This is a genomic window from Ornithinimicrobium ciconiae (assembly GCF_007197575.1).
Classification (GTDB): Bacteria; Actinomycetota; Actinomycetes; order Actinomycetales; family Dermatophilaceae; genus Ornithinicoccus; species Ornithinicoccus ciconiae.
In genome coordinates this window covers 3,825,283-3,939,549 of record NZ_CP041616.1, presented here as the reverse complement: position 1 = coordinate 3,939,549, position 114,267 = coordinate 3,825,283, and the positions used below count along the sequence as shown (strand labels likewise).

Annotated in this window: 104 protein-coding genes, 1 tRNA gene, 2 pseudogenes and 1 riboswitch; of the genes and pseudogenes, 61 read left to right on the top strand and 46 right to left on the bottom strand. The window is 68.4% G+C overall.

Features of this window, described 5'->3' with window-relative positions:
- Window positions 1-36: 36 nt before the first annotated feature.
- Complete coding sequence (locus FNH13_RS18230; RefSeq protein WP_143784738.1) at window positions 37-1,356, bottom strand: hypothetical protein; 1,320 nt, start codon at window positions 1,354-1,356, stop codon at window positions 37-39.
- A gap of 81 nt (window positions 1,357-1,437) precedes the next feature.
- Window positions 1,438-2,166, bottom strand: coding sequence for an eCIS core domain-containing protein (locus FNH13_RS18225; protein ID WP_143784737.1), 729 nt, complete (start codon window positions 2,164-2,166; stop codon window positions 1,438-1,440).
- Between the two features lie 190 nt (window positions 2,167-2,356).
- On the opposite strand from FNH13_RS18225, the gene FNH13_RS18220 reads away from it, so the two are divergent.
- Complete coding sequence (locus FNH13_RS18220) at window positions 2,357-3,388, top strand: hypothetical protein (RefSeq protein WP_143784736.1); 1,032 nt, start codon at window positions 2,357-2,359, stop codon at window positions 3,386-3,388.
- On the top strand, window positions 3,385-7,884 hold the full coding sequence (locus FNH13_RS18215) for an Ig-like domain-containing protein (protein WP_143784735.1): 4,500 nt from the start codon (window positions 3,385-3,387) through the stop codon (window positions 7,882-7,884). The genes FNH13_RS18220 and FNH13_RS18215 overlap by 4 nt, the downstream gene beginning before the upstream one ends.
- Window positions 7,885-7,915: 31 nt before the next feature.
- On the opposite strand, the gene FNH13_RS18210 is transcribed toward FNH13_RS18215, so the two are convergent.
- From FNH13_RS18210 to FNH13_RS18200, 3 genes are read right to left on the bottom strand one after another with little or no spacing between them, the layout of a single operon-like run.
- Entirely contained in the window at window positions 7,916-9,910 is a 1,995-nt protein-coding gene (locus FNH13_RS18210) for an Hsp70 family protein (RefSeq protein WP_143784734.1), read from the bottom strand.
- Window positions 9,910-11,979 (bottom strand): ATP-binding protein, encoded by a 2,070-nt coding sequence (locus FNH13_RS18205; RefSeq protein WP_228266490.1) that lies wholly within the window; start codon window positions 11,977-11,979, stop codon window positions 9,910-9,912. The genes FNH13_RS18210 and FNH13_RS18205 overlap by 1 nt, the downstream gene beginning before the upstream one ends.
- Window positions 11,976-12,644, bottom strand: a complete 669-nt coding sequence (locus FNH13_RS18200; protein WP_143784733.1) for a DUF4255 domain-containing protein — start codon at window positions 12,642-12,644, stop codon at window positions 11,976-11,978. Before FNH13_RS18200 ends, FNH13_RS18205 begins: the two co-directional genes overlap by 4 nt.
- Before the next feature lie 204 nt (window positions 12,645-12,848).
- Between FNH13_RS18200 and FNH13_RS18195 the strand changes: the two genes are divergently transcribed.
- A complete protein-coding gene (locus FNH13_RS18195; protein ID WP_143784732.1) occupies window positions 12,849-14,510 on the top strand; it encodes a fibronectin type III domain-containing protein in 1,662 nt (553 codons plus the stop codon).
- A gap of 58 nt (window positions 14,511-14,568) precedes the next feature.
- Here the strand turns inward: FNH13_RS18195 and FNH13_RS18190 are convergent, their stop codons facing one another.
- On the bottom strand, window positions 14,569-15,666 hold the full coding sequence (locus FNH13_RS18190) for a zinc ribbon domain-containing protein (RefSeq protein WP_143784731.1): 1,098 nt from the start codon (window positions 15,664-15,666) through the stop codon (window positions 14,569-14,571).
- Between the two features lie 404 nt (window positions 15,667-16,070).
- On the opposite strand from FNH13_RS18190, the gene FNH13_RS18185 reads away from it, so the two are divergent.
- Both FNH13_RS18185 and FNH13_RS18180 read left to right on the top strand, forming a co-directional pair.
- The gene (locus FNH13_RS18185) at window positions 16,071-17,900 is read left to right on the top strand and encodes a dynamin family protein (protein WP_143784730.1); all 1,830 of its coding nucleotides are present in this window, start codon (window positions 16,071-16,073) and stop codon (window positions 17,898-17,900) included.
- Between the two features lie 15 nt (window positions 17,901-17,915).
- Entirely contained in the window at window positions 17,916-19,394 is a 1,479-nt protein-coding gene (locus FNH13_RS18180) for a dynamin family protein (protein WP_143784729.1), read from the top strand.
- On the opposite strand, the gene FNH13_RS18175 is transcribed toward FNH13_RS18180, so the two are convergent.
- From FNH13_RS18175 to FNH13_RS18130, 10 genes are all read right to left on the bottom strand, one after another.
- Window positions 19,391-20,017, bottom strand: a complete 627-nt coding sequence (locus tag FNH13_RS18175) for a helix-turn-helix transcriptional regulator (protein ID WP_143784728.1) — start codon at window positions 20,015-20,017, stop codon at window positions 19,391-19,393. The genes FNH13_RS18180 and FNH13_RS18175 overlap by 4 nt on opposite strands.
- A 232-nt stretch (window positions 20,018-20,249) precedes the next feature.
- Complete coding sequence (gene idi / locus FNH13_RS18170; protein ID WP_143784727.1) at window positions 20,250-20,843, bottom strand: isopentenyl-diphosphate Delta-isomerase; 594 nt, start codon at window positions 20,841-20,843, stop codon at window positions 20,250-20,252.
- Complete coding sequence (locus FNH13_RS18165; protein ID WP_228266489.1) at window positions 20,840-21,613, bottom strand: glycosyltransferase family A protein; 774 nt, start codon at window positions 21,611-21,613, stop codon at window positions 20,840-20,842. The genes idi and FNH13_RS18165 overlap by 4 nt, the downstream gene beginning before the upstream one ends.
- On the bottom strand, window positions 21,606-22,175 hold the full coding sequence (locus tag FNH13_RS18160; protein WP_143784725.1) for a hypothetical protein: 570 nt from the start codon (window positions 22,173-22,175) through the stop codon (window positions 21,606-21,608). Before FNH13_RS18160 ends, FNH13_RS18165 begins: the two co-directional genes overlap by 8 nt.
- Window positions 22,165-23,031: a prenyltransferase gene (locus FNH13_RS18155; RefSeq protein ID WP_143785232.1), complete on the bottom strand. Its 867-nt coding sequence runs from the start codon at window positions 23,029-23,031 to the stop codon at window positions 22,165-22,167. Before FNH13_RS18155 ends, FNH13_RS18160 begins: the two co-directional genes overlap by 11 nt.
- Before the next feature lie 65 nt (window positions 23,032-23,096).
- A complete protein-coding gene (locus FNH13_RS18150; RefSeq protein WP_143784724.1) occupies window positions 23,097-23,408 on the bottom strand; it encodes a lycopene cyclase domain-containing protein in 312 nt (103 codons plus the stop codon).
- Window positions 23,405-23,743 carry a lycopene cyclase domain-containing protein gene (locus tag FNH13_RS18145; protein ID WP_143784723.1) on the bottom strand — a complete coding sequence of 113 codons (339 nt, stop codon included), beginning with the start codon at window positions 23,741-23,743 and terminating at the stop codon, window positions 23,405-23,407. The genes FNH13_RS18150 and FNH13_RS18145 overlap by 4 nt, the downstream gene beginning before the upstream one ends.
- Complete coding sequence (crtI, locus tag FNH13_RS18140) at window positions 23,743-25,335, bottom strand: phytoene desaturase family protein (protein ID WP_143784722.1); 1,593 nt, start codon at window positions 25,333-25,335, stop codon at window positions 23,743-23,745. Before crtI ends, FNH13_RS18145 begins: the two co-directional genes overlap by 1 nt.
- Entirely contained in the window at window positions 25,332-26,207 is an 876-nt protein-coding gene (locus FNH13_RS18135; RefSeq protein WP_143784721.1) for a phytoene/squalene synthase family protein, read from the bottom strand. Before FNH13_RS18135 ends, crtI begins: the two co-directional genes overlap by 4 nt.
- Window positions 26,207-27,292, bottom strand: coding sequence for a polyprenyl synthetase family protein (locus FNH13_RS18130; protein ID WP_165700177.1), 1,086 nt, complete (start codon window positions 27,290-27,292; stop codon window positions 26,207-26,209). The genes FNH13_RS18135 and FNH13_RS18130 overlap by 1 nt, the downstream gene beginning before the upstream one ends.
- 297 nt (window positions 27,293-27,589) lie before the next feature.
- Here FNH13_RS18130 and FNH13_RS18125 point away from each other — a divergent pair, with 297 nt between their 5' ends.
- From FNH13_RS18125 to FNH13_RS19660, 9 genes are all read left to right on the top strand, one after another.
- Complete coding sequence (locus tag FNH13_RS18125; RefSeq protein WP_143784719.1) at window positions 27,590-28,393, top strand: DUF4397 domain-containing protein; 804 nt, start codon at window positions 27,590-27,592, stop codon at window positions 28,391-28,393.
- Between the two features lie 3 nt (window positions 28,394-28,396).
- Window positions 28,397-29,095 (top strand): class F sortase, encoded by a 699-nt coding sequence (locus tag FNH13_RS18120; RefSeq protein ID WP_143784718.1) that lies wholly within the window; start codon window positions 28,397-28,399, stop codon window positions 29,093-29,095.
- Between the two features lie 19 nt (window positions 29,096-29,114).
- Window positions 29,115-29,660 (top strand): RNA polymerase sigma factor, encoded by a 546-nt coding sequence (locus FNH13_RS18115; protein WP_143784717.1) that lies wholly within the window; start codon window positions 29,115-29,117, stop codon window positions 29,658-29,660.
- The gene (locus FNH13_RS18110; RefSeq protein ID WP_143784716.1) at window positions 29,657-30,319 is read left to right on the top strand and encodes an anti-sigma factor; all 663 of its coding nucleotides are present in this window, start codon (window positions 29,657-29,659) and stop codon (window positions 30,317-30,319) included. Before FNH13_RS18115 ends, FNH13_RS18110 begins: the two co-directional genes overlap by 4 nt.
- Window positions 30,316-31,110: a tryptophan-rich sensory protein gene (locus FNH13_RS18105; RefSeq protein ID WP_143784715.1), complete on the top strand. Its 795-nt coding sequence runs from the start codon at window positions 30,316-30,318 to the stop codon at window positions 31,108-31,110. Before FNH13_RS18110 ends, FNH13_RS18105 begins: the two co-directional genes overlap by 4 nt.
- A gap of 49 nt (window positions 31,111-31,159) precedes the next feature.
- The gene (locus FNH13_RS18100) at window positions 31,160-31,882 is read left to right on the top strand and encodes a CPBP family intramembrane glutamic endopeptidase (RefSeq protein WP_228266488.1); all 723 of its coding nucleotides are present in this window, start codon (window positions 31,160-31,162) and stop codon (window positions 31,880-31,882) included.
- Window positions 31,883-31,885: 3 nt separating this feature from the next.
- Window positions 31,886-32,914, top strand: coding sequence for an NAD(P)H-binding protein (locus FNH13_RS18095; RefSeq protein WP_143784713.1), 1,029 nt, complete (start codon window positions 31,886-31,888; stop codon window positions 32,912-32,914).
- 87 nt (window positions 32,915-33,001) lie between these two features.
- Window positions 33,002-33,877, top strand: coding sequence for a MerR family transcriptional regulator (locus FNH13_RS18090; protein WP_143784712.1), 876 nt, complete (start codon window positions 33,002-33,004; stop codon window positions 33,875-33,877).
- 2,339 nt (window positions 33,878-36,216) lie between these two features.
- Complete coding sequence (locus tag FNH13_RS19660; RefSeq protein WP_228266487.1) at window positions 36,217-36,528, top strand: hypothetical protein; 312 nt, start codon at window positions 36,217-36,219, stop codon at window positions 36,526-36,528.
- Window positions 36,529-36,632: 104 nt separating this feature from the next.
- On the opposite strand, the gene FNH13_RS19155 is transcribed toward FNH13_RS19660, so the two are convergent.
- Complete coding sequence (locus tag FNH13_RS19155) at window positions 36,633-36,950, bottom strand: hypothetical protein (protein WP_165700175.1); 318 nt, start codon at window positions 36,948-36,950, stop codon at window positions 36,633-36,635.
- 527 nt (window positions 36,951-37,477) lie between these two features.
- On the opposite strand from FNH13_RS19155, the gene FNH13_RS18080 reads away from it, so the two are divergent.
- Window positions 37,478-38,635 (top strand): tyrosine-type recombinase/integrase, encoded by a 1,158-nt coding sequence (locus FNH13_RS18080; protein ID WP_228266486.1) that lies wholly within the window; start codon window positions 37,478-37,480, stop codon window positions 38,633-38,635.
- A gap of 659 nt (window positions 38,636-39,294) precedes the next feature.
- On the opposite strand, the gene FNH13_RS18075 is transcribed toward FNH13_RS18080, so the two are convergent.
- Window positions 39,295-39,837 (bottom strand): hypothetical protein, encoded by a 543-nt coding sequence (locus FNH13_RS18075; protein WP_143784709.1) that lies wholly within the window; start codon window positions 39,835-39,837, stop codon window positions 39,295-39,297.
- An 831-nt stretch (window positions 39,838-40,668) separates the two neighbouring features.
- On the opposite strand from FNH13_RS18075, the gene FNH13_RS18065 reads away from it, so the two are divergent.
- From FNH13_RS18065 to FNH13_RS18010, 12 genes and pseudogenes are all read left to right on the top strand, one after another.
- Window positions 40,669-40,857, top strand: coding sequence for a hypothetical protein (locus FNH13_RS18065; RefSeq protein ID WP_143784708.1), 189 nt, complete (start codon window positions 40,669-40,671; stop codon window positions 40,855-40,857).
- Window positions 40,858-41,418: 561 nt separating this feature from the next.
- Window positions 41,419-41,856, top strand: coding sequence for a GNAT family N-acetyltransferase (locus FNH13_RS18060; protein WP_143784707.1), 438 nt, complete (start codon window positions 41,419-41,421; stop codon window positions 41,854-41,856).
- Between the two features lie 197 nt (window positions 41,857-42,053).
- Complete coding sequence (locus tag FNH13_RS18055) at window positions 42,054-42,848, top strand: hypothetical protein (protein ID WP_143784706.1); 795 nt, start codon at window positions 42,054-42,056, stop codon at window positions 42,846-42,848.
- Between the two features lie 747 nt (window positions 42,849-43,595).
- On the top strand, window positions 43,596-44,081 hold the full coding sequence (locus FNH13_RS18050) for a helix-turn-helix domain-containing protein (protein WP_143784142.1): 486 nt from the start codon (window positions 43,596-43,598) through the stop codon (window positions 44,079-44,081).
- Complete coding sequence (locus FNH13_RS18045; RefSeq protein ID WP_143784705.1) at window positions 44,081-44,656, top strand: DUF6036 family nucleotidyltransferase; 576 nt, start codon at window positions 44,081-44,083, stop codon at window positions 44,654-44,656. The genes FNH13_RS18050 and FNH13_RS18045 overlap by 1 nt, the downstream gene beginning before the upstream one ends.
- 282 nt (window positions 44,657-44,938) lie before the next feature.
- Entirely contained in the window at window positions 44,939-45,556 is a 618-nt protein-coding gene (locus FNH13_RS18040) for a DUF2867 domain-containing protein (RefSeq protein ID WP_143784704.1), read from the top strand.
- Window positions 45,553-46,341, top strand: coding sequence for an SDR family oxidoreductase (locus FNH13_RS18035; RefSeq protein ID WP_143784703.1), 789 nt, complete (start codon window positions 45,553-45,555; stop codon window positions 46,339-46,341). Before FNH13_RS18040 ends, FNH13_RS18035 begins: the two co-directional genes overlap by 4 nt.
- Window positions 46,342-46,938: a TetR/AcrR family transcriptional regulator gene (locus tag FNH13_RS18030; RefSeq protein WP_143784702.1), complete on the top strand. Its 597-nt coding sequence runs from the start codon at window positions 46,342-46,344 to the stop codon at window positions 46,936-46,938. It abuts the gene before it with no gap.
- 39 nt (window positions 46,939-46,977) lie between these two features.
- A pseudogene (locus FNH13_RS20035) lies at window positions 46,978-47,190 on the top strand (hypothetical protein); the annotation flags it as partial.
- Window positions 47,191-47,204: 14 nt separating this feature from the next.
- A complete protein-coding gene (locus tag FNH13_RS18020) occupies window positions 47,205-47,972 on the top strand; it encodes a Rossmann-fold NAD(P)-binding domain-containing protein (protein WP_228266485.1) in 768 nt (255 codons plus the stop codon).
- A 178-nt stretch (window positions 47,973-48,150) separates the two neighbouring features.
- Window positions 48,151-49,104, top strand: coding sequence for a CPBP family intramembrane glutamic endopeptidase (locus tag FNH13_RS18015; RefSeq protein ID WP_143784699.1), 954 nt, complete (start codon window positions 48,151-48,153; stop codon window positions 49,102-49,104).
- A gap of 101 nt (window positions 49,105-49,205) precedes the next feature.
- Window positions 49,206-49,613 carry a hypothetical protein gene (locus FNH13_RS18010; protein WP_202878825.1) on the top strand — a complete coding sequence of 136 codons (408 nt, stop codon included), beginning with the start codon at window positions 49,206-49,208 and terminating at the stop codon, window positions 49,611-49,613.
- A gap of 178 nt (window positions 49,614-49,791) precedes the next feature.
- Here FNH13_RS18010 and FNH13_RS18005 read toward each other — a convergent pair whose 3' ends face one another.
- Entirely contained in the window at window positions 49,792-50,340 is a 549-nt protein-coding gene (locus FNH13_RS18005; protein ID WP_228266484.1) for a CueP family metal-binding protein, read from the bottom strand.
- Between the two features lie 426 nt (window positions 50,341-50,766).
- Here FNH13_RS18005 and FNH13_RS18000 point away from each other — a divergent pair, with 426 nt between their 5' ends.
- The 7 genes from FNH13_RS18000 to FNH13_RS17970 all read left to right on the top strand — a co-directional run bounded on the left by FNH13_RS18000 (window position 50,767) and on the right by FNH13_RS17970 (window position 57,890).
- A complete protein-coding gene (locus FNH13_RS18000) occupies window positions 50,767-51,243 on the top strand; it encodes a DUF305 domain-containing protein (protein WP_228266483.1) in 477 nt (158 codons plus the stop codon).
- A 176-nt stretch (window positions 51,244-51,419) separates the two neighbouring features.
- On the top strand, window positions 51,420-51,632 hold the full coding sequence (locus tag FNH13_RS17995) for a heavy-metal-associated domain-containing protein (RefSeq protein WP_143784696.1): 213 nt from the start codon (window positions 51,420-51,422) through the stop codon (window positions 51,630-51,632).
- A gap of 522 nt (window positions 51,633-52,154) precedes the next feature.
- On the top strand, window positions 52,155-54,341 hold the full coding sequence (locus FNH13_RS17990; RefSeq protein WP_202878824.1) for a heavy metal translocating P-type ATPase: 2,187 nt from the start codon (window positions 52,155-52,157) through the stop codon (window positions 54,339-54,341).
- Between the two features lie 55 nt (window positions 54,342-54,396).
- The gene (locus tag FNH13_RS17985) at window positions 54,397-54,720 is read left to right on the top strand and encodes a metal-sensitive transcriptional regulator (RefSeq protein WP_143784695.1); all 324 of its coding nucleotides are present in this window, start codon (window positions 54,397-54,399) and stop codon (window positions 54,718-54,720) included.
- Window positions 54,721-54,782: 62 nt separating this feature from the next.
- Window positions 54,783-55,487 (top strand): response regulator transcription factor, encoded by a 705-nt coding sequence (locus FNH13_RS17980; RefSeq protein ID WP_202878823.1) that lies wholly within the window; start codon window positions 54,783-54,785, stop codon window positions 55,485-55,487.
- An 8-nt stretch (window positions 55,488-55,495) separates the two neighbouring features.
- Window positions 55,496-56,608, top strand: a complete 1,113-nt coding sequence (locus FNH13_RS17975) for a sensor histidine kinase (protein WP_143784694.1) — start codon at window positions 55,496-55,498, stop codon at window positions 56,606-56,608.
- Window positions 56,609-56,791: 183 nt separating this feature from the next.
- Window positions 56,792-56,943, top strand: a riboswitch (cyclic di-AMP (ydaO/yuaA leader).
- A 5-nt stretch (window positions 56,944-56,948) separates the two neighbouring features.
- Window positions 56,949-57,890, top strand: coding sequence for a C40 family peptidase (locus FNH13_RS17970; RefSeq protein WP_228266741.1), 942 nt, complete (start codon window positions 56,949-56,951; stop codon window positions 57,888-57,890).
- Between the two features lie 221 nt (window positions 57,891-58,111).
- Here FNH13_RS17970 and FNH13_RS17965 read toward each other — a convergent pair.
- Both FNH13_RS17965 and FNH13_RS17960 read right to left on the bottom strand, forming a co-directional pair.
- Window positions 58,112-59,289 (bottom strand): IS3 family transposase gene (locus tag FNH13_RS17965; RefSeq protein WP_228266482.1). Its coding sequence is split into 2 segments (ribosomal slippage): window positions 58,112-59,014 and window positions 59,017-59,289, totalling 1,176 coding nucleotides; the frame shifts between segments, so codons are not numbered across the junction.
- 318 nt (window positions 59,290-59,607) lie between these two features.
- Window positions 59,608-60,651: a cation diffusion facilitator family transporter gene (locus FNH13_RS17960; protein WP_143784692.1), complete on the bottom strand. Its 1,044-nt coding sequence runs from the start codon at window positions 60,649-60,651 to the stop codon at window positions 59,608-59,610.
- 58 nt (window positions 60,652-60,709) lie between these two features.
- On the opposite strand from FNH13_RS17960, the gene FNH13_RS17955 reads away from it, so the two are divergent.
- A complete protein-coding gene (locus FNH13_RS17955) occupies window positions 60,710-61,060 on the top strand; it encodes an ArsR/SmtB family transcription factor (protein WP_228266481.1) in 351 nt (116 codons plus the stop codon).
- A 553-nt stretch (window positions 61,061-61,613) separates the two neighbouring features.
- On the opposite strand, the gene FNH13_RS17950 is transcribed toward FNH13_RS17955, so the two are convergent.
- A complete protein-coding gene (locus tag FNH13_RS17950; RefSeq protein ID WP_143784690.1) occupies window positions 61,614-63,359 on the bottom strand; it encodes a toprim domain-containing protein in 1,746 nt (581 codons plus the stop codon).
- A complete protein-coding gene (mobF, locus tag FNH13_RS17945; RefSeq protein WP_143784689.1) occupies window positions 63,316-67,344 on the bottom strand; it encodes a MobF family relaxase in 4,029 nt (1,342 codons plus the stop codon). The genes FNH13_RS17950 and mobF overlap by 44 nt, the downstream gene beginning before the upstream one ends.
- 162 nt (window positions 67,345-67,506) lie before the next feature.
- On the opposite strand from mobF, the pseudogene FNH13_RS20065 reads away from it, so the two are divergent.
- Window positions 67,507-67,734: pseudogene (locus FNH13_RS20065) on the top strand (thioredoxin family protein); the annotation flags it as partial.
- Here FNH13_RS20065 and FNH13_RS19875 read toward each other — a convergent pair.
- Genes FNH13_RS19875 through FNH13_RS17925 form a run of 3 tightly spaced genes read right to left on the bottom strand, consistent with a single transcriptional unit; the run spans window position 67,647 to window position 70,731 of the window.
- A complete protein-coding gene (locus tag FNH13_RS19875) occupies window positions 67,647-69,287 on the bottom strand; it encodes a hypothetical protein (RefSeq protein ID WP_202878822.1) in 1,641 nt (546 codons plus the stop codon). The pseudogene FNH13_RS20065 and the gene FNH13_RS19875 overlap by 88 nt on opposite strands.
- Complete coding sequence (locus FNH13_RS17930) at window positions 69,284-69,619, bottom strand: helix-turn-helix domain-containing protein (protein WP_075957825.1); 336 nt, start codon at window positions 69,617-69,619, stop codon at window positions 69,284-69,286. The genes FNH13_RS19875 and FNH13_RS17930 overlap by 4 nt, the downstream gene beginning before the upstream one ends.
- Window positions 69,619-70,731 carry a tyrosine-type recombinase/integrase gene (locus tag FNH13_RS17925; RefSeq protein WP_122263978.1) on the bottom strand — a complete coding sequence of 371 codons (1,113 nt, stop codon included), beginning with the start codon at window positions 70,729-70,731 and terminating at the stop codon, window positions 69,619-69,621. The genes FNH13_RS17930 and FNH13_RS17925 overlap by 1 nt, the downstream gene beginning before the upstream one ends.
- A 347-nt stretch (window positions 70,732-71,078) precedes the next feature.
- On the opposite strand from FNH13_RS17925, the gene FNH13_RS19375 reads away from it, so the two are divergent.
- Window positions 71,079-71,501 carry a hypothetical protein gene (locus tag FNH13_RS19375; protein WP_202878821.1) on the top strand — a complete coding sequence of 141 codons (423 nt, stop codon included), beginning with the start codon at window positions 71,079-71,081 and terminating at the stop codon, window positions 71,499-71,501.
- 62 nt (window positions 71,502-71,563) lie between these two features.
- Here the strand turns inward: FNH13_RS19375 and FNH13_RS17915 are convergent, their stop codons facing one another.
- The 4 genes from FNH13_RS17915 to FNH13_RS17895 form a co-directional block, all read right to left on the bottom strand.
- The gene (locus FNH13_RS17915) at window positions 71,564-73,558 is read right to left on the bottom strand and encodes a heavy metal translocating P-type ATPase (protein WP_143784688.1); all 1,995 of its coding nucleotides are present in this window, start codon (window positions 73,556-73,558) and stop codon (window positions 71,564-71,566) included.
- Window positions 73,555-73,977: an ArsR/SmtB family transcription factor gene (locus FNH13_RS17910; RefSeq protein WP_143785228.1), complete on the bottom strand. Its 423-nt coding sequence runs from the start codon at window positions 73,975-73,977 to the stop codon at window positions 73,555-73,557. Before FNH13_RS17910 ends, FNH13_RS17915 begins: the two co-directional genes overlap by 4 nt.
- 273 nt (window positions 73,978-74,250) lie before the next feature.
- A tRNA-Pro gene (locus tag FNH13_RS17900) sits at window positions 74,251-74,327 on the bottom strand.
- A 69-nt stretch (window positions 74,328-74,396) separates the two neighbouring features.
- The gene (locus tag FNH13_RS17895; protein WP_228266480.1) at window positions 74,397-75,272 is read right to left on the bottom strand and encodes a metallophosphoesterase; all 876 of its coding nucleotides are present in this window, start codon (window positions 75,270-75,272) and stop codon (window positions 74,397-74,399) included.
- 109 nt (window positions 75,273-75,381) lie between these two features.
- Here FNH13_RS17895 and FNH13_RS17890 point away from each other — a divergent pair, with 109 nt between their 5' ends.
- Complete coding sequence (locus FNH13_RS17890; RefSeq protein ID WP_143784686.1) at window positions 75,382-75,846, top strand: GatB/YqeY domain-containing protein; 465 nt, start codon at window positions 75,382-75,384, stop codon at window positions 75,844-75,846.
- On the opposite strand, the gene FNH13_RS17885 is transcribed toward FNH13_RS17890, so the two are convergent.
- The 4 genes from FNH13_RS17885 to FNH13_RS17870 all read right to left on the bottom strand — a co-directional run bounded on the left by FNH13_RS17885 (window position 75,847) and on the right by FNH13_RS17870 (window position 81,541).
- On the bottom strand, window positions 75,847-78,471 hold the full coding sequence (locus FNH13_RS17885) for a penicillin-binding protein (protein WP_165700171.1): 2,625 nt from the start codon (window positions 78,469-78,471) through the stop codon (window positions 75,847-75,849). It abuts the gene before it with no gap.
- A 90-nt stretch (window positions 78,472-78,561) separates the two neighbouring features.
- Window positions 78,562-79,692, bottom strand: a complete 1,131-nt coding sequence (locus FNH13_RS17880; RefSeq protein ID WP_407669921.1) for an ArsA family ATPase — start codon at window positions 79,690-79,692, stop codon at window positions 78,562-78,564.
- Window positions 79,689-80,714, bottom strand: a complete 1,026-nt coding sequence (locus tag FNH13_RS17875) for an ArsA-related P-loop ATPase (RefSeq protein ID WP_143784684.1) — start codon at window positions 80,712-80,714, stop codon at window positions 79,689-79,691. The genes FNH13_RS17880 and FNH13_RS17875 overlap by 4 nt, the downstream gene beginning before the upstream one ends.
- The gene (locus tag FNH13_RS17870; RefSeq protein ID WP_202878820.1) at window positions 80,711-81,541 is read right to left on the bottom strand and encodes an alpha/beta hydrolase family protein; all 831 of its coding nucleotides are present in this window, start codon (window positions 81,539-81,541) and stop codon (window positions 80,711-80,713) included. The genes FNH13_RS17875 and FNH13_RS17870 overlap by 4 nt, the downstream gene beginning before the upstream one ends.
- Window positions 81,542-81,605: 64 nt before the next feature.
- Between FNH13_RS17870 and FNH13_RS17865 the strand changes: the two genes are divergently transcribed.
- From FNH13_RS17865 to FNH13_RS19870, 4 genes are read left to right on the top strand one after another with little or no spacing between them, the layout of a single operon-like run.
- Window positions 81,606-82,886, top strand: a complete 1,281-nt coding sequence (locus tag FNH13_RS17865; protein ID WP_143784682.1) for an NAD(P)/FAD-dependent oxidoreductase — start codon at window positions 81,606-81,608, stop codon at window positions 82,884-82,886.
- A gap of 9 nt (window positions 82,887-82,895) precedes the next feature.
- Window positions 82,896-83,051 carry a DUF4177 domain-containing protein gene (locus FNH13_RS17860; RefSeq protein ID WP_143784681.1) on the top strand — a complete coding sequence of 52 codons (156 nt, stop codon included), beginning with the start codon at window positions 82,896-82,898 and terminating at the stop codon, window positions 83,049-83,051.
- The gene (locus FNH13_RS17855) at window positions 83,048-83,521 is read left to right on the top strand and encodes a RidA family protein (RefSeq protein WP_143784680.1); all 474 of its coding nucleotides are present in this window, start codon (window positions 83,048-83,050) and stop codon (window positions 83,519-83,521) included. The genes FNH13_RS17860 and FNH13_RS17855 overlap by 4 nt, the downstream gene beginning before the upstream one ends.
- 3 nt (window positions 83,522-83,524) lie before the next feature.
- A complete protein-coding gene (locus FNH13_RS19870) occupies window positions 83,525-85,297 on the top strand; it encodes an MBL fold metallo-hydrolase (protein WP_321169204.1) in 1,773 nt (590 codons plus the stop codon).
- On the opposite strand, the gene FNH13_RS17845 is transcribed toward FNH13_RS19870, so the two are convergent.
- Window positions 85,294-85,971: a Crp/Fnr family transcriptional regulator gene (locus FNH13_RS17845; RefSeq protein ID WP_143785225.1), complete on the bottom strand. Its 678-nt coding sequence runs from the start codon at window positions 85,969-85,971 to the stop codon at window positions 85,294-85,296. The genes FNH13_RS19870 and FNH13_RS17845 overlap by 4 nt on opposite strands.
- 134 nt (window positions 85,972-86,105) lie before the next feature.
- On the opposite strand from FNH13_RS17845, the gene nth reads away from it, so the two are divergent.
- Complete coding sequence (nth, locus tag FNH13_RS17840) at window positions 86,106-86,762, top strand: endonuclease III (RefSeq protein ID WP_228266739.1); 657 nt, start codon at window positions 86,106-86,108, stop codon at window positions 86,760-86,762.
- Window positions 86,759-87,457, top strand: a complete 699-nt coding sequence (locus tag FNH13_RS17835) for an NUDIX hydrolase (protein WP_143784679.1) — start codon at window positions 86,759-86,761, stop codon at window positions 87,455-87,457. Before nth ends, FNH13_RS17835 begins: the two co-directional genes overlap by 4 nt.
- A gap of 132 nt (window positions 87,458-87,589) precedes the next feature.
- On the opposite strand, the gene FNH13_RS17830 is transcribed toward FNH13_RS17835, so the two are convergent.
- From FNH13_RS17830 to FNH13_RS17820, 3 genes are all read right to left on the bottom strand, one after another.
- Complete coding sequence (locus FNH13_RS17830; protein WP_143784678.1) at window positions 87,590-88,012, bottom strand: phage holin family protein; 423 nt, start codon at window positions 88,010-88,012, stop codon at window positions 87,590-87,592.
- Window positions 88,013-88,282: 270 nt separating this feature from the next.
- Window positions 88,283-90,247, bottom strand: coding sequence for an acetate--CoA ligase (gene acs, locus FNH13_RS17825; protein WP_143784677.1), 1,965 nt, complete (start codon window positions 90,245-90,247; stop codon window positions 88,283-88,285).
- Between the two features lie 152 nt (window positions 90,248-90,399).
- A complete protein-coding gene (locus FNH13_RS17820; RefSeq protein ID WP_143784676.1) occupies window positions 90,400-91,014 on the bottom strand; it encodes an AMIN-like domain-containing (lipo)protein in 615 nt (204 codons plus the stop codon).
- A gap of 137 nt (window positions 91,015-91,151) precedes the next feature.
- Here FNH13_RS17820 and FNH13_RS17815 point away from each other — a divergent pair, with 137 nt between their 5' ends.
- From FNH13_RS17815 to FNH13_RS17795, 5 genes are all read left to right on the top strand, one after another.
- Window positions 91,152-92,021 (top strand): Fic family protein, encoded by an 870-nt coding sequence (locus FNH13_RS17815; RefSeq protein ID WP_228266479.1) that lies wholly within the window; start codon window positions 91,152-91,154, stop codon window positions 92,019-92,021.
- A 535-nt stretch (window positions 92,022-92,556) separates the two neighbouring features.
- A complete protein-coding gene (locus FNH13_RS17810) occupies window positions 92,557-93,288 on the top strand; it encodes a hypothetical protein (RefSeq protein ID WP_143784675.1) in 732 nt (243 codons plus the stop codon).
- A 26-nt stretch (window positions 93,289-93,314) separates the two neighbouring features.
- Entirely contained in the window at window positions 93,315-94,469 is a 1,155-nt protein-coding gene (locus tag FNH13_RS17805; protein WP_228266478.1) for a TadA family conjugal transfer-associated ATPase, read from the top strand.
- A gap of 3 nt (window positions 94,470-94,472) precedes the next feature.
- Window positions 94,473-95,201, top strand: coding sequence for a type II secretion system F family protein (locus FNH13_RS17800; protein ID WP_143784674.1), 729 nt, complete (start codon window positions 94,473-94,475; stop codon window positions 95,199-95,201).
- Entirely contained in the window at window positions 95,198-95,818 is a 621-nt protein-coding gene (locus FNH13_RS17795) for a type II secretion system F family protein (protein WP_143784673.1), read from the top strand. The genes FNH13_RS17800 and FNH13_RS17795 overlap by 4 nt, the downstream gene beginning before the upstream one ends.
- 13 nt (window positions 95,819-95,831) lie before the next feature.
- On the opposite strand, the gene FNH13_RS17790 is transcribed toward FNH13_RS17795, so the two are convergent.
- Window positions 95,832-97,202 carry an FAD-binding oxidoreductase gene (locus FNH13_RS17790; protein WP_143784672.1) on the bottom strand — a complete coding sequence of 457 codons (1,371 nt, stop codon included), beginning with the start codon at window positions 97,200-97,202 and terminating at the stop codon, window positions 95,832-95,834.
- Between the two features lie 132 nt (window positions 97,203-97,334).
- Here FNH13_RS17790 and FNH13_RS17785 point away from each other — a divergent pair, with 132 nt between their 5' ends.
- The 3 genes from FNH13_RS17785 (at window position 97,335) to FNH13_RS19775 (ending at window position 98,758) form a co-directional block, all read left to right on the top strand.
- Complete coding sequence (locus tag FNH13_RS17785) at window positions 97,335-97,820, top strand: Dps family protein (protein ID WP_143784671.1); 486 nt, start codon at window positions 97,335-97,337, stop codon at window positions 97,818-97,820.
- Between the two features lie 165 nt (window positions 97,821-97,985).
- Window positions 97,986-98,363 carry a hypothetical protein gene (locus FNH13_RS17780; RefSeq protein ID WP_143784670.1) on the top strand — a complete coding sequence of 126 codons (378 nt, stop codon included), beginning with the start codon at window positions 97,986-97,988 and terminating at the stop codon, window positions 98,361-98,363.
- A gap of 239 nt (window positions 98,364-98,602) precedes the next feature.
- Complete coding sequence (locus FNH13_RS19775; RefSeq protein ID WP_321169203.1) at window positions 98,603-98,758, top strand: DUF4244 domain-containing protein; 156 nt, start codon at window positions 98,603-98,605, stop codon at window positions 98,756-98,758.
- A 1,157-nt stretch (window positions 98,759-99,915) separates the two neighbouring features.
- On the opposite strand, the gene FNH13_RS17770 is transcribed toward FNH13_RS19775, so the two are convergent.
- Both FNH13_RS17770 and FNH13_RS17765 read right to left on the bottom strand, forming a co-directional pair.
- Window positions 99,916-100,128: a helix-turn-helix transcriptional regulator gene (locus tag FNH13_RS17770; protein WP_143784668.1), complete on the bottom strand. Its 213-nt coding sequence runs from the start codon at window positions 100,126-100,128 to the stop codon at window positions 99,916-99,918.
- On the bottom strand, window positions 100,121-100,468 hold the full coding sequence (locus FNH13_RS17765) for a hypothetical protein (RefSeq protein WP_143784667.1): 348 nt from the start codon (window positions 100,466-100,468) through the stop codon (window positions 100,121-100,123). Before FNH13_RS17765 ends, FNH13_RS17770 begins: the two co-directional genes overlap by 8 nt.
- 802 nt (window positions 100,469-101,270) lie before the next feature.
- On the opposite strand from FNH13_RS17765, the gene FNH13_RS20025 reads away from it, so the two are divergent.
- The 4 genes from FNH13_RS20025 (at window position 101,271) to FNH13_RS17750 (ending at window position 104,468) form a co-directional block, all read left to right on the top strand.
- A complete protein-coding gene (locus FNH13_RS20025; RefSeq protein WP_143784666.1) occupies window positions 101,271-101,435 on the top strand; it encodes a DUF4244 domain-containing protein in 165 nt (54 codons plus the stop codon).
- A gap of 25 nt (window positions 101,436-101,460) precedes the next feature.
- On the top strand, window positions 101,461-101,811 hold the full coding sequence (locus FNH13_RS19150) for a hypothetical protein (protein WP_165700169.1): 351 nt from the start codon (window positions 101,461-101,463) through the stop codon (window positions 101,809-101,811).
- Window positions 101,705-102,286: a zinc-ribbon domain-containing protein gene (locus tag FNH13_RS20020; RefSeq protein WP_143784665.1), complete on the top strand. Its 582-nt coding sequence runs from the start codon at window positions 101,705-101,707 to the stop codon at window positions 102,284-102,286. Before FNH13_RS19150 ends, FNH13_RS20020 begins: the two co-directional genes overlap by 107 nt.
- A gap of 115 nt (window positions 102,287-102,401) precedes the next feature.
- A complete protein-coding gene (locus FNH13_RS17750) occupies window positions 102,402-104,468 on the top strand; it encodes a hypothetical protein (protein ID WP_143784664.1) in 2,067 nt (688 codons plus the stop codon).
- Window positions 104,469-104,505: 37 nt separating this feature from the next.
- Here FNH13_RS17750 and FNH13_RS17745 read toward each other — a convergent pair whose 3' ends face one another.
- The gene (locus FNH13_RS17745; protein WP_202878819.1) at window positions 104,506-105,186 is read right to left on the bottom strand and encodes a hypothetical protein; all 681 of its coding nucleotides are present in this window, start codon (window positions 105,184-105,186) and stop codon (window positions 104,506-104,508) included.
- Window positions 105,187-105,326: 140 nt separating this feature from the next.
- Window positions 105,327-106,598, bottom strand: coding sequence for a pentapeptide repeat-containing protein (locus tag FNH13_RS17740; protein ID WP_143784663.1), 1,272 nt, complete (start codon window positions 106,596-106,598; stop codon window positions 105,327-105,329).
- Between the two features lie 671 nt (window positions 106,599-107,269).
- On the opposite strand from FNH13_RS17740, the gene FNH13_RS17735 reads away from it, so the two are divergent.
- The 3 genes from FNH13_RS17735 to FNH13_RS17725 all read left to right on the top strand — a co-directional run bounded on the left by FNH13_RS17735 (window position 107,270) and on the right by FNH13_RS17725 (window position 108,880).
- Window positions 107,270-107,695 carry a hypothetical protein gene (locus FNH13_RS17735; RefSeq protein WP_143784662.1) on the top strand — a complete coding sequence of 142 codons (426 nt, stop codon included), beginning with the start codon at window positions 107,270-107,272 and terminating at the stop codon, window positions 107,693-107,695.
- 70 nt (window positions 107,696-107,765) lie between these two features.
- Window positions 107,766-108,338, top strand: a complete 573-nt coding sequence (locus FNH13_RS17730; RefSeq protein WP_143784661.1) for an alpha-ketoglutarate-dependent dioxygenase AlkB family protein — start codon at window positions 107,766-107,768, stop codon at window positions 108,336-108,338.
- On the top strand, window positions 108,335-108,880 hold the full coding sequence (locus FNH13_RS17725; RefSeq protein WP_143784660.1) for a recombinase family protein: 546 nt from the start codon (window positions 108,335-108,337) through the stop codon (window positions 108,878-108,880). The genes FNH13_RS17730 and FNH13_RS17725 overlap by 4 nt, the downstream gene beginning before the upstream one ends.
- 108 nt (window positions 108,881-108,988) lie before the next feature.
- Here FNH13_RS17725 and FNH13_RS17720 read toward each other — a convergent pair whose 3' ends face one another.
- Both FNH13_RS17720 and FNH13_RS17715 read right to left on the bottom strand, forming a co-directional pair.
- Entirely contained in the window at window positions 108,989-109,465 is a 477-nt protein-coding gene (locus tag FNH13_RS17720) for a hypothetical protein (protein ID WP_143784659.1), read from the bottom strand.
- 1,030 nt (window positions 109,466-110,495) lie between these two features.
- Window positions 110,496-111,059: a recombinase family protein gene (locus FNH13_RS17715; RefSeq protein ID WP_143784658.1), complete on the bottom strand. Its 564-nt coding sequence runs from the start codon at window positions 111,057-111,059 to the stop codon at window positions 110,496-110,498.
- A gap of 154 nt (window positions 111,060-111,213) precedes the next feature.
- On the opposite strand from FNH13_RS17715, the gene FNH13_RS17710 reads away from it, so the two are divergent.
- Complete coding sequence (locus tag FNH13_RS17710) at window positions 111,214-111,639, top strand: hypothetical protein (RefSeq protein ID WP_143784657.1); 426 nt, start codon at window positions 111,214-111,216, stop codon at window positions 111,637-111,639.
- A gap of 306 nt (window positions 111,640-111,945) precedes the next feature.
- On the top strand, window positions 111,946-112,593 hold the full coding sequence (locus tag FNH13_RS17705; RefSeq protein WP_143784656.1) for a hypothetical protein: 648 nt from the start codon (window positions 111,946-111,948) through the stop codon (window positions 112,591-112,593).
- A gap of 24 nt (window positions 112,594-112,617) precedes the next feature.
- On the opposite strand, the gene FNH13_RS17700 is transcribed toward FNH13_RS17705, so the two are convergent.
- Window positions 112,618-114,228 (bottom strand): hypothetical protein, encoded by a 1,611-nt coding sequence (locus FNH13_RS17700; RefSeq protein WP_143784655.1) that lies wholly within the window; start codon window positions 114,226-114,228, stop codon window positions 112,618-112,620.
- Window positions 114,229-114,267 lie beyond the last annotated feature (39 nt).

Genomic DNA, 114,267 nt, shown 5'->3' with positions numbered 1-114,267 from the left:
ACGGGACCGGCAGAGGTATGCCGTGGGGCACCTTCCTCATGCCTCCACCGCAGAGCTGAGGCTGCGGACGTCGATCGCGGAGAGCGTGAACTGTTGCAGGGCCTCCGGGATGATCCGGTTGGCCTTGGCGAGATACTCGGAGGTGACCCGAGGGCCGAAGTTGACGCCCCGGTGCTCGATGTGGCCGGGATCTCGGTAGTGCAGGACGGTGTGGTAGGTCTCGTTGAACCCCCAGACCTCGTCCTCGACCTCGACACGGAGCACCTTGAGGATCGCGAGGTCGTTGACGTTCTGGCCGGTCTCGGCCAAGAGTCTGCGCAAGGCGTCCCCCACGCGATTCGCCTCGGCGGAGGCAAGGTGTCCCGTCGTGGGCAGCGTGACGGTGTAGCCACCGTCCTGACGCAGGAGCTTGACGGTCAGATAGATGCGTCCGCCCATGTAGACGTCGCCCCCACCCCGTGACTCCACCGTGTTCTCGCTTCGCCTGACCCAACGCTCGATCATGTCCTGGAGCTGCGCCTGCCAGGTGGGCACGTGCTCGATGCCGTCCTCGACCGCCTTCGAGATCCGGTTCAGGTACTCCGCACCAGGGCCCACGAGAGTGCGGTCCCCTGCCGCGATCCGACTGCCCGCACGCCCGCCGGTCTCTGCGATGCCGGTCGACGCAGCCTCGCCCTCGGGGAGCACTGCGGCATACCCGCGCTCGAAGTTCATGCCCATGTCGCCCACGGCGCGCAGTGTCTGGTCGAAGGATGACTGGAAGTGGCCCCGCTGCTCGAGGATCCACTCGCGCACTTTGATCCGTCCGGCTGCCGTGTCTGCTCGCTCGCACTCCTCCACAAGGGTGGACATGAGGTCAGCGAGTTTGTCGACCCCCGGGACGGCAGCGATCGGTGTGATGGCGTAGTCCCACAGTGCTTTGAAGCCTTCCTTCAGCGCGAACTTGGTGGCGACTCCCATGAGGTCGGCCTCTGCCTCGGCCTCTGCAGGGAAGGCCATATAGGTCTCAAAGTTCTGGAGCGCGGTGTCGGCATTGTCCCTGGCCAGGTTGATCGTTCGCTCGTACTGGATCGCCAGGTTCGCGCACCGCGTTGCGACAGATCCACCCGCTGCAGACGGCCCCAAGGTGGTGACGTGGCCAGTGACAACCTCCGGTGTGTCGAACGTCAGCGTGGACTCCTGGCGTTGCAGGAACTGCGCCGTCGCCTGATTCCCCGCTGCTCGCTGGAGCCGGGTGAGCGACCCCGCGTTCAGCGCCGACTGCCCCTCACTCGTGGCCGGGTTGCTCGTCACCGGCCTGCGGGGAGGGGGACGTTCACGCTCCGGCACGAGGAGCGGATCCCGGGACTGCACCATCGCACGCACCTTCCACTGTGAGAGTTCGGCCGGGTCGATGGGGTCTCAGGTCGATGCTGGCTGACGAGATGACTGACCCCATTACCCGCCGGGCGCCTCAACCTCTTCCTCGGGGCTGGGTTCTTCCTCGCGCTGGACGGACATCGCCTGCAGCGGCTCCTCCTCCTCGCCTTCCTCGCGCTGTATGCCGAGGGGTGCCTCGTCGGCGGACCGCTGGACGGCTGAGGGTGTCGGGGCCGGCCCAGCCATGACCCGTTCCGCGGTGGCGGAGGCCTCCCGCTCGAAGCGGTCGCTCGGGTCGCTCACCGCGATGCCGCCCCCGGCAGAGGTGCCGTCCACGGGACCGGACCGCTGCTGCACGACGTGGGTGAGCTCGTGGGCCAGAGTCTGTTGACCGGCTGCGCTCGAGGGGTCATAGGCGTCGCGCTGAAAGACCACGTGCGACCCGACGGTGTAGGCGTGGGCGTTCACGGACGCCGCAGATGAGTGGGCAGCACCGTCGTCATGCACGCGCACGTCGTTGAAGTCATGGCCCAGGCGGGACTCCATGTCGGCGCGGACCGGCTCGTCCAGGGGGCGGCCCGCTGAATTGATCACATCATGCACGGGTGAGCGCTCCTCCTCCAGGGCCGTGCTCACCCCCGCGTTGCCGGCGACGCGCTGCAGCCCGAGCAGGTCGGCGGGCGAGAGGACGTCGGTCCGCCCCTCAGCGGCCGCCCGTGCGGCCGCGGGACGCTGCGTCTCCTCGTCGATCCGCGCAGACTTGGGGCGCAAGGTGCTGTCGTCAACGTCGTGGTTGTGGTCATGCATGGTCGTTCCCTCCGGGCGCAGGTCCCTTGAGTCTGTGGGACTCACGCGCGCGGCGCGAGGAGCGTCCAGACCCCCTTGCGGGCACGCCTGGTGGCCCGATGGGGCAAGGGTGTCCGGCCGCGTGGGCAGAGGCTGTCAAAACCACTCATCAGCCCTTGTCCGGCCCACCTGCGGGGTCTACGGTCGCGCCATGGAGGTCGGACTGTGCCGCCGCTGGATCCGGGGTGCGCCGCTCATCGCAGCGGTGGTCCTGCTGGCCCTGTCCGCCCTCCTCCTCGGTGTCACACCCGCCGCCGGCACTGTTGCGGCAGCGACAAACACCGGCACTGTTGTGGCATCGCCAGACACCGACGAGAGCAGTCAGGCTCTGGAGTGGGAGGGGACGATCAACGGGCGGCCGATCACCGAGATTGACGCCAATGACCCGCTGCGGCTGGACCCGGAGGAGGGTGCTCGGCTCGCCCTCACTCTGACCAACACGTCTCCGGAGGAACTCAGCATCCGCAGCGTGCGTCTCGATGGCACGGTCATGGGGCTGACGATGTACAACTTCACCACCCGTATCGACCTGGTGATGGCGCCCGATTCGGTGACGACCCGGACCTTCGACCTCGACCTCATCGATCTGTCCGGTCAGGCCACCGGGCTCATCCCCTCCCGGCTGCAGCTGCTCGATGGTGAGCGCAACGTTCTGCAGGAGGCGAGTTTCCCGGCCGATATCCGCGGGTCGGTGAACTCCGTCTATGGCATCTTCGGGCTCGCCGTGCTGGGCATCACCCTGGTCCTGCTGGGATCCCTGCTCCTGGCGATCCGTCGCACCCAGCTCCCGGGCAACCGCTGGCGTCGGGGGGTCCGTTTCCTCCCGACCGGGATCGGCCTGGGCCTCGTGCTGACCTTCACGCTCTCAGCCACCCGACAGTTGGCGCCGAGTGCGACCTCCTGGACGACGATGGTGTTGCTGTGTGCGGCAGCATCCTTCGCCGTCGGCTATTTCCTGCCCATCGGGGTGGGCGATGAGCAGGAGATCGCCGGCGAAGCCGCGGACACGGACCAGGAGTTCACCGACGACACGCAGGACCTGGAGTCGGTGGGGGTCGACGTGGACGCCGACGCTGCGACCGGGACGGTCCCCGCGACGGCACAGTCGAGCGGCCACTACTGGACGAGCAGCGGAGCAGGAGCGGCTGGGACCGACCAGCCAGGGGCAGAGGACGACTGGTGAGCCGGCACTCAGGACCGCTGGTGAGGTGGGTCGGGGTCCTGGTGCTCCTCCTGCTTCCACTGGTCGGCGGCGGGGCCGTGCTGGCCGACGGGGGACCATCCAGGAGCGGCACCACTGCTGAGGGGGTGTGCCACGAGGCCACCGCCACCGGCGCGCCGTCACCCATCTCGACGCAGCCGGACACCGGTGAAGACTGCGCACGGTCAGGCCCTGGCGTTCCCACCGCCACGGAGGCCGCCCCCACCGCGCGCACGGGGGATGAACCGACCAGCACCGACACCCCCACCTCCCCTCCCGGCCCGGAGCCGACCTCCCCTCCCGACCCCACCTCACCCGTCTCCCCGACGCCCACCGCGACTGCGGAACCCACAGCGACAACGGCCCCCGAGCCGGCTCCGACCGCGACGCCACCGGCTCCGACGGCAGCCCCCCAACCGACGCCGACCGTGCCCCCGGGGGCCGACCCGATCACCGGTGACCGCCCGACCGTGTCGGAGACCGCCGGCCAGGACCCGGTTGACCCCGCCGAGCTGCTGGTCACCGAGGTGGTGCTCACCCTGAACGCGACCAGTGGCGAGGTCGGGGCGCCGTTGAGCTGGACCGCCACCGTGTATGACGGGACGGCTCCGGTGCCCGGAGCGACAGTGCACTTCCTGGGTCAGCTGCTTGGGCAGGAGGACGTGGAGGAGACGCTGTCCACGGACGACGGAGGCTCCGCGTCCCTCACGCACACGCGTCTGGAGCCAGGAACGGAGACCCTGACGGTCACGGTCGAGTCTGAGGGAGGAGCGATATCCGCGACGCGGACCTTCCTCTGGTGGGAGGGGAACGACAACGGACTCGTGATTGAGCTGGAACCGTTGAACGGCAGCGGGCTGGTGGGTGGGACGGCTGAGTTCGTGGCCACAGTGACCGACAACGGGGCACCCGCCGTCGGCGAATTGGTCGACTTCAGGGGCCTGATGGACGGGCAGGAGACCGTCTGGCTCGAGGGAGTGACCGGGGAGCACGGCACGGCGACGTTCCACCACAGCAGGGAGGTGGCGGGCACGGAGGACATCCTGGTGGTGCTCTGGGAAGCGGAGGTGGACGCCGAGACCACGTTCACCTGGCGGGGACCTTTGCAGGTCACGATGTCTGCCGGAGACGGCAGTGCCGAGGTGGGCAGCACCGTCCAGTGGACGGCCACCGTCACTGACGCGGAGCTGGGTTCCGCGTGGGAGCAGGGGGTCAGCGTCCGGTTCCTGGGACGGATGGCAGGGCAGCCCGACGTGGACGTGACGCTCACCACGGGCCCTGACGGAGTCGCCACCTACCTGCACACCCGAAGTGTGGCCGGCATGGAACTCCTTGAGGTCACGGCCACCCTCGGGGACGAGTCGGCGAGCGATGAGGCCAACTTTGAGTGGTTGGAGCCCGCACCTGTCACGGAGATCGAGATCGAGCCGCAGGATTCCAGCGGGCTGGTCGGCGAGCCGGTGGAGTTCCTGGCCACGGTCACACTCGGCGATGACCCCGTGTCCGATGAGTTCGTCTTCTTCTCCGCGACGATGGTCGGTGTCGGCGAGGTCTACCTCGAGGGGACGACCGACGATGAGGGGCAGGTCGCCTTCCAGCACACCCGAGCCGTCCCCGGGACAGACAACATCAGCGTCTCCACCTACCCAAGCAGTGCCGAGGCTGACACCACCTTCATCTGGGAGCCCATGGAGGTGGAGATCACCCTTGAACCACTGGAGGCCAGCGGTCCGATCGGCGAGCCAGTGGAGTTCGTCGCCACCGTGACGGGGAACGGGGAGCCGCTCGAGGGGGAGACCGTCTACTTCTCGGCCTACTGGGAGGGCGAGGAGGGCGGCTCGACCTTCCTGGACGGTGTGACGGACGCGAACGGCATCGCGCGGTTCGAGCACGCTGAGGACCGAACTGGGGTCCAGAACATCGCCGTCGACACTCCGGCATACGGCCAGGAGGCCTGGGCAGAGACCACGTTCACGTGGGAGCCCGTGGAGGTCGAGCTCACGCTCGAACCACTCGACTCGAGCGCCGAGGTCGGTTCGACGGTCGAGTTCGCGGCCACGGTGATGGCCAACGGGACACCCCGACCGGGCGTGCTCGTGTACTTTTTCGCCGCCTACGAGGACTCTGATGACTATGTGTCGCTGGAGGCGGTGACCGACGAGGACGGTGTGGCACGGTTCTTGCACACCCGACAGGACTATGGCCTCGAGAACGTCATCGTCTCCACCTACGCCCTGGAGAACGAGGTCTCTGCTGAGACGACGTTCACCTGGCGCGGGCCGCTGCAGGTGCAGCTGTCCTTTGAGAGCGGCAGCGCCGATGTCGGCACCGAGGTCACCTGGACCGCCACGGTCAGTTCGGAAGACCCAGGGAGTATTGGGGCGGCTGCCCCCGGTCTCGAGCCAGCCTGGGAGGAGGGGGTCAGCGTCCGGTTCCTGGCCCAGATGGCCGGTGAACCCGACGTGGACATCACGCTGCCCACCGATGCGGACGGGATCGTTTCCTTCACGCACACGCGGCTCGTGCCGGGCACCGAGATCCAACTGGTGACGGCGACGGTTGGGGCGGAGACAGCAACTGCCGACACGACGTTCGAGTGGCTGCAACCCGACCCGACCGTGCAGATCGAGGTCGAGCCACGCGACGCAGCGGGTCCGGTGGGTCAGCAGGTGGAGTTCGTCGCAACGGTCACCGGGGACGGGGAGCCCCTAGAGGGCCAGCTCGTGTACTTCTCGGCGCAGATGGAGGCAGAGGTGCCCGGGGTCTTCCTCGTGGGGCTCACTGGCGCGGACGGGACCGCGAGCTTCGAACACAGCCGGGAGGTGACCGGTGTCGAGGCCATCACCGTCGAGACCCCGGCGTTCGGCCAGGAGGCCTGGAACAGCACGAGCTTCACCTGGGAGCTGGCGCCACCACTGATCGTTCTCCACCAGAACTCCACCAGCGGCGGGATCGGGACGCCGTTGCAGTGGAGTGCGACGGTCACGTCCGGCGACGAGGTGGTCGAGGGTGCCAGCGTCCGCTTCCTGGGTCAGCTCAGCGGTCAGCCCGACGTGGACGTCACGGTGCTCACCGATACTGACGGGGTGGCCACCTACAGCCACACCCGGACCGTGGCCGGCACTGAGAGCCTGATGGTCGGGGCCACGGTGGATGACCAGACGGTCTTTGCCAACGGCTCCTTCGAGTGGCTGGTCCCCGTGCCCATCATCGAGATCGAGGTCCAACCGTCGAACGGCTCTGGTCCGGTCGGGACCACCCAGGAGTTTGTCGCCGCGGTGACTGTCGACGGAGAGCCTGCTGCGGACCAGCTCGTGACCTTCACCGCGACCATGACGGGCGCCGCGCCCGTGTCGATCCAGGGGGAGACCGACGCCAAGGGGGTGGCTCGGTTTGACCACAGCAGGAGCCTTGACGGCGTGGATTCGATCACCGTCCAGGCCGCCGTCTCCGGCCAGACGGTCGTGGCTCAGACGACCTATACCTGGCAGGCGCCAGCGGCTCCGCCGACGCTCACGCTGACCCAGAGCGGCACCAGCGGAGTGGTGGGCACGGACCTGGTGTGGACCGCCACGGTCACCTCAGGAGGTGAGCCGGTGCAGGGGGCCAGTGTCCGGTTCCTCGGCCAGCTCCCGGGTGATGGACCCGTGGACGTCACAGTGACGACCAACGCCAGCGGCCAGGCGACGCACACCCACAGCCGCTCGGTCGCCGGCACCGAGAGCCTCCAGGTCACTGCCACCATTGCGGGGCAACCGCTGATCGAGACGGGGTCGTTCACCTGGCTGGCCGAGCCCACGGACCCGCCGGGAGGCGAGACGCCGGGTGAGCCGCCGGGAGGTGAGACGCCCGGTGAGCCGCCGGGAGGTGAGACGCCCGGTGAGCCGCCGACACAGACGCCGGGTGAGCCGCCGACGCAGGAGCCGGGTGAGCCGCCCGCTGGCGAAGCTCCGCCGACGAGCCTGCCGGTCACGCCGACACCGGTCACGGCGACGACCCCTGGTCCCGAGGATGAGGGCGCACCTGAGCCTGACCCGGAACCCGGCACCGAGACCGAGGCCGGCCCAGCGCCATCGACTGACGTGCCCGGAACACCACCTTCCAGCGCCCCGCCCCTGACCACCGTGGCTCTGGGAAGTGCATCGGCCACGCCCGGAGGTGACCTGGAGGTGACCGGCACCGGTTGCGAGCCGGGCAGCACCGTGACCATCACCCTGGCGGGCGAGGCCCTGGCAACCACCACGGCAGATTCCACCGGAGCCTTCTCGGCCAGGGCAGCCGTGGCCAGTGTCCCGCTCGGGCAGTATGCCGTTGACGTCCAGTGCGGGGACGCGACCGGTGAGGCTGTCGTGGACCTGGTCTCCACGGCTGAGTCGTCAACGGCCGTCGCCTCGGCAGCCTCAGCGGCGGCGGTCCTGACGTTCTTCGTGCTGCTGGGCAGCAGCGTGTTCCGCTCCACCTTCGGCTCGGTCGGCTAGGCCGGCGCCACCCCTGTCTCAGAGATCGTGCTCAGGTGGGACGTGCCGACCTGCCCGTGCTGACGCGGGCACGGTGCTCCAGGCCGAGGGGCACCAGGCCGACTGCGCCGATGCAGCAGAGGAGCGCGAGCACCACGGAGACGGGGGAGTGGAGCCTGGCGCCGAGGATCCACGTCGCCAGGACCAGGACGACGCCGAGGACGGCACCGATCGCACCCATCCCGGCCATGGTGACGACCCGGACGGGCCGGGCCTGCCGCAGGACCGGGCGCAGCAGCGACTCGCCATAGGCGAAGGCGAACAGCAGCCCCAGGACGACGATGGCACCGGGCAGGCTCAGCAGCCGCCCCCAGGGTGGACCGTCCGGAGGCAGCAGCTGGGCCGTCGCCTCGAGCTGCGTGCCGTCCGGACCCGAGACTGTTGCCCGCAGCGGACCGACGGCATAGATCCGGGCACCGCTGAGGTTCACCGTCTGCTGATCCGTCACCACCGCGCTGCCGGAGGGCAGGTCCTGGCCGGCGAGGGTGAGCTGGAGTCGGCTGCCAGCCTGCACCGGGGTGCCGTCCAGAGTGGCGACCTCCCGTCCAGCGTCCAGCTGCGTTGTCAGCTGCGGGTCCCCGGCCGTGGGCCCGATGGTGAGCGCGAGCAAGGCCAACGCTGCCAGGATGGCGGCGGCGAGCAGGCTGCGGCGTGCCAGGGCTGCCCGTCGGGGGGACTGCTTCGGCGGTGTCTGTTGCAGCGGTGGGGCACCGCTGGCCGCCCCCGCGCCCGCCCCTGCCGCAGAGGGAGCGGCTCCGTGCCCAGCGTCCTTCGGCCCAGCGGACGGCGACCCAGAGGCCCCCTCACCGGCCGTGCCCAGCACGGCGGCACCGCCGACAGGCCTCGCCGACGCCGCGGTGCCGCCTGAGCCATCTGACGAGCGTGAGCTGCTCGCTGCCGACCTGTCGATCGCCCCTGACACCTGCGCCCCGACCATCGCCGCGCCGAGCGCGACGCCATGCTTGGGATGGGCGCTGACCGCGACCGGACGACTCAGCTGCCGCGTGAGCAGCTCGGTGACCAACGGGATGCGGGCCGAGCCGCCCACCAGCAGCACCGAGTCCAGCTCCGCGACGGTGAGGCTGGCGCTGGCCAGAGAGCGTTCGACGGCCGCGACGGTCTCCTCCAGCGAGGGCCTGAGCACCTCCTCCAGCTCGGCCCTGCCCAGGCGGACCGTGCGGTGCACGTCGCCCAGATCCACGGGGATGGTGACGTCGGTGTCGACGGAGAGGGCCTCCTTGGCGTCGGTGCACTCCCGCCGCAACCGGTTCAGTCCAGCCAGCACCGCCTCGTCGTCAGGATCGACATCGACATCCCCGAGGGTCGTCCAGACGTGTTGGAGCACAGCAGCATCGAAGTCCAGCCCGCCCAGGTGCTCGATGCCCTCGGGGGAGCCGAGCAGGGCAAAGCTGGCCGGGCCGTCCTTGCGGAGCACCGCCGCATCGAAGGTGCCGCCGCCGAGGTCATAGACCGCGACGGTGTCCCCGGTCTCGACACGCTCGGTCGAGGCGAAGTGCACCGCCGCCGCAGACGGCTCGGTGCACAGCACGACCGAGCCGAGACCAGCCATCCGTCCTGCCTGCTCAAGCAGCTCCCGACGGTAGGGCCCCCAGTTGGCCGGGCAGGTGAGCACGGTCGTCGCTGGCGGCCCGCCCTGGCCGGTGCTGACGTGACCCACGACCCACGTGAGCAGGTGCGCCATCAGGGCGTGGGCGGACATCGGGGTCCCTGCCACCATGATGTTGGTGTCGTCCCCGATGCGGCGTTTGAACTCGGTGGCCAAACCGCTGGGATCGGCCGCTCCACGCCGCAGCGCGGCCTCGCCCACCAGGAACTCACCCTCGCTCGTCCGGAACACCGCGGACGGGATCTGGGGGCTGTGGTCACCGAGCGGGACGACCTCCGCGTGCCCCTCGTGCCACACCGCCGCTGCCGTGAACGTGGTCCCGAGATCCACCCCGAGGATGTAACCGCTCCGGCCCACCATCAGCGCACCAGACCCAGGTAGTCGCCGAACTCACGCTCCAGCACGAGTCGACCCAGCTTGCGATACTCCTGCTGCACCGCGCTCACCAGATCACCCATGCCCACCGGGCGTCCGGCGGCGGCGGCCAGGTAGGCCGCGGTCGTGCTCGCCGAGCGGATGTCGCCACCCGCGAGCTCGAAGGAGCGGGCGCAGAAGTCCAGGTCCAGGTCGTCCGTCACCGGCAGCGGGGGCGCCAGGCAGCGACTCCACAGCTCGCGGCGCAGCTCCTCGGTCGGGGCCGGGAAGTCGATGATCGCATCGAGTCGCCGGGTGAAGGCCTCGTCGATATTGGCCCGCAGGTTGGTGGCCAGGACGGCGAGCCCGTCGAAGGACTCCAGCCGCTGCAACAGGTAGGCACTCTCGATATTGGCGTATCGATCGTGCGCGTCCTTCACCGAGCTGCGCTTGCCGAAGACGGCGTCGGCCTCGTCGAAGAAGAGCACTGCGCTGACCCCAGCGGCCTCGGTGAAGATCCGCTCCAGGTTTTTCTCCGTCTCCCCGATGTACTTGTCCACCACCGTGGCCAGGTTGACCGTGTAGAGGTCCAGTCCCAGGTCGTGGGCGATGACCTCGGCCGCCATCGTCTTGCCGGTGCCGGACTCGCCCCCGAACAGCGCGGTGATCCCCACCCCACGCCCACCGCCTCGACGCATCCGCCAGGCAGTCAGGACCGTATGCCGGTGCCTCGCCCGGGCGGTCACGTCCCGCAGGGCGGTCCCCACCGCGGGGGTGACCACCAGGTCCTCCCAGCCGACCTCTGGGCGGATGCGCCTCGCCAGCCGCTCCAGGCCAGCGGCGTTCTGGGCCTGGACGCCGACCTGGAGGTGCTCTCGTCCCAGGGAGGTGCCGTCCGCCGCGGCCGCAGTCCTGGCAGCGGCCACGGCACGGGCCACCTGGGCAGGGGCCAGGACGAGATGCTCGGCCAGCCCGTCGAGGGCCGCCAGGTCGGCGCCTAGGTGCTGCGCCCACACCTCGGCCCGCTCGGCGGGGTCGAGCGGGCTCACAGTCATGCTCAGCGGAGCCTGCGTCGACCACTGCGGGTCCCAGGTGTCGGCACCGGTGAGGATCACGGGAGTCGCGGCGGTGGTCAGCATCCGCAGCGCCTCCGGTGCCGCTCTGGCCAGCGCTTCGACGGGACCGGCGACCAGGCCGGCGTCGCTGAAGATCGCCTCCCGGCAGGCCGTGCGGATCAGCTCGTCCGGTGCCGGATGACCTGGCACCTGGCTGAGATCCAGCGCGATCGCGCCCAGACCGACCTCGGCGAAGGCCGCAGCGCCGACCGAGGTGCCGGTCCCAGGGGTGTGCTCGCGCAGGTGGAGCAGGCGTGCCCCTGAGGTCAGGGCCCGCCCGAGTCGGGCCGCTAACGGGACCGGATACGGATGGGGGTCCAGCAGATACGGCGCCAGCTCCGGTGCCGGCTCCACACTCCCGAGCAGGTGGGCGGTGACCCGGTCCGGGACGCGCAGTGCGCGGGTCAGGAACGGCCGGTCTCCGTCCTCGACGTGCAGCAGGCCCTGCCGCACGAGACCACCGGACGGGCTCAGGCGCGCCCTGGCGTCGACGTCATCGGGTGCCGCCCCCACCACCGCCAGCGCCAAGCCGGTGGTCGCCCGTCGTCGGCTGACGTCGTCGTTGAGGTAGCCGTAGAGCCGTTCGAAGCGACTGTCCAGATCGGGCAGCAGGGTGGCCAGCACCAGATCCAGGTCCAGGTCGTCCAGCCCTGCGGATCGGGCCAGCCGACGCAGCGACAGCGGGTGACCAGAGCCCTCCAGGCGGTCTCCCAGCTCCTCCGCCTGGCCCACGGTCCTGGTGTCGACGCCGGGGTCCGCAGCGGGCGTGGCGAGCAGGCGGACGGCGGTCTCGTCGCTGACATAGAGCCCGCGAAAGGGATCCTCCGGCGCCGGGTCGTCAGCCTGTCGGTGCTGCACCAGGGCTCTCACCCGGTCTTCGATGACGGCCAGCCGGGCGTGCAGGTAGGCCAGGTCCGGAGAGGGTGGCGACATCGGCCTCGAGGGCTCGGCCCCCGTCATGGCTTCTTCGTCCGGGAGGTGCGCTTCATCGCGGGGCGGCGCTCGGCCCGTCGGGTCTCAGCGTTGTGCGGAGCCTGCGGTGACGGCCAGCCGTGGACTCCCTCCAGACCCACCCGTGGCGGCTCCTGCACCGGGGGTCCTGTGGTGAATCCCTGCCGGGTGGCCAGCGGGGCGGTGACCACGAGGTCGAGCGAGGGTTTCAGCTCACCGCCGAGGGCCGTCCAGACGTCAGCGAACGAGCGGTCCTCCGGAGGCGGCAGGGCGATCGTCATCGCGACGGGGCTGGTGGCCTCTGCCAGGGAGCCGGTGAGCAGATCCGGTGGCACGAGGTCGAAGCGCAGGAAACTCTCCAGCAGGTGGGCCAGCAACCGGTGCTCATCCTCGGGGCGGGCGGTCCAGGCGGTGATCAGATAAGAGAGCTTGAAGTGGCGTGGGGGCAGCTGCCGCCCGATCACGACCTGGTCTGGTGAGTACTCGTTGATCATGCCCCGCGACCGTCGTCGCAGGTCCTCGCGGATGTCATAGAGGTAGACGTCGATCGTGGGCGCGCTGCGGCGCCCCGACCACTCCTTGGTCGGGGCATCGAAGACAACCTCGACGTCCTTCGTGCCGGTCGCTTCCCGCTCGATGAGCGACTTGACGGCGGCGTCCACCTCGTGGATCACCCTCGCAGTCTCCCAGCGGGGGCCCGGGTGCGGAACCGGACGTGGCGCCGAGCCCGGGGCAGGACCTGTTGCCCGGAGGGGCAGAGCATCCTGCCCGGTATGCCGTACCTGCCCCGTGGGTCTGTCGGGTCACCTCGCCGCGCCGTACGCTGGGTCGACGGGCGGCCCAGGACGTCCGCCTGCGTCTGGTGAGGAGGCGTCACGGTGGCTGATCCGGTGGTTGAGCTCGAGCCGGTCGTGGCCGTCGTCGAGCCGGGGGGGCAGACCCGCGTCGTGGTCACAGTGGTCAACGAGAGCAGCATCGTCGAGGGATACCGCGTCGAGGTGCTCGACGATGTCGGGGGACACGGTCGGGACGTGAGTGGGCCCGCCTCCTGGTCGGAGGTGCTGCCCGCCGAGGGCACCAGGAGCGCTGACGGTGACGGGGTTGACCTGACGGTCTATCCGGGCCAGCAGGGCGTTGTCGTGGTTGTCCTGTCCCCACCCACCGGCACCCGGGTGCCCGGGGGACGCTGCCCCTTCGCCGTGCGGGTCACCTCGGTCGTCGACCCTGGGGCCAGCACCGTGGTGGAGGGCGACCTCGAGGTCGGCAAGGTATCTGCGCTGCAGGCCAAGCTGGTGCCGGTGACCTCCACCGGGCGGTGGAGCGGCAGACACACGGTGGAGCTGTCCAACTGGGGGAACACTCCCGCCAGGTTGCGCGTGGTGGCCGAGGATCCCGACCGTGCCCTGGGCTTTCTCGTGGACCCGGACCTGGTCGAACTGCCTGTCGGGGCGTCCGCACCCGTGCGGTTGAAGGTCCGCACCCGCAACCCGCAGCTGCGTGGCACTCCGGCGCGCCTGCCCTTCACGGTGCGGGCCGAGCCGGCAGATGTGGTCCCTGGGCAGCAGCCTCCTCTGCTGGCTCCCGGCGTGCCCGCGCCCGAGACGGCGACTGTCGACGGCGCCTTCAACCAGAAGCCGATCCTGACGACCGGCGTCGTGCTGGGGGCAGGTCTGGCGCTGGCCTGCGTCGCCGGCCTGGCGGCATACGGGCTCATGCAGCGGGGCGAGGCGGCCCCGACGTTCCAGGAGCTCGGCGTGCCGGACACCCCGCAGGTCACCGTGGACGCGGCCGGGCCGGCCTCGGTGCGGGTGAGCTGGGTCCCCATCGAGCAGGTCGAGGGTTACAAGCTCCTGCAGTTCGATGACCAGGGCGCCGTCTCCGGGGAGACGCTGCTGGCACCGGAGCTCGGCGCGACGGTGGTGGACGGCCTCGAGCCGGAGCAGGAGTACTGCTTCACGGTCGCGGCGGTGCGGGGTGAGGTCCAGTCGCCGCAGTCGCAGCCGGAGTGCGCCACCACCGAGCAGGAGGCGGTTGCCCCCACCACGCCGGAGCCCACCACGGACGATCCGGGGGAGACCACCGCGGAGGATCCCTCGGCCGAGACACCCACCGACCCCGGTGAGGGCGGTGTCACGCAGGAGCCGACGGACGCCCCAACCGAGGGTGGGGAGACCGGCACCACCGCGCCCCTGCCCGCGCCCGTCCCGCCGATCGACGGACCCAGCGAGACGCCGACCGTGGAGCCGCCACCGTTTGCCCCGGGGGAGTGGGCAGCGGTGCTGGGCGTCTTCGTCGTGGAGGGCCTGGCCGAGACGCAGGCCACTGAGCTGGCAAGCGCCCTCATCGCCGAGGAGGTGGAGGCCGTGGCCGTCTCCACCGACGACTTCCCCGACCTCGGAGTCACCCGGCCCGGCTGGCTCGTGCTCTCCGAGGGCTATGCCACCTCCGCCGAGGCGTTGAGCGCCTGCCAGGAGCTCAACGCCGAGCTGCCCGACCTGGTGCAGTTCTGCAACCCACCGGTGCAGCCGATCAGCCCCTGACCCCTCCAGTTCATGGGCTGGGGGGCAACAGGTGGGGGGGGGCATCCTCACCGCCCGGTTAGCGGGACGGGCGGGCGAGCAGGGTGAGCTGGCTCAGCCCGGCGACGTCCTGCACCCGCTCGTCGTCGCCGGTGTGCGCCTCGCCGATGCTAATCGTCAGGCGGCCGACGGGCACCCCCGTGTCGAAGGGCACCTCCTGCGGGTCCGGGGTGCGCGTGAGTTGCACGACCTGGCAGGAGCCGTCCGGGAGCTGGACGTCCAACTGCGTCGGGATGTGCTGCAAGGGTCGCTCAGAGGCGTCGGTGACCCCGGTGGCGACCCGCAGCTCCCGCACCCGCGTGGCAGGGAAGGTCAGCACCACCCGGCCGCCACGGCCCTCACCGCAGGCCGGACGTGTCTGCGGTGGGGTCCACCCGGTGACCCACGCGGTGAGGGCGTCGGCGTCGAGGAGGCCGTTGGGATGGTGGTCCCCGACGACAGACTCCTCCGGGACTGCCTGCGCGCTGACGTCCCGGATCGGGTCGAGGCGGTTGGTCACGTCATACCACCGGTCGATGGTCCAACCGGCGGGGTTTCGGCCCACAGCGGCCAGCCCACCGAAGACCACCACGGCGACGAGGGCGGTGACCCCGACCCGGCGCCATCGATAGAGCGGGGGGAGGCTGCGCCGATAGGCCTGTCGGGCCTGCCGGGTGTCGGACCGCAGCATCCGCTGCCACCAGCTGCGCCGTCGCGGCTCCTGTCGACGGGCGGGCGCGCCGGCCGCCAGGACCTGACCGCAGTGACCGCAGAAACGGCGCTCCGCCCCGTTGGGCCGACCACAACTGGGGCAGGCGCCGTTGGTGGCAGCCAGGGGCGGGTCCGGTGCGACAGCCGAGAGTCTCCCCTCCCCACGGGGGCCCGCAGCAGAGACATCCGCCGCTGACCCCTGGCGCCCACCTGCTCCTGGGACGGGCGCCGTCGGAAGCGGTGCAGTGGGGTCGCTCAGTGGTGCGGTGATGTCCCCCTCGTCACGGACTGGGGCGGACTCGCGCACAGGTTGGCGGCCCTCGGGCGCGTCCGGCCCGTCGTCCCAACCCAGATAGATGCCACAGAACAAACAGAACTGGGTGCCCGGTGGGTTGGGCTCCCCACACCCGGTGCAGACGTCGTTCACGACAGTCACCTCCAAGGGACGAGGGTCGACGGGACGGGACGGGTGGCCGATACTGGGAGGGTCTGAAGCCCGAGGAAAGGGACACCGTGGCCGTATGCACCAGTTGCGGGCTGCGCAACGAGCAGAGTGCGGTCTTCTGTGCCCGGTGCAACCACTTCCTGGAGTGGGAGGAGGCGGCGATGCAGGTGGCCTCCACCGAGCCGGAGCCAGGGCCCGGACCAGGGCCGGACACGGAGCCAGGGCCGGACACGGAGCCAGAGCCGGACACAGAGCCAGAGCCGGACACAGAGCCAGAGCCGGACACAGAGCCAGAGCCGGACACAGAGCCAGCAGTCGAGACAGCAGCCGGCACAGCGCCCATCAGTGAAGAGGAGACTTCTGACGCGCCACACCCGGAGCCGGGTGTGGCCACACCAGCCGCCGCCGAGACCTCGGACGGTGCGCTGGCCCCGGTGGCCCGAGTCCTGGACACCATCGACCGGGGAGCGCAGCTGGCTCACGAGCAGGGGCGCCCGGACCTGGTCGAGCACCTCGAGGCGGCCCGCACCCGTCTCCGGCAGGGCACCGCCACCGTGGCCGTCGTGGGCGAGTTCAAGCAGGGCAAGTCGACCTTGGTCAACGCCCTGCTGCAGACCGCTGTCTGTCCGGTGGACGCCGACATCGTCACGGCGGTGCCGACCGTCGTGAGCCACGGGGAGACGGTGGGCGTCACGGCATACCTCCAGCCGGTCGGGGACGGCCCGGTGCGTCCGGTCGCAGCGTCCCTCAGCGAGATGCGCGAGCTGGTCGCCGCGCACCCCGGCGAGGGCGGGCAGCGCTATGTCGAGGTGCACCTGCCGCACCGGATGCTGCGAGCGGGGCTGCGGCTCATCGACACCCCGGGGGTGGGCGGGCTGGACTCGGCCTACGGGCAGCTGGCACTGGGTGCGCTGCAGACGGCCGACGGTGCGCTCTTTGTCACGGATGCCTCCCAGGAGCTGACCCAGCCGGAGCTGGACTTCCTGCGCTCGGCGACAGAGCGATGCTCCGCCACCGCGCTGGTGGTCAGCAAGACCGACCTCTATCCAGAGTGGCGCAGGATCGTGGCTCTCAACACCGACCATCTGCGCTCCGCCGGGATCGACGTGCCCGTGCTGCCGGTGTCCTCGTTCCTGCGGCTGCGGGCCACGACCGACCCGGCCCTGAACGAGGAGGCAGGCTTCGCCCCGCTCGTGGCCCACCTCGCGGCAGTGGTGCAGGGGCAGGCAGGACGGGCGGCCGAGCAGGCCTCGGCCGAGGTGGACTTCGTGGCCGAGCACCTCGCCGCCGCAACGCGAGCCGAGAGGGCTGTGCTCGCTGAGCCGGTCCGCTCCGAGGAGGTCATCGAGGACCTGGGGCGGACCCGACAGCGAGCGGCCGGTCTTGCGGCGGCCTCGGCCAGCTGGAAGGTGGCGCTCGCGGACGGGGTGCAGGACCTCATCGCGGATGTGGACCACGACCTGCAGCAACGCCTGAGGGCGGTCCTGCACGAGGTGGAGGGCGTGATCGACAGCGGTGACCCCCTGGACACCTGGTCGGACACCGAGGTCTGGCTGCGCCGCCAGGTGGCGACGGCGGTGCTGGCCAACCGTGACCTGCTGCAGTCGCGGGCGACGGACCTCGCCGCGGACCTGGCGGCGGACTTTGAACTGACCGGTGGCGCGTTCGCGCTCCGGCTGCGGGGGCTGAGCGATGTGACCGAGACCGCCTCGTTGCCGGACGCGGCTGAGATCGCGCTGCGGCCCGGTCGGCTGCAGTCGGTCATGATGGTGACCCGCACCACGACCTTCGGCCCGATGCTGATCCTCGGCGTCGCAGGGCTGTTTGGCATCGCGATGCCAATCGTCGGGGTGGCAGCGGCCGCCGTCGGCGCCGGCCTGGGCAAGCGGGCACTGCGGGAGGAGACCGACCGGGTGAGATCCGGGCGGCGGGCACAGGCCAAGGCGGCGGCCCGCAAGTATGTCGAGGAGGTCTCTTTCGTGCTCAGCAAGGAGAGCCGGGACAGCCTGCGGGTGACCCAGCGGCAGCTGCGCGACGACTTCCAGGCCAGGGCCGAGGTGCTGGAGGCCTCGCTGGCAGCGGCACACCGGGCAGCCCAGCAGGCCAGCGTTCTGCCGCCGGAGCAGCGGGCGGCCAGGTCCCGTGAACTGACGACACACACGGACCGCCTGACGCAGCTGAGCACCCCTGCGGGTGCCGGCCGGGCTGCAGGCTGAGCGGGGACCGGGACCGTGTCGGAGAGTCTGGCGAGCCGGGTCGGGGCGGTCATCGACCGTGCGGCCGACCGGGCGCCGAGCCTCGAGGTGTCCCAGGAGTTGCAGGCACTGCGGGCGCGGCTCGACGGTCCGCTGCGACTGGCCATCGCCGGCCGGGTCAAAGCCGGCAAGTCCACCCTGCTCAACGCCCTGGTCGGAGAGAACCTGGCGCCCACCGATGCGGGCGAGTGCACCCGCGTCGTCACCTGGTATAGCTACGGCCCGGCACCACGGGTGGTCCTGCACCCGGTTGACGGGCCGCCCCGCGACCGGCCGTTCCGACGTGACGACGGGTCGCTGAGCATCGACCTCGGTGGGGTCGCCCCGGAGCAGATCGACCATCTGGACGTGCGCTGGCCCACCCGGCGGTTGCAGGGGCTGACACTCGTTGACACCCCCGGCATCGCGTCCATCTCCACGGAGGTCTCCGCCCGCACCCATCGTGCCCTCACCGGTGAGGTCGGCCAGGTCGCGGTCGCCGACGCGGTCCTCTATCTGCTGCGGCACGCCCACGCCAGCGACATGAACTTCATGGAGGCCTTCCGTGACCGGCAGGTCACCGAGGGCACGCCGGTGAACACCGTCGGGGCACTGTCCCGGGCCGACGAGATCGGCTCCTGTCGGCTGGACTCGATGCAGGTGGCCGCGCGGGTGGCGCAGCGCTATGCCGAGGATCCGCGGGTGCGTCGGCTCTGCCCCACCGTGGTCCCGGTGAACGGGTTGCTCGGGCACGCTGCCGCCACCTTGCGGGAGTCGGAGTTTGCCAGCCTGGCGGCGATCGCTCGCCTCCCGCAGACGGAGGTGGCGGCCCTGTTGCTCACGGCAGACCGGTTCGGTCGCAGCGAGGCGCCGCACGACCCAGGCCCCGTGCCACGGCAGCACCTGCTCGGACGGTTCGGCCTGTTTGGGGTGCGGGTCGGAGTCCAGCTGATCGCGAGTGGCCGGGTGCGCAATGCCTCCGAACTGGCCGATGGCCTGCTGCAACGGTCCGGGCTGCAGGAGCTGCGTGCCCTGTTGGCGGTGCAGTTCACGGAGCGCAGCCGGTTGCTCAGGGCGCAGTCCGTGCTCGCCGGGCTCCGCTCGGTGCTGCAGCGAGGGGACTGGCCCGAGGCTGCGGACCTGCTCGGCGGAGTCGAGCGCCTGGTGTCCAGCTCGCACGAGCTGGAGGAGCTGCACCTGCTCGGGGAGCTGCGCACCGGGGCGCTGAGTCTGCCCACGGACCGAGCCGAGTCCCTGGAGCGGCTCTTCGGCGGCGCCGGCACCGGTGCGGCGACACGCCTGGGGGTGCCGGACGGGCCGCCCGAAGCGTTGCGACAGGAGGCGGTGGCCCAGCTTGACTCCTGGCACCGCGTGGCGCGGCACCCCCTCACGAGTCGGCAGCTTCATGTCCTGTGCCAGAGCGCCGTGCGCAGTCTCGAGGCGCTGCTGGACGGCGACCTGGCCACGAGGTCCTAGATCAGACCCTCGCGCAGCGCATACGCCACCGCGTGTGAGCGGTTGCGCAGCTGCAGCCGCGTGGTCAGGTCGTGGAGGACGTTCTTGACGGTGCGCTCGCTGTAGCACAGCTCCTGGGCAATCTCGGAGGTGTCGTGGCCATCGGCCACCAGCCGCAGAACCTGGACCTCACGAGGAGTCAGACCGGTGAAGGTCAGCCCGCGCGGGGTGAGCACCTGGCGCTGCAGCCGACCCAGCTGGGTCATCAGCCGCCCCAGCATGTCGCCGGGCACCTCGCCCTCGCCGGAGTTCACCCGGGTGATGACCCGGACCAGGTTCTCGGGAGTCGCATCGAGGCGCCGGATCAGGCCAGCCACCCCGGACTCGGCGGCCGTGACGAGACCGGCGTCGTCGATCGCGGTGGCGACGACGATCAGATGGGGCAGGTCGCCGCGGCGCAGCCCGTGCAGGATGCGGGTGGCGGACTCGTCGATAGTCTCGGTGACGACGATCGCGACCGTCGCCTGGTCGAGACGCGCCTCCTCGACAATCCGGACCTCGGGTCGTCCTCGCAGTTGGCTGACGACGCCAGCCTGGGAGATCGGGTCCGCGCCATGGATGTAGGTGGTGATTGGTGCACTCACGACAACCCCTCGTGTTTACCTCGATGACTGAGAGACCATCGTGGCGGGCACCGCTCAACAACCGCTCAACAACGAGTCCGGGAGCCTCTGCCCAGCATAGGCAGGACCGTGGTGCAGGCCGATGGCCGACAGCGCTGCCGTGGGGGCAGGCATGACTGCACCACCGGGCAGGACGGTGCAGCGCGTCGGGAGGGACGACGGCCCAGGGGGGCATGTGGGCTGCGCGGTCTGGCTATCCCGCGCGCAGCCCCTCCGGTCCCAGCTGCTCCAGCTGCTTCAGAAGCCACGGGCTGAGGGCCCAGGGGGCGGCAGTCGCGGCCGCGCGCAGATCCCGCGCGGACACCCAGTGCAGCTCCATCACTTCCTCGGGATTGGGACTCGGCTGCTCGGCGGTCCGGGCCGTGAGGACGGGGCACACCTCGTTCTCGACCGTCCCGGAGGGGTCCACCGCGCGATAGCGAAAGGAGGGCAGCAGCGGACGCAGGTCCGTGACCTGCAGACCCAGCTCGTGCCGGGCGTGCCGCCGCACCGCGTCAGCGAGATCTTCCCCGGGGCGGGGGTGACCACAGAAGGAGTTGGTCCACACCCCTGGCCAGGCGCGCTTTGTCAGTGCCCGCCGGGTGATCAGGAGCCGATCCTGCTCGTCGAAGAGATAGCAGGAAAAGGCGAGGTGCAGGGGCGTGTCCGCGTGGTGGACCTCCGCGCGGGGAGCGGTCCCGGTGGGCGTGCCGTCCTCCTCGAGCAGGATCACCTCGTCGGGCGGGGCCGCTCCGTGCGGCCCGGTGGCCTCGTGGGCTGTCTCGTCGGTCTCGGTCTCGGATGTCATCGGTGGTCCACCTCTCCTGTGTGTTGTCCGTGCTCGGTCCTCGGTGTCAGGCGCAGCGTCACGGCCCACCGCTCCCACGGTGGGGCCTCGTGCCAGTTGAGTCGCAGCGTGCGGAAGGCGCGATCGAGACGCCGACGGAGCTGTGGCAGGCCGTGCAGCGAGCGCACGGAGGCACCGACGGTGAGGGTCGTGACCAGGCTCACGCGCGCTCTGGGGCCGAGCACGAGCGCCAGGTCCATGTCGTCGTGGATCTCACGCTCGCCCCGGTGGACCCGTTCGGAGACCACGGCCCAGGCCTCCCGGCGCACCGCCATCGACGATCCCCACAGCACGTGATGTCCGGCAGCCGCCGCGCCGAGCAGGTAGTAGGTGCCCAGATAGACGATCGGGAGCAGGCGCCGCAGACCGAACGGAGCATCGTGGAAGACCCCGAAACCGCTCACAGCCACGGCGTGTGGGCGGTGGTCCAGAGCCTTTCGCACCTGCTCGACCCAGTCGTCTGCGGGCACCGAGTCGGCGTCGAGTCGGGCGATGACGGAGCCGAGGGCCGCGTCATAACCCGTGGCGGCGGCGGCCGGTATGCCGATGGAAGGCTCGGTGATCACGCGTGCGCCGTGCGCGCGGGCCACGTCTGCGGAGTCATCCGTGGAGGCGTTGTCGACGATGATCACCTCCAGCGGCGACACCGTCTGGCGGGCGAGCGCTCCCAGGCACTGCCGCAGGTGCTCCCCGTCGTTGCGGACCGGAATGACCACGCTGACCTCAGCCACGGAGCCCGCCCTCCCTGGCCAGACCCATCGCGAGGAGCGCACCACCGGCAACAGAGCCGAGCGTCCCGGCGGCGAGGTCCCCGATCGTGTCGTCATAGCCGACGCCGATGGCGTCGGTGATGACAGTGTGGCCAAACCACTCTCCTGTCTCCCACAGCACCGCGAGCAGCGCCCCGAGGGCAGCGGTGACCACGACGACGCCAACCGCCGGCAGCCCGGGGGACACCAGCCTGGTGCGCCACAGCACGACCATGAGGACCACGGCGAGCAGCCCGTTGGCGGCCACGTGTGCCACTATGTCGAGCCCCGGGACGGTGACGAACCAGTCGAGTGTCGCGGCCCATGCCGAGAGGATCAGCGTCGCGCCGGTCGCGGCCTGCAGCGCCCCCGGGAGCTGCGTCAGGCGCGCCACGGTCAGCCCCAGGAGCACGAGGGCGAAGAGCGCCACCACAACCCCGTCCCACCAGAACGCGGTCGCGAACGAGGCAACACCGGCGAGCGCGACCACGTCGGTCGCGAATCGGGCCCAGCCGGGGCCGGGGACGCGGAGCTCAGGAGGCAAGAGACATCCAGATGAAGAGTTGGGTGATCAGGAACCCGGTGAGCAGGTTGAGCCAGATGAACCGGCGCCAGCCTGCGTTGGCCCCTTGGCACTGCGCGTCGGTCAGGCTCAGGTAGGGGGCGATGCTGGCGGCATACGGCAGGGCGAGGAGGCCCGCGAGGGCGGCTGGCCACCCGGTCGGGAGGAGCAGCAGACCCGCGAGCAGGTAGGCCGCGAAGGCTGCGCGCACAGTGCGGGCGGCGCCGAGCCAGGTGGCGATGGAGGCGATGCTCGCTGCCCGGTCGGCCTGGATGTCCTGGACTGCGCCGAAGGCCTGGGACGCCATGCCCCAGACAAAGAACGCGGCCAGTGCGGCGATAACCGGTGCGGTGAAGGGAGCGTCGGCGAGCGTCAGACCGAGGACGGCGGGGCTGACGAAGTGGGTGCTGGAGGTGACCGAGTCCAGGACCGGCCGCTCCTTGAAGCGCAGGAAAGGTGCGGAGTAGGCGATCACCGCGAAGATGCTGACCGCCAGCACCAGGGTCGAGGTGAGGTCGCCGATGGTGGCAAGTAGGACGACGAATGGCAGGTTGGTCAGGACGGCCGCCCAGAGGGTCAGCCGGTGCCAGCGGCGGGAGAGGACGACGCCCTCGATCCCGCCCTTGCGGGGGTTGCGGAGGTCGGATTCGTAGTCGAAGACGTCGTTGACGCCATACATGAGCAGGTTGTAGGGGATGAGGAACCAGAGAGTCCCCAGCACCAGTGCCGTGCTGAGTCCGCCCCCGGCCAGCAGGTAGGCGGCCGCGAACGGGTAGGCGGTGTTGACCCAGCTCACCGGCCGGGAGGACCCGACCAGCTCTCGCACGGCGGCGCCCAGGCCGGACGGTGCCGTCTGGTCAGACCCGTCCGGTCCGGTCGCAGGGGCATGCTGGTCGGTGGTCCTCACGGTGTCGGCTCCCGTCGAGGGAGCAGCTCCCGCAGGGACGGGAGCAGCAGACCGGCCGCCAGGGGCCAGGCAAGGTCCTCGACCGGGGCGTGCCAGAGGCGCACTCCCAGCAGGGAGCCCTCGTCGAAGCGGAAGAGGTCAGCCAGGATCATCACGCTGTCAAAGATGATCGTCAACACGAGCAGGGCGGCGATCGTGCTTCCCGTCCTGAGCCACCACTGCGAGCCCAGACCGCGCTGGACCGTGGCGATGGCAGCCACCACCGCGGAGATGCCGACGAAGATGGCGGCCAGGGTCGCGTAGGTCATCGGCTCGACCTCCTGATGTTGCCGACCCGGGCAGCTGCCAGGCCCATCAACCCGTGCAGCACGAGCGTGACATAGCAGAGGAAGGTGATGAAGGCCAGCTCCTCCACCGGCAGCTCGGGTGCGAGCATGAGTCCGCTCATCGCCTCGCTATCACCCCGGTGATAGAAGCCGAGCGCGATCGCAATGATGTCCCAGAGCAGGAAGAAGAGGATCCCGGTCACGAGCACGACCAGCGACCGCCTACGGTCCCGCCACAGGACCAGACCCCAGCGCGCGTCCAGCAGCGCCATGCACCCTCCCGCCACCAGGAGCACCGCTGCGTAGGCCAGCCCCATCAGTGCCTCATCGCCGGAGAGGTCGGCACCGGTGACGGACCCGTGGAGGTGTCGCCGCGCAGGTGCTTCAGGACGAGTTCGGCGCTGATCAGGCACATCGGCAGACCGATGCCGGGAATCGTGCTCGCGCCGGCGTAGTAGAGGCCAGCCACCTGACGGGACTGGTTGCGGGAGCGGAACATCGCGCTCTGGCGCAGCGTGTGGCTGGGCCCGAGCATGCCGCCGCGCCAGGCGGACAGGTCCCCGGCGAAATCGCCGGGGCCAATGGTCTCCCGGACAACGATTCGCTCGGCCAGGTCCGACACACCTGCCCAGTCCGCCACCTGCGCGATCGCTGCGTCGGCGATGCTCTCGACAGCGGCACCTCCTCCACCGTCGGGGCCACCGCGCCCCAGGGTCGGGTCGGCCGGGACGGGGACCAGGACGAAGAGGTTCTCGTGCTCGGCCGGGGCGACCGTGGGATCCGTGGCCGAGGGCTTGCACACGTAGACCGAGGCGGGGGAGGGCACTCGACCGTCGAAGACCGCGTCGAAGTTGGCCCGCCAGTCATGGGTGAAGAAGAGCGAGTGGTGCGGCAGTTGAGGGAGCGCGCCCCGGACGCCGAGCAGCACCAGCACGGCGCCGGGGCCGGACTCTTGGCGATCCCAGTAGCTCTGCGGGTAGGTGCGCAGCGGCTCGGGCAGCAGCTGGGTCTCGAGGTGGTGCAGGTCGTTTGCCCCGACGACCGCGTCCGCGGCGTGGGTGTGCTCCGTGCCCTCGGCATCCCGCCAACGCACCCCGGTCACGGCGGCCCGTCTGCGCCGTTGCGTGGTCTCGCCGGTGATGACCGCCGTGACCGTGGCGCCGGTGTGCAGCCGGGCACCGCGTGCCCGGGCCAATTGGACGATCCGGTCGATCAGCTGGCTGAAGCCACCCTGCGGGTAGAGCACCCCACCGGTCAGGTCCAGCGCGCTCATCAGGTGATAGAGGCTCGGTGCCCGGTCGGGGGAGGAGCCGAGGAAAACGGCTGGGTATCCCAGCACCTGCCGCAGGCGCACGTCGCGGAACTGCTTGGCGACGAACTCCTCCAACGAGCGGGTGAGCTGCGGCAGCAGGCGAGGGAGCCGGCGGGTCACGTCCGGGCTCACCAGTGCCAGGTGCTGGGTGAAGTTGGTGTAGAGGAAGTGCCGCAGCGCCACGTCGTAGGCCTCCCTAGCCGAGGCGAGGTAGCCCTCGAGTGCCTGCCCTGCGCCGGGCTCGATCGACTCGAAGGTGGCGAGGTTGGCGTCGGTGTCGGCGTGGACGTCCAGGGGAGGGGGCGGTCCCTCGCCGGGTGGCCCCTCGTAGAACACGCGGTAGGCAGGGTCAAGGACCTGCAGGTCCAGCTGCTCGTCGGAGGAGGTGCCCAGCAGAGCGAAGAAGTGGTCGAAGACCTCGGGCATCAGATACCACGACGGGCCGGTGTCGAAACGAAAACCCGCGACGGCCCGCGACCCAGCACGTCCTCCGAGGGTCTCCTGTTGCTCAAACAGGTCGACCTCGTGCCCGTCGGCTGCGAGCAGCGCCGCGCAGGCGATTCCGGCGATGCCACCGCCGACGATCGCGACCCTCACCGTGCCACCAACGCGCTGCGCGCCAGGATCTGGGCTTTGACCAGATCGGGCACCCGCACCCGCTTTCGAGCGATCTGGGCGGCCGGGGTGACCCGCAACCGGGCAGACAGCTCGGCGAAGAGTGCGTGCGCAGCGTGGACGGCCCGGCGGCTGCTGACGGGCAGCTGCGAGACCGCCGTGGCGGCGACCTTCAGGTCGGCGTCGATGTCGTCGAGCAGCAGGTCCCGCTCGCGGTCGGTGAAGGTCGTCAGGTTGACCCCCGGGAAGTAGGTGCGTCCCAGCAGGGCCTGGTCGGCGTGCAGGTCGCGCAGGAAGTTGATCTTCTGGAAACTGGCACCCAGTCTGCGCGCGCCGGGACTCAGCTCCGCAAAGCGCACCGCGTCCCCGTCTACAAACACCCGCAGGCACATCAGCCCGACGACTTCTGCCGAACCATAGACGTAGGTGTCCAGGCTCTGAGCGTCGTGGAACCGCACGGACAGGTCGGCTCGCATGGAGTCGAAGAACGGGTCGATGAGGTCACGTCCGACACCGTGCTCGACGGCCGTGAGGGCGAACGCGTGCACGACCAGGTTTGCGCTGCCTCCGTGCTCAAGGGCGCGCAGCGTCTCGGCGTGCAGACCGTCGACCAGCTCGGCGCGGCGGTCCCGGTCCCACGGGTGCGTGTCATCGTCGACGAGCTCGTCAGCGACGCGCACGAGGGCGTAGATAGAACGCACGTGGGTGCGCACCGGCTCGTGCAGCAGGCGGGTGGCCCAGCCGAACGAAGTGGAGTAGTGCTTGATCAGGACCGCGGCGCTCTGGAGGGCGGCGGCGTCGTAGGAGGTGCCCGTCGCGATCGCTGCGGTGCGCCACCGGGTGCTGAGCGGCATCAGGCTGCTCCCTGGAGCGAGGTGAGGGACGGAGCCGTTGCCCCGTCCGCGGTGACGGGGACCGGCTGGCCCCTGTCGTCCGGGACGAGGCTCTCGATCATGTCCCGGAGCGTGGCGCGGGCCTCGGCGGGAAGCATTGCGGCTCCCGCAAGGGCCGTCTCACGCAGATCGTGCACGAGGGTCTCCACCGCCCGGCGCGCGCCACAGGCGGCCAGGAGTTCGCGGGCGCGGCGGGCGTTGTCGGACGTGATCGATGGATCGCCGACGTGCCGGGCCAACTCTTCCCACTCCGGAGTGGCGCGGGCGAACGTGACCAGGGCGGTGCACTTGCCTTCGCGCAGATCGCTGAGCGGGTCCTTGCCGGTCTGCTCCTGCTGGCCGAAGACGCCGTCCAGATCGTCGAGGAGCTGGAAGGCCGTGCCTAGACACCGTCCCACGGCCGCCAGCGCGGAGCAGACCTCGGTCGAGGAGTCCGCCAGGATCGCGGCGGCCCGCAACGGGAGCTCGAAGGAGTAGGCCGCGGTCTTCCACTCGGCGATGTCGAGGGTCTCCTGCAGCGAGGCGTCCGCAGTCATGCTGACCCGGACGTCAGCGAGCTCGCCTGCGGCGCTGCGGTGCAGGACCTCCTCGAGCAGGTCGAGGAGACGAACCACCACGTGCGCTGGCGCGCCGCAGAGGGCGATCGTGCGGACCGCGCCGGCGAGTGCGAGGTCGCCCGCGAGGATCCCCGCGGCCTCGCCGTAGTGCCGTGCCCGGTCGGTCGCTGCGCCGAGAGCTCGCGCTCTGGCGTCGAAGGTGCCACCCAGGTTGGGGCGGCCACGCCGGACCTGGTCTCCGTCGATGACGTCGTCGTGGATGACGAAGGCCGTGTGCAGCAGTTCGATGGACTCGCCAACGGCCCCGGCCACCTGGTGGTCCTGTCCCCCGAGAGCGGTGTAGAGCCGGGTGAGGAGCGCGGGACGGAAGCGCTTGCCTCCCTCGGTCTGTCCCTGCAGCGTCTGCCAGAGGATCCGGTCGTGCTCGTCAACGACCTGGGAGTGTCCGGTGGCGAAGAACCTGCCGGTGGCGGTGGCGGCTGTGGTCATCTCTGGATCGTCTCCTGCGTCGGGGACCGTGCGGAGCTGTTCCGTCGGAGGTGTGTCGCCCCAGGATGCACCAGAGACAAACATTTGACAAACCTTGTACGTAGAACGTGGCGATCTATGCGTCACGTGTCCATCGCGCGGCAGGGGGAAGCGCTACTCACCGAGTGCCAGGGAACCTAGCAACCTGTGACAAACTTATCTCAAAGATTAGACAAACCCTGAATCCAACGTCACCTCCCGACTCGTAGTGATGGGTGAGGGCGGAACGGATCCGCCCCTGACAAAGGAGTGCCTCCCATGCGTAAGACCACGACCGCCGTCCTGATGGGTGGAGTCGCCGCTGCGGCCCTAGCAGCGCCGGCCGCGGCTGACGAGCACGAGTCCGCCGTCTCCGTCCTGCACGGGGTTCCCGGCCTGACCGTCGACGTCTACGTCAACGGTCAGGAGGCGATCCCGGACTTCGAGCCTGGCACGCTGACCGACCCGATGATGCTGGCCGCAGGCAGCTACGACATCGAGATCTACGCCGATGGTGACGACCCGTCGACCGCGGAGCCTGCGCTGTCGGCCATGGGTCTGGAGGTGCCCGGTGGCGCCAACCTGACCCTCGCGGCTCACCTGGGCGAGGACGGGACGCCGATGCTGGGCGCGTTTGTCAACGACGTGTCCCCGACCCAGGCTGGCGAGGCTCGGCTGACCGTGCGCCACGTCGCAGCAGCTCCCGGCGTGGATGTCCGCGCCGGTGGCAGCCCCGTGATCCAGGGCCTGACCAACCCGGATGAGCAGGTGCTGGACCTGCCCGCCGGCACCGTGTCTGCCGATGTCGTGCTGGCCGGCACCGAGGACGTCGTCCTGGGCCCGGCCGACGTCGACCTTGCCGAGGGCACGAACACGATCGTGTATGCCTGGGGCTCCGCGGAGGAGGGGACACTCGACCTGGCGATCCAGACCATCGAGGGTCTGCACACCCCGCCGGAGGGCGTGCCGTCCGGTGAGGGTGGACCTGCTGACAGCAGTGCGCTGCTGGTGCTGGCGCTGGCCGGCATCGCCGGCGCAGCCGTCGCTGGCCGTCAGATCGTCCGCGCCACCGCCCGGGACTGACCCGTGGCTCGTCGCACCGCCACCCAGCCCGGTCGTCCCCGGCCCGTCACGCTCGTCGTGACGCTGGCCTGTCTCGTCCTGGCCGGGTGGGCGGTGCGCGGCCTGCTGCAGAGTCCCGTTCCGGCCGTCGACGAGTTTGGGTCCTCCTCGATCTCGATCGACCTCCCCTCACCCTCGCAGTCGTCGGGGATCGTGCTGGCGGAGAGCGTGCCCAGACCCAGGCGCGCCTCGGCCGCCCTGGAGCCCGTGGAGGCGGGGCGTGAGCCGGTCCGGCTGACCGTCCCCGCGGTGGGTCTCGAGGTCGACCTGGACGCCGTGGGTGTCTCCGCAGACGGACAGATGGAGATCCCCGACGACGGAGACCGGGCCGGGTGGTATCGCCACGGTCCGGCTCCCGACGACGACGGCGGCTCAGTCGTCGTGGCGGCCCACATCGACACCAAGGAGGGTCCAGGTGCCTTCCGGGCGCTGACAGGGGTCTCGGAGGGCGACCAGGTGCTGGTCGAGCTCGCCGACGGGCGCAGCATGGCATACCGCATCGTGGGCGGCGAGCAGGTGGCCAAGCGCGACCTACCGGTGGACGCGCTCTTCCGTCGAGACGGTGACCCGGTCCTGCGCCTGGTCACCTGCTCGGGTGACTGGTCCCCAGCCGCGGGCAGCTACACCGCCAACCTCGTCATTAGCGCGGTGCCGGTCCCATGAACGGAGACCTGTGACGGTGATGAGGACCAGCTCTGCCCCGGCCGCGGACGCAGCCATCGGCCTGGCCTGGGCCAACGATGAGAGCGACGCGCTCGACCACGCCTACGAGCGCTGGGGTCCGCTCGTGCACGGTCTGGCGCGCAGGGCGGTCGGACTGGTCGAGGCGGAGGACGTGACGCAGCAGGTCTTCCTCTCGGCCTGGCGTGCCCGGGACACCTACCGCCCGGACGACGGGCCGCTCGGGGCCTGGCTGGTCGGGATCACCCGGCGGGCGGTCGCCGACAGCCTGCGGGTGCGGCAGCGCAGCGTCCAGGTGCCGGCCACGGACGTCCAGGAGGTGCCGGAGGACACCTGGGAGGACCTCGACCGCGATGACCTGCTGACCGTCTATGAGGAGCTGGAGCGGATCGGTGACCCGCCCCGACAGATCCTCCTGCTGGCATACGTGCACGACAAGACCCAGCGGGAGATCGCCGAGCTGCTCGACCTGCCGCTCGGCACCGTCAAGACCCACACGACCCGGACCCTGGCCCGGCTCCGACTACTCCTGGGAGGTGCCCGATGAACCACGATGACCACCTCACGACTCCCCCGCCGGGCGACACCGACGAGCGGGTAACGGAGGTGCTGGGGCGCGGCGGTGTGGTCGAGCACGCTCCGCCACCGCACGTGTGGGAGGCGATCGTCCGCTCGCTGTCAGGCGCGCGGTCTCTGGGGGTCGTCCGCAACGACAGGGCTGACAGGGGCGATCAGGATCAGGGTGACCTGCGCCCGCTCCGGACCGGCGCTGGACGACGCACGAGGTGGGCGGCGATCCCGATACTGGCAGCGGCAGCTGTCGGTGCGGTGCTCACCTGGGCCGGGATGGGGCTGGTCGACAGGGAGGCCCCTGGCGAACTGCTCGTGGGGGGCGAGCTGGCCGCCCTGAGCGAGGGCGGCACCGACGGCCGTGCCGAGATTGTCGAGGTTGCGGGCCAGCAGCACCTGCGGATCGCGCTCGCAGATCGTCCTGATGCCGGGGACGGCTACCTCGAGGTCTGGCTGCTCCGCCCCGACGTCTCGGGCATGGTCACCCTGGGTGTGCTCCAGGGAGGCAGCGGGGAGTTCCTGCTGCCCGCTGGCCTCGACGTCGGCGAGTATGCCGTGGTAGACATCTCGCGGGAGCACCTGGACGGTGACCCGGGGCACGGCGGGGACAGCCTCGTCAGAGGGGAGATCGGATGAGCACCCTGCGCCGCGACCAGGTCGTCGTCACCCTCGCTGCCGTCGTCTGGATCGTGGGGACGCTCGTTGGCACCGGCCTCGTCGGTGGTGACGGGGGAGTCGCGCAGCAGGGCGACGGACTCTTCTCCGATGCCGCCACGCTGATCGCGCCGGCCGGTCCAGCCTTTTCGATCTGGTCGGTGATCTATCTCTTCCTGGCTGGTTATGTCCTGTGGCAGTGGCTCCCCGGCACTGATGACTCGGTCTGGGCCCGACGAACCCGGCTGCCGGCCGCGACCTCCCTCGCGCTGAACGGGGTGTGGCTCCTGGTGGTCTTTGCCGGCTGGGTCCTGGTCTCGGTGCTCGTGATCGCCGGCATCGCGGCCTCCCTGGGCATCATCCTGCGCCGCACCGCTGACCTGCCGGACGAGGGGTGGTGGCCACGGGTCGTCGTCTCGGTGACCTTCGGTCTCTATCTGGGGTGGATCTGTGTCGCCACGTGCGCCAACGTGGCCCTCTGGCTGGTCGACGTCGGGGTGCCCGTGGAGGGCACGCTCTCGACGGTCGCCACGGTCGGTGTGCTCCTCGTGGTCATCGGCCTGGTCACCCACCTGTTGAGCCGCACCACGGACCGCGTCGTGCAGGCGGCCCTGGCTGCGGCGGTCGTCTGGGGCCTCGGCTGGGTCGCCGCCGGCCGCCTCGGCGGTGACCCGATCAACCAGGTCGTCGGCTATGCCGCCGTCGCAACGGCCCTGCTCGTCGTGGGCGCCTGGGGCATGCTGGCCGTCCGCAGGCCGGTGTCCCACGCGTGAGGCCGCTCCTCCCGAGGCGCCGGGGACGACTGCGGTCGCGGTGGGTGGGGTGAGTCTGGTGGGCGAGCTGCGCACCTTCCTGCGTGCCGCCCTCGTGACGCCAGTCCCGCGCTCACGACGGGACTCGACGCCGGTCCTGCGGCGCCGTCGGATGGTCTCGGCCGTGACGCTCCTCGTCGGGACAGCTGTGCTCTGGTGGTCGCTGCAACTGCGCCCCGGCGATCCGCTGTTCTATGCCGGCACCGCGGCCCTCGCAGCAACCTGGCTCGTGGGCGCGTTCCTCGCCGGCCCCCTCCACCTGGGCAGGGCACACACCCGGTCGGGCTCGGCATACGCCCGCCCGGTCGTCCAGTCGCTCGTGCTCGGGGCCCTGCTGCTCGGGGTCTTCCTCACCGGGGCGCTCCTCGTGGCGCAGGTGCCCGTGCTGCGCGGGCCGGTCGACGACCTGCTCGACCATGCCCGCTACGGGTCGCTCCTGCTCGTCCTGGTGATCACCATGGTCAACGGGGTCGCCGAGGAGGTCTTTTTCCGCGGGGCTCTCTATGGGGCCATCCCGCAACGGTTGACGGTTGCGGCCACCACCGCCATCTACGCCCTGACGACCGTCGTGGTCGGCGTGCCGCTCCTCGTCCTGGCCGCCGCGTGCGTCGGTCTGGTCTGTGGGCTGCAGCGTCGAGTGACCGGCGGCGTTCTGGGCCCGATCATCACGCACCTCACCTGGTCCACCGGCATGCTCCTGCTGCTGCCGCCCCTCCTCTCCTCCCTAGGGTGACCCATGGAACCGAACCGCACAGCCCTCGTCACGGGAGCCTCCGGCTATGTCGGAGGCCTCCTGGTCCCGCGCCTGCTGCAGGCCGGGTATGCCGTCCGCGTCCTCACGCGGTCGGCTCACCTGGACACTCCCTGGGCCAGACAGGTCGACGTCTGCCAGGGGGACGCCTCCGACCCGGACGACGTGCGCCGCGCTCTGCGGGGGGTGGACGTCGCCTATTACCTGATCCACTCGATGGACGGTGCAGGTGATTTCGCCCGGCGAGACCGCGAGATGGCGCTCGGCTTTGCCCGGGCCGCCCGTGAGGAGTCGGTCGCCAGGATCGTCTATCTCTCCGGGTTGCACCCCCGAGGTGAGCTCTCGGCGCACCTGGCCTCCCGGGTGGAGGTGGGCGACTCGCTGCTCGCCTCCGGCGTGCCCACCGCGGTGCTCCAGGCCGCGACGGTGATCGGTCGTGGCTCGGCGAGCTTTGAGATGCTGCGTTATCTCACCACGCGGTTGCCGGTCATGGTGGCGCCGCGGTGGCTCGACAACCGCATCCAGCCGGTCGGTGTCGACGACGTGCTGCACTGGCTTGTGGGCGCGGCGGACCTGCCCGCGGACGTCAGCCGCACCTTCGACATCGGCGGTCCGGACGTGCTCACCTACCGCGACATGATTCAGCGCTTCGCGGCCCTGACCGGGCAACGGCGACGGCTGATCCTGACCCTGCCCGTGATGACGCCGTGGCTGGCCAGCCACTGGGTCGGCCTGGTCACGCCGGTCGACGCCGGCGTGGCCAAGCCACTGGTCGGCTCGCTGGTGCACGAGGTGGTCTGCCAGGAACAGGACCTGCTAACGCTGGTCGGGCCCCCTCCCCATGGAGTGGCGTCCTATCGGGAAGCAGTTGTCCGGGCCATGGACGGAGTGGAGCCCGACCCCCGCCACGCGGTCCGGTGGGTGACGCTCGCGGCACTGATGACCGTCGCGGCCGGGGCGACGGTGGCGGTCTCTAGGGCGCGAGGCACTGGCCGCGGTCCAGCGCGTCGGTGATCTGCTGGCTAGGTCAGTCATCACGTCCACCCGGTTGCGACGACGTGTCTAATGTTTGTCTAAAGGCAAGGGTAGAGTGGCGTCACCATGTACACGATCAAGAGGGCAGCCGACCTCACCGGCGTGCCGGAGGCGACGTTGCGGGCTTGGGAACGACGCTATGGCGTGATCTCTCCCCAGCGGACCGACGGCGGCTACCGCGTCTATGACGACGCAGACCTGGACCGGGTGCGTCAGATGCGCGACCTGATCGCCCAGGGGTGGGCTCCGCGACAGGCTGCAGAGCGGGTGGCAGAGTCGGGGCCCGTCGGCGGCGATGCCCCCGAGCTGGCAGAGTTCATCGCTGCGGCAGCAGCGCGGGACGCTGGAGCGATCGACGGTGTCTTGCAGCGGGCCGAGGACGCGATGACGTTCGAGGTGTTCGTGCAGGACTGGCTCATGCCGGCGGTCGTCGAGCTGGGGGTGGCCTGGAGCCGTGGCGAGGTCAGTGTCGGCGGGGAGCACCTGGCAGCACATCTGGTGATGCGGCGCCTGACCCGCGTCTTCGACGCCGAGGGCCGTCACAGTGCTGGTCAGCGGGTGCTGGTGGGCCTGCCGCCAGGAGCCCACCATGAGCTGGGCCTTTTCGCGTTCGCCACCCTTGCCCGGAGGCGAGGCCTGGACGTGATCTATGGGGGCGCCGACCTGCCAACAGCAGACTGGGTCGGGCTCGCCCGAACAGGGGTCTCCGGTGCAGTGCTCTCCGTGCCGATGGCGGCGGACGTGACCGCAGCGCAGGAAACCGTGAAAGCGCTGCGAGCGGCCTTGCCGGACCTAGTGGTGGCCGTCGGAGGCGGTTATCAGGACGGGGTCGAAGCTGCGACCCACCTCGGGCAGCCGATCATCACCGCGGTCGATCGGCTGGTCCAGGCGCTCGGCCACGAAACGAACCGTGAGGCAGCACAGGGTGGCCCGGGGCGCTGAATGATGCTGGCCCCTGATCTGCCTCAAGGGGCAGGGCTGGCACCGGTTGACCGCCCGTCGGCTTGTCGCTGATCTCCGTCGTGAGGTCGGTCGTCGGCATCCACATGGCCTGTATAGATGAATGGATGCTCCGTCCGAGTGCGTGACATCACTCAACTGCCGAATACAGGGCGCTGGCTGAGCCTACATGCGGGCCGCCGGACGGGCCGAGAATATGGCGCGTAGGCAACGAGGCGGCTCATGGACGCCTGGCCAGCGCCCCTGAACGGAATACCCGTCGACCTGGCAACCTGTATGAACACACCCCTCAAGCAGTGATGCCAGCAGGTACGTCACCCTGGCTTTGGGGAGCGGACGCTCCAATTGGGTGAGTCCTCTACGAAATCCAATCTTGACAATGGGGCTACCCGCCACTAGCGTCCCACTATGATGCCACTACATCACCTAGGCCGCACATTCGCAGGAGCAATCTCCAGCGCGTTGCTTTTCTCGACGCTAGCCGCGGGAACCTCTCTAGCGACCGAGACGCAGACTACGACCGTTCCGTCGACCCCAGTTGCCCCTCAGCCCCAAAACTATTTCGTCAAACTTGGAACCTGGTACACGCCACACGAGAATTACTTCTCTGACGAGGGTGCATGCGAAAGATACGGTGAGGGATTCTTGGCAAGGAATCCGTATGCAGTATGGTATCAGTGCTACCGGCAGACAGGTCAGGTCAAGTACACAATATCAATATACATTCAGACCTAATCATGGATTCGAATTATAGCGACGCAGCGGCGATCTGCGACGGTGATTTGGTCGTTGCTAGTGGCTGGCTCGTGAGAAATGACCAGGATTGCAGCCTTTGCCCACCCCAGCCAGAAGACCGCGCTCGGGTCGGCAGTACAAGACGTGCGGTGGGGGAAGATGCGATTCGACTCCTGCATGAAGAGGCTGCACATGGCTCTGCAATCGCCCCTGAGTGGGTTCGCATCACCGGAGTGTGGGTTGAGCGCCAAATTGCTGTACGCAAAATTGAGCGAGAGCCAATGGATCTTTCTTTGATTGATCCGCCTGAGCCGCCTTCCAAGAATGCGCCTGTCTTCGGAGCGGATTTGGCCAGACGGGTCGGCCGCGTCTTCGCGGACCGTTATCGGCGGTGGGATCTCATCGCCCTCGGCAGAGGATCGGGAGACCGCCCCGGTCCCGTGGCCTATGTCGCTGCTACGCGGCCCCTGCTTGAAGTGAACGAATACCTAGCATCTCTGCCAGTCGGAGCAGTGGACTTTCGGAGCTGGCTAAAACCAGCCTGATCAATGTCAATAGTTGGGCGAACTCATGGCGTTGATCCGTGATTCGCACCGAACCGCATGTGCCCATCTGCAACATGGGGCAGCGCTCCAGGATCACGGACAGCATTCTGCTAGCGCCGAGTTAGGAAAGGGGTGGACGCTCTCGAGCGGGCGCCTGGATAGACTATCCCGCTTGTGCCAAATGGCAAGTCGATTTCTGGCTCGTGTGCTATGGCCGGTAGCTGGGTGACGACCGAGTTGGGTGTTTGTGTCGATCCCCCGCCCGTTGGTCTGCAGGATGTGCTCACGCACTCTTCTGCCGCGAGTCGCTAGATTTGAGTGGAGTCGATGTGTCGAGGGATGTGCCTTTGAGCCATCGTTGCCGTTCGGCCTCGTGTCTCCTAGCGTTCAGGCGCTGACGGGCGGCAGCCGGACTCGGTGCGCTGAGCGCAGGTGGAGAACGTCAGGTCAAACCCCGCGACCGGGACCTGCGCTGGCCGGGGACGCCTTGGCCAGCAGCTCGGCCTCATCGACCGGGCCGCGGCTGTGCGGTCCACGAAAACCTCTCGGGCGACCTGGTGCGGATGCCTGCCCGCTCCTGCGCGGGGGTGGAGTGCTTCCACGCCATCCCACGGCTGGCGGCCCCGTCCGAACAGGAGTTTCATCTGCTCCTCGGTCACCACGTCCCCAGCCTTGAGGTCTAGACCGCGGGGCTTGCCGGCTATGGAACTCAGGAGTGAGCATCTCGATAGGCGATCCGGCGCGGTGCTGGCAAACCGTCCTGTGAGCCGAGACGGTGGGTTCCCTGTGGTGTCTTCTGCGTCTCGCTGGCCGAAGTACTAAACCGGTTAGTGCAAGGTCAGACCGTAGGCAGTTGCCACGCGCTGCAGCTCCTTGTCGCGCAAACTCAGTTCGCCCGCTGGTGCCACTTCGAGGACGGTGGTGCCGTCAAAGATGGCCCAGCACTCGAAGTCCCCGGTCCGGGACAGGTAGCGAAGGCCGGAGTAGAGGGTAGACCCAGGCGGCGATCGCGCGAGTCAAGAGTCTGTCGGGACTACGCACGTGCCCCACGTCGAGGTGATCCACGCCGGCCGGCATCGCGACGGCGGCGTCGATCATGTTCCAGGTGTCCTGGTGCTCGACGTCGACGAAGGGCAGGGCGTCAGGCAGACCGAGAGCGAAACGCCGTCGGTTCTCCCGCCACGACGCGGCGACGTTGCCCGCACGCATGTGGCCGGGCTCGTCTTCGTCCAAGTCGGCCATCCCGGGGGCTGGCCGGAGGCGCGCGAGAACTTCTCGGTAGCAGCCTTCGAGCAACGTAGACGCGTAGAGGACTCCTCCGCCGACAACATCGAAGCGATTGCCGGCATTTAGGGATAAGGCATCAACCGGGTCGATCTCGGAAAACTGGGTGCCCTTCCCGAGCCTGGCGACCCGCCACATCGTCTCTGGTGCCGCAACCAGGTGCGGTTCGCCGCTCATCCTCCGGAGGTGAACGCTCTGGCCGCGGCCATGACGGCCCGGAGGTCGCCCGTCGCCACGACCTCTGCCGGGCTGCGGTCCTCCAGCTGGGGGTTCATGCCGATAAACCATGCCCGCACGACATGGCGGGAGTCTGTCTCCACCAGGAGTTGGACGATCTGGAAGACGCCACGCAACCTGCGCTCTACGTCTGGCTGCGGCGGTGCCTGGATGCCAGCCACCCAACGTGCCACCGTTTGGGTGCTCTTGCTGACCATGTGTGCCACCAGTTTGGGACCCAGATTCTCGTTGAGGTACCCCGTGATCTGCGGCACCGTCCACTCCTCTGGTCGACGCGCACTCGTGTCGGATGTTGCCCGCGCTCGATAGCCTTCTTTCGATGTGGCCACTAGCAAACCGCCTTCCAGTCTCGTCCGCGACGTCGGAACGCCGTCGTTCCGACGCGGTATCGACACTACAACGCTAGCGCATCGGATCCATTCCGAGAGGCGTGGCGTGCCAACCTGGTCTTGCGGCCCAGACGTGTCGCGTTCGACGCGCGACACGCGCTGTTGGCGCGGATCGGACCCGCCTTGACTCGGCGCACGCCATGGCACGTCATGGCACGCTATGAAAAACGAGAGAGGCTCCCGACCTGCGTAACTGCAGGTCAAGAGCCTCTTGTGCCATGGTCGGGGTGACAGGATTTGAAAAGACCACGTTCCGCGATCGAGGACTCCCCTGACCAGCAGAATAGCGTTCTGACCTGCATGGTTGTAATCTGTCACGCGGCGGCAAGTTGGGCATAAGTGACCAAGAATCGACTCTGGTTATGCCCCAGTTATGCCCAAACCCTGTGGAGGTGACCTACTTGGCGGCGCGGCCCAAACGTGACTTCGGGACGATCCGGAAGCGGTCCAACGGACGCTACCAGGCCTACTACGCAGGCCCGGATCAGAGTTTCCACCGTGCTCCCTCGACCTTCCAGACCAAGGGGGACGCCGAGGCGTGGCTGGTCGGGGAGCGGCGCTTGATCCAGGAGGATGACTGGTCACCCACCAAGTCCCGCCGGGCCAAAGTGCGGCGGACCGCGGAGGCGTTCGGCCCCTACGCTCGTGCCTGGTTGGAACACCGCGACATCAAGCCCCGCACCCGCGCGCTGTACGCCCGGCAGTTGGACAGGTTCCTCCTGCCCGCCTTCGCCGACATGTCGCTGCGCGACTTCACCCCAGCGGTCGTGCGGGTCTGGTACTCCGAGTTGGACCCGACCCGCCCCACCCAGCGGGCTCACGCCTACGGGCTGCTGCGCTCCATCCTGGCCACCGCCGTGGCCGATGAGGTCCTGGCCGCCAACCCCTGCAGAATTCGAGGCGGAAGTGTCACGACCCGGGCCCGCCGGGTCGAACCGGCCACACTGGACCAGCTCGAGACCCTCGTGAGGCGCATGCCCGCGCGGTATCAGGCCTTGGTGATCATCGGCGCCTGGTGCGGGCTGCGGTTCGGAGAGATGGCCGAGCTCCGCCGGGCCGACATCAACCTGACCGCCAGGGTTCTGCACGTCCGGCGGGGCGTGGTCCGCATCGACGGACAGGTCACCGTCGGCACCCCCAAGTCAGCCGCCGGGATCCGCGACGTCGCCATCCCACCCCACCTCATCCCCGTCCTGCAGTCACATCTGGACGTCCACGTCGCGCCCGGCAGGGACGCCCTTGTGTTCCCCTCCGTCACCGACCCCGACATCCAGGTCCACCCCAACACCCTCTACCGGCACTGGTACAAGGCCCGCGAGGCCGCGGGCCGCCCCGACCTACGCATCCACGACCTACGCCACACGGGCGCCGTCCTGGCCGCCCGCACCGGCGCCACCCTGGCCGAGCTCATGGCCCGCATCGGCCACTCCACCCCCCAAGCGGCCCTGCGCTACCAACACGCCGCCCAAGGACGCGACGCCCACATCGCCGAGCAACTCTCACGGCTCGCGCAAGGCGAGTCACAACCCGGACCCGCGGCCCCTCCGTGACCCACCCGACCGTCGTGGGGACGTCGCATCAGACTCGGCGAGTCGCGAAGGTCGCCCGTTGGTCTCGACGCACTTCATTCCGCCCAGAATGGGCTACCACGAGCGCGGCTCAGTCCCCACCCCGGGAGTCGCGCACCAGAGGGTCGTGACATCACTCAACCGCCGATGTGCGTGCTCTGGTGGGTTGGCATGGTCATGCACTCGCGAGGATGCCTATTCTCTGTTGGTGGAGCGTCAGCCAACCGAGCGAACCGTGGTGGCCGACAGGACGCGCACGCGCGGCCGTCACCTACCCCGGTTTGAATATCCTCGGCCGTGTCCCACTCAGCGCCCCTTCACCGGGCTTTTCTCGGGCGGGTCCTATGGGACACCCGAACATGGAGCACTCCCTGACCTGCATCGTTCCCGTTGGGGTTCCCCCGTGGGACGGCGAGGTCAGGCTCCGCGGGAGCCGTCGCATCGCCGGGTTCGCCGCCGGTAGACGGTGGTTTGTGAGATGCCGCGGCTGGCGGAGGGTCAGTGCGGCGGTGTGGGGAAAACGTGTCGGGCACCCCGTCCAGTTGCCGGACGGCGCGGTCGAGCGGGTCATCACCCACGTCGTCGACTCGATCATGGAGCTGCCCGAGTCGGCTTTCTGAGCAGCGCCAACGAGGTGACGGTCAACCGCCGTTCAGGCGCTCGTAGATGTCCTGGACCGTCGGCATCGGGCACACCTGTTGCGCCTCCTCTGCCTCGTTGCCCGGAATCTGGCTCCAGGCCGTGTCGGGGGAAACGTCCGAGGCACCGGCATCCACGGCCATCCATTGCGCGACCCACACCTCCCGCGACTCCATGTCGATCTCCGGGTAGCCAGCGGCGGCGAGACACTCAGCCGACTCGACCTCCAGCTCGTACTTGGCGTTGACTTCTTGTTCGGTGAGCACACGCGAGGCCGGCTCTGGTATCCGCTCCCGACAAGCAGCATCAACGTGCATGAAGGCCTCGTCCTGCCCTGGCGGGATGTCGATCACCACACCTCCGTCCGGCTGGATCTGGGCCGGAAAACCGCCGTCCGTGAGGCAGTCTCGGATGGCCGTCTGGTAGGCGAGAACCTCTGCCTCGGAGTTCGCGAAGTCGCTGTTCTGCTCCTGATCCTGGCCCCGGCCAGTCGGGTTGCCATTGGCCCCATCGTCGGACGGTGAGCAACCCGCTAGCAAGGCCATTGCCATCACGCCTGCACTCGCTTTTCGGAGTCGCTCAGTCCGTGTCCACCACACAGTGGACCCTAATCGCCGCAGTATCCGATCGTTTGGACGGTTCTGATCTCAGTAGGGGTGCTGACCGACCATTTGCCCCCGTTGTAGAGCCCAACCACCCACCGGAACCGCAACTCAGGATTGTAGTAGGTCACTGTCTGGCTGCTGCCAGGGCCCTTAATGTAGGTCGTCCCCCTCGTGTGCCCCTGAACCCACGGTTGAGGAGCCACGACGCTGCACGAACTCCGCCACTTGTGCCCTGTCTTAGTTCCGGCAACGGACGGTTCCATGGCCTCAACGACCACGTTGTCAACCTCACCGGCACCGGCAGGCACACTTGGTGCGAGAAGCCCAACGATCACCAGCATTGTTACTGCAAGAAAGCGGTTCACAAGATACCCTCCCGATCGAACGGAGCGGTCGCCATCCGTATGCAGAAGATAGGCGACCGGAAATCGGAAGTCAAGGCTCCGAGGAGACTCACTTAACGTGCTCGCGAAGGGCGCTCGTCTCAACTGAACTGGGTTTGCTCGCAAACCGATGGCTCTCGTGGCTGGCGCAGGCGTGGAGGGGTTGGTATCCCACTCGGCATACTCGGAGCATGGCGACAACGATCAAGGTCAGCGTGAGCTGCGCGATCGGATTAACCGTGACGCCCAGGAGTGCGGCGTCACGGCGGCAGGCCTGATTGAACGCCTGCTCGATGCGCATGAACAGGGGCAGCGCACGGACGTGCGTTCAGGGGAGCAGACACGAGGTACTGGGACGAGTTCCGGGCATGGGGCGTGACGCTCGGCGATGGCCGACCCGTTGCGTGAACTTCGCCGCGGAGAGGTCGTCTGGGCGGAGTCCGACCTGACCGGGCCGCTGACGATCGATCTGGACTCCATCGTCGAGGTGCACGGCCGGACCAAGCAGGGCGCGGCGTTCGGCTACCCACAGCGGTCGGGCGGCTCCCCACTCGGCGGCGACAGCAGACCCAGCTGACTATGACGTCCCAGTCAACGATCCCCTTCCGGACCGTCGAGGACCACGACGACTGCGATGGTTTCGGCTGCATGACTATTCACACGCTGGGAGACCCTCTGAACGTCCCCATCTGCCGCGGTCGTGTCGCTGCGCGGAGGGCCTGCCGCTGAGCCGGGGCGTGTTGGTGGCCCATTGCCTTGGGGGTGAGGCTCCCAGGTAAAGCAGTGGCTTGAACGACGGCCAGTCCGCGAGGATGCGGACATGAACGACCTCGACGGGGTGAGGAGCTGGTCCACGGAGGACGGAGCGGTCATGAGGGCCCTGCAGCGTCCTGACGGGGCCTGGTCGATCCGGTTGCCGGAAGACCATGTCACGGCATGGGCGGCTCTGCTGTCTATGGTGACCGCGGACCTCAGCGGTGCGCTGCTGGTGTCCCGGCCAGGCGGTCAGAGCGTTGAGGTCGATTCGGTGTTGCGCCGGGCCGGATTCACGCCCGCGAGGTCAGAGACAGTGTGGAGGCTACCGGTGGCGGGACTCCTGGCAAGATTGTCCGTGCGGACGGTGCATCGGATCGTCCCCGTGACCTCGTTGGAAGCGCACTCCGTCGCAGCCCTGGACAACAGCATCCGGCGCGACATTCCCGGAACTGGTGGGTGGGTGGGCACTGGTGCGCAGCTCACCGCATCGCTGGACGACCCAGAGTTCGATCCGGCCCTGTACCTGGTGGCTCAGCACTCGATGAGCGGAAGTCTGGACGGACTCATCCGCGTCTGGAACCGTTCCCCCGAGCCGAGACTAGGGTGCATCGGGGTCACGCGACCCTGGCGCCGCACCCGACTGGCGCTTGCCCTCGTCCAGCAGATCGCCGGGACTTTGCACGCCAGGGGCGTCACCCACATCACGGCCGAGACCGACGCGACCAATCACGATTCACACCTGATGGCCACCCACCACGGGGGTGAGCCCGTTCAGACGACCATCGAGTGGCAGAACACACGTCCCGGCCGCCCAGTCTGAGCGGAAAAGACGCACTACTTTGCCGCTGCCAGGACGTCTAGCCACGGACCGTGATGGACGACGGCTCGACGAATACTGCCGGGCGTGGAGTCGTCTGGCGCTGGGAGGGCTGATGCGCCCCCATTGCCACCTCAGCTCCACGATGGTGGCACGCGGTGGACGATGGCCGGCCAGACCGCCACCGATAGGTTGAATGCATGCCGATTCCGACGCCGTCCGGCCTCCCCTACCTCGAGGTGATGCGGGCTACCTATGAAGACCTCCAACGGTGGAAGGTCCGTGCTGCTGATACCGAGCCTCCTCTTCGTGGGAGCAAGATGTACATCGATGATGCTGTATTTCCGCGTCATCCGATCAGCGAAGTTGCCCGCACGTCGTTGATGTTGTCCGGAGAACACCTACGCCTCGCGCGGGATGCGTTCGAGGCGGGGCAGCTCTACCCGAGCGCCCACTTCACCGTCTTACGCGGTGCCTTAGTTGGGGCGGCGCAAGGAGTATGGGTGCTCTCACCGGAAGACCGCGAGGAGCGCAGGGAACGGGGACTGACCGTTCTTACAGAGATGCATACGCAGATGAGTAAGCACTACAAACGACTCGAGAAGCTGAGTCTTAGCGAAACCGAGCGCCAGGAACTCCGCGCTCAGCAGTCGTGGTTGGCTACCCGAGTAGAAGAGGTAGCCGCGGTTCGATCCGGCAAAGCAGCGCTCAACCTCACGGACACGGTCATCCCGGAAGCACTGGACCATGTTTTCCCTGACGCGGCCCGCCGAGAGAGTGGGCGGACACTTTGGACGCTTATGAGCGGTGACGCTCACGTGTTGGGTTGGTCCACCGCGACGCGGGGCCAGATGGGACTGACCAACCGCGCGTCAGGCTTGGCGGAAGGCTCCGTCAGGGGCTCCTTCGCTGACATTGCCCAGCCGTTCATGGCCGCGCATCGCCTCTTGCGAGCCGGTTGGTCGCTTTTCGACAGGCGTTGCGACCACCCTTGAGGTCGACGCGGGCGCAACGCGCTGTATTGCCGCAGGTCGCGCTTGACGGCACTATCCAAACCCCGGCGCTCCTTGCAACCGACGCGCTTCGGCTTCGCGAGGATCTGACACCTCTCGCAGGTCGACGGACAGCTGCACGCAGGGCGGCCCTGTCGGGTGGCCATCGGGCGTTCGGGCGTCGGTGTAGGCATACATCTCGATGCTGTGTCCTTCCAGTTGCCACCACCAGGTCCCTCCGCTCAGTGGCGTCGGTTCTGTGGTCTCTGTCGGTTCACCGAGGGCGTCGGCGAGATGGTCAGCCAGTTCGGTCGCCGCGTGAAGGACGCGCTCGGAGCTTTCGTCGTCCCAGAGGAACCAGAAAACGTCGGCGAACCGGTCCTGGTAAGTGCCCCAACCCGCTCTCGCCGTACCCCACGTGGGCATAGAGGCCATATGCCAGGAACGAGAGGATCGTCTCCGGGGTGTCTCCGTGGCCGTGTCGGTCTGGATTGCCATCGCGTCCAGCCATAGGAGTCCCTCATCGAGACCCTGCGGCCAGGCTGACCGGAGGATCTGAGTCACGGTTTCGGCTACCTGCCGAGGGGCTGGCTTCATGCTGCGAGCCTAGAGGCATTCGGATGGTCCCTGTGCGTCAGGATGGGGTCATGTCCCCTCGTGCTGACCGGGCTCACCATCCGTTCCCCTACTATAGCAAGATTTGCTATAGTAGGGGGCATGAGTGACCGCGGGAACGTGTTGGAGCTGGTGATGCGTGAGACGGGCACCGGCCAGAGCGAGTTGTCCAGGCTGAGCGGGGTTCATCAGCCAAGCATCAGTCAGTTCCTGTCCGGACGTGTCGATCTGAGCGACGAGCAGCTTGATCGCCTGCTGTCCTGCATGGGGCGACGGTTGGAGGTTGTCCGCAGCGTTGTCGAGCCTGAGCTCACTCGCTCGGAGCGCCGGTCGTGGCTGCTGCACCGGAGGATCTCATCGCGTCTGACGCGCGACACCCTGGACGTGTTGGAGCCGGTTATCCAGGGCAATCTGTCGCGCTTGCGCAGGGGAGTGACCGGGGAACCGCATGAGCGGAACCTGCATCGCTGGCAGGTCCTGGTCGACACTAGGGACCTCCCCGGCCTCAAGCGCGTGTCGACGGGTCTCGATCGGGACTCCATCGAGATGCGTGAGGTCTCTCCCATGCGTGGGCTGCTGTCAGAGCAGGAGCGCTCCGAGGTGCTGGCGCAGGTGGGTTGATGCGCCGGGATCAACTCGAACACGCCATCCGGACGGCGGCGTGTCAGATCATCGGTCACCCGGACGTCATCGTCGTCGGCTCGCAAGCGATCCTGGGTTCAATCGTAGAGGGGGAACTCCCCGCGGCAGCGACCATGTCGATGGAGGTCGACATTCTGCCCATCGCCGCAGACAACGACGAGACCGCTCGCCTCGCCGATCTCATCGAGGGCGTAGCAGGAGAGTTCTCACCCTTCGAGGATCTGCACGGATTCAGCATCGACGGGGTCGACCTGCAGACATCGGTTCTCCCGCCCGGATGGCGTGACCGCTTGGTGCCCGTCACTAATGCGAACACCGCTGCCCCAGGGGGCGATCCGCAGTTCACGGGATGGTGCCTGGACAAGGAAGATCTGTGTGTGGCCAAGCTTTGCGCCCTGCGCGAGAAAGACCGCAACTTCGTTGCCGCTCTTGTCCGTGCCGACCTCGTCGACACCCGTGTCATCCTGGGCCGGCTCGCCACCCTCGACCCGGACCACGCAAAAGCCGCGTCGTCAGCTCACCGCTGGCTTACCTCCCTCCAGGGTCGTGAGTGAGCGACCTAGAGGTCAGCAGTTCCAGCCCCCTCACACGCCACGCTGGAAGCTCCGAGGCGCGTCAATTCGCCGCAAATGCAGCTCCTGCCCGACGTGCTGCAATCCGTCATCAACCACGCCCTCCGTTCGTGACAGGTCCCGCAGAGGAAGGCAGCCGGCGCTCGCTCATGGGGGAGCCCTTGACGCCCGACCATACGGTGCCGTATGGTATGCCTCCATACGCAACCGTATGGAACTGGCACCGGCTGGGAAGTGGCGCCACCAAGAGAAAGCTGAACCCCTATGGCTCTGACCATGGCCAGCGAGGCTGCCGCACCGCTTCGGAAGGGCGCCCGCCACGTCCAAGCCTGGGCGCTGTGGGCCGAGACAATCGGCTTGACCGCAACCCGTTTCCTCGACGCCCGTGCCCGTGGGCCGCAGAACCTTGACTCTCCTGTAGTCGCAGCGGTGGCAGAGGTTGAGGCTTCGGAGGTGCTGCCCGGTTGGGACTATGCCGATGCATATGAGTGCCGGTGGGCCTCCGTTGGGGCTCCGGATGCGATGACGGTGGCTAGGGCTCTGTTGGGGCCGTCGCCGTCGGCGCGGCGGGTGCTGGCTGCGCGAGATCTGCTGGTGGCACCGTTGGGTGTGCAGCCTGCCTACCAAGGCGACGTTCTCCTGTTCCCGATCCAAGTCGCGGGGCCGGAGCGGGTGGTATGCGGATTGGATGACCGTCACCTCGACTTCAGGGTGATCGTCACGCTGTTGGGCGGCGTCGCACGCTGCACCACCGTGGTGCGTCGCCACGGTTATCTTGGTGCCGCATACTTCGCCGTGGTGCGTCCCTTTCATCGGCGACTCGTGCCCCACCTGATGCGACAGCACCCTCAGGCGCATGTCACGGCAGCAGAGGCGTCATGAACATCCTCGTCACCGGTGGCACGGGAGTGCTGGGACGCAGCGTCGTCGACAGGCTCGTCACGGCCGGACATCGGGTCCGGGTCCTGAGCCGTGACCCGTCCCGCGCGTCGAGCGTCCGCGACGTAGAACCGTGGGCCGGTGACCTGCGAGCACTCCCCAGCCTTGGCCCCGCATTGTCAGATGTCGAGACTGTTGTGCATTGCGCCTCTGACGTCCGGTCACCGGTCGAGGTCGACGTCGCCGGGACGGCGAACCTCGTCGCGGCCATGCGAGGTCTCGACGTCAGACACCTGGTGTACGTCTCGATCGTCGGGGTCGACCAGATACCGATCAAGTATTACCGCGCGAAGCGGGACGTAGAGTCGATCGTCGAGCACCAGAACGTGCCGTGGACGATCCAGCGGGCCACCCAGTTCCACCCGTTCGTGGCCGAGATGCTGGCGAAGTCAGCACGCAGGCCGCTGATCGCCTGTCCGAGGGGTTTGCGCTTCCAACCGGTCGCCGTCGAGGAGGTCGCGGACCGGGTGGTGCAGCACGTGGAGTCCGGTGCGGCAGGTAGGGCGGCCGATCTCGGGGGACGGGAGGTCCTCACTCTGCGTGACCTCGCCTCCACGTGGATGTTGGCCACCGGTGGGCGTCGCCGGCCTCTCCTGCCGGTGCCGTTCCCTGGAGCCGCGGGGCGGGCGTTCAAGGCCGGTGCGAACCTCTGCGCAGGGCATTCCTCAGCCGGACTTACCTGGACGCAGTACCTCGATGGTTACCGCAGCGTCCGAGGGGCCGTCTAGATGCCCACGCCTAGCTCGACCCGCAATTTGACCCGAGACGACTGGCTCGACGCGGCGATGACCGCGATGGCCCACGGGGGCGTTCGCGGGATCCGGGTCGAGCCCCTAGCGAAAACCATGAGGACGAGCAAGGGCAGCTTCTACTGGCACTTCCGTGACCGCGCAGACCTGGTCGAGGCGACCCTGCAGCGGTGGGAGCAGCTGGAGACCAATCGCGTGATCGAGGTCGTGGCCTCGACCAGCCACCCTCGTGACCGGCTGCGACGGTTGCTGGCCATCGCGCACAGGCAAGATCCGGAGCGGCCCGACCCGAGCGTGGCGCTGACCGGCGACCGCGACGACCCTGTCCGAGTGGTGCTGGAGCGTGTCACTGCCCGCAGGATCGGTTTCGTTGCCGACCAGCTCGTGGCGCTGGGCATCACGCCCGGCGAGGCGGCACGACGGGCGACCCTGGCCTACACCAGCTACCTCGGCTACGCGGCGCTCGTCCGCAGTGCCCCGGGTGCCCTACCCGCAGGCCAGGACGTTCGACGCTACATCGAGACGGTCTTGACAGTTCTCGCCTCCGCTGCAACGGATGGGCCCGGCAATGGCTGACCTTCGTGGAGTGCCGAGCCCCGGAACCGGGGTTCAGGGATGTGCGGCGGCGCGAGAGGGAGACCGATGAACGAGGACCAGGAGCTTCATGTGGTGATCGGAGCCAGTGGCGGCACGGGAAGTGCGCTGGTCCGCGAGCTATGTAAGCGGGGACGGCGGGTACGCGCGGTCAACCGCAGCGGTCAAGTTGACGTACCGCCTGGGGTCGACGTAGTGGCCGCCGACGCCCGGGACGCCGATCGGATGCGCGAAGTGTGCCGGGGGCGGTGGTGGTCTACAACGCGGTCAATCCGCCCTTCTCGGAGTGGCTCGAGGCGTTTCCCGCCGCTGTGGACGGAGTGCTGGCCGGTGCCGAATCCAGCGATGCCCGGATGGTCTTTGTCGACGACACCTGGATGTACGGTCGCGCGACCGGGCCGATGACCGAAGACCTGCCGTACCGTCCAGTCAGCAACAAGGGACTCCTGCGCGCATGGTTGGCCGAGCGGGTGCTTGCCGCTCACCACAGCGGTCGAGTCCGGACAGTCATCGGTCGGGCTACCGAGCTCTACGGGCCAGCCGTGGAGTCGCTGTTGGGGAGCAACATCTTCGGCCCGGCCGCGAGAGGGGGCCTGGCCCTGTGGGTCGGCGAGCTGGACCAGCCGCTGGCCCCGATGTTCATTGACGACTTCGCCCACGGACTGGTCGAGCTGGGCGAGCGCGAGGAGGCTCTCGGAGAGGTGTGGCACCTCCCGACCCCGGAACCGAGCACCGCCAGGCACCTGCTTCACCTGGCCGCCACTCGGTCACAGCAGCGGATGCGCGTCCTGAAGATCCGCGAGCCGACTGTCCGCGCTGTGGGTGTCCTATGGCCGGTCGCGCGCGAAGGTGCCGAGATGCTCTACCAGTTCCGCCAGCCCCACGCCATCGACTCCGGCAAGTACCGCGCCGCCTTCGGCCCCGGAAGTGTCACGCCGTACGAGCAGGGAATCGACGCCACGTTGGCCTGGTACCGCGCCACACCGAGGCGACCCATGACCGCCCTCGGACGCTAAGGAGTCCCGTCCGCGGACTCACTGTTGCCGTCGAGGATAGAGATGATCCCGCCAACGAGGCTCGCTCACCCTCGACGATGACGTGCACTGACGCCATCAGGCCGATCTACCCCGCGACCGCGCAGCCAGCTCCTGGGCTGACTGGGTGTCACGTCCCCCGTTTGATCAAGGAGCGACCATGTCCGCATCCCCGATCCGCGAAGCTTTCGCGGTGGACCCTGCGCACGGTGGAGCGGTCGTGCGATTCATCCGCCGCCGGCCCCTGGCCTCGTTCTTCCTCTGGACCTACACCGTGGGGCAGGTCCCGCCCTGGTCGGCAATGCTCGCCGGGCTGGCGGACCGGGCGTGGCTGATGCCAGCAGCGGTGGTGCTCAGCGCTTTCATCGGCCTGCTGCTGCCCACCCTGGTCATCACCAGGATCGTCGACGGACCCGAGGGACTGCGGGACCTGGGGGGTCGGGCGGCGAAGATACGCGTCGGTGTGGCCTGGTTCGCGGCCGCCTTCCTGCTCGTGCCGGCGCTCATCCTGGCGATCGGGGTGCTGCTCGGCGGCACACCTCCGGACCGCTCCACAGGGTCTCTGTTGACAGCCCTCGGACCGCACTTCCTGCTGCCCCTCCTGATCACGTTCGTGCTGATCAACTGGTGGGAAGAGGTCGCCTGGATGGGCTTCGTCCAGGCTCGACTCCAGGACCGGCGGGGTCCACTGCTCGCCGCGCTGCTGGTGGCACCGCTGTTCGCGCTGCAGCACAGCTCCCTGGCCGCGGGCCAGGGACTGGTCCCCGGTACGGTCCTGCTGCTCCTGCTGCTCCTGCTGGCCGTACTCGCCGTGCCGTTCCGAGTCGCTATCGGCTGGGCCTACAACCGCACCGGCAGCATCTTCCTGGTCGGGCTCATCCATGCGGTCGGCAACGCCGCAACTGGTGGCGACGGGTTCAACGCGGGCTACCTGCGCCACCTGTACCCAGCCAACGACACCGTGACGATGGCGCACCTGCTCGCAATGTTCCTGCTCGGGCTGCTTGTCCTTCTCATGACCCGCGGCCGGCTGAACAGGGTCGAGACCCTCGCCCTGCACGAGCGGCCACCACCGGCTGCGACCACCGCGCACGGGATCGGGGATGAGTCATGATCGGGGCCAAGTGGGGAGTGACGGACAGCGAGACGGCCCTGCCGTACCCGTGCGACGCTTTCGATCCCGCGCCCACGCTCCAGGTATGGCGAGGTGTGACCGTGCAGGCGCCGCCCCAAGCCCTCTGGCCGTGGTTGACACAGGTCAGGTTGGCGCCATACTCCTACGACTGGATCGACAACCTCGGACGCCGATCGCCCCGCGAGCTCCTCGCGCTGCCTGAGCCCATAGTCGGTGACAGGTACACAACGGCCGGGCGCCGTCAGATGGGCCGCATCGTCTCCCTCGAGCACGAACGTCAGCTCACTGGAACGATCCTCGGGGCGTTCCTGTCCTACCTGCTCCTGCCCGGTGAGCACCAGACCACACGCCTGCTGCTCAAAGTCGTCATGAACCCCAGCCGACTGCTCGCGCCCGCCCTCTCCGTCGCCGACCTCATCATGGCCAGACGCCAGTTGCTGAACTTCAAAGCACTCGCCGAGCAGGGGCCGCACCACAACAAGCGGTGAACCGCCCCAATGTCCAGGAAACGGTTCTTGCGCAATGCTGTGGGCCCCAAAGCCGTCTTACGATTGGCGACCGCACAAGCGGGTCACTCGATAGCGTCTATCTAACAGGGCGCCGAAAAAGATCCCTTCTTCAGCAGTGCCTGGAGCTTGCGCACGGCAACAGTTGCGCGGGTGAGGTTTAGGTGAGTTGCATCGTGGTCAGGCATGTTGGGTCATCTGCCCGGGTTGAGACAGACACCTGCCCTGTGCCATCTGCCGCGGAGACGCGCAGTGTTCCCGTAAGGTCACGGGGTAACCACAGGCCTACGAATCCGTTGTCGAACGTGGTCACTTCCTCATCGACGACGACGTTGCCTGCTTCGTTCGTGACGCTGACCTGGAGGTTCTCGTTGCGTAGCTCTCCCAGGCAGGTGGTGAGGCTGTGGTAGTAACACTCATGGGTCTGGTTCACGTAGGGCGCGAACGAGAGGTAGAAGCGGTCGTCGGGAAGGTCGAAGTTCAGCTGCTCGATACCGGCCGAGAGTTGCAGTTCATCGAAGTGGACTGATGCCATCAGGTCCGCGGGACGATCCTCGACGTCCAGCCGATCGAGGTGGTCGATGATCTCGGTCGCCTCCATTCCGACCAGATTGTGCGTGGTGAGGAGCTGGCTGTCTGCATCCGGGGCCTGTGAGGAACAGCCGGCAACGATCATCAAACCCCCGACAACGACTGCGAGGGCGCGCAAACGGGGCAACGTAATGCCTTTCTGGGAAACGCGGGGGACCGTTCATGTATGCCCTAGGGGTGCAGCTGGGATGGTCTGGCCGTCTCGATCGGGGCGCGGGACCAGCCACAGGGCACTGGGCGGATCATTCCTGAACACGGTATCTCAGGCGGCCGGCACACTTCGGACACATTCCATGAAGAGTTGATGAAGGTCTGGGCACCGGTGCGGCCAGCGCCCTCTTCGGACTGTTGACTTGGGAGTGACCCCAACTGCCTGCCGATGAAAAGGACCCCCGTGAAGTTTGCACGCCGCGTCACCACCGCCGCAGCTCTGGGCCTCCTCACCCTTGGTCTCACCGCATGCGGCGACAGCGCCGAGGACGAGGCCGGATCGCCGGCCCCTCCCCCTACTGGGGCAGCCGCCACGACCGAGCCGGGGACCACTGTGGACCAGACCCACAACGAGGCCGACACCGAGTTCGCTCAAATGATGATCGTTCACCACGAAGGTGCCATCGAGATGGCCGACCTGGCGATCGAAAATGCGGACACCGAGCAGGTGCGCACCCTGGCCGAGAACATCTCGGCAGCCCAGGGCCCTGAGATTGAGAAAATGACCTCATGGCTGCGCGCGTGGGCCGAGGACATGGTCTCTGAGCACGGTGGTATGGATCACGGCGGCATGCAGATGGATGGGATGAGCCAGGAGGAGGCCATGACCGAGTTGAGATCTCTGTCAGGAGCTGAGTTTGACGGGCGGTTCCTGGAACTGATGATCGAGCATCACTTAGGCGCGGTGGAGATGGCGCAGAGCGAACTGGAGAACGGTGAGAACCCTCAAGCGCGGCAGCTGGCCGAGCAGATCATCCAGGACCAGCAGTCCGAGATCTCCGTGATGGAGCAGATGCTCCAACAGTCCTAGGTCCAGGAAGATCTGCTTGCAGCCCGCGGAGTCTTGACAGATCCCTGTCCGGCGTCGCGGCGCGACGGCCTGGGGCGGTTGTGTGTCTGTCGGATTGCAACCTCCCGAGTCACGGTTGCGCGATACCCCATAGGGGTATACGGTGTGTTGATATCCGTGAGGAAAGGGACACCACCATGAGCACCACTCAGACCTATGCCGTAACCGGGATGACGTGCGGGCACTGCGAGTCCGCTGTGCGCGAGGAGGTCTCCCGGATCGCGGGCGTCGAGCTCGTCGATGCCAGTGCCTCGACTGGGACGCTTGCCATCACCGCAGGTGCTCCTGTTGACGATGCTGCGGTGCTCGCTGCGGTGGACGAGGCCGGTTACCAGGCAGCGCGGAACTGACCAGACGTGCCCCAGCCAGCCTCGGCTTGTACGGGCGAGCTCGGTGAGCGCGTTCGCCGTGTAGTTGGCCATGACGGGGCGCGGTCGTCCCGGATGAGCTCACGCAGTCCTGGTCGGAGCAGAGGTGCCACACGAGAAGTCATGGCGTGGAGACTGTTCATCCAGACAGCGCCACAGCCGACACCGGTCTGTTTCTGGCGACCGCAGGGGTACCGGCTGCCCGGTCTCACCGCAGCGTCACGCTGGGGCGGGCACGCGCACTGCGAATCCGCTGGGTCCATGCGAAGGCAGAGGACCGTCGCCGAGTGCCCCGTCATGAGCGAGGCCATCGTCATGAAGGCTCGGCTCGAGGATGCGGCCTGTACCGCGACTACCAGAGCACGGCTTACCGGTTGCGTTGTCACTCCTGCAGTCCTCTCTTGCACGCCGGTCCCGGCGGCATGGCACCTGCGAGAACGACCCGCTGCGGCGCCCACTGGGGGCCGCGGACTTCCCCTAGCCGCTTGCGATAGGAGCAAACCCATGCGTCACGACCACGACCACAGACCCGACGTGCCTGACGATCAGCATCGCGGTCAACACCCGGCTCCACACGGCGAGCATGCCCATCCTCCACAGCAACTGACTAAGGACCCTGACCACGACCACGGTGGCCAGGACACCAGCGGCGCGCATGGTGGATCAGGTCACGCCGGTCACGGTGGTCACGCCGGTCATGGTGATCACGTGGGGCAGTTCCGCCGACTGTTCTGGATCATGCTGGTCCTGGCCGTTCCGGTTGTGGGTTTCAACGACATGTTCGCGGATCTCCTGGGGTATGACCTGCCCCGTGGCGGCTGGGTCTGGTGGGTTTCGCCCGTGTTGGGCACGGTGGTCTACCTCTGGGGAGGCCAGCCGTTTCTGACTGGTGCGGTCGAGGAGATCCGCACCCGTAAGCCGGGCATGATGCTGCTGATCGGGTTGGCGATCACGGTGGCTTTCGTGGCTTCGTGGGGCGCTAGTCTGCGCGTTCTGGATCATGAGCTGAACTTCTGGTGGGAGCTGGCGCTGCTGGTGGTGATCATGCTGCTGGGCCACTGGATTGAGATGCGATCCCTGGCTCAGACGACCTCTGCGCTGGACTCCCTGGCGGCGCTCCTGCCTGATGAGGCCGAGAAGGTCAGCGGTGAACAACTGGTCAAGGTGGCCCCGGGCGACCTGTTGGTCGGGGACGTCGTGCTGGTCCGCCCCGGCGGTTCGGTCCCCGCAGACGGCAGGATTGTCGAGGGGTCGGCGAGCATGGATGAGTCCATGGTCACGGGTGAGTCCAAGACCGTCCGTCGCGGGAGCGGCGAGCAGGTGGTCGCCGGGACCGTGGCCACCGACTCCGGGCTGCGGGTCGAGGTCACAGCCATCGGCGAGGATACCGCCCTGGCCGGTATCCAGAAGCTGGTCGCCGATGCCCAAGCCTCCTCTTCACGCGCTCAACGGATCGCTGACACCGCCGCGGGGTGGCTGTTCTGGTTCGCTCTCGGTGTCGCGGTAGTCACAGCGACCATCTGGTCGCTGATGGGCCTGCCGGACTCGGCGGTCGTGCGCACCATCACCGTGCTGGTCATCGCCTGCCCGCACGCGCTCGGCCTGGCGATCCCGCTGGTGGTCTCCATCGCGACCGAGCGGGCTGCTCGTGGCGGCGTCCTGATCAAGGATCGACTCGCGCTGGAGTCCATGCGTACCGTTGACGCCGTGCTCTTCGACAAAACCGGCACGCTGACCAAGGGTGAGCCCACTGTCACCGGTGTCGAACCCGTTGTGGGGCGCGATGAGGGAGAGGTGCTGGCGCTGGCCGCGGCAGCGGAGTCCGATAGTGAGCACCCGCTGGCCGGGGCCATCCTCGGCGCGGCCCGCGACCGGGAGTTGACGCTCTCCTCGGCTTCCGACTTCTCCTCGTCCCCGGCTGTCGGGGTGAAAGCCACTGTCGATGGGACGGTCATCGAGGTGGGAGGCCCCTACCTGCTGGAGCAACACGGTGTCAGCGAACTGTCTATCGCCGAGGTCTGGCGCACCGAGGGTGCGATTATCCTGCACGTCCTGGCAGACGGTGAGGTGATCGGTGCGCTGCGCCTGGCGGACGAGATCCGACCCGAGTCCCGTGAAGCGGTTGAGGCGCTCCACGCTGCTGGCACTCAGGTGGTGATGATCACCGGGGATGCCCAGGCCGTGGCTGACACCGTCGCCAAGGAGTTGGGCATCGACCGGGTCTTCGCCGGTGTACGTCCGCAGGACAAAGCCGCCAAGGTAGCCGAACTCCAGCGGGAGGGGCGCAAGGTCGCCATGGTCGGCGACGGGGTCAACGACGCCCCTGCCCTGGCTCAGGCTGATGTCGGCATCGCCATCGGTGCAGGAACCGACGTGGCGATCGCCTCGGCTGGGGTGATCCTGGCCTCATCAGACCCCCGCTCGGTCCTCTCAGTGATCGAGTTGTCGCGTGCTAGCTACCGGAAGATGAAGCAGAACCTGTGGTGGGCAGCCGGCTACAACCTGATCTCCGTGCCGTTGGCTGCGGGCGTCCTGGCACCGATCGGGTTCGTCCTGCCGATGAGCGTCGGTGCGATTCTCATGTCGGCCTCCACCGTCGTCGTCGCGCTCAACGCCCAACTGTTGCGGCGACTCGACCTGACCCCGTCGCATAGCACCCGAACCTTCCTCCACCGGCAGGGCACCCGGTGACCCACCTGCCGGCAGGTCGCGGCCCGGCCCATCACACCTGACAGGAGCATCCACCATGACCACCCAGGCCACCCCCGCGAAGCGGGGAGCCGAAGCCACGCACGGCTACATCAGCGACAAGCCCGGTTACCTCGCCCGCCTCAAACGCATCGAAGGACAGGCCCGAGGCATCCACCGGATGGTCAATGAGGACACCTACTGCATCGACATCCTGACCCAGATCAGCGCACTGACCTCGGCCCTGGAGAGCGTCGCGCTGGGCCTGCTCGATGACCACCTCAAACACTGCGTCGTCAGCGCAGCGAAAGCAGGAGGGCCCGAGGCAGAGCAGAAGATGAACGAGGCCTCACAAGCCATTGCCCGACTCGTCAAGTCATAAGGAATGCCGTGACGACTGACCTGCAACCCCCCCGCCGGTACGGACCCGGTCGCGGATTTCGGGTGCTTGTGGTCGATGACGAGAAGCCCCTGGCCGCAGTGGTGGCGCGGAATCTGTTGCATGACGGTTACGAAGTCGAGTCCGCTTTTGACGGCCCGACAGCGCTGCAGCGGGCTCATGAGCTCGATCCTGATGTCGTCATCCTTGATCTGGGGCTACCCGGCCTGGACGGACTGGAGGTGTGCCGCGGACTGCGTGAGTTCTCCGACTGTTACATCGTCATACTCACCGCACGGGCCGAGGTGCCGGACACCGTGGCCGGGTTGCGCGCGGGGGCCGATGACTACGTCACGAAGCCGTTCAGCCCGCGCGAACTGGTAGAACGGGTCCGCGCGCTATTGCGCCGACCGCGGCAGGTCGCGAAGGAAGCACGGCCGCCAGCACCGCCTCAAGTCTTCGGCCCGTTAACCGTTGACGCCTCCGCCCGCGAAGTCCACCTGGACGGTGATCGGATCGCGCTGACCCGCACCGAGTTCGAGGTCCTTGAGGCACTCACCGGCCAGGCAGGTCAGGTCATGACCCGCCGACAGATCATCGACGCCGTCTGGGGGGAGTCCTGGGTCGGAGATGAGCAACTGGTCGACGTCCACGTTGCCCACCTGCGGCGCAAGCTGGACGATCCAGCCACCAACCCACGGTTCATCCAGACCGTACGCGGTGTGGGTTACCGGCTGGACGTCGAACCGACCTCAGCCCGAGGGAGGTGACGGGTGAGGTGAGCCTTCGTGAACGCACACGGACAGCGGGCCTGGGGACCAGGCTCCTGGTGTCCCAAGGGATGGTCGTCCTGGTCGTCCTGGCAACGATCCTGATCGTCACTGAGGTCGTCGGCCTAGCACTCTTTCGGGAACACATGGTGATGGCCGGGCACGAGAACCCAGATGAGGAGGCCACCCACGTCGAGGAGGCATTCCGCTCCGCAATCACCCTGGCCCTTGTACTTGCCCTAGGCGCCGCGCTCGTGGCCGCGCTGGTCGCAAGCCTCTACCTCACCAGACGGGTCGCCCACCTGGTACAGGGTGTGGCTGAGGCGGCGTCGACCATCGCAGCAGGTGACTACGGGGCCAGGGTCCGCCCGCCGGCGCTGGGGCCGGAGTTTGAAGTGCTCGCCGACTCTTTCAACCAGATGGCACGCCGCCTCGCGGACGTTGAGACCACACGGCGACAGATGCTGGGGGACCTGGCCCACGAGATGCGCACCCCCATCGCCACCCTGGACGCCTATCTGGAGAGCACCCAGACCGGTGTGACTGCCCTGGACCCGCCGACGGTGGATATGCTCCGCGGACAGACACAACGGCTGGCACGGTTGGCCGAAGACATCAGCACCGTCTCCCGCATCGAGGAACACCACCTAAACCTTGCGTGTGAACCGGTCCAACTCCCAGGACTCATCGAGCAGGCCCTTACCGCACACGAGGCGGCCTACGCGGCAAAAGGCGTTCGTCTGGCAACAGTCGTCGAGCAGCCCCTACCAACGGTGTCTGCTGACCCGGATCGGTTGGGGCAGGTGATGACGAACCTGCTGAACAACGCGCTCCGTCACACCCCCGCAGGCGGGAGAGTGACGCTCGAGGCCCGGTCCACCGGGGAGCGGGTGGTGGTGACCCTTTCGGACTCCGGCGACGGCATCCCTGCTCAGGCTCTCGATCACGTCCTGGAACGGTTCTACCGCGTCGACACAGCCCGCGACCGACAACGAGGCGGCTCCGGGGTAGGCCTGACCATCGCCCACGGCATCATCAGGGCACACGGCGGAAACCTCACAATCACCAGTCCCGGCCGAGGATTCGGAACCACCGTCACCTGGTGGCTGCCGAACCCGTAGATACCGCCGTCAGCAAAGCCCGGGCCTCCACGCCGCTGGGCCTGGATGAAGGTTCCATGAAGATCGGCCGTGATTCGGTCCTGAGGCGCTGTCGGGGGCGCCTGTGGCCGTTACCGTTTTGTAACCTGCTCAGCCGTGGGCAGGTGCCGGGCGTCCGCCGAATCTTGTCAGCGCTCTGGCTCAAACAAACATCCGCCAGACAAGAGCGGGGGACCCACTCGCGGAACGCCGAACGTTCCTTGGGGCACAGGGCTGACTCAACTTCTCTGGGTCAGCGCCGGGCAACTCCAGCCCGAGCCCGACAGCTAACCCCGCAGGCGCCGGAGAGGTTACCCCCGTGATGAATCGACGCTTGCCCGGGCGCCACCGCGCCGCCCTGAACCTGACCCGGCCCCTATCCGGAAGCGCCACCCTGGCAGCCTCCGGGTTGCTCGTCGCCACCATCGGCGCCGCAGCCCCGGCAGCACCGGCAATCCTGACCAGCTCCGTCGACGCGGTCAGCATCCACCAGTCCCCGGTGCCGCAGAGATCCCAGGTCGCGAACCCGACCGCTGACAGTTGGTCGACCCTTGTGGACGCGCTGAAGGTGGCCTCCGAAGACCTGGACAGTGATCTTCCGGTCAAGGCAGTCCCGGCCCCCGCCGAAGGTGATCAGCACGCGCACTTCGGTGAACTCGGATTCACCGGCGTCACTCCCGAGCCAGAACCAGAAACTCGCCTCGAGACCACCACCGAGGAGCCGGCCGAACCCACCACCGAGGACACCGGCGGTGCCGGTGACGAGAACACAAACGGTGACCAAGCCACAGCTGCAGACACCCGCACCGAGGACAGCGCGGCGAGCCGGTCTAAGCCCCGGGAGAAAGCACCCCCCGAGCCATCTTCCCCTGAAGCGTCGCCGGCCACTGGTCAGGGCGCCGAAGCAGCTATTGCCTGGGCCCAAGCCAACCTGGGACTGCCCTACAGTTGGGGTTCGAGCAGTGGCGGTGCCTACGACTGCTCCGGATTCACGACAGCAGCCTTCCGCGCGGCCGGCATCAGCCTCCCCCATCAGAGCGAGGCCCAGTACCACGCCACGAACCGTGTCCCCCTCTCAGAGATCCAACGCGGTGACCTCGTCTTCTACAGCAACAACGGCTCCGCATCCGGCATCTTCCACGTCGCGATCTACCTCGGGGACGGGCAGGTCATCCACTCCCTGCGCGACTGGTCCAGTTGGAACGGGTCCAAGATCAACGACATCAACTACGCCTCCGGTTTGATGGCAGCCGGTCGACCCTGACCATGCCCACGCGCCTGGGCAGCGACCACATGCGGACCTGCATCCCCGATGCAGACGGTCGCTGCCCGGCCTGGCGCAGCCAACCAACTGAGTGACTGAGCCGCGGGATGAGTGCGGTTGACCTGTAGGGGACCGGCTGAATGAGGATCACTCAGGGGCCGCGGCGTCACTGCGGTGCGGACAAGTATCGGGACTGCTGCACGGGTAGGTGACAGGTTGGGTCAGGCCGCCTGAGGGGCGGCTGTGGCCATGGTGGCTTCGTACTCGATGGGCGTCAACCGGCCGAGTCGGTCCTGGCGACGGCGCCGGTGGTAGGTGCGCTCGAGCCAGGTCACGATGCTGATGCGCAGGTCCTGGCGGGTGGCCCATCGGCGGCGGTCCAGGACGTTCTTCTGCAGGAGGGCGAAGAAGGACTCCATCGCGGCGTTGTCGGCGCTCGTGCCGACCTGGCCCATGGATCCGACCAGGTGGTGGCGACGCAGCGCGGCCAGGTACTTCCGCGACCGGAACTGGCTGCCGCGGTCGGAGTGGACGATGCAGCCGGCAACGTCCATGCCGTGCGCGGCACGGGTCGCCACGGCGTTGTCCAGGGCCTGCACCGCCAGGCGCGACTTCATCCGGGCGTCGATGGAGTATCCGACGATGCGGCCCGACCAGACGTCCTTGACCGCGCACAGGTAGAGCTTGCCCTCACCGGTGCCGTGCTCGGTGATGTCGGTCAACCACAGCTGGTTCGGGCCGGCCGCGGTGAAGTCCCGCTCGACAAGGTCCTCGTGCGCGGGTGGCCCCGGCTTCCTGCCGTTCTTGCCTCGCTTCTTGCCGAAGACGCTCCACCAGCCGTTCTCCGAGCAGATCCGCCACGCGGTCCGGTCGCACATGCCCTCCCCGACGTCGCGGGCCTCGTCGGCCAGCAGCCGGTGCCCGAACTCCGGGTCGTCGCGGTGGGCGTCGAACAGGGCGTTGGCGCGGTGGGCCGCCGCCAGCTCGGCGTCGGTGACCGGTCCCTTCAGCCAGCGGTAGTACGGCTGGCGAGCGATCTTCAGCACCCGGCACGTCACCGTGACGGGGATCCCGTCGACGGCCAGCTCTCGGACGAGCGGGTACATCATTTTGGGGAGATGTTCGCCTGGGACAGGTACGCCGCGGCGCGGCGCAGGACCTCGTTCTCCTGCTCCAGCAGCCGGATGCGCCGTTTGGCCTCCCGCAGCTCGGCCAGCTCCTCACGGTCCGGACCCGGCCTGATCCCGGCGTCGCGGTCGGCTTGGGTCATCCAGTTCGTCAGACACGACTCGGAGATCCCGAAGTCCTTGGCCACCTGCTTGATCGTCACCCCCTCCTCGCGTTGTCGGGCGACCCGGACAACATCGTCACGGAACTCCTGGGGATACGGCTTGGGCATGGTGCACATCCTTCCCTGCAGCGCCTCACAGCACCACAGACTCGGTGTCACCTACCCGTGCAGCAGTCCCATCTCTATGTCGTGAAGCGGCTTGAGACGGGCTGCTCACGAGCAGGGTTGCGGTCCAGTTTGAGGTGACGGAGTCCGGATGAGGAACTTGCGCGCGGACATGAAGGTCGGTCATGGTGGCAACACCACTTGCACCTGCTGGGTACGCCCCAGCTGCGCGGTTGCACGTTGCGACAGCAACACCGCACGAGCGCGCGTGGGTGGTCCGGTTTCACCAGCCCGTCCCTTGCGCTGAGGGTATGTCCCATGTCAGACGGCGAGGCTGTGCGCCGTGGGGATGCCAGCGGGGTTGACGTGGACGGTGGCGCGGTCTAGATGTGAAACATTTTGGACCAGTGTGCGGTGCACCCTGTAGGCGATAGCGTGGGCGTCCTGAAGACTGAGGTCGGGGTCGACATCGATGTCCAGATCGGTTTCCAGGCGGTGCCCGATCCAGCGGGCGCGGCACCGGTCCACCGCCACGACACCAGCAACGGCGGCGGCGACTGTTTCGATGCGGTCCAGCGTTCCGTCATCTACGCCATCCATGAGCCTGCGGATCACAGTCCGCATCGATGAAAACAGGACGGCGATGATGACTGCGGCGATGACCAGGCCGATGATCGCATCCAGCTGCGGCATCCCGGCCCACGCACCGGCGACACCAACGACCACTGCCAGGGACGTCAGGGCGTCGGTGCGGGCGTGTTGTCCCTCGGCGATCAAGGCTGCTGACCCGATTCGACGGCCAGCCCGGATGCGGTAGATCGCCACCGCCTCGTTGCCTAGGGCGCCGACGAGTGCGGCCGCGAGGACCCACCCCAGGTGAGTCAACTCGCGGGGGTTGCTCAGCGCCCGTACCGACTCCCAGATGATCAGGGCGGCGGAGGTGGCGATGACCAGGCCGATGAGCAGTCCGACCAGGTCTTCTGCTCGTTTGTAGCCGTAACTGTAGCGTCGGGTCGGCGCCCGTCTGCCCAGGCGGAAGGCGATGATTAGCGGGATCGTGGTTGCCAGGTGGCCCAGGTTGTGCACCGTGTCCGCAAGGAGCGCGATCGACCCGCTGAGGGCGACAATGACGATCTGCATGATGGCGGTCGCGCCCATCCCGGCCAGGCTGAACCACGCGGCGCGGATACCCTCCCGGCTGGCCTCATCGGCAGTTTGGATGGCCTCGCTGTGGTCGTGGCTGTGCGGGGTCAGCGCGTGCCGGACCCGAGACCATAGGCCGGAACCGTGCTCGTTGGCATGCTCGTGTTGATGCGGACTCTCGTGGTGGTGCGCGCTACCAGTTGAAGGTTCCCGGTTCTCCATGCTGCTACAATACTTGCGTAGTCATGCAATTACGAATCTTCGGTTGTATGGTGGGTGGGTGCACGAGCGACCCATCCTGCCGGTGCCGACGGAGGTCCACGCCCAGTTGGCGGCTCAGACTTTCCGCATGCTGGCCGATCCCACCAGAGTGAAGATCCTCTGGGCACTACTGCAGGAGGAGGCCAGTGTTACGGCACTGGCCGAGCACATCGGCTCATCCACGACCGCCGTCAGCCAGCACCTGGCCAAGCTGCGACTCGCCGGTCTAGTCGACAGTCGCCGTGTAGGTACCTTCATCTACTATTCGGCTCAGGATCCCCATGTTCACAGGCTGCTCGCCGAAACTCTGTCCCGTGCCGAGCACGAGACTGGCGTAGCCTCCGGGGCAGATCACGTTTACCGAGCCTGAGCGGCCGTTTGTCTTATCACCGCGATCGCGCACGTCGACGTCCCAGCCGGTCGTCATTGTCGGCGTGGAGATCGGCGCCGATGGATGCCCGGTCGGCCGCGAGTCGGCTGAGTTTCAACTCGTCGCCGCCCTCATGGGCCAGAAGCACCCTCCACGGAGACGGCTATGCGGCTGTGACCTACGTGTCGATGTGTGCCGACCCTCCCAAGCCAACCATCACCTGGGCCGTCGTCGCACATGAGATCTGCCGGTTGTGGGTGGCGGCCTTGACGGCGACCCGACCTGCGTTCTGTTGGTAGCGCTCCGTCTCGCGAACCGTGGCGGCTCCAAACAGACCCCCTGCGCCGCAGTGCACGCACACCGCTACACGCTCACCGAAGTTTGGCCACCCAGCTCGTGATCGCAGCAGTTCATGAGACTTCTCCTCTCGTATCGACGGTTGTCATTACATTGCTGTAGCAGAGGTCAAGTCGAACGTGCGTGCGGTCGGAGTTGGAGGGACTTCTACTTGTTGCGTTCTCTTCGTCCGGCGCGCGGGCAGGATCGGACGGGCCTACCGAGAGGGGCCGAGCTGATCTGGGTGCGAAGCCACAGAAAGGCGGCTTCTGCGTTCCAGGTCGATGGCACGGGACTTGGTCGGGTCGTTGGTCGGTCTGGGTGCAACGTGACCGCTGGGGAGTTCGGTGATGAGTCGGTAGCGGAGGTCCTGGGCGGATCGGTCCGCGAGTGGTTCTTCGGCCACGGTCTTCTGGGCGAGGACGGCTACGTCGTGTCCCTCGTTGTGCAGTTGCTGCATGACGCGGGCTAGCGCGGGCCAGTCTGCCTCGTGGGGGAGGCGTGAGTCGATCTGTGTGGCGACCGCGACCCACCGGGCCTCGGGCGCTTGGGCATCGCGCTCCTCCATTCGGGTCTTGACGTCATGTGTGTTGTCGAGCTGGGTAGCGACGACTCTGCGTGGGTCCGTATGCCAGGTCTGGATGGCCTTGTGCAGGGTCCGGTGGGCTTCCTTCTGGGTGATGCCAAGAGTCTCGGCGATGCTGGCCGTGCCGGGGTCCCAGCTGGTGGGGGAGTGGGTGGCCAGCACTGTGGCCGCTGCGGGGAGTGCCTGCGCTGGGGGCAGGTTGGCCAGCCGCTCCTCCAGCAGTGTCTCGGCCAGTGGTCGGGCGTCATCGATGACCCTGCGCAGCACGTCAGGCCCTCGTCGTTCGAGGAGGTCTGCGGGGTCGGACCCGGGTGGCAGGGTGGGCGTGAGCGGGGTGAGGTTGTGTTGGCTCAGGAGCCAGTGGTCGCGTTCGGCGGCCAGACGTCCGGGCAGATCTGCGTCGGTGGCGACCAACGGCGAAGGTGAGTAGGCGGCGAGTTGACGGGCCTGGGTTTCGGTCAGGGCGGTGCCCAGCGGTGCGACACCGACATATCGGCCGTGGCCGGCGAGGGTGACGGCGTGGGCGTCCATCGGTCCTTCGACCAGGACCGGTGTCGCGCCGGAGGCCAGGAGGTCGGCGACCAGCCCGTAGAGCTGGTCGCCCTTGTTGAACAGCGGGGTGCTGGGGGTGTTGAGGTACTTGGGCCCGGCGTGGGGGGTGTTGTCGGTGTGTTCGGGGTTGCGGCGTCCGATGAAGCCCAGGACGTGTCCGCGGGTGTCGTGGATCGGGAAGAGGGCCCGGTCCCGGAACCGGTCGATGAGCCGCCCGTGCCGGGTGGTGGTCGCTAGTCCCGTCTGGGTGAGTTCGAGGTCGCTGACCCCTCGGTCGCGGAGGTGGTCGAGCAGCGTGGTCCGCCCGGCCGGTGCGTAGCCGGGGTGGATGTGGGGGTGCCCGGCGACGTCCTGCCCGAACCGGCCGCTCAGGTAGTCCCGGGCCCACCCGTTCGTGGCGAACCGGTCCTCGTAGAACTCCAGGGCCATCGCGTTGACCTGCGCGAGCCGTCCCACAGGGACGACTGACTCACGGGCTGCCATCTCCCGCTCGAAGATGTGGTCGAGCTCGGCGTCGGTGTACTCCAGCGGTCCTAGCGTTTCGCGGACCAGCGCGGCCAGTGCGAGGCCGGCGTCCAAGTCGCCGCTGCCAATGGGCACCGTGTCGAAGGGCGCGGCGTCGGTGGTCTCTGGGTGGTGGGCCGGGGCGTCTGTGGTGCCGAGGCTGTTGAGGTAGGAGTCCCACTCGGTGTCTGTGGCGACGTTCGAGGGCACGTCGAGGTCGATTCGACCGGGGAGGTACTCCTCTGGATGCGCTGTTTCGGCTGCGGGCACGGTGTCCTCAACCGGTGGCGGGTCGGTCAGGACGCTGATCCGCCAGGTCATCGTCGATGTCGGCACCGTCCTGGGGTGCCGTGGACGCGAGTTGCGGGATCGTCCAGCCGCGTTGTAGTGCGTGGTCGATGCTGGTGACCAGGGCCGGCCACCAGGGACTGTCCTGCATGGCCTGCACCCGGGGTGTGCCGAGGTTGTCGGCCAGGGTCGGCACCCACCCGGCAGTGACGGTGTGCGGTTCGTCGGCTTGCGCGGTGACGGCGGGGGAGAGGTGCTCGGCGATCCGCCACCACAGTGCCGCGGCAGCGTGGTCATCGGGCAGGGGACCGGTCTGCGCGGCTGAGCTGACCAGGCCGGCGGCGTCCAGGCCGGCCCGCGAAACGGCAGCGAGCCGTTCGGCCAGGACCGGGGCGAAGTCGTCGGAGCGGGCCTGCTGTGACAGTCGTGCGATCAGGTCACCCCACTCGGCCAGTGCGGGCGCTCGGCCGCCGGCCAGTTGTTCACGCAGCGCCCGCTGGTGCAGGGCGGGGGCCTTGTCGACCTGGGGCGGGCCGGTGGGGCGCAGGTCGGTGGGGCCGGCGTGCGTGGCGGCACGCCACACCGCGACCTTGGCCAAGAGGTCGTCGCCGGGGCGGGTGGTGCCGCCTTGGGCTGCCCAGTCAGGGACGAGTGAGCCGACAGCCTGGGTGGCGACCTCCCTTGCCAGGCTGACCACGAGGGCGGCACGGCGGGTGAGGTAGTCACCCCAGGTGGGGTGCTCGGTCAGGGTGTGCGGGACGCCGGGTACCCAGGGCAGGGGGCCGGGGCCGGCGTTGCGCAGGCCGGAGTCATCCAGGCGCCATCCCAGGACCGCGGCGGGGTCACTGGCGGTGTCCAGCTCGCGGGAGGCCACCGCAGCACCGAGCGCCATGGCAGGGTCGGTCCCGTTAGCGGCCAGCAGGGTCAGGTGGGCACGGAGTGTCGGCCAGGCCGGTGCCTGCGTGAGGCCAGGAACCAGGAGGTCGGCGACCTCCTCGAGCCGCGCGAGTTGATCGGGGCCTAGACGGTCGGTGGCTGCGGTGTAGAGGGCGTCGAGGTACCGGTCACACGCTTGGCCGAGCAAGTGCGCCGAGTCGGACAGCGTGCGGCCCATCGTGGTGGCCGAGACGGGGGACTCATCACGGGAAAGGACCGCCTCGAGCAGGTCGGTGGCGGTCTGGGGGTGGACCGTGCCAGGCTTGATGAGGTTGTGCTCATCCCCGTCACCGACGACCTGCAGGTAAAGGTGGTTGGCGTGCGCACCGCGGGTCATCATCGTGTACAGCTGCTGGCGGGACTCCGCCCCGGTCGCCAGGGCATGGCTCACGTCCACGGACACTCCCTGGGCCCTGTGGACGGTGGTGGCGTACCCCAGTTCGGTGCAGTTGTGGACGTAACCGGCGGGCAGGGCGATCACGCGGTGTGTGCGGGTGTGCTGCACCTGCAGAGACCCGTCGCCGGGAAGATCGAGGATGGTCCACCGGTCACCGTTTTTCACCCAGTCGGTCGCGGTCATCCTCAAGCGCCGGTCGTTGGTCCGGGTGATGACCAGGTCACCCACGGAGGCCTCGTTGCCGTCGGCCAGGGTGAGCACCGGGCCGGGGGTGTCGATCCCTTCGAGCCGGTGGGCACGGGCCCGTTGGTTGAGTTCGGCGACCAGTTCCCGGGTGGGGGCGAGCATGATCGCGTCACGCCCGCGTGCTCGGTCGGCTTGCCAGGAGCTGAACACCGCCTCGGTCATGGTGGCGATATCCCCGACGTGAACCCGCCCGGCGTCCAGGTAGAAACCCAGGGCCTCGGGTTTGCCGTCTCGCAGCGCCAGGGAGGCGCCACCTTCGGCGGCACCGGTGAACCGCATCAGTTCGGACAGGTGCAGGGCGCCGTGGGTGGCGCGGATATCACGCAGCACCCCACCGGCACGGATGGCCGCGAGCTGCTGGTCATCCCCGATGAGCCGGACCGAGGCACCACGGCCGGTGATGAACGCCACCGCCTTGTCCAGGGAGAGGGTGTCGGCCATCCCCGCCTCATCGACCAGCACCAGGGAGTCTGGACCAGTATCCTCGGCCCAGGGCGGCAGGTTCGTAGGGTCGTGGGCCAGGGTCCAGACCAGTTTGGCGAGGGTGTCGGTGTGGGTCCCAGCCTGATCACGCAGGACCGCCGCGGCAGCCGCGGAGGGGGCTAGTCCCAGGACCGTGCCGCCGGACTCCTGCCATGCTCGGGTCAGGGACCGCATCGCGGTCGTCTTCCCGGCACCGGCCGGCGCGATCGCCAGCTGCAACCGGGCACCGGAGGTCGCCATCTCCCGTACGAGGGCGGCCTGGCCGGCGTTGAGCGTGACACCGTTGGCCACCGACTCCAACAGTGCGACCTCAACCGCCTCCGGGGCGGCTCGGCGGCCGTCGAGACGGCCCGCGGTGGCCACCAGTCGATGCTCGGCGTCCATGACGGTGGTGGAGGTGAACAGGTCCGAACCAGCCACGTGGTAGACGCTGCTGCCGTCGACCCGGCGCAGCGGTGAGGGCTCAACGACGGGGTCTTTGCGCACCGCCAGCCCCTGACTGAGCCGCAGAGCTTCCTTGCTGAGCCGGTCCACCAGGGCCTCAACAGTCTCAGCGGGGAGGTCCATGCGGCGGACTCGGCGTTGGGCCTCGGCGCGGACGTGCCAGACCTGCCACGTCGAGCGGGACGACTCCAGCGTGCCCACGATCCGCCGTGCCGTCTCCTGCACCCAGTCCTGGGTGACCGGATCGCCCCGCTCGTTGCTGATGGCCCCGCTGCGGGCGTTGTGCACCATGGCCTGGACCGCCTGCTCGCCACCCAGGACGTGTGCGGCCTCGGCGTGCCAGGTCGCGCGCTGTAGCGCCAGACTCCTCGGCTCGTGCTTGGCCTCGCGGGTCTCCAGAGTGGCCTGCTGCGCCAGCTGAATCGACTCAACCGGAGTCGGCGGGCGACCGTGCCTGCCCTGGAACTCCCGGGCCAGCACGCCACGCCGGGCCTCGATGCTGGCCCGCCGGGAGGACCACCGCTGGTTCAGGCGCGGGTCGACCCCGACCACCTCCCGGACTGGACGCTTCTGGGGGTCGGTGCCTCGGCGTTCCTCAAAGGCCAGGCCGAGGGGCCTCAAGTGCTTCTCCAGGGCCGTGTTGTACGTTTCCGACGCCGTCACGGCGGCCTTGAACAGCAACCTCCCATCAATCGAGAGCCACTTCCCGTCCAGGGTCTGCACCTTGTTCGCCACCGCCACGTGCGTATGTAGGTCGGGGTCCCCAGCCCGGGAGTCACGGTGCGTGAACGCCGTAGCGACCAGGCCCCGCACGTCAACCTGCTGCACACCGTTCCTGCCCGTCCGGGTGAACAGGGCATGGCCCTCCAGGAAGGCCAACGCGTCACCGACGGCTCTCTGGTGAGCCGCTTCGATCTGTGCCGCGGTGGACAGGTCGGCCACTGCCCACAGCGTGGACACGGACTTCACGGGGGAGAAGGTCAGGTCGAACCCCGCGACGGCCGTGGTCTTCGAACGGGAGTGGACCGCGATGAACCCGGCCAGTTCCCGCTCACTGAGCGGTGCCCGCTGGTGCTCCTTGCCGAACATCTCGGAGGCGACCTCGGTGCGGATCCGAGCCCGTTCCTGCACCGCGATGGGGTGGTTCGCCGGCAGCCCCTGGGACCGGTTGTACTGCTCCAAACCTCGGGCGACCTGGACCCGGAACGGGCTCACATCCTCCCGCCCCGTGTAGACCCGGAACGCTGCCCCCAACGACCCACCGACCGCTTCGCCCAGGGGGTGCTCACCGGTGCCGAACAACCGGGCCATCTGCTCGGCGGTGACCTCATCCCCGACCTGGAGACCCACGATCCCGGCCATGCCCGAGCCCACCCACACACCAGGGGACTCACCCCTGGCCGTGTAGTAGCTGGCCAACCCCACATGCCCGGTCTCGGTGGCGTCCTGACGCGCGACCTGCCGGGTCAGGTAGTCATACCCCGACCCCGCCGCCAGCTTGTGAATCGACATCACCACACCCCCTAAAGCCCCGAAACTGCCGTCAGGGACTCACGAATCGCCCAGGGGTACTGGTGGACAGCCCTATTGGAACGTGTCCTTATAGCCCCTCGGTACCGGCATCGCGGACACCCCGCCGGCCTCCGCTACGCGCAGCTGGGGCAGGATGAACGGGTGAAGGTGCAATTCCTCTACTTCGACGGGTGCCCGCACTGGGAGCTGGCGCAGGCGCGTCTGCGCGAGGCGCTCGAGGTACACGGGGAGCCGGTCGAGGTGGAGCGCGTGGTGGTGGACACGCCGGAGAAGGCGGAGTCCTACGGGTTCCTGGGCTCGCCGTCGGTGCTGATCGATGGTGTGGATCCGTTCGCTGAACCAGCAGCGCCGGTGGCGTTGTCGTGCCGGTTGTACCGCACACCGGAAGGGGTGGCCGGGTCGCCGACCGTGCAGCAGCTCGTCGCAGCGCTCTCGGAAGCATCAGCTTCGTAGGGATCAGCACGGCGCAGGTGGGTGTCGCGTTGCGCGGTGTAGGTGCTCCATCCGCGGGAGGCCAGGGCGGCCCACCGGGTCGCGGTGTTGGGTGCCAGGCCGAGGATGTCGGCGAGGATCGGGGTGGGCATGCTCGCGGCGAGCTGGAACATGGCGGCGTTGCGGGCTGCCATGGGCTGGATGCCTCGTTCGACGAGCTGGGCGCGGACGTTCTCGGTGGCCAGGTGCTTGCCGGGAATGCCGCCGGGGAAGAGCCATATTTCGGCGCGGCTGGCGTAGGAGGCCTGCCCCCGACGGGTCAGGTGGGTGCGAACCAGGCGGTCGAGCGGGTCCGGCAGCTCGATGGGGAAGGTGTCGAACGTGGCGGTGACGACGCCGTCGGGGTTGACGGTGATCTGGTGGGCGCGCATGCGGACGACCCGGGCCAGGGGTTGGGCGTAGAGCAGGACGAACAGGCCGGCGACGCGGGTGTAGAGGCGGATGGTGTCGTCGTGCAGGAGCAGTTGGACGTGCGCCCACCTGTCCTCATCGGAGAGGGTGACGGCGGGCTGGGTGCTGGGGCGGGTGGCCACGGACAGATTCCCTCCGAGACCGGTGCGGGCGCGCCAGGCCAGGAACGGTCGCAGCGCGAGGGCGCGGGCGCGGTGCTGCTGCGCGTACCGGTCCAGATCTCCCTGGCCGATGTCGGTCAGGTCGGTGCCGTCCTCGGTGAGCCAGTCCATGAAGCGCGCGGTGACGACGATGGTCGCCCTGGCTGCCGAGATCGCGCCGTGGGTGAGGATCCCGTGATGCTCCTGGCGGCGCAGCCTGCTCAGCACCTGCCAGCGGGCGAACCGGGCCAGGACCTCGGACTGCCCGGCCGGCAGGGTGCTCAGCAGCTCCTCCAGCCACGGGCTGACCCGCTCGAGCTCGGCGTGGAAGGGCGGCAGGACCCCCAGGGCGGTGAGCAGGTCGCGCAGGTAGCTGTTCGTCCTGCTCGCGGGCATGGCCTCGAAGGTCGCGTGGGAGATGTCGAGCTCGCCGCGGGCCATCGCGCCCAGGGTGGCCGGGCCGGTGGAGCGGGTGAACCAGTACAGGGTGGACTGGGGTCGTGGGCCCGAGATCAGGGCGTCGTACACCGGCCGCAGCCGGGGGTGGATGACCCCGTCGGGGCTGGACAGCAGCACGGTGGCCTTCTCCTGCAGCGCGCAGTGCCCGCACAGCCGGCCCCACGGGGAGTCCTCCCGCCCGCAGGCGGTGCAGGCGTAGACGGTCTCGTTGCCGGTGCAGGCCGCGCACGCCGGCCGGCGCCGGTCGTCGTAGAAGGCCAGCACCCTGATGTGCCCGCAACCGGGGCAGGGCTGGGCTGTCCGGGCGAAACGCAGCGTGCAGCGCTGGCAGACGGCCTTCTCCAGGACGACCCGGGTGCATCGGTCGTGGCGCCCGCAGTGCGCGCAGTCCTGGCGCGGCAGCCGCGGGCGCGGGCTCACCGGTCCTCAGGAGGGCGGCGGACCCGGGCCCGGATCGGACGCAGGTCACCGATGCCCGGTCCGCCCTCCCCGGTACCGGTCTTGGAGGCTTGCTCCTGCACGACGGTAGGGACCAGCAGGTCGTTCGGTTCGCAGTCCAGGATGTCGCACAGCGCGGCCAGGACCTCCATGTTCAGCCGTTGCGGGGTCCGGGCCACCAGCCGGTAGACGTGCTCACGGGACAGGTGGACCCCGCGCTCGGCCAGCAGCGGGACGAGCTCGGAGGTCTGGTACATGCCGTGGGTGGCCATCACCTGACGCAGGTTCCACCCCATCACGGTGCGGACGGTCATCACTGGTCCTCCTGATCGGTGGGTGCGTAGACGCGCTCCAGCGCGGCCTTGAGCGTCTTGTCCTTGAAGTCGTTGCTGACCGAGGCGTAGATCGCGGTGGTCGAGGCGTAGGCGTGCCCGACCTGCTCCTGGACGAACCGTTCGGGGTAGCCGAACTCGACCAGGTGAGTCACGTAGGAGTGGCGCAGGCAGTGCAGCGACAACGCCGGGTCCAGGCCCGCCTGGTGGCGGACCGTCGCGAAACGGGCGTCGAAGTGGCGCAACGAGACCCGTGAGAGCCGCTCGGTCACCCACAGGGCTGGATGTCCAGGCACGCCGAACAGCGGACGGGCCTGCTCGACCCACTGCCGCATCCCTTCGATGGCCCAGTCGAACTCGGGCACCGCCAGGACCGTGCGGCGGCGCGGGGTACCGCCGCGAACGGCCTTGCCGTAGCGGACGTGCACCGAGCCGTACGTTCCCCACCTGGGCACGTGCGGGTTGGGGCGCAGGTCGGCCACGTCCAGGCGGCACAGCTCGTTGCGGCGCAGGCCGAACGCATAGGCGGTCTTGAAGACCTGCGCGTCCCGCAACGCGCTCAACGCTCCCTTGCGGCCCGAGGACGCGGCCCGTTCGACCTGGGCGTCCAGGTGGTCGAAGAGATCCTGCAACTCCCCGTAGGTGAGCGGTCGCCGTGCCGGGCGGCCCTCGTACTCGTTCAGGTGCGCCACCGTGTTCCACTCGTGGCACACCTGCGAGGGCACCGAGCCGAACCGGTCGCGACACTGGCGGGGCCACTCGTACCGGGCGTCGGTGAGGTAATCGCAGAACATCCGCAGCGCCAGGTGGTACCCGCGGATCGTCGAGGGTGACCGACGACCGTCCCCGCTGGCCAGGGATACCGTGAAGTCCTCCACGTCCCCAGGGCCCCACGACCACGGGTAGGACTCGGCGAACTCGGTGAACCGACGGACCAGCCGGACCCGGTCGCTGATGGTCTTCTCACCCAGCAGCCGGGAGGCCTGCTGACGACCCCACCCGGTCAGCATCGCCTCGAAAACGGCGCTCTCCTCGTTCAGATGAGCCACCCCGGCGACCAGGACGAGCCCCGCCGAGCCGGGTATACCGACCATCAGGACCGCCGATCCGTCGTTGCCGCAGAAGCCATATTGTTGCTCCTGACGTTACACCTAGTTGGGCGTCCCTGGTCAACGGACACGCGTGGGGACGTCGGAGTCCCTACTAATCCGCAGACCACCCGGCGGGTGTGACTTCTGACGCGATAATGCTCGCTTAACCCGTCGATGCAAGAGGTGTAAGGCACATGAGCGGAGCGAGGAACGGGTGGGGACGTAGGACGCGAGGAGTGCGCGGTGGCGTGCACGGCTCGCGGGTGCTGCGGGTTGCACGGGAAGTGCTGAGTCCCTGGTGCGCTTGTAAGGATGTCAAGGTTTCACTGATCGAGGCGACGGTGCGCGGCATGCGCAAGGGTGAGCACATGGCCCGGCGGGAGGCGGGGCCGCGTGCTCGGGCCGTGGGGGAGATGGTGCGGGTCGAGCGGGTGGAGCGGGATCTGCGGCTGTCTCGGCTGGGCGAGATCGTGGCGGTGTTGCTGGGGGAGCAGGACGCGCTGGTGAGCGATCACGGGCGGGGCGCGGGTGCGGCGTTGCGCTCGATGGTCGAGGAGGAGGGCGTGAGCGCGCGGGAGTCGTTGGACTGGTGCGGCGTGGAGGGCCGAGGGTATGCGGGTCATCCGTGCGGTCGCCGAGGAGCGCGAAAGTGGGCCGGGCGCGACTCCACGGATCCGGCGGCGTCAGTCAGCATGTGCCCAGCGTCGACGAGCAGCGTGAGGGAGCAGGTCCACATAGCTCCGATGGCCTCGGGAGAGAGATGCTCGCGGTGATCGCGAAGGCGACGGCTAGGCGGGCCGGTGGCTCGTTCCGGCACCGCGGTCGTGGCCGGCGCTCAAGCGGTAGCTCCTTTCAGACCTGCGCGATCTGCCGGGGTGGGTGCCAGGGTGGGCAGCTGTCTGGCGCGTCCGGCGCGGATGCCGTTGGCGATCACCAGGACCTCGGCCAGCTCGTGGATCAGCACCACTGCCGCGAGGCCGAGGATGCCCAGGAGCGCCAGCGGGATCAGGACCGCGATGAGGGCCAGGGAGACCACGACGTTCTGCAGCATGATGGTGCGGGTACGGCGGGCGTGGTCGAACGCGAACGGCAGCAGCCGCAGGTCATCACCCATCAATGCCACGTCGGCGGTCTCGATCGCCACGTCGGTGCCCATCGCACCCATCGCGATCCCGACGTCGGCGGTCGCCAGCGCGGGCGCGTCGTTCACGCCGTCACCGACCATCGCGGTCGGACGGCGGCCGCGCAGCCCGGTCACCACCGTGGACTTGTCCTCCGGGCGCAGGTCGGCGTGCACCTGCTCGATCCCGGCCTCGGCAGCTAGGGCCGCGGCGGTGAGGTGGTTGTCTCCGGTGAGCATGGCCACGGTATAGCCACGGTCACGAAAGGCCGCGATGACCTCGGCGGCCTCGGGCCGCAGCTCGTCCCGGACGGCGATCGCGCCGACCACGTGAGCGTCCACCTCGACCGCGACCGCGGTCGCGCCCGCACGCTGCATACCCCTCACCTGCCCGGTCAGGGTGCCGGGGTCGACCCAGTCGGGCTTGCCCAGCCGGACCCGGGCACCGTCGACAGTTCCGACCAGCCCGGCACCGACGATGGCCTCGACGTCCTGCGCGGCGGGAACCCGGTCGGTGGCGGCCAGGATCGCTGCGGCGAGCGGGTGCTCGCTGCGCGCCTCCAGCGCGGCCGCCCAAGCCAGCACCTGTTCCCGATCGGTGCCGGGGGCGGTGGCGACGTCGATCACGGCCGGCTGGTTGCGGGTCAGGGTGCCGGTCTTGTCCAGGGCGACGGTGCGCACCTTCCCGAGAGCCTCCATCGCGGCGCCACCCTTGATGAGGATCCCGCGGCGGCTGGCGGCCCCGATCGACGCGACCGCGGTGACCGGCACCGAGATCGCCAGCGCGCACGGGGAGGCCGCGACCACCACGACCAGGGCCCGGTGCACCCAGATCGACGGGTCGCCCAGGAGCGCGCCGAGGACCGCGGTCAGTGCTGCGGCGATCAGGATGCCCGGCACCAGGGGGCCGGCGATCCGGTCGGCCAGCCGTTGGGTGGCGCCGCGGCGGGACTGCTCGGCCTCCACGACATGCACGATCCGGGCCAGGGAGTTGTCCTGCGCGGTGGAGGTGACCTCCACCTCCAGGGCCCCGGTGCCGTTGATCGATCCTGCGAAGACGTCCTGACCCGGTCCGGTCTCCACCGGCATGGACTCACCGGTGATGGCCGAGCTGTCCACTGCGCTTCGCCCGGCCCGCACGGTCCCGTCAGTCGCCAGCCGCTCCCCGGGGCGCACCACCATGAGGTCCCCGACCACCAACTGCGCCGGGTTCACCACCAGCTCCCGGCCGCCGCGGACAACACTCGCCTCCTTGGGCACCAGGTCCAACAGCGCGCGCAGCCCGTGCCGGGTGCGGACCAGCGAGTACTCCTCCAGTCCCTCACTCAAGGAGAACAGGAACGCCAGCGCGGCGGCCTCCTCCACCTGCCCCAGCAGGGTCGCCCCGACCGCGCCGATCGTCATCAGCAGACCCACCCCGAGCTTGCCGCGCGCCAGGCGGCGCAACGCACCCGGCACGAACGTGGAACCACCCACGACCAATGCCGCCGCCGCGAGCACCAGCCCGAGCGTGTCCCATCTGGCGAGCCCGGCGAGGAACCCGGTACCCAGCAGCGCACCGGAGAGCAGCCCCAGCTGGACCTCCCGCACCTGCCACAGCCGAGTCGCCGGCTCTTGGGCCTGTCCTGCAACAGCTGGCGGACCGGCGGCCACCACGCACCCGCACGCATCCACCCCCACCTCCCGCTGCGGCGTCTCCGACCCGCTCACGCCCCCGCCTCCTGCCCAGCGTGCGTGCGCAGCTCCTCCGGGACCGGATTCCCCGCGGTCCCCACCCCGTAGTTCGGGCACAACGCCACCGCATACCCCGACGCCGCGAGCAGCCGCTCCGCCGCGTCCAGCACCCCCAGCAGCTCAGCGGCACTGGTCAGCGAGAACATCGAGGCCCGACCCTGCGGGCGCGAGATCACCAGGCCACAGTCCCGCAGGCACGCCAGGTGCGCACTGACCGTGGACTGCGCCAGCCCCAGGTGCTCCGTCAGGTCCCGCACCCTATGCTCCCCCACGGTCAGGTGCTGCAGGATCGCCAACCGCGACGGGTCCGACAAGCCGTGGAACAGAGCCGCCGCCACATCGAGACCGCCGGTCCCGGAGCCCCTCTGTCTCCCACCCGAGTTGCTCGCTGTCATCGTCATACAGCGATAATAATGCAAGTGCGTGCGCAACCGACCCACCGGCCGACGAACCGACGAGCCCTCGGCCGGGGGTCGGGCGGTTCTTGGTTGGTCGTCGCCGCAGCCGGTGCTCTGGTGTTGGGCGGCTGGCGGCATCATCGGCCGTGGCGGTGCCGACGTAGGTCTTCCCTGTCCGCAGCTGCCTTGGGTTATGCCCCAGTTATGCCCGGGAGTCCAAAGAGAAACCGGCCCTGGCCGCGTTTCCGCAGGTCAGAGCCGGTATCTTTGTGGTCGGGGTGACAGGATTTGAACCTGCGACCTCTTCGTCCCGAACGAAGCGCGCTACCAAGCTGCGCCACACCCCGTGGCTCGTGCCGTGCGGCACGCAGCGTCGGCAATGTTAACCCAGGATCAGACCACCGACCGAATCGCCCTCACACGAGGGTGAGAAGCGTGGCCTCTGGGCGGCAGGCGAACCGGAACGGGGAGTAGGGCGAGGCGCCCAGTCCTGCGGACACCTCGAGCCAGGAAGCATCCGGGGGAGCGGCGTCGGAGGGGGTGGAGCCGGCTCCTGGCCACCACCGGGACAGACCCTTGACCCGCCGGGTGTCCAGGTCGCAGTTGGTCACCAGTGCGCCGTAGAAGGGGATGCAGACCTGGCCGCCGTGGGTGTGGCCGGCCAGGATCAACGCGGCACCGTCGGTAACCATCGCGTCGAGCACGCGTTGGTAGGGCGCGTGGGTGACGCCGACGAACAGGTCGGTGCCCGGGGCAGCAGGACCGGCGACCGTCCCGTAGTCGTCGTACTCCAGGTGCGGGTCGTCCACGCCGACGAACTCCACCGACAGCTCGCCCAGCTCGAGGCGCCCGCGCGCGTTGGTGAGGTCCAGCCAGCCAGTCCGGGTGAAGCCGTCCACCAAGTCCTGGGTGGGCAGGCGCCGGGTGGTCAGCGCCTCACCCTTCTCGTGGCTGTCGTTGAAGTAGCGCAGCGGGTTCTTAGGCGTGGGCGGGTAGTAGTCGTTGCTGCCGAGGACAAAGACCCCGGGGATGTCGAGCAGGTCCCGGTAGGTGTCGAGCACTGCTGGCACCGCATCCTGATGGGCCAGGTTGTCACCGGTCGTCACGACTAGTTCGGGCTCCAGTTCAGCCAGAGAACGCACCCAGTCCTGCTTGGTGCGCTGCCCGGGGACGAGGTGGAGGTCGCTGAGGTGCAGGACCCGCACCGGGCGCGCGCCCGAGGGCAGCACCGGGACCTCGAACTCGCGCAGGACGAACGCCCGCGGCTCCACCAGGGTGCTCCAGGCGAGCACGCCGGCACCCAACCCGGCAAGACCGGCTGCTCCACGCCATACGGGAATCACCCCGTGATCATCGCAAATCCCGGCGACCGGGACGGGGAGGCGGTGAGAGACTGGCCCCATGACCGAGCAGACCACACTCAAGGACCGCCTCCAGCACGACCTGCACGACGCCATCCGGGCGCAGGACAAGGTGCGCTCGGCGACGTTGCGCATGGCACTGACCGCCGTCTCCACCGAGGAGGTCGCCGGCACGCAAGCACGGGTGCTCGCCGATGAAGAGGTCCTCAAGGTGTTGGCCAAGGAGGCCAAGAAGCGCCGTGAGGCAGCCGAGGCGTATGTCGGTGCCGGCCGCCAGGAACTGGCCGACCAGGAGCAGGCCGAGCTCGTGGTCCTCGAGGGCTATCTGCCCGCACAGCTCGACGACGCAGCGCTCGACGAGCTGGCCACTGCAGCCGTCGCCGAGGTGAAAGCCAGCAGCATGGCGCAGATGGGCCAGGTGATGAAGGTGCTGCAGCCCCGCGTGGCAGGGCGGGCCGAGGGCGGGCGCATCGCCGCCGCCGTGAAGCGGGCGCTCAGCGTCTGATCAGTCCCGCTGCCCGGGCGGCTCGATGCCCGGGGGCAGCTCACCGCCGGGCGGGGGGCCTGGGTCGCTGGGCGGCGGCTCGGGGTTGCTGGGTGGTGGGGGCTCGGGGTTGCTGGGCGGCGGAGGCTCCGGGCTCGGTTCCGGCTCAGGCTCAGGCTCGGGCTCCGGTGCAGGCGCGGGCTCCGGGGCTGGCGGCGGCGATGGTGCGGGCTGGGACGGAGCCGGAGCCGGTGCCGGTGCCGGCGGGGGGGTGTAGGTCGACTGGGCCCAGCCGCCGGCGACATAGACGTAGACGGTCTTGCCGGCCATCATCATCGTGCCGGGTGACGGCGTGGTGTAGAGCACCGTGCCCTCCGGCTGTGACGAGCCGCGGGTGTACTCCTCGGTGATGAACCCGGCCTCGCCGAGGATGCGAATCGCGTCCTCGATCGGCTCACCGGCCACGTCCGGGACCGGGCGCTCCTCGCCCTGCAGGACCTCGTTGGACGGCTCGTCGAAGTCCTCGATGGGCTCGTCCTTGAGGGCGGTCTCCATCAGCTCCTTCCACAGCAGCGTGGCCAGCTTGGAGCCGTAGAACCAGCCGTCGATGTGGTGCTCGCCGATCGTGAAGTCCTTCAGGTCACCTTCGTACTTGGCGCCGGGGCTGCCGATCCACACCGCGGTGGACAGCTGCGGGGTGTAGCCGGCGAACCAGGTGTGCTTGGACTCATCGGCGGTGCCGGTCTTGCCGCCGGAGGGTCGGTTGTCGTCCAGGAGGGCGCGGAAGCCCGAACCGACCATGACCTCCTGCATCAGCTCCGCGGTGCCGGCCGCCACGTCGGGTTCGATGACCTGCTCGCACCCGGGCAGGTCCAGCGGGATCTCCTTGCCCTCGGAGTCCACGATCTTGGTCACCGGCACCGGCGGGCAGTAGAGTCCGCCAGCGGCGATGGTCGCGTAGGACGCCGCGACCGTCAGCGGGCTGGAGTTGTCGGCTCCCAGGACGAAGGTCGGTGCCACGCTCGCGTCACCGGAGCCGTAGGGCTCGCCACTGGCGGCGTGCAGTCCCATCGCGGTCATCGTGTCGCGGATGTTGCAGGTGCCGACCTGGGAGGCCAGCGTCGCGAACGCGGTGTTGACCGAGGACCTGGTCGCCTTGCGCAGGGTCATGACCGACTCGTGGTTGGCGCCCTCGGCGTTGCGGACGGCCCACTCGTCCTGGCCGATGCTGCAGCCTTCCTGGAAGTCGCTGCGCTCGAAGATCACCGCCGGCTGGGTGTCGCCCTCGGGGTGGGAGCCGGGCTCCTCCGGGTTGCGCCAGTTGTTGTTGCGGTCCACCTGCACGGCGTCGCGGATGTTGAGGGAGGCCTCGACCGGCACCCCGGTCTCCAGGGCGGTGACGAGGGTGAACGCCTTGGCGACCGAGCCGATCTGGAAGCCGTTGCTGCCGCCGTAACGGTTGTCCACGCTCCAGTTGACGGCCGTCGAGCTGAACCGGTCGCGGGACTCCTGGATGCTGTAGTCCGAGCTCTGCCCGAAGGCGATGACGCGCCCGGTGCCCGGCTCGACCATCGCGGCCGCCGCGGCCAGCTTGTACTCGTTGCCGGGCGGGGCGTACTCCTTGGTCTGCTGAGCGATCAGCTTGGACATCGCGGGGTCCAGCGTCGTGGTGATGGTCAACCCGCCGGTCGTCAGCTTGGCCAGCCGCTCCTCACGGGTGACTCCCAGTGCGTCGTGCTGCAGCAGCCACTCCGTGACGTAGTCGCAGAAGTAGGGGTGCTGGGAGTTCATGCAAGACCGCTGGCTGTCGTGCACGTCCAGCTCGATCTCGGAGTCGCGGGCCTTCTGCCACTCGCTCTCGGTGATCATGCCCTGCTGATACATCTTGTCCAGCACCACATTGCGCCGGGCCAGGGCGTTCTTGGGGGAGTTGACCGGGTCAGTGATGCTCGGGGCGCGCACGATCCCGGCCAGTGTGGCGGCCTGGGGCAGGTTGAGGTCTGCCGACTTGACGCCGAAGTAGTGGCGGGCCGCGGCTTCGACGCCGTAGGCCCGGTCGCCGTAGTAGGCGAGGTTGAGATAACCCTCAAGGATCTGGTCCTTGGTCAGCCGCTGCTCCAGGGTCACGGCATACTTCAGCTCGCGCAGCTTGCGGACATAACCCTCCACCCCGTCGCGGGCGCGCAGCCCCTTGAGGGCGTCCGCGTCCTCCTGGCGCAGTGCCTGGTCCTCCAGCATCATCTTCACGTACTGCTGGGTCAGCGTCGAGCCGCCCTGCGTGGTGTCCGAGGTCGCGTTGCTCACCATCGCGCGGGACAGGGCGCGTAGGTCCAGGCCCCCGTGGTCGAAGAAGCGCTCGTCCTCGATGGCGATCTGCGCGTTCTTCATGAAGGGCGAGATATCGTCGAGACCGACCAGGATGCGGTTCTCCTGGGCAGGGGTGGCGATCAGGTCGCCATTGGCCGCCACGATCCTGGACTGCTGGGCCAGCGGGTTGGACTCCAGGTCGCCGGGCAGCTCCTCAAAGAGACCCACGCCCTCGCGGGCGGCCGAGCCGGTGGCACCGACGACAGGCAGCAGGAGCCCGGCCCCGATGAGACCCATCAGCACCGCGATCGCCAGGAAGGCGCCGAGTAGCGATATCACACGGGCGAGTGTCGTCGGGGCACGCATAGACATAAGAGTACCGGCCAAGCCTGGGAAATCGCGGGTCTCAGGCAGTGTCAGACCCTGAGATCACTGGCTGGTCAGTGCCTCCGCGACCGAGCGCAGCGCAGGCAGGTCGGCGATGTCGGCGCCGGCGAGTGGCACCTGCACCGTGGCGAGCCTGGGATAGGCGGCCGCGACGTCGCGGATGTGGCGCCGGTGCCGGGCGGCGGTCTCCGCATGGTCCGCGTGGACCCGCAGCACCGCGGCCGTATGCCGGTCGCCGGACTCCTCGAGCATCTCCGCCCCGTCCCTCGCCCGGTCTGACGAGATGCGGGCCCGGGACACCGCGACCCGGTTGAGCACGAGCCCCGCCAGGGGCATGTCGTCCTTGGCCAGCCGTTGCACGAAGTAGCCCGCCTCGCGCAGGGCGTCCCGTTCTGGGGCGGCGACCACCACAAACTGGGTGCCCTTGTCCTGCAGCAACGCGTAGGTCTCGTCGGCCCGCGCCCGGAACCCACCGAAGACCGTGTCCATCGCCGCGACGAAGGTGCTGACGTCGAGCATGAACTGCTTGCCCAGCAGTCTGCCGATGGTCGCGGTCGCCACCGACATGCCGACGCCGAGTGCCCGAGCGCCGACGCGCCCGCCGGCCCGGGCCGGGGCGCTGATGAGTCGGATGAACCGGCCGTCGAGGAAGGAGCCCAACCGGGTGGGGGCGTCCAGGAAGTCCAGCGCCGAGCGGGACGGTGGGGTGTCGACGATGATCAGGTCCCAGCTGCCGTCGGCCTCAGCCTGTGCGCGCAACTGCCCGAGACGCTCCATCGCCATGTACTCCTGGGTCCCGGCGAACGAGGACGACAGGGCCTGATAGATCGAGTTGTCCAGGATCTGCTGCGCCGTCTCCGGATCCGCGTGGGTGAGCACCACCTCATCGAAGGTGCGCTTCATGTCGAGCATCATCGCGTCCAGCGACCCCCCGGCAGCGGTGTCGACGCCGACGACCGGGCGCGGGGTGTTGTCCAGCTCGGTCAGCCCCAGCGCCTGGGCCAGCCGTCGGGCCGGGTCGATGGTCAGCACGACGACCCGGCGCCCCTGCTCGGCGGCGTGCAGGGCCAGCGCGGCTGCGGTCGTCGTCTTGCCGACGCCGCCGGCGCCGCAGCAGACCACCACGGAGGTGGCCGGGTCGGTGAGCAGGGCACCCAGGTCCAGGTCGGTCACAGCGCCACTCCCTGCCGGGCCAGCTCGGCCGCGAGCCGCCACACCGCGTCGGGTCCGACCCCCTGGGGCAGGTGCGGCAGGGTCAGCACCGGGCGTCCAGCATCCGCGATCGCGCCCTCGAGGGAGACCTCGAGATCACGTCGCTGGATGGCCTCGTGCGCAGTCTGGACCAGGCCGTCGACCATGGTCGGCGTCGTCCGGATGCCGACCGTGGCCAGTTGGCTGGCGAGATGCTCCGGGTCGACCTCCGCGGCAGCGACGCGGTCGACCTGCTCACGGGCGGAGGCGTCCCGGGCCTGGTTGACGATGATGGCGCCGATCCGCAGACCGTCAGCCCCGAGGCCGTGCACCGCATCGAGGGTCTCCTGGACCGGCAGCTGCTCCAGCAGGGTCACCACGTGCACCACGGTCGTCGCGGAGTGCAGCATCCCGCGCACCGCGTCGGCCTGGTTGCGGATGGGGCCCACCCTGGCCAGGTCCGCCAACTGTCCGGTCACATCCAGGAAGTTGCCGACCCGTCCGGTCGGTGGTGCGTCCAGCACGACGGCGTCGTATGCCGGGCGCCCACCGGAGTCGCGGCCACGCCGGCCACCGGCGCCCCGGTCCGCGGTGGTGCGGCGCACCGAGTCATAGATCCGGCCCCCGATCAGCACGTCCCGCACCCCGGGAGCGATCGTGGTCGCGAACTCGATGGCGCCCATCCGGTGCAGCAGGTCACCGGCCCGGCCGAGGCGGTAGAACAGGCGCAGGTACTCCACCAGGGCGGTCCCCGCCTCGATCGACAGGGCCCATACCTCCCCGCCGTCCGGCCCGGTGGCGACCTCGGTCTCCTCCGTGCCCAGTGGGGCCACGTCCAGGACCTGGCTGATGCCCTGGCGCTCTTCGGTCTCCACGAGCAGGACTCGGCGTCCCCGTGCCGCGAGGGTGGCGGCCAGCGCCGCCGCGACGGTGGTCTTGCCGGTGCCGCCCTTGCCGGTCACGATGTGCAGCCGGGGATGCCCGTCGGTGCCGTGCCAGGTCATGAGGCACCACCGGCTGGCTCTGGCTCTGCCGTCGGTGGAGTGGGCTGTCGTGCCGCCTCCGCGGCGACCGCTGGCTCGCGGCCCGTGAGCGCGCGCAGCTCGTCCAGCAGCACCGGCCACGCCGACGAGCGCGGGTCGATCAGGTCAAAATGGTCCGTGCCGTCCAGGACTCTCAGCGTGTCCCGTCCCGCGGTGCCAGCTGTGGCCAGCCACGACCGGGAGACCTCCAGCGGGACCTGTTCGTCGGCGGTGCCGTGCAGCAACCGGGTGGGCGCGGCCGTCGGTCCCAGGTCGATGGGGTCGGCGTCGAGTGCTGGCTCCTCGCGCCAGCTGGTCCCGCCCATCAGGGCGTCGGCCGCACCGTCGTCCAGCCCGAGTCGACCCACCAGCCGCAGGTCCAGGCAGCCGGCCAGGCTGACCGCTCCCAGGACCCCGGCGGCCTCAGCCCGGTGCAGCAACCACACGGCCAGGTGGCCACCGGCCGAGTGCCCCACGAGCACCGTGGGGCCGGGCAGCAGCCGGTCTGCGCGGATGGCCGTGAGAGCAGCAGCGACGTCCTCGCCCGGCCCTGGCCAGATGCCGCCGGGCATCCCGGTGCGGCGATACTCCGGCAGGGCCACGGCATAGCCCGCTCCGGCCAGCGCCTCGGCGGTGGCGCGCAGGTGGGTCCGGTCCCACTCCTGCCGCCAGAAGCCCCCGTGCACCAGGACGACCGTGACCTGGGCTCCGGGAGCCAGCCACACGTCATACACCTGGTGCGGTGCCGGGCCGAGGGAGACGGTGCGGTCCGGCTCACGGGCGGGGCGGGTCAGGACGTCGTGGGACACACGGACAGTCTGCCCCGACCGGCCGCCGTGCGCGGTCTCAGCCTGACTTGGTAGCGTCCGGATCATGGCAACGTCGCCGCAGTTTCGTGGTGCTCCCGAGCACGTCATCGTCGTCGGGGCCGGCATGGTCGGTCTCTCCACCGCCTGGTTCCTGCAGCAGCGGGGGGTGCAGGTCACCGTCCTGGAGCGATCGGCCGTCGCGGCCGGCGCCTCGTGGGGCAACGCCGGCTGGATCACGCCGGCGATGGCTATCCCGCTCGCCGAGCCTGCGGTCCTGCGTTATGGCATGAAGGCGGTGCTCGACCCGTCGGCGCCGCTGCACGTGCCGGTCCGTGTCGACCCGCAGCTGTGGAGCTTCCTGCTGCGTTTTGCCGCCCGATGCACAGCCCCGACCTGGCGCCGGACGATGGCGGCCCTGTTGCCGCTCAACGTGCACGCGCTGGACGCCTATGACGAGCTGGAGACCGACCCGGGACTGACCGAGCGGTTGCGGTCCGGGCCGATCATCGCAGCCTTCCGCGAGGACGAGCACGCCGACGGGCTGCTCACTGAGTTCGACCAGATCCGCGAGGCGGGGATGGCGCTGGAGGCCAGCGACATCACCGCCGAGCAGGTCCGTGAGCTGGCGCCCGTGGTCGCCCCGAACGTGAGCCGGGCGATCCGGATCGACGGACAGCGGTTCATGGACCCCGGGGCCTATGTCGCGGCGCTGGCCACGGCGGTCCGCGCGCGCGGCGGAGAGGTGCGCGAGGGCGCTGACGTGCGCGGGCTGCGGCACGGGCCCGGCGGGATCTCGGTCGACCTGGTCGGTGCTGCTCCGGTGCGCGCCGACGCGGTGGTGCTGGCCACCGGGGCCTGGTTGCCCACCCTGGCCAAGCAGTATGGCGTGCGCACCAGCCTGCGGGCCGGTCGCGGCTACTCCTTCTCCGTGTCCCAACCGGTCGACGGACGCCAGGTGAGCAACCCGATCTACTTCCCCTACGAGCGCATCGTCTGCACCCCGCTGGGCCAGACGGGCCGGATCCGGATGGGCGGGACGATGGAGTTCCGGCCGACGGACGACCCGCTGTATCCCGCCCGGATCGACTCGATCGTGGCCAACGCCCGGCCGCTGGTGCAGGGGCTGGACCTCAACGACCGGCAGGACCAGTGGGTCGGGGCCCGTCCGGTCACCGTCGACGGGCTCCCGCTGGTCGGCCCCACCAAGGCCCCGGGCGTGTGGGCGCACGGCGGACACGGCATGTGGGGCATGTGTCAGGGCCCGGCGACCGCCCGCCTGCTCGCCGAGCAGATGACCACCGGCACGACACCGGCTGCCCTGCGTCCGCTGGCCCCCACTCGCTAGAGTCAGGGCATGGCCACATGGGAATACGCAACCGTGCCGTTGATCGTGCACGCCACCAAGCAGATCCTCGACCAGTGGGGTGAGGACGGCTGGGAGCTCGTCCAGGTCCTCCAGGGTCCCGACGGCGGCAACCTGGTCGCCTACCTGAAGCGGCCGAAGGCATGAGCGCCGTCGAGGACCGTCTGGCCGAGCTGGGCCTGACGGTGCCCGAGGTCACCCCTCCGCTGGCTGCCTACCTGCCGGCGGTCCGGCACGGGGACCTGGTCTTCACCTCTGGGCAGCTCCCGATGGTCGATGGTGTCCTGTCGGTCACCGGCAAGGTCGGCGAGGGCGAGGGCCTGGTGGACCCCGAGACGGCCAAGAAGGCCGCCGAGCGCTGTGCCGTCAACGCCATCGCCGCCGTCAAGGCACTGGTCGGTGACCTGGACACGGTGACCCGCGTCGTCAAGGTCGTGGGCTTCGTGGCCAGCGACCCCTCGTTCACCGGTCAGCCGGGCGTCATCAACGGCGCGAGCGAGCTCCTGGGCAAGGCCTTCGGCGACGCCGGCATCCACGCGCGCTCCGCCGTCGGTGTCGCGGTGCTGCCGATGGACACCCCGGTCGAGGTGGAGATCACCGTCGCCGTGTCAGCCTGAGCGGTGACCTACCGCGACTTCCCGATGCCGGCGCGGCTGAGCGAGCCGGTCCAGGCCTGGGTGGATGCCGGAGGCCGTGCCGGTGCGGGCGAGCCCGCCCCGGCGAAGCCGTCGTCGACGGTGATGCTGCTGCGCCCTGGGGCTCAGGGGCCCGAGGTCTTTGTGCTGCGACGTGCCACGACTATGGCCTTCGCCGCCAACATGCTGGCCTTCCCCGGTGGTGGGGTCGACCCGCGTGACGCCGATCCGGACGTCCCCTGGGCCGGCCCGAGCCCCCAGGGGTGGGCCAGCCGGCTGCGCACCAGCGTCGAGCGTGCCCGTGAGCTGGTCATCGCCGCTGCCCGGGAGGTCTTCGAGGAGTGTGGGGTGCTGCTGGCCGGTCCCGATGCGGACTCGGTCGTGGCTGACCTCACGGCACCGGTCTGGGACGAGGTGCGCGACGCGCTGCTCGCCCGCGAGCTGTCCTTCGCGGAGCTGCTCATCCAGCGCGATCTGGTGCTGCGCACCGATCTGCTGGGGCTGCGGGCGCACTGGATCACCCCGGAGGCAGAGCCCAAGCGTTATGACACGCGTTTCTTCGTGGCCCGCCTGCCGGAGGGGCAGCTCGCCGACGACCGCAGCTCAGAGGCGGCCGTGGTGCTGTGGGAGTCACCGCTCGTGCTGCTGGCCCAGCACGACGCCGGGGAGCACCTGATGCTGCCGCCGACGCGGGTGATGCTGGAGCAGCTGGCCCGCGCCGACTCGCTGGACGTCGCGCTGGATGCTGCCGCCGAGGTCTGGCCGGTGATGCCGTGGCCGGCCGAGCGCGACGGCGTCCTGTGGATGCGGGCACCGATCGACGCGGCGGGCGACGGACTGCCGCAGTCCGCTCCCCAGACACGGACTGCGGACACGGACACGAACACAGACTGCGGACACGGCCACGACCTAGCCTCCGTCGACGGCCGCGACCACGGAGAGGAACTCGACATGACGCCCTGGAGCGGTGGACCCCTGGGCGAGCGGACCACGTGTCGGCTGTGCCCCAACCCGGGCCCCATGACGCTGGATGGGACCAACACCTGGATCGTGTCGGAGCCCGGGGCCACGGAGGCGGTCGTGATCGACCCTGGCCCGTTGGACGAGGACCACCTCCAGCGGGTGCTCGCGGACGTGGCAGCGCGCGGGGCGCGGGTCGCTCTGCTGCTGTTCACCCACGAGCACTTCGACCACGCGGAGTCCATGGAGCGCATGCGGGAGCTGACCGGCGCCCCTGCACGGGGCAACTTCCCGGGAGCGGAGCCGCTCGCCGACGGCGAGCTCCTGCAGGTCGGTGGGGTGCGGCTGCGGGTCGTGCTGACTCCCGGCCACACCATGGCCTCGGTCTGCTTCCTGCTGGAGGAGGAGAGGACCCTCTTCACCGGCGACACGATCCTGGGCCGGGGCACGACCGTGGTGGCGCACCCGGACGGCCAGCTGGGGGCTTATCTGCACAGCCTGGAGAAGATCGCCCACCTCGTGGACACTGACGAGGTCACCACCCTCGCACCGGGTCACGGCCCCGTGCTCACCGACGCCGCCGGCACCGTGGCGCAGTATGCCGCGCACCGCCAGGAGCGGTTGGCGCAGGTCCGGCAGGCCGCCAGTGGGCGAGCAGACCTGCCGCGTCCGGAGCTGGCCGACCTGGTCGTCTCGACGGTCTATGCGGACGTGCCGCAGGACGTCTGGCCGGCCGCACGGCAGAGCGTGCTGGCCCAGCTGGACCACCTCGGCCTCGGCATCGAGACGGCCGTCTAGCGGGAGCGGCGCCGCAGCCGCTCGAGGTCGATCAGGGTGACCGACTTGGCGCCCAGCACCAGCCAGCCGCGGGTCGCGAAGTCGGCCAGTGCCTTGTTGACCGTCTCGCGGGAGGCGCCGACCAGTTGGGCGAGCTCCTCCTGCGTCAGCTCGTGGGCCACCTTAACCCCGGTGTCGGTGCGCTTGCCGAACCGCACGGACAGGTCCAGCAGGGCCTTGGCGACCCGTCCGGGCACGTCCGTGAACACCAGGTCCGACATGTCCTCGTTGGTGCGCCGCAGCCGACGGGCCAGGCCCGCGAGCATCATCATGGCGACCTCGGGGTGCTCCTGGAGGAAGGAACGCAGATCGGCATTGCCCAGCGAGATGAGCTCGGACTCGGCGACCGCACGAGCGCTGGTGAGCCGGGGTCCGGGGTCAAACAGGCTCAGTTCGCCAAACATCTCACCGGGGCCGAGCACCGACAGCAGGCTCTCCCGGCCGTCCCCGCTGGTGCGCGCCAGCTTCATCTTGCCGGTGACGATGACATAGAGAGAGTCGCCGGGGTCGCCCTCCTCAAAGACCGACTCGCCTCGTGCGAGCCGGATCGGCGTCATTGAGTCGACGAGCCGCATCGCGGTCTCGTCGTCCAGGGCCGCAAACAGCGGTGTCTTCTTCACGACTTGACGGTCCACGGTGGTCATCCTGCCACTAACGTCACTGGTTGTGTCGAGTGTCTGCTCTGATGTCTATGGTTGGGGACGTGAGCCAAGCCGTCGAGACCCCCACCGGAGAGACCGCTCTCGCACTCACCCGCAGGGCTAGGCGGATGTATCGCTTGCTGGCCCAGCGCTATCCCGATGCGCACTGCGAGCTCGACTTCACGACGCCCTTTGAGTTGCTCGTCGCGACGGTCCTGTCCGCGCAGACGACCGACGTGCGGGTCAACCTGGTGACTCCCGAGCTGTTCCGCCGTTATCCCGATGCTCACGCTCTGGCGGGGGCCGAGCGCACCGATGTCGAGACGATCATCGCCTCGACGGGCTTCTTCCGTGCCAAGACGGACTCCCTGCTCAAGCTCGCGGCCAAGCTCGTCGAGGACTACGACGGTCAGGTGCCCGGGACGTTGGTTGACCTGGTCACCCTGCCCGGGGTCGGCCGCAAGACCGCCAACGTCGTGCTGGGCAACGCCTTTGGCGTGCCGGGCATCACCATCGACACCCACTTCGGGCGTCTGGCGCGTCGCTTCGGCTGGACCGCGGAGGAGGATCCGGTCAAGGTCGAGCATGCCGTCGGCGCCCTGATCCCCCGCAAGGAGTGGACCCAGCTCTCCCACGTCCTGGTCTTTCACGGTCGCCGGACCTGTCACGCCAAGAAGGCCGCGTGCGGTGCCTGCCCGGTGGCCAGTCTCTGTCCCGCTTTCGGCGTCGGCGAGACCGACCCGGACAAGGCCGCCAAGCTGGTGCGCAGCGCACCACCGCGATGAGTGGGGAGCGGCCCGGCTCGGCCGCTGCCGCCCAGGACGACACGCAGGCACCGGGTTGGCTGCGGGACCTGGCGGCGCGTGCGGGCCGTCCTGAGGGGACGGCGCCGTGGGCCCGGATGCTGCCACCGGGCGGCCAGCCTGGTCATCGCCAGTCGGCGGTGCTGTTGCTCTTCGCCGGCTCCCACCCTGGTGATGGCTCCGGGGTGCCGGCCGACCTGTCCATCTTGCTCACCGAGCGGGCTCACACGCTGCGATCACACCCCGGTCAGGTCTCCTTCCCCGGTGGACGGGCCGAGCCGTTGGACCCCGACCTGACGGCGACGGCGCTGCGCGAGACCCACGAGGAGGTGGGGGTCGAGCCAGCCAGTGTCGCGGTGGCGGGCAGGCTGCCACCTCTCAGCCTGGTGGTGAGCTCGCACGACGTCTCACCCGTCCTGGGATGGTGGGCGCGGCCCGGACGGGCCTGGGCCCGGGAGCCACGAGAGGTGGCTCGCGTGCTGCAGGTGCCTGTGGCCGATCTGGCCCACCCGGCACACCGTTTCCGGGTCGGGCATCCCGGAGGCTGGGTGGGCCCGGCCTTCCAGGCCGAGGATCTCGTGGTCTGGGGGTTCACCGCGATGGTGCTGGACGGCATACTCCGCCTCGGCGGGTGGGAGCTCCCGTGGGACGAGTCAGACGTGCGTCCCGTGCCGTGAGCGCGACTCGATCTGCGCGCAGGGTCACGCCACGCTCAGATCAGTGCGGGCACACAGAGTGGAACTGGCGCGCAGAGTGGAGCGGGCATGCGGAGCGGGGCGGGCATGCGGAGTGGGGCGGGCGCGGGAAGCCTAGGCGGAGGTCTGGGTCGGCTTGACGGACGCCTTCAGCGTGGTGACCGTCTGCTGGGCGTTCTCAATGGCCCGCACCGGCTTGGGCTGGGCCTTCTTGATGTAGAGGAAGTAGCCAGCCGCCCCCAGCCCGGCAATGATCAGCAGCAGCACGCCGGAGACGATGAGCAGCGAGGCCCACATGGCCAGTCCCAGGGCGCCGATGCCCCACGCAGCAGCAAGCAGGAGCAGCCCGAGCATATAGAGCGCAAGGACGCCAGCGATCGCAAAGAACACCGCGCCCTTGCCCAGCTTGGTCACGCCGTCTGTCACTTCGGTCTTGGCGAGCTCGATCTCGCCACGGACGAGCGTGGACAGATCATTGGTCGCGTCGGACACGAGCTGTCCGATCGTCCGCTCGGGAATCTGGTTGCCGGTCGTCATGGCCCAAACACTAACGCGAGTTGGCCACTGGCACAGGTTGAGTGCCCACCAGGCGGCGGAGCGGGCGGACGGTGAGGGCACAGAGAAGGGGTGTCCACCCGACACCCCCTGTTCGTGTCGGGTGGACACCCTGTCGACTCCGGTCCCGTGACAGCCGGTGCGCGCCGCTATCCGAGGGAGTGGACCGCGGCGGCGATGTCGATGGCTTTAGTCTGCCGTGCCGATGCTCTACTGCGGCCCCACGAAGAGTAAGTTCTTCGCAAAGAAAAACTACGTCGCCAAACCCTCCTTGATCAGGTCCATCACGGAGCTGTCGGCCAGCGTGGTGACGTCACCGACTTCACGCTTCTCCGCAACGTCCCGCAGCAGCCGGCGCATGATCTTGCCGGACCTGGTCTTGGGCAGCTCAGCGACGACCAGGATCTGTCGTGGCTTGGCGATCGGGCCGATCTCCCGGGCGACGTGGTTGCGCAGTTCGGTCACGAGCTCGCCGCCCTCGCCCTCCTCGTCAGCCTCGTGCAGCGCCTCGGAGCGCAGGATGACAAAGGCCACCACGGCCTGACCGGTCATCGCGTCGGTCGCGCCGACCACGGCGGCCTCGGCGACCTTGGGGTGGCTCACCAGGGCCGACTCGATCTCCGTGGTGGACAGGCGGTGGCCTGAGACGTTCATGACGTCGTCCACCCGGCCCAGCACCCACACGTTGCCGTCCTCGTCCTTCTTGGCGCCGTCGCCCGCGAAGTAGAGACCCTTATAGCGGGACCAGTAGGTCTCCTTGTAGCGCTCCAGGTCACCCCAGATGCCGCGGAGCATGCCCGGCCAGGGGCTGCGGGCCACCAGGTAGCCCCCGGACCCGTCGGGCACCGAGTTGCCCGCCTCGTCGACCACATCGAGGTCGATGCCGGGGACCGCCAGCTGGCAGGCCCCTGGGCGGGTGGCCGTCACGCCGGGCAGCGGGCTGGCCATGATGGCGCCGGTCTCGGTCTGCCACCAGGTGTCCACGATGGGGGTGCGGTCCCCGCCGATGACCCGGCGATACCACATCCAGGCCTCGGGGTTGATTGGCTCGCCCACCGAGCCCAGCAGACGCAACGAGCTCAGGTCATGGGCGTTCGGGAACTCCTCACCCCACTTCATGCAGGCGCGGATCGCGGTCGGCGCGGTGTAGAAGACGCTCACCTTCTTGTCGGCGATGATCTCCCACCACCGGCCCTGGTGCGGGGTGTCCGGTGTGCCCTCATACATCACCTGCGTGGCGCCCAGCGCCATCGGGCCGTAGACGATGTAGCTGTGCCCGGTGACCCAGCCGATGTCGGCCGTGCACCAGTAGACGTCGCTCTCGGGGTGCACGTCGTGGACCACGTGGGAGGTGTAGGCGCACTGGGCGAGGTAGCCGGCGGTGGTGTGCAGGATGCCCTTCGGCTTCCCGGTGGTGCCGGAGGTGTAGAGGATGAACAGTGGGTGCTCGGAGTCGAACGACTCGGGGATGTGCTCGGGCTCGGCCGCCTCCAACTGCTCGTGCCACCACAGGTCACGGCCCTCGTGCCAGTCCACCTCGCTGTCGGTGCGCTTGATGACCAGGACGTGCTCGACGGTGGTCTCGCCGCTGACGGCATCGTCCACCGCCGGCTTGAGCGCCGAGGGCTTGCCACGGCGGTAGCCGCCGTCGGCGGTGATCACCACCTTGGCCTCGCCGTCGGCGATCCGGCTGCGGAGCGCATCGGCGGAGAACCCCCCGAAGACGACGGAGTGCGGCGCCCCCAGCCGGGCGCAGGCCAGCATGGCGACCACGGCCTCGGGGATCATCGGCAGGTAGATCGCCACCCGGTCGCCAGGCACGACTCCCAGGCCGCTGAGCACGTTGGCGGCGCGCTGCACCTGCTCGTGCAGCTCGGCATACGTGAAGTCTTTGGTGTCACCTGGCTCGCCGACGAAGTGCAGGGCCACCCGATCGCCATTGCCGGCCTCGACGTGCCGGTCGAGACAGTTCACCGAGGCGTTGAGGGTGCCGCCGCCGAACCACTTCGCGACCGGTGCCTCGGACCAGTCGAGCACCTCGGTGAAGTCGGTGTCCCAGGTGAGGTACTTGCGTGCCTGATCGGCCCAGAACCCCTCCCGGTCGGCCGCAGCCTGGTCGTACAGCTCCTGGGTGCCATTCGCCTGCGCGGCGAACTCGGGGGAGGGCGCAAAGGTGCGCTCCTCCTGCAGCAGGTTGGACAGGGTCTCCTCGGCCACGATGCCTCCTTGAGCGGGGTGTGTCTCCTGACAGCAAACACGCTTGCCCCGACAGAGGCAACAGCGACCCCCGCACGCGGCGACGACCGGTGCCCACCGGGGGGCAAACGGTCGTCGCTCGCGCGGTCAGCGGTTGCCCGCCGCGACCGGGCTCACCAGCGGTGGGCGACGTCGACGACCAGGCGTGCCCCGTCGCCCGGACCGTCGAGCACCATCACGCGGAAGGGCAGCCGTGCCCGCACCCCCAACCCGAGGGTCGTCTGCCCCTCGAAGTTGCCGGCCAGGGCGACCTGGCGGAAGGTCGCCCAGTCCCGCACGTTCACGAGACGGTCCGGGTCGGCCGGGGTGTAGGTCGCGGCCCCCGACGCGTCGGCGGGTGCCCGCAGGATGATCTGGAGGTCGGCCGCACCTGCTAGGGGGACGACTATGCCAGAGCCGTCCTCGTGGACGGCGTCGACATAGCGCACGTCGTAGGTCATCGATGCCGGGACGTCGTCGACGTCGACTACCAGCCGGTCGAAGCAGGGATGCTGCCCGGCGCGGACGTCCTCGACGGTGCCGGTGGTGTGGACCGTGCCATTGGACTTGGCCAGGGAGCCCCAGTAGATGCCGCAGTAGGCGCTCGCCTGCATCGTCGAGCTGACCGCGGTGTCCAACGCTCCGGTGTGGCCGGGGGTCGACGTCGGACTGGCCGCCGCCGGGAGAGCGAGGCCGAGCACCAGGGCGGCAGCGAGGCCGGCCCAGCCGCGGGGACGGATGTGGTTCATGATGCTCCTCCTCCGGGCGGGACCTGGGCCTCCCAGGTGGTTGGTCCGTGCCCGTCTCTGCCCGGTATGACGCCGCTCGCGGCCCGTAGGTTGGTGCGCCTGTGGAGCACTGCTGCGGTGGACCTACTGTGAGTCCCGTGAGTTCTGGGATCGATGTTGCCGACCAGGTCCGTTCGCTGCTGGGCCTGCCCGGCGTGGGGGACGCCGTCGACGGTGCCCGGGAGGCCTGCACCCAGCTGCGCTGGCACCAGGCGCTGCGTCGGCGGATCCCGGAGGCGGCCGCCGAGTCGCGCGTCCGGGGTGCCACCGCGACAGCTCTGCTGGAGGGTTCGGAGCCCGCCGGGTCCGAGGGCACCGTCCGGCTGGTGCGTGATCTCGTCCGGGGGGCAGCCACCTGGCCGGTGGACCCCGACCCGGTCGAGCGCGTGCTCAAGGCGTCGGTGCAGGTCACCAGCGCGACCGAGTCCGCAACGAGTGCGGCGCTGGCCAGCCCGGCCCAGCTGCTGGCCCGGCTGCACGTCGCGGCGGCGGCGGACCTGCTGCCCCCCGATCAGGTGGGCCGGCCGCGTCGCTCCGGTGAGGACTCGTCCGAGTTCGGGGACCTGGGCCCGGCAGTGCCCGCCGAGGAGGTCCCGCAGCGGCTGGAGCTGATCTATGACCTGCTCGGCGCGCTGCGGGCGGGTGGGTCTGCGCTCGTGGTGGCGGGGCTGGTGCACGCCGAGTTGGTCTCGGTGCGTCCTTTTGTGACCGGCAACGGTCTGGTCGCCCGGGCGCTGGAGCGGGTCGTGCACCGGGTCGGCGGTCTCGACCCGACGGGAGTGGCCGTGCCCGAGCTGGGGCACAGCCAGAAGGTGGGGGCCGACTACCGCGGTGCCCTCACGGCATACGGGCAGGGTGGCACCGCCGGGGTGCGGTTGTGGTTGCTGCACTGTGCCGACGCCGCCGCAACGGGCGCTCAGGCCGGCGAGCTGATCGCCGACGCCGTGCTCGCCGGACGTCTGACCTGAGGCGTAGGGCTTCCCAAAGTCCCTGATCGGGAGTAGACATGGGGTGTGCAGCAGGCGCTGACCATCTGCTGCCAGCGGTGACAACCCGGGCACCCACGCGCGGGCAGTCCACTGATGGACCGTTCGAGGTCCGGCTTGTCCGGGCCCGACAACCGAGATGCACGCACTGATCACCCGGCCCGCCACCGCCGCGGATGACGCTCCCGACAGGGAGCGTCATCCCCATGTCTGCACCGTCTGGCCAACTCACGGGTAGCCGGCCATGGTGCGGCCATGTGTTGTTTGCCGGAAGTTTGCTCAACGTGCTGGGTGTGGTGCATACTTGTGCGTACAGCGCTCCCCGCAAGGGTTGCAGCGCGGGCGTTGCAGGTCATCCCCCCCTGACCTGCAGCGTCGACGGCCCCCGCTCCCCCGCGGGGGCCGTCCCCTTTTCCGGGGCAGGTGACTCATCCACAGCTCGTGGCCGAGCCCTCGCATGTCCACAGAAAGTCCCTGGTGCACGGCCGCGAGCCGTGGTGTGCGAGACGGTCGGTCCATGGTGACAGCGCAGCAGACAGTGGCTCCAGACGGCGGATTCGTCCTCGGTGTGCTCGGTGCCTCCGGAGGTGTCGGCGCGAGCGCCCTCGCCACGGCGTGCGCGACGCGCGCCGCCCGGGCGGGCCGAGACGTCGTGCTGGTCGACGCCCGGCCGTGGAGCGGTGGCATCGACGTGCTCGCCGGCCTAGACGCCGCTCCGGGCCTGCGCTGGCCGGACCTGGCCGGAGTGCGCGGCGACGTCGACCCGCAGCGGCTGCTGGAGGAGCTGCCGGTCAGTGAGATCGGCTTCCGCTGTCTGTCCTGGGCTGCTGGAGCCCTGCAGGGGCAGGTGCCCGGGCCGGACCCCGTGCTCAGTGCGCTCAGACTCGCGGCGGCGGTCACCGTGGTCGACCTGCCCGGACCGGCCAGCGCCGGGGGCCAGGAGCCGTGGTGGGTGGCGTGCGACGAGCTCGTCCTCGTCGTGGACGCCTCCATGACGGGCCTCGGGGCTGCCATCGTGCTGGCGGAAGCCTGTTCCCCCACCGGGGTTGTGTTGCGCACGCCGACTCACCTGGCGGAGGAGGAGATCGTCACTGTGGTGGGAGCTCCCCTGCTGGCCTGTCTGGAGCACGACCGTGCCGTCACCCGCTGCCTGGAGCAGGGCGCCCCCGTTGGAGACCAACACGGTGGTCTTGCCGATGCAGCAGATCGCTTGCTGAGCGCCGTGCTGCCGGGGCTGCGTGCGGCGTGATCGGCAGGGGAGGGAGGCAGCCGGCGGTGGCGGCGGACCGGAGTCTGTCGGACAACGAGCACGTGTGGCAGCAGATCCGGGACGGCAGGTCGCCGTCGGCGCAGGTCGTCGACGGGATCGCTGAGCAGGATGCTCTGCGGCTGGGCAGTGTCGGTGTCGCGGCCCTGCGGCGTGACCTGCGTGGCGAGGTGCTCGGGGGTGGTCCGCTCGAGCCGCTGCTGGCGGACCCATCCGTGACCGACGTGCTCGTCAACGGCGTCGACGGGGTCTGGGTCGACCGTGGCGAGGGTCTGCAGTCCGAGCCGGTGCGCTTCGCAGACGCTGACGCGGTGCGGCGGCTGGCGGTGCGTCTGGCGACCCTTGCCGGTCAGCGCCTCGACGATGCCTGCCCGTGGGTGGACGGACTGCTGCCTGGGGGAGTGCGGCTGCACGGCATTCTGCCGCCACTGGTCGCCGACGCAGCCCACCTGAGCCTGCGGATCCCTCGGCGGCACAGCCCTGACCTGGCGACCCTGCAGGAGTGGGGGATGTTCGACGGTGCGGTGGCGGAGATCCTGCGCGCAGTGGTGCAGCGGCGCCTCTCGTTCGTGATCACCGGGGGGACCGGATCGGGCAAGACCACCCTGCTCGGCGCGATGCTTCAGTCCGTCGACCCGGGGGAGCGCATCGTGCTGGTGGAGGACACCCGTGAGCTGGCGGTGCGGCACCCGCACGTGGTGCGACTGCAGGCCCGGGCTGCCAACGTCGAGGGCAGGGGGGAGGTCACCCTGACGACCCTGGTCCGGCAGTCCCTGCGGATGCGCCCCGACCGCCTGGTTGTCGGTGAAGTCCGCGGCGCGGAGGTGCGCGAGATGATGAGCGCCCTCAACACCGGGCATGAGGGTGGGGCGAGCACCTTGCACGCCAACGCCATCGCGGACGTGCCGCCCAGGTTCGAGGCGCTGGGGGCGCTCGCCGGGTTGCCGACCGAGGCGGTCCATGCCCAGTTGGCCAGTGCGATCACGATGGTGATCCACCTGGCCAGGCACCAGGGGCGGCGTTCGTTGCGCGAGATCGGGCTCGTGCGGCGGGCCCCCGGAGCACGGCTCGCGGAGGTGGTGCCAGCCCTGAGTCAGGACCACGGCAGAGGATCGGGCTGGCCCGAGCTGTGCGGGTTGCTCGGTCTGGGACCTGAGGGCTGAGCCATGAGCCTCATGGTCGCCCTCCTCGCCGCCCTCGTGGTGCTGGCCGCTCCGCCAGGTCGGGCGGAGAGCGCGTTGCGGGCGCGGCTGCAGGTCTGCGCCATGGACCTCGCCGTGGACCAGCGGTCCGGCTGGCGCAGGCCGTTGCTCGCCGTGGCCACCCGGCTGGGACTCGGCAGGCACCGTGCTGGGCCCGCGTCCGACGCGTGGCTACCAGTGCTTGATCAACTGGCGGCGTCTCTGCGGGCCGGGCTCCCACCGACAGATGCGCTGGCCCTGACCACCAAGGACTCCGGCCGCGACGTCCGGCGCACGCTCGAATCAGTCCTGGATGCCGCACGGGAGGGGCGGCAGTGCGCGCCGGCGTGGGCCCGGGCGGCGCGGGCAACGGGCCGGCTGGAGCTCCAGCTGCTGGCCAGGTCCTGGGCCATCAGCGAGCAACTGGGCGCACCTCTGGCCGACGCTGTGGACAGCACGGCCCGGTCAGCGCGCTCGCAGACCGAGCTGTCCAGTCGGCTCGCAACGGCGACTGCCGGGGCCAGGACGACCGCCACCATCCTGAGTCTGCTGCCGGTGGCAGGGGTCGGCGTGGCCCTCCTCATGGGGATCGGGCCGGTCGACCTCTACGGCTCTCCCACAGCAGTGGTGAGTCTTGCCGTCGGGCTCCTGCTCATCGCTGCGGGTCGGGTCGTGGTCAACGGCATGGTCGACCGTGTCACGGACCAGCGATGACCTGGTCGCTGCTTCCCGCAGCTCTGGTCGCCCTCGCGGTGCTGGTCTGGCCGACCCGGCAACGGGCGCCAGCTTTTGTGCCGGGGCCGGATGGTGGGGGCGTCGCCGGTGCTACAGGGGCACGTGTGCTCCGAGCTGCGGCGCCTTGGCGACGCAGCCAGGTCGAGCCAGAGCTTGCCGTGCCTGACGTGCTTGACCTGGTGGCGCTCGCGCTGGACGCCGGAGCGAGCACGACCGCTGCGTTGCGTGCTGCTGCAGACCGCCTGCCCGGCCGCGGTGGCACGGAGCTGCGGGCGGTGGCGGCTGCCCTCGAGTGGGGGATTGGAGACGAGGCTGCCTGGTCCGCAGCTCCGCACCGCTGGGAGCCGGCGGGTCGTGCCCTGCGGCTCGCCTCCCATGCCGGGGTGCCGCCAGCAGGTCTGCTCCGGCGTGCCGCCGAGGACGCGCGCCGCGAACGGCTCCACGCGGTCGAGGCCGCGACGGCCCGCCTTGGGGTGCGGCTCGTGCTGCCGCTGGGTCTGGCCTTCCTCCCCGCCTTTGTGCTCACGGCCGTCGTGCCGGTGGTCCTGGCCCTGGCTGGTCAGTTGCTCGGCGGCTCGGGACAGCTGCTTCCCTGAGGCCACGCAGTGCCTACAGCATGACCCCCGGGTTGAGCAGCCCATCTGGATCGAGAGCGTTCTTGATGGCGGCGGTCATCTGCATCACGTCGGACCCGACCTGGTCCGGCAACCAGGCCTTCTTCAACCGCCCCACACCGTGCTCGCCGGTGATAGTTCCCCCCAGCGAGATGGCCAGGTCCATGATCTGACCAAAAGCGCGATGTGCCCGCTCGCGCTGCGCGGCGTCGGTGGGGTCGAAGGCGATGAGCGGATGGGTGTTGCCGTCGCCGGCGTGGGCGATCACCGCGATGGTCACGTCCTCGGCAGCCGCGATCGCTGCCACCCCGTCGATCAGGTCCGGCAGTGCTGGCAGCGGGACCCCGACATCCTCGAGGAGCAATGATCCCAACTTCTCGACCGCCGGGATCGCCGCTCGGCGGGCTGCGGCGAAGGCCTCGCCCTCAACGGGATCGTCCGTGCTGAAGCACTCCGCAGCGCCGTGGGCGGTGAACGCCTCCTGGATCAGCTCCACTTCGGCGCGGCCTGCGGCCCCGGGCGCGTCGGACTGCGCGAGCAGCAGGGCCTCGGCCTCGCGTGGCAGCCCCATCCGCAGGTGGTCCTCGACGGCGTTGAGGGTGACCTTGTCCATGAACTCCAGCAACGCAGGCCGGATGCGGTCGGTCACGGCCAGCACCGCGCGACTGGCGTGGCTGACCGACGGAAAGGTGCCGACCACGGTGCTGGCCGGTGGTTGGGCCGGCAACAGCCGCAGGGTGATCTCAGTGATGACGCCGAGCACCCCCTCGCTGCCCACAAACAACTTGGTGAGCGAGAGTCCTGCCGAGTCCTTGATCTGTCGTCCACCGAGTCGGACCGCACGACCGTCCGCGAGGACGACCTGCAGGCCCAGAACGTAGTCGCCGGTGACGCCATACTTGACGCAGCACAGGCCCCCGGCGTTGGTGGCCACGTTGCCGCCGATCGAGCAGATCTCGAACGACGAGGGATCCGGCGGATACCAGAGCCCATGCTGTGCCGCGGCGACCTTGACCTCGGAGTTCATCAGACCGGGCTGCACCGTCGCAGTTCGGGTGGGCAGGTCGATGTGCAGCGCCCGCATGCGCTCGGTGGACAGCATCAAGGCTCCGTCGACCGCTGTCGAGCCACCGGACAAGCTGGTGCCTGCTCCACGGGTGACGAGCTTGACGCCATGGGCGGCGCACCAGCGCACTGTCTCCTGGACCTCATCCGTGCTGGTCGGACGGACCAGCGCCAGCGGTGTCCCGGCATCCGGGTCCAGTGCGCGGTCCTGCCGATAGGTAGCCAGGGTGTCGGCATGAGTCACCACCGATCCCGGAGGCAGTGCGCGGATCAGGTCGGAGAGGGGAGAGCCAGGAGCCATGGCCCAACAGTAGGGGCCTGGCGGGACCTAAGGTCAGCCTGTGCTTGCTTGCCGGATCTCGTGATGTGGAGGAGATTAGACAGTGTTGGCCGCAGGTTCACCAGGCGGCCAGTCCACTGCTTAGGAGGCACGATGACCACTACCCACACTGCCGACGCGCTGGCCACCTCGTCCGAGGTCGCTGCCGGCGCAGCACAGTTGCTGTCGCCCGTCGTGATCGACCTGGAGGCGCTTGTCGTCGATGGCAAGCAGGCGCACTGGCACGTGCGCGGGCCGAACTTCGTGGGCGTTCACGAGTTGCTGGACCAGGTTGTCGCCCACGCGCAGGACTTCGCTGACACCGCGGCCGAGCGCATCGTCGCCATGGGCCTGCCCCTCGACGCCCGTATCGAGACCGTGGCCGCCAAGAACACCCTGCCGACGCTGACCGAGGGATTCATCTCGTCGGATGAGTTGATCCCGCAGGTCATCGCTCAGCTCGACGCCGTTATCGCAACCACACGCGAGGCCATCAAGGGCCTGGACGAGGTTGACTTGTCCAGCCAGGACGTGGCCATCGCGATCGAGCAGGGCCTGGTCAAGGACCGGTGGTTCCTCCAGGCGCACCTCGCCAACTGAGACCTACCGGGCAGCCCGTGACCGGGTGCTGCGTCCAGAGTCGACGTGCCGCGGGCCGTCGGAATGGTCGCGGCACCCGTCACGGGCTCTGCTGGCCCCACGCAGCTGAGCCCGTTGCTCGCCCCTCGTTTCGAGATATGGTTAGGCTAACCTACACTCGCAAGTGTGAGCCGTCGTCGAGGTCCTTCCCTGAAGGTGTGCATCTTCGCTGACACCTGCGACCTCGTCGCCGCGCAGCAGGTGCTGCTCGCGCTTCCGGCTGATGCGTACGGACAGGTTTACATTGCCGACGACGCCCTCCCGGTGTGCGGCCCGGAGCGGGTGCAGATCAACCGGGTGAGGACGCGACCGGGCGTGTGCGCCCTGGCCGAGGCCATGTCAGGGTGGGCCGCTGAGTGGCTCCCGGAGGGCATCGATGCGGTGAGCGACACCCCGACGGTCTGGGTCCTCCCGGGTGCTAGCGCCGCCCTCGCCGCTGCGGACCACGAGTGCGTCACGCGGCTGATCACGGCGTTGCCGAGCAGCCAGCTGATCCACGGCTAGCGCTCCGCGCCACAACGGCTGGAGACGACTCTTCAAACAGCACAAGGGCCACGTTCTGTCTCAGCAGGACGGGGTCCTTGTCGTGCTCGAAGGGGCCACCTGGGCCCGGTTCACTTGTGCACAACAGATCTCGGTCACCTGCCTTGTCCACAGATCCGTCAGCGCTCTGGTGGGCACCGGCACCATCTCGGCAGCCTCGTCCAAAGGGAACATCCAGTTCCCGTGAGGGATGGAGGCACATGATGAGGACATCACTGGACCGGCGTCACGGCTGGCGGCGACTGAGCAGGCAGCTGTCGGCGGCGCGAGAGGCGGGGATGACCACGGCGGAGTATGCCGTGGGCACCATGGCTCCATGTTGGTCAGCATGCTCCCGTTCTGGCCTGCGATTATGATGGCTACGAGGCGAGGACCACCTCAGCCAGCCTAGCGGCGTCGGGTCGTCGTCATGGCGGACGTCGCGGTCCTGCACGCCCACGGCTGGTAGCCCAGCCCAGTTTATGAGCGCCTCGGTGCGGGAGTCACCGCCGTGCTTTGCGAGCCGCTGATCCTTGAGGGCAGGTCGACAGCACTATCGGAAACGCGTGACGGTCTCAAGATGCTCGAGCCCCCCCTTCAGTGCCTCCCGGGCCGGCGGCACTTTCCACCGTGTCGCCCGGTGGGCCAAGTCAAGTCTCCGCCTTCACCCACCCGTACCTGCCTCGAACTCCAAACGCGGACGCTCCACCACCTTCCGGGCATCAGCAAGCGCCTCATCCGGCACGGGACAGCTGTTGCAGATGAAGGCAAAGTCGACGACTCACGAACTCTTGCCGTTGTCAGTCCTGTTGACCCCTCTGGGGAGTTCATATCAGACGAGGAAATTGACAAGATCTACCCTGGAGGGTCGCAATTTCTTGAGCATGCGACCTTCATTGAAGGGCTACAGGAATTGGAGGCATCACCCATACCCCGGAAAGTAGCCGCAGCGGGATCTATTGCAGGATACACATACATTCTACCCGAAGGGCAGTTAACCCTACCAAGCTCCGCGGCGATAGAAGCTGCCGCGTCCACGTCCGAGGGTGAGGTTAGCGGAACCGTGGGCTCGGAGGCGGGAATGGAGCCTAACATCTCAGTGCGGCTCAAGGGCAGCCGTGTTGCGATCGGTTTCAACACTACTGAGCAACAGATGCTGGGTAGCGGTGCGGCTGCTGCACTCACGGTAGCCATCTGTGCCTTTCCATTTGTCGGATGGCTAGCTTGCGGTGTTGCCTCGGTTGCAGTTGCGGTAGGGACAGCGTACGTGCTTAGGAATGGAATATGCTCGTCCGGGCGAACGCTCTGGTGGTATGACGTCAAGGGCGGTTCGACTATCCAGTGCCGATCCTCGCGTCCATTCTGAAGCACCGTCGGATCAAGCCTCAGGGGCTGGCACGGCACTCCGCTCGCCAGCCCCTGAGGCTTAGCGGAAGATTGCGGAACGACCGCCTCGATGCGATACGTCAACCCGACCACCTCCCAATATGCGCGCCACGACAGGTGGCCCGGCGAGTCGGCTAGCCAGGCAATCTTATTCCTGATCAGTCTTTAGTGTGAACAAATCCAAAATCTCTACGTCGAATGTCCGGGCCAGGCGGATGGCCAGTGGAAGACTCGGGTCGAAGCGCCCACGCTCAATTGCATTTATGGTTTGTCGTGAGACGCCCACGGACTGTGCCAATTGCTCTTGCGTTAAGGAGCGCTTCCGCCTGAAGTGTCCTACTCGGTTATCAACTTCACCCACGAAATCCTCCGCGCTTAACTGCGAAACGGATCCAGAAGGATGCTGTTATTAGAACCAGGTAGACAAATGTTGTGAGCCACGATGGAATAGATGGCGCGAGGGCGCTGATGCAGAATAGCACAGAGCCAAGGATGATGCAGTCCATATAGGAGCCCGCTCTTGCTTCCAGTCCAAGGCGAAACTCGATGCTGTCGGCTTCTTGTGAACGGTCGGCGCGGGCCTTGTTCTCTGTTGCCCTTTTCGTGAGAAGGCCAAGCAGCAAAACCGCCACCACCGCGATGGCGCCAATCATTACTGGGCTACCGTCGCCCGTCGAATAGTCAATGTCGAGTGCAGGCATACCGAACGTTCCCTCCAGTGCACATAGTTCAGCGTCTCGCCGCTTGTGGAATCCGTGACGGCGAACCTACATACCGAGGTGATCGATGTCAAGTGAACTTTCCAGAGCGGTGTACTAGGGCTTGTGGCTGCCTCGGTGCGGGAGTCACCGCCGTGCTTTGCGAGCCGCTGATCCTTGAGGGCAGGTCGACAGCACTATCGGAAACGCGTGACGGTCTCAAGATGCTCGAGCCGGACGAGGCGCTGGCTGATGCCCGGAAGGTGGTGGAGCGTCGGCGTTTGGAGTTTGAGGCAGGTACGGGTGGGTGAAGGCGGAGACTTGCTTTGGCTCGGCACCGCGAGGGTGTTCTTGACCTCTGCGGGGCTTCGGGTGAGCGAGATCCAGGTGGTCGGCAGTGTGGCCTGTGGGACGGACGGATACGGAGGCCTGAACCTGGAGTATTCACGGCGGGGTTGTGAGTGTGGGGAGGTGAGCGCGTCAAGGGCGGTTCGGGGGACGATGCCCCGACGGTGTGGGTGCTCCCGGCGCTACGACTGTTCTGTCTGCCACGGGCCACGAGTGTGTGACCCAGACCCGGCTCATCACTGCCGTGCCGAGCAGCCAGTTGATCCACGGCTGACCCACACCGTCAGCGGCCTGCCTTTCGTGTTAGCCCCGATCCGCCTTCTGGCGGGCCGGGGCTCAGCTGTGTGCACAGCGCGTGAGCCCATCGCCGTTTGTCCACAGATTCCCCGAGGGCCTGTCGAGGGACCAGCGCCCTGGATGAGTCTCGCCTAAAGGGAACAACCGGTTCCCCTCAGGGATGGAGGCAACAATGAGGAAGTCAGTGGAGCGGCGTCACGGGTGGCGCCGGCTGAGCGAGTCGCTGTCGGCCGCACGGGAAGCGGGGATGACAACGGCGGAGTACGCCGTCGGCACGATGGCGGCATGTTGGTCAGCGTACTCCCGTTCTGACCTGCGGGTTTGATGTCTACGAGGTGAGGAGAAGCGCGATGTCGGAGCAGGATCTGCTGGCCCGAGCCGACCGGATGCTGGAGACCGCTAGAAGCGTCCGCCAAACAGACCCGTCCGCCGCAGTCAGCCTGTCCGCGTCGGTCGTCGTCATGGCGCACGTCGCCGTTCTGCACGCCCACGGTCAGCAGCCGATTCCAGCTGATGAGCGCCGCCTTGGTGCAGAAGTCACCGAGTTGCTGGGTGGGTCTCTGGTCCCCGCAGACAGACTGACGGAACTACTGGATGTGCGCGACGGGCTCGGGACGGTCAACCCGGATGAGGCCCTGGCTGACGCCGGACGCGCCGTGGAACGTGCTCGTGGGGCAATCGAGGCCCAGTCGAGTTGCTGAGCGGGTGGGTTACGGTCGGGTGGTGCCTCAGCAGCCCCAGCCGACGGTCGCTTCTGGACGACCCGACCTCGCCGCTGAGTGGAGTCCCGCCAACGAGTTCACCGCCGACCAGGTGACGTTGGGGTCCAACCGGCGCGTCGAGTGGACCTGCTCGGCCTGCCGCCACGTCTGGACGTCGACGGTCGGCAACAGGGTCTACCGGAAGGCGGGCTGCCCACATTGTGCACGGTCGAGTAGGCCCGGCCCGTCGATAGTCGAGACCCATCCGCTGCTGATCGTCGAGTGGGACCGTGAGCGTAACGACCTGACTCCGGACCAGGTCAGCGCTAGCAGCACCGAGCGGGTTTGGTGGCGGTGCCCGGAGTGCGACCACAGCTGGCAGACGCAGGTGGTGAGCCGGACGAGTAAAGGGTCGAAGTGTCCGAAGTGCGCACGGGCCCGGATTCAAGGCCGAGCGCGACGTCGGTCAGGGTGACGGTCAGTCATCCACCGAGACCGGGCGGGCTGGGTACTACAGGCGCGGCGGCGATGGTTGACCAACAGACATCACGGCCGGTTGGTCATGCGCACGCCAGTTCTAGCCTGCGGCGATGGCTGAGTCCGACGTCACTTCCTGGCACTATGCCCGCATGACTGCTGGCGATGTCGAAGGGACTTCTGCGAACGAGGTCGAGCGTTGGGCCCTGCGGCTGCGTGAATGCGCCGAAGCTGGAGTCGTCCTTGACCTTGCGAAGCTTGATGGTGCGCCCGACCTTCCACATCCTTTGGTTGCCTCGCCGCACCTGCCCGATGGGTGGAAGTTGCCGATTGTCAGTTCGTATCCGGCGGGTGCACGTATCCCGGCGGAGTCAATACGGCGTGTTCTGCTCGACCCGGACCTCGTCGTGGACCCCCGCGGCCTGCGGATCCACGGGGCTGTGATTGCTGGCGTCCTCGATCTCGCGCGTGTCACTATCCGGTTTCCCCTGTGTATCACCTACAGCCACTTCGAGAGTCCGCCGACTCTTGAAGCTATGACTCTTCCGCACCTAAGCCTGACGGGTGGCTGCGTGCCAAGACTGCGCTTGGACAAGGTCGAAGTGACGAGAAGCGACCTCGGAGCGTCTCACCTCAGCGCGACTGGTGGGGTGCAGGCGCTCGGGATGCGTGTTCATGGTCAACTGATCCTGCAGGGTGCGGCGCTGGGTAGTGGTGGCGAGGGGTACGCGCTGGCTCTGGATGGGGCGCAGGTCGCCGGTGGCGTGTTCGCACCTGATCTGAAGGCCACCGGTGAGGTGCGGGCCCTCGGGATGCGAGTGGGGCGCCAACTGAACCTTGAGGGTGCGGTGCTGGGCAACAGTGCCGGCGGGAGCGCGCTGAACCTGGAGCGGGCGCAGGTCGCCGGTGGCGTGTTCGCGCAGGGTCTGAAGGCCACCGGTGAGGTGCGGGCCCTCGGGATGCGTGTTCATGGTCAACTGATCCTGCAGGGTGCGGTGCTGGACAACGGTGGCGACGGGAGTGCGCTGAACCTGGAGCGGGCGCAGGTCGCCGATGGCGTGTTCGCACCTGAGCTGAAGGCCACCGGTGAGGTGCGAGGTCTCGGGATGCGCGTGGAGGGCCAACTGAACCTGCAGGGTGCGGTGTTGGACAACGGTGGCGAGGGGTACGCATTGGCTCTGGATGGGGGGGAAGTCGCCGGTGGCGTGTTCGCGCAGGGTCTGAAGGCGGTCGGTGGGGTGCGGGCCCTCGAGATGCGAATGGGGAGCCAACTGCACCTGCAGGGTGCGGTGTTGGACAACGGTGGCGAGGGGTACGCACTGGCTCTGGATGGGGGGGAAGTCGCCGGTGGCGTGTTCGCGCAGGGTCTGAAAGCGGTCGGTGGGGTGCGGGGTCTCGGGATGCGCGTGGAGGGCCAACTGGATCTAGAGGAGGCAGCGCTGGACAATGATGGCGAGGGATATGCGCTGAACCTGGCGGGAGCGCAAGTCTCGGAGTTATTCTTGAGCCCGGCACGCGAGGCTTGGGGTGGGCTGGTTAATCTCACGAACGCCGACCTGCGATCGCTGACTGTCGGCTATGCGGAGGGCATGGACCACTGGCCAACATTGACGGCTGCGGGGTGGACATTGGGGGAAGTGCACGGACCGCTGCGCAACGACCCCAAGGCTTTTGTGCGGTGGCTGTCGAGCAGTCCTGAGTTCTCGGCGCAGCCCTGGGCGGAGGTCGCTGCGTTTTACGACCGCGCCGGACAGCCTGGTCACGCGCGGCTGGTACGGGTCGAGATGGAAAAGCGGGCAACGAAGAGGTTGAAGGCCCCGGCACGGTGGCTGCGTCAAGTCTTCTACGGAGGGACCGTCCGGTACGGCTACCACCCGTTCTGGGCGTTGGCTTGGCTGTTCGGTGTAGGTATTGCGGCCTACGTGGTAACGCTCATTGCCCCGGACAGCGCCTTCATCCTTACGGTCGACCCAGCGGCGGTGGCGGGAGCCACGGGTCCCAACCCTCTGGTGGTGGCGCTTGAGACGATGCTTCCTGGGGCTGCCACGGCGACCAACAACGTGTGGGCGCCGGCTGCGGTTTGGATACAGGTCGTTCTCACCTTGTTGAAGACGGCAAGCTGGCTGTTGGCGGTTCTCTTCGTGGCTGGCATCACTGGACTCCTGCGGAAGCGTAACTGACCCGCAGACTGCATCCTGCCTGCGACTGCGCGGCTGGTCAGTTGCCGATCGAGCGGGCGGCGATCTGCAAGCGGACATCGTGGCGCAGTTCGGGATCCACAACCTTGTGGAGCCCAAGCTCGGTGATCCGCCCGTCCTGTGGGTGCCAGGCCCGGTGAGCATCAACGCGGCCGAGGAGCGGGTCCAGGGCGTCGATCGTCGGCTTCCACAGGTTCATCCAGTTGCGCCGAGGCCCAACGGTGAAGACGATCTGCAGCGCGACGGGACCTGGGGGCAGCAGTTCGGCGTCGGCCACGAACTCCCGGACCTGGACCTTGTAGGCAACCGTGTCGGCCGAGGCAGTCGTGGATCCGGACCAGACCTGCCAGTCGGGCGCGGGTGTGGGCGCTGCAGGCGCGACGGTGATGGTCGACGAGCCGCCTTCGTGCTTGGTGCCCCAAACGCTGACGAGCTGCCCGTTGTCGAGAGCGCCAGCGATCGGGAGCAGATAGTTGTCCAGGTCGGCACTGTGCGTGAGCTGCTGGGGTGGGCTGATAGCGACGTTGAGATGAAGAGCCCACGGCTGACTGGGGATGCGGCCGACCAGGACCTCGCGCGTGTCATCCAGGTAACGGCGCAACCTGAGCTGGTCGGGATGGGTCGAGCGATTCCAGCTCGCGGGTCGTGGCGCAGTCTGCAGGACGTGTGCCGGTCCATCCGGCATCGAGAACCAGGTCACGACCGCGACAGTACCGCGACGGTGCCGCTGGCTGACTTGGCAGCCCACTGGCCGATCGTGGTGGTGCCCAGCTCGGTCATCTGCTCGGGCACCTGGACATCGACTATGAGTACACGCCGCTGACTACTGCCCCGCTCGGTTCACTCAACGTCTGTGGGCGAGTCCTCAGGATCCTCAGGCGGCCAACCGCGGAACGGCTTGCCGTCGCTCGTGATGGACGCTGACCCCACCAGGATTGGTTCCCTGAGTCCCGTGATCCGTGCACCCTCTGCCGGATGCGGGCTATCGAAGTGAACTCTCACATCGCTGAACCTCGCCTGATCGAAGTTGGTGCGCCCGGAAAAGGTCGCGTCGACGACGTAGGTGTGTCCGGAGAAGGTTGCCCCTCCGAAGTCCGTTTGTCCGGAGAAGGTTGCAAGGTCGAAGTTTGTGTCTCCGGAGAAGCGTGCGAGGCCGAAGTTGGTGTGTCCGGAGAAGGTTGCCTCCTTGAAGTCGGTGCCTCCGGAGAAGGTTGCCTCCTTGAAGTCGGTGTCTCCGGAGAAGCGTGCGAGGCCGAAGTTGGTGTGTCCGGAGAAGGTTGCAAGGTCGAAGTTGGTGTGTCCGGAGAAGGTTGCGAGGCCGAAGTCGGTCCTTCCGGAGAAGATTGTTCCGCTAAAGTTGATGTGTCCGGGGAAGGCCATGGCAGTGAATTTTGCGTTGTGAAGGTGTGCGCCGGCGAAGTCGAAGTCGAGATCTGCCCACGCACCCATGCTGTCACTGCGAATCTTCCCCGTGATGCGTCCAACCAGGCTCTCCTGCACCGGGGACATGCCGAGGTGGCTGCGGATGACGGTCACGATCGTCTCGCGGACCTGCTGATCAAAGGGCCGTGCAGCGATCCCTCGGTGGATCGCCACGGTTTTGCCGTCAGCGAAGGTGTGGGTCGTGTCGATAGACCCGCTCGCCAGGGTGTTGCTCTCTGGATCGAACGGCAACCGCAGATACCCACAGAGGACATCCACGCACTGCTGAGCTCGGGTGGGGTAGTCGTCGGCCAACGCCGCCATCGCGTAGACGCCGGCGATTCTCTCTGCCGGGGGGTCGCCGCCAAGCTGGGATGCCGCTGCCCGGAATCGCTCGGTGAAGGCTGATGTGAGCTCCCGGCGTGCGACCTGTTCCGATAACCCCTGCTTGCGCACACCTACGACGAGGGCCACAACGGCGCCCGCAGCGGTTGCTGTCGCGAACGCCGCGGTTGCCGCCTGAGCCCGCGAGAAGGGCTCGTCGTCGATCCCCAGGTACTGCTTGACGAGCCAGTAGGCGCCAACGATGACCCCAGCGCCGAGAGCCAGGGCGATCAGCACCGAGACGACGAGCGGCACGAACAGGACGCCCTGAAGCCTCGGGTCTCGGGGCGTGTGGGGCTGTGTCATGGGCGTATTAGATCATCGAAGCGGTTACGGGGACGGGCGGCATGTGACTGGGCTCCGTGCCCCCTGTGCCTACGACTTCGGAGTGGCTGCCTGGACTCTGTTGGGCGGTTCGCCGCGCTGAATCGGGGTCCCCGGACCTCTCCGGGGACCCCTCGAGCGCTGCGCCCGTTTTCACGACCGGAGAACGACCGCGATGAGCAGGATGACTACAGCCAGCAGTGCCAGTGAACCGTCCATAACGCTCACCCCTTTCAGTCTCTCAGTAGGGACGGGTTACCTGACGAGGTAGCGACGTCGACATGCTGGAGACAGTTCGGTCGGGTCCTAGGACCCTGGGGGTGGGAGCAGCGCTCGTGCGCGCGACTCTATCGCCAGCTGACGTCAAGGCGCTAGCCCCGTTACGCGTAGGTGCAGTGTCCCGGGGACGGTGATTGCACCCTGTCCAGAACCGGTCGGTTGGGCGACGTGGACCTGGCCCGGAAACAGGTGGCACAGGTATAGGGAACCGCCGAGTTTTGAGACGTCCGATACGGGTAAGCCTTTGATTTCTCACAACTCACTGAGTTCTGCTACACTGAATTCAGCATAGGGCGATAGACACGAAACCGCAGATGACACGCAACGCACAGCCCGACGACCAGCAAGTACACCCAACGAACTAGGAGAACCAGATGTACCTTTCGACTCTCTGGCAGTACGCCCCGACCGGCGAGACCAGCTTCGTGGAGACCGACTTCGATGAGGCATACGGAGACGGCTGCTACGAAGCTGGTGTGACTCGCATCGAGGTCACCGCCGACGACCCGCGGTGGGTCGAAGCCGTCCAGCGTGAGCACAAGCGGCTGGGTGAGCGAACCAACCGTCACGCAACCATCTTCGTCGCCAGCTCATACGAGAACGCCGCCCGCACGGAGTACGACGACTGGATGAGCGCCAGCTGCAGCCTCAGCCCCCACGGCTGCGCGGATGAGGTGGAGCCTGACGGAACGTGCTGGCAGGAGACGGCGCGTCAGGTCAGCTGCGACTCCGACGAGTGGCGGTCCGCAGTGACGAACGAGATGGCCAGCCTCAAGTTCGACGGCCTGGTCGCCGCCTGACCCAGCCAACACAGACCCGGGGCGGGTGAGAACTCGCCCCGGGTCCTGGCTCCACTGGAAGGGGAGACCAATGACTGCGACCATCACCGCACCGATCGACTACATGCCCGGCTACCTGGGCACCGACGAGGCTGACCGGCTGCTGGACCACCTGACCCAGACGACACCGTGGCAGACCAAGACCATCACCATCATGGGGCGCACCAACCCGATGCCTCGACTGATCTGCTGGGTGGGCGACGCCAACTACGTCTTCTCCGGCTCGACCCAGGAGGCACAGCCCTGGACGCCCGAGCTGGCCGACCTGCGTGACCGACTGGCGGCCGACACCGGGGCTCGCTACAACTCGGTGCTGCTCAACCTGTACCGCGGCGGGCAGGACAGCATCGCATGGCACAGCGATGACGAGCCGGAGCTGGGACCAACGCCGACTATCGCGTCTATCTCGCTAGGCAGTGTCCGTGACTTCGTGTTGCGCCGGAAGGACGGCAAGACCGTCAAGCAGTCCGTCCCGTTGGAGCACGGGTCCCTGGTCGTGATGCGAGACGACAGCCAGTCCGCTTGGCAGCACAGCGTTCCGAAGCGGGCCCGGGTCAGTGAGCCCCGGGTCAACCTGACGTTCCGGTGGTTTGAGCCCCGATGACGCTTATCGGATACGCGAGGGTGTCCACGGAGGGTCAGGACCTCAGCACGCAGGTCCTGGCCCTCCGTGGGGCGGGCGTCGAAGACCGGCACATCTACACCGAGAAGGTGTCCGGCAAGAAGCCTCGTCCGCAGCTCGAGCAGGCGATCAGGACGCTGCGGGAGGGTGACGTTTTGGTCACCACGCGCGTTGACCGGATCGCCCGACGGCTCAGTGGGCTGGTGCAGGTCATGGAGGCCACAGAGCAGGTCGGGGCGTCACTGCGGGTGCTGGACCACGGCATCGACACCAGCACCCCGATGGGCCGAGCCATGCTGCAGGTGGGCGGGGTTTTCGCTGAAATGGAGGCTGCACTGATCGCTGCCCGCACCCAGGAGGCTCTGGCTGCTCGAGGACCGGGCCAGCGTGGTGGTCGTCCCCGTGCCCTGACCGCCAAGCAGGTCGCTGACGCCAAGACACGGATCGAGAAGGGCCAGCCAGTGAGCGAGGTCGCTGCGATCCTGGCAGTGAGCCGCGCGACGGTCTACCGGGCGGTGCGCTGATACCCGACCTGTAGCGCGGTGCTTGGCGGCTCCTTGGCCGGGCGCGCTGCGGCGGCTCATCCTGACCGCCGCCGGCCCTTGTTCTGCCTTGCCGAACTGTCCTGCCCTCTAGCCAGTGGCGTGGTGGGCGAGGATCACCTCTTCGGCCCGCTCCAGGAGGTCCTCGCTTGGCGCCGTGATGAAGTATCCGTTCCCATGCCAGTACGGGACACTCTGGCCGACCATGAACTCTCGCGCGTGCTCCTCATCGGCATAGACGTGCACTTCGATTATGTTGCTGGAAACGCCAACGGCCATGTCTTCCTCCCTGACGATGCACCTGGCCGTGCCAAAGCCGGCCATGTTGACGGACATCTCCTCGCTGCACTGGTGCTCATACTCTGGGTCGTGCAGGCCGGCATCTCTGAGGATGTCGAGAACCTCCGCGGCGTCGTCGTACGCCGGGCCAACGGCGGGCGGCATGGCACCGGCAACGTCCTCGCCAGGCGTGCTGGGATCGTCGTCACCGCCTGAGCAGCCGATGAGAAGCAGGGAAGCGGCCAATGCGCCAAGCGTGCGACCAGTGAGCCGGCGGTGGGTGGACATGGCCGAACGCTAGCGAGTGAAGAGGGTTTTTCGGGCCGACACGCTCGATAATGGCGATTCACGCGGGTGTCAGGATCTAGGGCTCGGGCTACATGGTGGAGGGTCTGCGTCAAGATCTCCCAGATCGTCCGTTCCCGGTGCCCCAAGCCAGAGACTCCTGCCTGGCAGTGGACCCCAAGAGGACCGATCAGGCTCCCAGTCTTCGGGTGGGGTAGGCGGCGGGATGTCCAGCCCACGCCGTTTGTTCCACAGTGTCCACGCCTGCTCCATGAAGGCCACGGGGATTGACCACACACCAACAAAATGTTCGGCGGGTGACTGGAGCTCGCTCTCCCACACCCAGGAACGGGCGTGGGAGGTACCTGAGGCGAGGGACCAGAAACTCAGGACGGCTGAGTCCGGCCACGCGAGTCTGTCCTTCACCGTGTGCTGCACCTTGCGAAGCAGCTCGCTCTCGGAAACGTGGCTGCCCGGGGGGCGGCCGGCCTGTCGCAGTATCTCGGCCGCTCCATCGGCCAGTCCGACGAGCTGGTCAGCCAACGTGGCGAAGACTCTCTCCCGAACGTAGGGGGTGTCACTCCACTGGTCGAGAATCTTCTGTGCGTCCCGAGCCTCCTGGTTCGCCAGTTGCGCAGCCCGCACGCGTTGCTCATCCAGGCTCTCCGGCTCCAGCACGTAGATGGCCCTGGCTGCACCCAACATGGTAGTCCGAGCCAGGGACATCTGCGGGCGATGCACCACCCCGCCCGACGTTGCCCAGTGCACATGCTCAGCGAGACCTGCATGTTCGCCCGCGCTGCCGAGGGAGCGCCACGCGAGCACCGCGGGGTTCAGCGTTCTCAGGGTCCCCTCAAGGTGCATGTCGGCAAGGTGAGCCGCGGTAGAGCTCCCCGGCGCGGCCTGGAGTGCAAGGGGAGCGAGCGGCGGGATGCCAAGGTGCGACCAGTAGGCCATGGCGCGACGGCACTGCGCGTCTACGCCGTCTATTTCTTCGTCGGAGAGCGGTGTGGGCATACCGATTAGAGGCTCGTCAGACACCCGCGGACTCCAGCGCGCGGTACAGCGTCGCCCGGCCGCACCCCAGCTCCCTCGCCACACGGGCCTTCGGGACCCCAGCGGCGACTCGGGCCTGCGCCTTGGCAACCTGCTCGGCGGCCAGCTTCGGTGCCCGTCCCCGGTAGACCCCGCGCGCCTTGGCCTTCTCGATGCCTTCGCGTTGCCGCTGCCGGATCAGTGCCCGCTCGAGCTCAGCGACAGATCCGAGTAGTTGGAGCTGGAACGTGGCGTAGGGGTCGTCCGCACCGGGTTTGAAGATCAGCCGCTCGGAGATGAACTCGACGGTGACGCCACGTCCGACCAGGTCCTGCACAGTGGTCACCAGGTCGAGCAGTGAGCGGGCCAGGCGATCCATGGACCAGACCCGGAGGGTGTCGCCGTCCCGCAGGTAGCCCATCATCTCGAGGAACGCCGGCCGGTCAGTGCTGCCGCCGGACACGTGATCCTCGAAGAGCCGCCCAACCTGCCCGACGTCCTGGCGGTCAGTCCGCTGGTCGGTGCTGCTCACCCGGACGTACGCGACAATCTGCCCCGTCATGTCTAGACCTCCCGATCAGATGTGTCTCATTGGCTCTGACCGGACCCTATTGGACGGTGGTGACACTGGCGGTCGGTGTGGATCGGCCGGGTGTACCCCAACGGACAGACACCGTCGTGGAAGACTCCCGGGAGGGCCAAGTAGTCTGCTTCCCATGTTCGGAAGTTCAGAGAGGCAGCTCAAGCGACTCGTCGAGAAGTTGGGACCTCTCTGTTCGTTCTGGGACGTCGGCCTAGTCGATATGCAGCGCGACCGAGCGGTCGTCGTCCACACGTACCCCGGAATAACCGAGACCCTTTACATGGTCATCGACGGGTTCTGGTACGCGTGGAGTTTCCTACTTGATTCCAACGGCAACCCGATTCCCGGGGGGCCTCCGCCCGCACCCCTCCACGTGGTCGGCCGCGACATCGACGAGGCAGTCTCCAGGATCGTCCTCGTCCATGTCCATACGTACAGGCAGGCGTTGGCCGCGCGGCCTGACGCCGAACACCGGGCAGTCTTTGGTGCGGAGCACTATACCGCCATGCAGGGAATGGCGCAGAGTGGTCTCCACCAGTTGACCCGCGGTGGGCGTTAGCGCCTGACACCTGGCAGGACCGTGGATGTCGCTGATCGCCCTGACTGGAGGACGGTCAGCCAGCTAAAGCCGCCTTCGATGCACAAGCCGTCCGCGCGTCCTGTACCCCGGCGGACGGGATGCCTCAGACCCACGCATACTTCGGGCATGTGGGAACAACGACTCAGAGCACTTGCTGTCCTGCCTCTGCGTAGACCGGCTCTCACCTTGGCGGTGCTCCTGGGTTCGGTCTTCGCCATCGAACTGGCCCGGCGTTTCCCTGAGGTCCTGCCTGGTGCTGCGGCGGTTGGAGAGGTCACTCGAAACGTGACCTACGCACTGATCGGCGCAACGATCTTCCACTGGCTGATCGTCGAGCTGCCCGCGAGGCGCCGTCGTCGGTCCACATACGAGTTCCATCGCCAAACTTTCCAGGTGCTTCTGACCCCTGGTCCTGGACTGCTGGACCCTTATCAGACGGCAGCCGCGGCGTTGGGGTACAAGCTTGACCCCTGGAATCAGGGCGATCTACAGCGATTAGCCTCCAAGATTGAGCAGCGGATGGAGGCCCTTATCAACGAAGGAGGAATGGATCCGAACAGGACGTTCTTCGGCCCGGACCGCGCCAACATGTTCAGGACGGTGGTCGAGCTGGCCGTCCCCCGCGCCTTGAGTGACCTGAGTTCCTCCGCTACCTACCTGGACGAAGAGGTGGCCCACGCACTTTCGCAGTTCCCTCGACAGGACGGGATGTCGGTGCTCCAGGTAACCACAAACGAGCGCGGATGTATCGCCGCGGCCCGTGACGCTCATATCGTGTGGACCTTGCTGGAGGCAGCGCGCCGGCTCTACGACGCGGGCCTCGATGTGGGGGCCTTCGACCGTGACTTCTTTCAAGCAAGGGTGACGAGAGGCGATGGGGTCGAGATCGCGCTGTCGGACGACGTGCTGACCAAACGCCCCAGGCAGGCGTAAATGCACGTGGGTCGGGGAGCTCCACTACTTTCCGGCGCGGACGTACTTCCGAAGGCAGAGCGCCGCGACTACCAGAGGCACGGCCACGATGGCCCGAACAAGGTACAGCCATGCGTTCGCCTCACCAGCTGTGCCCGTCCCGACGATGGCCCCTATCGGGCTGGCGGCGCGGTCTGCCCAGGCGGTGAAGAAGTCGCCCCAACTGCTGACCGAGGCAAGCCCGAGTCCCCAGAGCAGGAAGGTGAAGGCTAGCGAGAGCGCCAACCAACTCAGCAGTGGCGGGCCCGGTCGCTCCCCATAGCCCAAGCACCGGTAGCCGGTGAGGGCACCTCGTTCGACCCAGCCGTTTGTGGTCTCGTGTCGGAGGCGCTGTGCACACCACCCAACTTTGGTCCGCACCGACCCCGATGCGCCCTTCGTGTCGGCGAGCTCGGACAGTTTGCGCATGAACTCGGCATTGCGTCGGTCGACTTCGCCCGTCTTGCGGCTACGGCGCGGGAAGCGAAGGTCCCAGCCGGGCAGGTCCGCGGTGGACGGCTCGACCTGGTGCGCTTCATCCATCTGTACTAAGAGGGAGTGGCCCGGGAGCCCAGGTGATACGCGGAAGTTCCGGAGGTAGGCATCCTTGAAGTACTCGCCGCCAGCACCGCGTCGCGTGGGGGCTTCCAGTTTGTCGATCCGAAAACCTGTGCCGGCCCCTTCAAGAGTGGCTTGTTGGGCAGCCCGGATCACCACACCCCCACTGATACCTCTGACGACCGATCTGGGTTGAGCTACCAGCCGTGGCAACTTGCCGCCGTGCTTCTCAAAGGCCGGACCGTCAATCGCTGTCCGGACGGGAACAGTCACCTCCAGCTGCCCCGCGAAAGTCGCTTCCGTGAGCGGACCCTTGAGCGTCACCTGCACCTCGGCGCCGCCTGCCACCCTGACTGACTCCACGGTGCTGAGGCTCAGGCGGATATTGGGGTTTGGCGGCTTCTTCTTGCTTGCGCCCGCGTGGGTCACCGTCAGCGAGTGTCCTGTTGACTGGGAGTGGAGCCGCGAGATGTCGATCGTTGCGCCAGACTGAGGAAGTTCGAAGGTCGAGTCTCCTAGCAGTTCAAGGGTGTCGATCGTCAGCATCAACCGCTCGGTACTGAATGCAGCCGAACCACCTGCGCGCACAACGCCGTAGGTGCCACTGCCCAGTTCACCACCGGCCAATGTCAGAGGGCAGCTGAACGTCTCGTCCTTGCGTGGTCGGACGAAGCCCCTAGCAACAGCAATGTCTGTCTCCGCGCCACTCTCAACGGTTAGGCGAATCCCATCGGCAGCACCATCGAGTTGGACCGGGCCGTGAACTGAGCTTGCCAACGTTAGGTCCAGTAGGTGGCCGTGACCTCCACCGACGACACGGAGGGTGAGGTTGAGTGGTGTGTCGCGGATGGTGCAGTGCTCGAGCGGGGTCACGTCGACTGTTATGTACGGCTCGTCGACGACCGCGCTCAACGAGATCTCCGCTCCACCATGCCGGCCCCCCGGCAGGGCGAATCGAAGTCGAGGCCCTCGCTGCTCTGCTGAGTGGGTGACCGTCACCATGCCGGCGAACTGGTCTCTCAGCGCGTCCAACCAGTCGGGTTCCTCGGCATCGCTCATGATCTTCCTCCTCGGCCGCACTGTCTGGGTGGGAGCCTA

Excerpts from the sequence above, each read along its gene's own strand:
- FNH13_RS18015 (WP_143784699.1), top strand. The coding sequence starts at position 48,151 with ATGTCCGCATCCCCGATCCGCGAAGCTTTCGCGGTGGACCCTGCGCAC.
- FNH13_RS17835 (WP_143784679.1), top strand. The coding sequence starts at position 86,759 with ATGAGTGGGGAGCGGCCCGGCTCGGCCGCTGCCGCCCAGGACGACACG.
- FNH13_RS18125 (WP_143784719.1), top strand. The coding sequence starts at position 27,590 with ATGCGTAAGACCACGACCGCCGTCCTGATGGGTGGAGTCGCCGCTGCG.
- FNH13_RS18035 (WP_143784703.1), top strand. The coding sequence starts at position 45,553 with ATGAACATCCTCGTCACCGGTGGCACGGGAGTGCTGGGACGCAGCGTC.
- FNH13_RS17855 (WP_143784680.1), top strand. The coding sequence starts at position 83,048 with ATGAGCGCCGTCGAGGACCGTCTGGCCGAGCTGGGCCTGACGGTGCCC.
- FNH13_RS17725 (WP_143784660.1), top strand. The coding sequence starts at position 108,335 with ATGACGCTTATCGGATACGCGAGGGTGTCCACGGAGGGTCAGGACCTC.
- FNH13_RS17785 (WP_143784671.1), top strand. The coding sequence starts at position 97,335 with ATGACCACTACCCACACTGCCGACGCGCTGGCCACCTCGTCCGAGGTC.
- FNH13_RS17720 (WP_143784659.1), bottom strand. The coding sequence starts at position 109,465 with ATGTCCACCCACCGCCGGCTCACTGGTCGCACGCTTGGCGCATTGGCC.
- FNH13_RS17740 (WP_143784663.1), bottom strand. The coding sequence starts at position 106,598 with ATGACACAGCCCCACACGCCCCGAGACCCGAGGCTTCAGGGCGTCCTG.
- FNH13_RS17700 (WP_143784655.1), bottom strand. The coding sequence starts at position 114,228 with ATGAGCGATGCCGAGGAACCCGACTGGTTGGACGCGCTGAGAGACCAG.
- FNH13_RS17995 (WP_143784696.1), top strand. The coding sequence starts at position 51,420 with ATGAGCACCACTCAGACCTATGCCGTAACCGGGATGACGTGCGGGCAC.
- FNH13_RS17960 (WP_143784692.1), bottom strand. The coding sequence starts at position 60,651 with ATGGAGAACCGGGAACCTTCAACTGGTAGCGCGCACCACCACGAGAGT.
- FNH13_RS18075 (WP_143784709.1), bottom strand. The coding sequence starts at position 39,837 with ATGGCCTTGCTAGCGGGTTGCTCACCGTCCGACGATGGGGCCAATGGC.
- FNH13_RS17990 (WP_202878824.1), top strand. The coding sequence starts at position 52,155 with ATGCGTCACGACCACGACCACAGACCCGACGTGCCTGACGATCAGCAT.
- idi (WP_143784727.1), bottom strand. The coding sequence starts at position 20,843 with ATGACATCCGAGACCGAGACCGACGAGACAGCCCACGAGGCCACCGGG.
- FNH13_RS18205 (WP_228266490.1), bottom strand. The coding sequence starts at position 11,979 with ATGACGGGGGCCGAGCCCTCGAGGCCGATGTCGCCACCCTCTCCGGAC.
- FNH13_RS17950 (WP_143784690.1), bottom strand. The coding sequence starts at position 63,359 with ATGACCTGGCGGATCAGCGTCCTGACCGACCCGCCACCGGTTGAGGAC.
- FNH13_RS18135 (WP_143784721.1), bottom strand. The coding sequence starts at position 26,207 with ATGCCGCTCAGCACCCGGTGGCGCACCGCAGCGATCGCGACGGGCACC.
- FNH13_RS18055 (WP_143784706.1), top strand. The coding sequence starts at position 42,054 with ATGCCGATTCCGACGCCGTCCGGCCTCCCCTACCTCGAGGTGATGCGG.
- FNH13_RS18030 (WP_143784702.1), top strand. The coding sequence starts at position 46,342 with ATGCCCACGCCTAGCTCGACCCGCAATTTGACCCGAGACGACTGGCTC.
- FNH13_RS20020 (WP_143784665.1), top strand. The coding sequence starts at position 101,705 with ATGTGCGCGACGGGCTCGGGACGGTCAACCCGGATGAGGCCCTGGCTG.
- nth (WP_228266739.1), top strand. The coding sequence starts at position 86,106 with ATGTATCGCTTGCTGGCCCAGCGCTATCCCGATGCGCACTGCGAGCTC.
- FNH13_RS17790 (WP_143784672.1), bottom strand. The coding sequence starts at position 97,202 with ATGGCTCCTGGCTCTCCCCTCTCCGACCTGATCCGCGCACTGCCTCCG.
- FNH13_RS17710 (WP_143784657.1), top strand. The coding sequence starts at position 111,214 with ATGTTCGGAAGTTCAGAGAGGCAGCTCAAGCGACTCGTCGAGAAGTTG.
- FNH13_RS17730 (WP_143784661.1), top strand. The coding sequence starts at position 107,766 with ATGACTGCGACCATCACCGCACCGATCGACTACATGCCCGGCTACCTG.
- FNH13_RS18050 (WP_143784142.1), top strand. The coding sequence starts at position 43,596 with ATGCGTGAGACGGGCACCGGCCAGAGCGAGTTGTCCAGGCTGAGCGGG.
- FNH13_RS18095 (WP_143784713.1), top strand. The coding sequence starts at position 31,886 with ATGGAACCGAACCGCACAGCCCTCGTCACGGGAGCCTCCGGCTATGTC.
- FNH13_RS18220 (WP_143784736.1), top strand. The coding sequence starts at position 2,357 with ATGGAGGTCGGACTGTGCCGCCGCTGGATCCGGGGTGCGCCGCTCATC.
- FNH13_RS18090 (WP_143784712.1), top strand. The coding sequence starts at position 33,002 with ATGTACACGATCAAGAGGGCAGCCGACCTCACCGGCGTGCCGGAGGCG.
- FNH13_RS17810 (WP_143784675.1), top strand. The coding sequence starts at position 92,557 with ATGGTGACAGCGCAGCAGACAGTGGCTCCAGACGGCGGATTCGTCCTC.
- FNH13_RS18210 (WP_143784734.1), bottom strand. The coding sequence starts at position 9,910 with ATGGTGGGCCGGAGCGGTTACATCCTCGGGGTGGATCTCGGGACCACG.
- FNH13_RS18040 (WP_143784704.1), top strand. The coding sequence starts at position 44,939 with ATGGCTCTGACCATGGCCAGCGAGGCTGCCGCACCGCTTCGGAAGGGC.
- FNH13_RS18105 (WP_143784715.1), top strand. The coding sequence starts at position 30,316 with ATGAGCACCCTGCGCCGCGACCAGGTCGTCGTCACCCTCGCTGCCGTC.
- FNH13_RS20025 (WP_143784666.1), top strand. The coding sequence starts at position 101,271 with ATGGAGGCAACAATGAGGAAGTCAGTGGAGCGGCGTCACGGGTGGCGC.
- FNH13_RS17930 (WP_075957825.1), bottom strand. The coding sequence starts at position 69,619 with ATGACCGTCCGCACCGTGATGGGGTGGAACCTGCGTCAGGTGATGGCC.
- FNH13_RS17765 (WP_143784667.1), bottom strand. The coding sequence starts at position 100,468 with ATGCCTGCACTCGACATTGACTATTCGACGGGCGACGGTAGCCCAGTA.
- FNH13_RS18065 (WP_143784708.1), top strand. The coding sequence starts at position 40,669 with ATGGCCGACCCGTTGCGTGAACTTCGCCGCGGAGAGGTCGTCTGGGCG.
- FNH13_RS17715 (WP_143784658.1), bottom strand. The coding sequence starts at position 111,059 with ATGACGGGGCAGATTGTCGCGTACGTCCGGGTGAGCAGCACCGACCAG.
- FNH13_RS19775 (WP_321169203.1), top strand. The coding sequence starts at position 98,603 with ATGATGAGGACATCACTGGACCGGCGTCACGGCTGGCGGCGACTGAGC.
- FNH13_RS17830 (WP_143784678.1), bottom strand. The coding sequence starts at position 88,012 with ATGACGACCGGCAACCAGATTCCCGAGCGGACGATCGGACAGCTCGTG.
- FNH13_RS17750 (WP_143784664.1), top strand. The coding sequence starts at position 102,402 with ATGGCTGAGTCCGACGTCACTTCCTGGCACTATGCCCGCATGACTGCT.
- FNH13_RS18130 (WP_165700177.1), bottom strand. The coding sequence starts at position 27,292 with ATGACCACAGCCGCCACCGCCACCGGCAGGTTCTTCGCCACCGGACAC.
- FNH13_RS17865 (WP_143784682.1), top strand. The coding sequence starts at position 81,606 with ATGGCAACGTCGCCGCAGTTTCGTGGTGCTCCCGAGCACGTCATCGTC.
- FNH13_RS17985 (WP_143784695.1), top strand. The coding sequence starts at position 54,397 with ATGACCACCCAGGCCACCCCCGCGAAGCGGGGAGCCGAAGCCACGCAC.
- FNH13_RS18045 (WP_143784705.1), top strand. The coding sequence starts at position 44,081 with ATGCGCCGGGATCAACTCGAACACGCCATCCGGACGGCGGCGTGTCAG.
- FNH13_RS17735 (WP_143784662.1), top strand. The coding sequence starts at position 107,270 with ATGTACCTTTCGACTCTCTGGCAGTACGCCCCGACCGGCGAGACCAGC.
- FNH13_RS19150 (WP_165700169.1), top strand. The coding sequence starts at position 101,461 with ATGTCGGAGCAGGATCTGCTGGCCCGAGCCGACCGGATGCTGGAGACC.
- FNH13_RS18115 (WP_143784717.1), top strand. The coding sequence starts at position 29,115 with ATGAGGACCAGCTCTGCCCCGGCCGCGGACGCAGCCATCGGCCTGGCC.
- FNH13_RS17800 (WP_143784674.1), top strand. The coding sequence starts at position 94,473 with ATGAGCCTCATGGTCGCCCTCCTCGCCGCCCTCGTGGTGCTGGCCGCT.
- FNH13_RS17910 (WP_143785228.1), bottom strand. The coding sequence starts at position 73,977 with ATGACAGCGAGCAACTCGGGTGGGAGACAGAGGGGCTCCGGGACCGGC.
- FNH13_RS18150 (WP_143784724.1), bottom strand. The coding sequence starts at position 23,408 with ATGACCTACGCGACCCTGGCCGCCATCTTCGTCGGCATCTCCGCGGTG.
- FNH13_RS17925 (WP_122263978.1), bottom strand. The coding sequence starts at position 70,731 with ATGGTCGGTATACCCGGCTCGGCGGGGCTCGTCCTGGTCGCCGGGGTG.
- FNH13_RS18230 (WP_143784738.1), bottom strand. The coding sequence starts at position 1,356 with ATGGTGCAGTCCCGGGATCCGCTCCTCGTGCCGGAGCGTGAACGTCCC.
- FNH13_RS18110 (WP_143784716.1), top strand. The coding sequence starts at position 29,657 with ATGAACCACGATGACCACCTCACGACTCCCCCGCCGGGCGACACCGAC.
- FNH13_RS18145 (WP_143784723.1), bottom strand. The coding sequence starts at position 23,743 with ATGGGGCTGGCCTACGCAGCGGTGCTCCTGGTGGCGGGAGGGTGCATG.
- FNH13_RS17890 (WP_143784686.1), top strand. The coding sequence starts at position 75,382 with ATGACCGAGCAGACCACACTCAAGGACCGCCTCCAGCACGACCTGCAC.
- FNH13_RS17795 (WP_143784673.1), top strand. The coding sequence starts at position 95,198 with ATGACCTGGTCGCTGCTTCCCGCAGCTCTGGTCGCCCTCGCGGTGCTG.
- mobF (WP_143784689.1), bottom strand. The coding sequence starts at position 67,344 with ATGTCGATTCACAAGCTGGCGGCGGGGTCGGGGTATGACTACCTGACC.
- FNH13_RS17970 (WP_228266741.1), top strand. The coding sequence starts at position 56,949 with ATGAATCGACGCTTGCCCGGGCGCCACCGCGCCGCCCTGAACCTGACC.
- FNH13_RS19375 (WP_202878821.1), top strand. The coding sequence starts at position 71,079 with ATGCGCAAGGGTGAGCACATGGCCCGGCGGGAGGCGGGGCCGCGTGCT.
- FNH13_RS17820 (WP_143784676.1), bottom strand. The coding sequence starts at position 91,014 with ATGAACCACATCCGTCCCCGCGGCTGGGCCGGCCTCGCTGCCGCCCTG.
- FNH13_RS17875 (WP_143784684.1), bottom strand. The coding sequence starts at position 80,714 with ATGACCTGGCACGGCACCGACGGGCATCCCCGGCTGCACATCGTGACC.
- FNH13_RS18225 (WP_143784737.1), bottom strand. The coding sequence starts at position 2,166 with ATGCATGACCACAACCACGACGTTGACGACAGCACCTTGCGCCCCAAG.
- FNH13_RS17860 (WP_143784681.1), top strand. The coding sequence starts at position 82,896 with ATGGCCACATGGGAATACGCAACCGTGCCGTTGATCGTGCACGCCACC.